The sequence below is a fragment of the Enterococcus faecium genome (assembly GCF_029023785.1).
GTDB lineage: Bacteria > Bacillota > Bacilli > Lactobacillales > Enterococcaceae > Enterococcus_B > Enterococcus_B faecium.
In genome coordinates, this window is record NZ_CP118956.1 from 57672 (window position 1) to 142622 (window position 84951).

Below are 84951 nucleotides of genomic sequence, written 5' to 3' on the forward strand. Positions count from 1 at the left end.
AAGAAAAATAGACAATCCTTCTATTCATGGAAAATGGACGAAACCTATATCAAAATTAAGGGACGTTGGCATTATCTTTATCGTGCAATTGATGCGGATGGCTTAACCTTAGATATCTGGTTACGAAAGAAACGGGATACGCAAGCAGCCTATGCTTTCTTAAAACGACTCCATAAACAGTTTGGTGAGCCGAAAGCAATTGTGACCGATAAAGCACCTTCTCTTGGCTCCGCCTTTAGAAAGTTACAGAGTGTGGGTTTATATCCTAAGACAGAGCACCGAACTGTGAAGTATCTTAACAATTTAATAGAACAAGACCATCGACCTATTAAACGACGGAATAAATTTTATCAAAGTCTCCGTACAGCCTCTTCCACGATTAAGGGCATGGAGACCATTCGAGGAATATATAAAAAGAACCGAAGAAATGGAACGCTCTTCGGCTTTTCGGTGTCTACTGAAATCAAGGTATTAATGGGAATAACAGCCTAAGATATTTGGAGTTCAGAGAGAGCGCGTTTGATTTTCAAACTTCGCAACAGAACAAATAGGGTTAATCTCATCAAGAAAAGGAGTTAGAAACAGTTGCGAAAATATATGATCTACCTCAGCAGTTTATTGGTCACATTTATCCTGAGTTATGCGACGATTACTTGGCTGATTATGCCCGTTCTCACTCGCTATCAAAGCCTGGCTAGGTTGATTAACCACTTTGACTATACCGCATTAACTTTAATACTCTTATTAACGCTGATTATCTGGTTGTTTGGCATCCAGTATCACCTCAAACATTTTTCAGTTATTTATCTCTATCTTGCTTTCAGTGTGTATTTATTACTGTTATTCATGGTGCTTTTTACTAAAACAACGGATTTTCAGGCGATATCACTGAATCCTTTTGACTTTATAAAAGCGGATACCAGAACGATTCAAGAGGCAGTGCTAAATATTATCTACTTCATTCCTTTAGGTGGCCTTTACTGTATCAATACTGATTTCAAACAGTTTGTCATTGTCAGTTTGGTCACACTTTTAGGAATTGAAACCATTCAATTTATCTTTTATTTGGGCACATTTGCCATTAGTGATATTATCTTGAATTTTTTGGGTTGTTTGATTGGGTATTATTGGTGTTAGTATCAAATCTTAGACAGCTTTTCGTAGAGACAAGAATAAATTAAACTTATCTACGAGAGGATGAATTTTTATGACCCGATATGAAGAAAATTTTAAACAAATGATTGTTGAACTGAATCAAACTGGACGTTCTGTTCGAGGGTTAGCGAAAGAATATGGCTTATCTGAAGCAACGATTTACAAATGGAAGAATTTATATTTACCTGATCAGTCCACAGGACTGACTGGAAAAGAAGTAGCTGAACTGAGAAAAGAAAATGCTCGTTTAAATGAGGAACTTGAAATCTTAAAAAAAGCCGCAGCCATATTCTCTCGGAAAACCTAAATTCGCTTGTTCAATTTATTGAAAAATGGTGTAAGGATTACACTGTTTCTTTGTTGTGTCGGTTATTAGAAATCCCTAGAAGTGTCTATTATTTTTATAAGAATAAACCGTTGACAGCTACAGAAATCAGAAATAATAAGTTGAAAAAGAAGATTTCAACAATTTTTTTTACGAATAAACAACGCTATGGTGCCACAAAGATCCATCAAGTTTTATTAAAAGAAGGGATTTCAGTATCTCTTAAACATGTCCAAAAGCTAATGAAACAATTAAATTTAAGGTCGATTGTAGTTAAAAAATATAGACCTCAAAGGTCTAATAAACCGATCATTTCAAAAGAGAATCTCTTAAATCAGGACTTTTCTACTGAAACGATCTGTGAGAAATGGGCAGCTGACATTACGTACATTCCTACTAAGAAAAATGGTTGGTGTTACTTATCTTCAATCATGGATTTACACACGAAAAAAATTATTAGTTATACATTTTCAAAACGAATGACTGTGGATTGTGTCATTCAAACATTGAATAAAGCAAAAATACATTATCACATTCCAGAAGGAATGATTCTACACACTGACTTGGGCAGCCAATACACAGCAAGAGAAGTGGAACAATGGCTTAAAACCAACAAAATAAGGCATTCTTATAGTAGAAAAGGAACACCTTATGATAATGCTGGAATCGAATCTTTCCATGCCTCATTGAAAAAAGAAGAAGTCTACACGACTAGCTACTCAGATTTTGAAGAAGCAAATCGAGCGCTATTTAGCTACATTGAAGGATTTTATAACCGAAATCGAATCCATAGCTCGATTCACTATCTAACCCCACAGGAATTTGAAGAATTAGCAAAAGAAAAAATGGCTTAACCGTCTCTACTAAAATGTGTCCAAGATATTGACTCAAATCCAAAATTGAAGAAATGAAAAAGTTCGGCGCAGAAAAAATTTTCATCGAGAAACAATCTGGAGCAACGATTACTCATCGACCGATTTTCCAGGAAGCTTTAGAGTTTGTCCGAGACCAAGATATTTTTATTGTCGAAGCAATCGACCGACTTGGAAGAAATTACGACGAAATCATTGCTTCAGTCAATTACCTAAAGAAGAAAAACGTGCAGCTGATCATCACCAGTCTACCGATCATGGCTGAAGCAATTGGCAATCCTCTTTTGGATAAATTCATTAAAGATTTAATCATCCAAATTTTGGCCATGATTGCAGAGCAAGAGCGTACCGAATCTAAACGACGCCAGGCGCAAGGCATTAAAATTGCAAAAGCAAATGGCGTCTATAAAGGTCGTCCAAAACTCTATAGTGCAGATACAAAAAATCCTCAACGATGTTTAGTTTATGAAAACATCGTTAAGGATTTAAATGAGGGCATAGCTATTTCAAAAATTGCTAAAAACTACAATATTACTAGACAAACTATTTACAGAATTAAGAATGATATTGAGTATAACAGTAATCAAATGAATTAAAAAAGTTCTTTATACATTAAAATTTCTTCTTTTAACTCATCAATTCTAGGAGATCTAACATCAGAATCAGCAATTGCATTTAATAACTCATCAATATTTTCTTTATTCGCTAGTAAAGGATCATAGTATTTTATATTCTTTTTAATTAATTCCAGAGTTTTTATATTTTGTTCTTTGTAATTAGCTAGAATTTCTTCTACAGTTTCGCCTGAAATCATAGCCATATCTGAACCAGTATTGATTCCTTTGAATGGATAAGGTTCTTTATCATATGCCTTTATCATTTCTACTAAATCATCATATCCTAAGTGTTTTTTAACATACAGCATAAAATTTATTAATGTAAAAAATGGCATTGAAGAATAGTCTGGAAATATAAATTGAAACAGTTTGTTCGCAAAATATTTATCATCATCATTGCTTTCTGGTGACACTGACAGGCTGCTAAGCCACTTTAAATACAATTCAAATATAATTATTTGTTTTTGTGAATTATCTTCATTCTCATCATAAATAAGTTTATCGGGTAAAAGATTATCTAAGTTATCTACTAAAGATAGGCTATTAGCTTTCTTGGCATAAGATATTAATTTTAAAATATTATTATTTAGGAATAATCTATATTCTTCTCCAGATAATTCTTCTAAAAATTGTGATAGGAATTGATTATATCTGTTACTAGAATTCCAATTAAAAATAGAGTTTTTTGTATAGATATCGAAAAAATCATTTACTTTTTTTATATCTATATTCTTTCCTTCAAGATACACACATTTTATTTCGGAATAAATAAATTTGGATAAACGCTCATAAACATCATAATCGATAGTATTGTACGTATTTATTTCATCAAATTTATTCATGTCTATACTAGTGAAAAAGATAGACATAAATTCTAATTTTTTTTCATAGTCTTTATTTTCTTCACATTGATCTATATACATATCCATCAGATCGATTTCTTCTATCTCTCCATGTTGATCCACTGAATTCCATATGAGAGACCATATTTCTTTCTGAACAGCTTCATTCTTGGATAAGTTACTAATATATCTTTTCCTACATTCTGTTCTATATTTAACGGTTTCACTAGAATTGTTTTTTGAATAAGTACGCTTGTTAATAATCCAAAAATAGCACCTAACTAACGATAGAATAGATAAGCTTATGCCGATTACATATAAAAGAAGTACTATACAGTTAAGTTTTCTATAAAACTCATTACTTGCTGAATTTGTTTGATAGAAAAGTAAAGGCAATGTTAACAATATTAGTCCAAAAGACAGTTTTTTTATTTTTATAACTTGATCAAATACTACCATTTTATCCCAATCAACAGCATTCTCATTTTCAAATAAAAATGTAGCAATTGGTATAAATAATGCCAACACTGTACTTGTTATATTCCATAAAAATCCCGAATCCATAATTATTTTCCTCCTATATAAAATTTGTAAAATGTAAATATAATTACTCAATTATCTTTTTAAAAGCTTCCTCCATTAATATAATATTATCATCCAAATCGTCGATGTTGGGAGCGTCAATAATTTTGTGTAAATAACTCGTCCTTCTGCAAAATAATGGGTTACTCAGTAAACATTGAAGCTAATGTATCCGTCACTTGTTGGAAGCCTTTATGGCTTCTATTTAAGAATTTTTGATTGTATGTATCAAAGATGGATACTAGGAAACGCTCTAGTGATTCTTCATTTTGAAACTGATCTTTTCTGCGGCTGTATTTCTTGATTTGTTTATTGAAAGATTCGATTAAATTAGTTGAGTAAATGCTTCGGCGGATACCAGGCGGAAACTCATAAAAAGTCAATAAATCTTGATTTTTTATCAGTGACTGCGTCACTTTAGGATAAGTTTTCTGCCACTTCTCAATCATACTCCCTAAAAAGGTATTTGCCTCTTCCTTTGAGCTAGCTTGATAAACAGCCTTAAAATCATCACAGATTTCTTTTCGATCTTTGACACGTACTTTATGAGCAATATTACGGGAAACGTGAACACAGCAATGTTAGTATTTAGCTTTAGGATAAATCTGGTGAATCGTATCTTTCATGCCTTTTAAGCCATCGGTAATAAACAGTAAGACATCATGAACCCCTCTGGAGTAAATGTCCTGTAACAACTCATTCCAAACGTAGGTCGATTCAGTCGGAGCAATCGCATAACTTAGTACTTCTTTAGTGCCGTCTTCTCGTATACCAATGGCAATATAGATTGCTTCTTTGGAGACGGTTTGCCGTTTTAAAGGAATATAAGTAGCATCCATGAAAATAGCGACATACTTATCATTTAGAGTTCTAACTTTAAATGCATTTACTTCTTCAGTCAGCACTTTAGTCATGTTGGACATGGTTTGGGGCGTGTAGTGATGCCCATACATTTTCTCAATCAAGTCTGCGATTTCCGACATGGTAATACCTTTTCGGAAGAGGTGAATGATGGTCTCCTCTAAGGTATCATTCGTCCGTCTATAAGCAGGAACAGTCTGTTGCTTGAACTCGCCGTTGCGGTCGCGCGGAATCTGGAGATGAAGTTCCCCGTACTCGGTCTTGACCGTACGGTCATAGGAGCCGTTACGAGAATTACCCGTGTTAAAACCAATACGATCGTACTTTTCGTAATCGAGGAAAGCCGTTAACTCCGTTTTGAGAAGCGTATTGACAGCTTTTTCCAAATGGACACGGAATAATTCATTCAAATCGCCTTTGTTCGCTAGAGTCTTTAGAATTTCTGTAGTAAAATCGTTCATATGGAAGTCCTCTTTTCTGTGAATGTGTTGTGGTAACTCTATTCTACAGAAGGGACTTCCTTTTTTCTATTTACACAAAATATTTTACACTCTCTCGATGTTACATCTATAGAATTCTTTTATTACTTTCAAAGTATCTAAAGTTATCACAAATGATAGTTTTTCCAATACATGTATTTGTAACGCTGATTCTATTCCAATATTTGATGCAATATGATTAATAGTGCCAGTTCCATGAACATCCATTGATCCAATTCCATATATAGAAAAATATAGAGATTTGTCGATATTAAGTCTTTTCATCAACTTCAGTATGCTTGTTTTCTTTTCTTGGTCTAAATCGTACCAATGCCTATTGTCCCATCTTTTTGTTCCTTTATACTTAAATAATTTTTTCTGTTCATTCTTGTAATACGTAATTATATCATATGATTTGTCAAATTAAGCTAGAATAAAATGCTTCTTGTACATAGCTCAAAAATATTTCGATTGGTGTTCTGTAATTCAATGATTTTCTTGGAATATGATTACGTTGATTGCTGACACTGGAAATAAATGTCTGATTCACTTCTCTAAAATCCATTGATTTCGGCAGTCCATTACGACGCAGAATCCCGTTAGAATTCTCGTTTAATGGGCGTTGAGAAGGTGTTCCAGGGTCCGCAAAATATATATCAATATCACCCGTGGTGCTAGTTAATTTTAATATCCTAAAGAATATCTCAAAGTTCCTTCAAAACGTCGTTGTGCTCGACTTAATAGAACACTGTAAGCCAGTAATATGCTTTCAAATCTACTCTCTAGCCCTTTAACAGAACGTGAGTTGAAATTTTGACAACCTAATTTTTCTAAGGAAGAAAAAACAGTCTCAACTGTTTTTCTTTGTTTTCCAAGTAAGCTGTGGTCTAGTTTTTCTGATTTATCCATGTTTTTACGTGGCGGAACGGATATAGTAATGCCCTTAAGGGCAAGCTTTTCATGGATTTTATGGCTAATATATCCTTTGTCCCCTAGGATATTGGGAAGATTCGCTTCTTCCGATAAAGTCTCTAACACTTTCACGTCATGGACACCTGGATTCGTGATTGAGTAAGTAATCGGAAAGCCAGTCTTAGTAACGATCATATGAATTTTAAGACCATAAAAATAAGATTTTTTTGTTGAGTTATAGCCAACTTTGGCTATTTGATTCAATAGTTTTGCTTGTCTATTTCTAACTGGTTTACATAATGGACTAGGAAAACTATCTATAATTCCGACTAGTTCACCTTTGGTGAGCTTCTTGATGAAAAAGTATCGAATAATCTTGATAGTGTAAGCTAAGTTTGAACTTAAGCGAGTGAATCGACTCCTACTAGCAAAGTCACCATTAGGAAATAAGACGGAACAAACCGCTCTATACGTGGCTCTTTGGCTAGTATAGCCATTAATTATGCCCCATATAACACAAGCAATAATCACTGTATCGCGTTGCTTCAGTTGATCAGTATTTCTTCGGTTTTTAATCTTATCTGGTACACAATTGTGGTATATGTTAGAAACAGTTCTCATAATTTCCTTGAATGTTATAAAAGTATCTGTATAATGTTCAGTATATTTTGATGAACGCATATGTAGTCCTCATTTCTTGGGAGTTTTGAGACTACTATATGCGTTTTTTTGTTGATTTACCAACATGTTTAGACATTTTCCTCTAGGAAAAAATTAACTAGCACCACGGGTATCAATATCATGTTGGTTACTAATGGCTTTCCAGTTAGAAAATTCTTTTCCACAGTCAAACGTAATAGATTTAAAGAAGTTTTTAGGGAAGCGAGAAAACCATTGATTAAGGGCAGTTTCAATATCTAATGCCTTACGGCCGTTGGGTTTAATCGTGATAATGACTTTAGATAATCTTTCAACTAAAGTAATGACGGCACTTTTATGATGAATGCCAACGATCGTATCACCTTCAAGGTGACCAAACTCAGAATTGAAATCAGGATAATTATCAGGTCGATCATGGATTGAGCGCTGATACTGTTGTTTTCCCCGTTTTTCCTGATGGCCATTGGGTTTTCTTTTACCTTTCATCGGTAGTGTGTCAATATCAAATATTCCTTTAGAAAATAAACGATAAAGTGTTCTCATACCGCATGAAACAGGCCTTTCTTTTCGCCCGATAATGACGTCAGTGGATAGGCTACAATTAACTAGACAGAAAAATTAAGGTGTGTAGACTAGAAGAAAACATACCAGGAGGAATTTTTATGTCTAAGAGAACACGAAGAACTTTTTCACAAGAATTCAAGCAACAAATCGTCAATCTTTACTTAGCTGGAAAGCCACGTGTAGAAATCATTCGAGAATATGAACTAACGGCTTCAGCATTTGACAAATGGGTAAAGCAATCTAAAACGAGTGGTTCATTCAAAGAAAAAGATAATCTTACGCCTGAACAAAAAGAATTGTTAGAACTACGTAAAAGAAACCAGCAATTAGAAATGGAAAATGATATTTTAAAGCAAGCAGCGCTGATATTCGGACGAAGAGACAAGTAATCGATGCGAATAAGCATCTTTACCCTATATCAGCGATGTGCAGAATATTAGGTCTATCACGTCAGTCCTATTATTATCAATCAAAACCAAAGAAAGACGAATCAGAACTTGAAGAAGTAGTCGCTGAAGAATTTATCCGCAGCCGAAAGGCCTACGGCTCAAGAAAAATAAAAAAAGCCTTATCAAAACGAGGCATTCAGATCAGCCGACGAAAAATTAGTAGAATCATGAAAAATAGAGGATTAAAATCGAGCTATACTGTTGCTTATTTTAAAGTACATCATTCTACTTGCAATGAAGCCAAAACGACAAACGTATTGAATCGTAAATTCTTAAGAGACAGCCCATTAGAAGCGATCGTAACAGACTTGACTTATGTACGAGTCGGGAAAAAATGGAATTATGTCTGTTTCATTTTGGATCTGTTCAATCGAGAAATTCTCGGCTATTCTTGTGGAGAACATAAAGATGCCGTTCTAGTAAAAAAAGCATTTAGCCGTATCAAACAACCTCTGACAGAGGTTGAGATTTTTCATACTGATCGTGGAAAAGAGTTTGATAACCAAGCTATTGATGAATTATTAACAACTTTTGACATCAATCGATCATTGAGTCATAAAGGCTGTCCTTTTGATAATGCCGTAGCTGAATCAACTTATAAGTCGTTGAAAGTAGAATTTGTCTATCAATACACATTTGAAACCTTACAACAATTGGATTTGGAGTTATTTGACTATGTCAATTGGTGGAACCACCTTCGGTTGTACGGTACACTTGGCTACGAGACACCGGTTGGTTATCGTAACCAGAGATTGGCGCAGCGAATCCTTGATAATGAGCTCGGATGTGCTAACGCTAGCGAGGCAGTCTAACTTTAACTGTTAGCTCCTGCCGAAGATCGTCACATCCGAGGAGGCTCATTGTCAAGGACAATCGGAATAGCATACGGAAAGAAGTTCTGCACCTTATAAAATTTGTCAAAAAAACTGTTGCCATTCCATCAGGCGTCCAACCAAGAGTGACTTTCTCTTTAATGTAATCTACTTCATGAGCAGGTAATTGAATGACTTTTCTCCCACATTTTTTCTTATTTTCTTTATACTGGTGCCAATAATCAAGAGCAGTCTTGCCTTGCTTGAACTTATTGACTACATTATAAATAGTTTGTATAGCACGTCCCATTCGGTTAGCGATTTCAACCGGCTTATTATGTTGAAGATAATATGATTCTATCATTGTCAGTTCGTCTATGGTAAGATGTTTGTAGGTCATTTATGGTTACACTCCTTTGTTTTCTTTCGTCGGAAATACAATTTGAGTGTACCATAAATGCCTTTTTATTTTTCTAACTTAATTTTACAATTCGCGTATATTTTAATTCCTAATTTTGCTCCACTTTTAGATAATTTTTAGGTCTATTTAACTCATCAGACATTCTATGCTCATTTTCTCCAAATTTGTTTCAACTCTTTCGTACTTAATTTTGCGTATTTGAAAATTCTTCTTTTAGAGTACTTTTATTACGATACTAGTATGATATATATCTATAGCAAACAGTTAAAATCTTCCTAAAATAAGCGAATAGCATTCCTAAAACCTATAAAATTTTTAGATGAAGCGACAAGTGGACAATTAATAAACTACTTGAACATGAAATTATGGATCACCTTTCAAATTTAGAAAATGGAATTCTTATACTTATTGCGCAACATTTATTGATTGCAAAATTATGTGACAAAAAGAACTAGTAGAAGAAGGAATAATGGCTTGATAATAAAGTACTACCTATTAAAGGTAGTACTTTATTTAATTTAGTATAAATTAACATACTACTATATTTTAGGTTTCATATTATATAAATTAATAATATACTACCATTTGTTGGTAGTATAATTTAAAGGTAATAAGTTATTCTTTTATTACTATGTTTGGGTTTTATAGCAAAGAAAGTTTAATAAGAGTTTGGACCTAGCAAACAATATTAATGAGGTCATTAAATCTTATTATCTTTAGTAATATAACGAAATATCTACACAGACAAAATTATGATCTTGCGTAAAGTTATAAAATATTAATAAAAATATTTTATTAATGAAAAGCTTGGTAGCACGGTTATTCATATGCTAATTTATTTCACTTTATAGTAAGGGGAGTTCTTAGTATATTGTTCAAACTTAAATTTCATATAATTTAATTATGTAAATTAGCTATTCTAAGAACTTCTACGGATAACTGCCCGTCTAAAATTTAAATAAGAGCTTAGAATCTTCATATAAGTAAGGTTAATTTTTTTGTACAAAAAAGTCGGAATATTCTGAGTTACTGAAATGATATAAAATCATAAACTAAATCCCTTGATTTTCTTGACTTTGAACAGAGTATGTATATAAGTTTATGATTATGGTAAAATATATATATAATCATGAACTCAGAATATTTTTAAGAAGGGAAACAATAGTGAGCTATAATGTACAACCGTTAAGGACAAATGAAGAGATACAAGATTTTCAGTTTTGGCTAAGAAGAACAAGTAATCCGGAAAGAGATAGTTTTTTATTTTTGTTTGGAATCAATAATGGGTTACGTATGTCAGACATTATAGGATTAAAAGTTGGAGATATACGAGGTAAAAGTAAGCCTATTATTGTTGAACGTAAAACAGGTAAGCGAAAACCGATTTTCATAGATAATTTGAGAGAAGAGATTTTATTATATACTGAAGGCAAAGAAGAAAATGATTGGTTGTTTCCAAGTCGGCAACAAGGTCGACATATAACAAGGGATCGTGTCTATCAGATATATGCGGATATAGCGGAAAAATTAGGAAGAGATGATATAGGAACACATACATTAAGAAAAACTTTTGGGTATCACTACTACAAAAAAACTAGAGACATTGCTACCTTAATGTTTATTTTTAATCATAGTTCTCAATCGATTACTAAAAGATATATTGGAATTACAGAAGATGAAATCGGTGCTTCCTTAAAAGGATTTAAATTAGGTATTTAATCTTTGCATGATTAGAGATAAAAAAAACCAACTACGAAATCTATTTGTAGTTGGACTTTTTTTTATAATGAATTCAATGCATCAATTGTAGCCGCATTGTCTATATGGGTATATAAAGTCGTTGTATTGGTACTTGAATGTCCCAATTGTTGGGCAGTCAATACCAAAGAATTTGTCTGTTGGTAGAGTCTAGTAGCCAATGTATGACGCAGTTTATGCGGACTGACTTGGACTCTGAATCCTTTCGAATATTTTGCTACCATCCGTTCGATTGCAATACCGGATATACGTTTGGCTTCTCCTTGGTAAATTGCTAGAAATAATGCTTTTTCGTTTTCTGTCACTTTATATCTTTCTTTCCGAATAGCTAGATAATTAGCTAAATATTCCATTGCGAACGCTGCTATATTGACCGCATCTCTCTTATTTCCTTTTCTAGTTACTACCACATTATTCTTATCCAAAGATAGATCATCTAAGTTAATATTTACAACCTCGGAGAGTCTCAATCCAGATCCTAAAATCAGTGCATTGATCGCCAGGTCTCTTTCTACATCTCGATGGTAATAGATCAGAGCTCGTTTGCTCAAAGTATTTTTATATTCATTGGCAATATAATCTAGATAATTTTGTGTATCTTCGTCTAGAAATAATTTTTTCTCAATGGCATTTGCACGAGCTGCTAAAGTTGTTTTATCTGTGATAGTTGCTACCTGGTCCATAGGATTATCGTCTAAGTATGGTTTTCCTAGAGGATTATTGGAACTTTTCGAAAGATATTTAAATAGAACTTTCAATGCTGTTATATTTCTATTGATAGTAGAAGTGGATAGGCCTAAGTTATTATTATCTTCGAGCTTAGCTTTTGTTGTATCTTTTTTTACATTTTCTTTTGCGCGACGTTTCAAATGAGATTTGTACAAGTTTAGGTCATAGGCAGTTAAATGTCTTATCGAGGTGATTGAAGTATCAGGAACGATAGACTCACTCAGAAGCCATTCATAAAAGAGCTTATAATTTTTTAGATATTCTAAAGTGGTTCGAGGTGATTGATCTTTATCTTCACGATCTTGAACAAAATCTTTTATATAATCGGGCATATGAAGTATGATTGTATCTATTTTTTGATATATTTCTGTATTTTTCATGTCATTCATCCTTTCAATAAGTAGGAGAGAGGAGTACCCCTACAATTGGACTATACCAATTATAGGGACGTTTGTCAATTGGTATGCTATATTTTTTTTGGAAAACACAAATTATATAAGGTTCTATATAATCATATAAAATAAATGGTATATATAAATAGGCGAGGGGATAGCAGTTTGTATTCTAAAAATTTTTTTGGTTTTTCTTAATTCTATAGAAAGAACAATCTTTCTATAGAGTTAGACATGAGAGGGACTACGATTGATTTAAAATCAATAAGCGTATATACTGTATATACAAACAAAAAAGGGGAGAAGACTATGGCAATCAAAGAAAGAAAATTCAGAGAAGTAGGGAATTCAGTAGTATTAACTATTTCAAAGGAGTTTCTTAAAGAAAATGGGTTAAATCCTGGAGATACGGTTTTTTTAGATGAAGAAAAACTTCGAGCAGCAATTACAAAAAAACAAACCTTATCTGATGAGATCGATGTAGCAATATCTCAAGCATTAACTGAATATGATACTACTTTTAGAGAGCTTGTCGATAAATGAGTGTTCATTACCTAGAAGCCAAAGATGTTATAAAAATGAATGTGATCCAAATAAAAAAATACTCTCCTAATGAACCCATTGGTGTAAAGGACGCGAATGCTTTAGAAATGTGTGTAGGACAACTTCGAGCCTCAGCTTTTGGTGAAGAGGTTTATCCTTCGATTTATGAAAAAGCAGCTATCCTACTTATACAATTGATAAAGAAACATCCTTTTCATAATGCAAATAAACGTACTGCTTTCTTAGCTACTTTTGTCTTTTTGAAAATCAATGGACAGCTTTTAGCTATTGATCAAAAAGATGCTGTAAATTTAGTGGTATATATTGCTACATATGATAAGGATTTTGACCAACTAAAATATGAAGTGATCAACACTATAAAGACACATACGAAACCCATTTAAGGAGTTGCTGTATGTGTCTTTATAGTGTTATTAGCTGCTATAGCGAAATAATTGAAGTAAATTACAAATAGCTATAATTCAAATCCAACTATACAGAAAACGTAAATTTTCTATATACTTGGATATGCTGGAATGTTTAAGAGAATAATTACATTTCTAGAAAATACAATAAAAATTACAGGATAATTAGCCATATCCTACCTCCTCTAGCAGTTGCTCAAAAGTTAGCACTAAGTAACTTCTTTTTTGTTGCTGGTAACAATTTATCAATACTAAAATAGCTTTTAAGTATCTAATAAATACTAATTTTAAAGCTCTTAATTATTATGAGGTAGCGTCAAGAATTATGTGTAAATGGAAAATCCATTCCGTTAATTATAGTTAAATCATTGACTCTAATGTATCCTAAATTTCTTTAAATCCTTTGTGAATCCTACCTAAAAACTTGTGGTTATATTGATTAAATTGCGAAACTAAGAATCTCTCTAGAGATTCTTCATTAGGGAATTGTTCTTTTCTTCGAGTATATCGTTTTAGCTGCTTATTAAAGCCTTCAATCAAGTTCGTCGAATAAATTGTTCGCCTGATGGTGTGAGGGAAATTATAAAAGGTTAATAGGGCAGGATTCAAGAGTAAATTGACGACTCTTGGATACTGCTTTTTCCATTTCCTAGTCATAAAGTCGATGTGATCCAATGCCTCTTCTTTTGAATTCGCTTGGTAAACCAATTTGAAGTCCTCACAAATTTCTTTTCGATCTCGAACACGAACTTTATGAGCGATATTTCTAGATACATGCACACAACATTGTTGGAATTGGGCATTCGGATACACACTATGTATACTTTCTTCAATACCGCTTAATCCGTCTGTCACGACTAATAAAACTTCTTTTAACCCACGGTTTTTAAGATCTTGAAGAACTTCTTTCCAAATATAAGCAGACTCAGTTGGGGCAATAGTAAACCCAAGAACCTCTTTGGTTCCATCTAATCGAATACCAATCGTAATGTACACTGCTTCCTTCGAAACAGTCTGTCGCTTCACTGGGATATGCGTCGCATCCATAAATATAACGGAATAACTTGATTCTAACGTTCTTTCCTTAAACGCTAAAACATCTTCAGACACGAGTTTACTCATGTTGGAGATCGTTTGTGGTGTATAGTGGTGACCATACATTTTTTCAATTAATTCGGAGATTCCAGCCATAGTAATGCCTTTTTGAAATAATTTGATAATGGTCGTTTCTAACGAATCATTGGTTCTCTTATATGCTGGGAGTGTTTGTTGAGAAAATTCGCCATTCCGATCTCTAGGAATGGTTAAATTCAACTCTCCATATTCTGTTTTAAATGTACGTGAATAATTCCCATTACGGGAATTTCCTGAATTGAATCCATTTCGATCATATTTTTCGTAATCTAAAAAAGCAGTTAGCTCTGCTTGTAGTAGTGAATTAATCGCTCGTTCTAAATAATCTCGAAATAGTTCATCTAGATCCCCTTTATTGAGGAGTGTTTGCATAATTTCTATAGTAAAATTAGTCATGAGAAAGTCCTCCTATAAAATTTCTGTGTGGTAACTTTAATTTTACAGAATGGACTTTCTTTTTCTCTACCCTAAATTTCTATTTACACAAAATATTTTACGCTATCCAAAACTCATATTGGAAAAACTAGCTTTCGTAGCAGACCATGTGGACTCTATCGAATTAAAAATGTGGGCACAATACCTAACAAACGTACTAAATATTTACATGGATGATCAACTTAATGAAAAACAGAATCGATTAAATAAATTAAATCAAATCGTAACAAATTGGCACAATTTATTGCCATCCAGTCATTTGGTAGAAGGTCTACACGGCGCTTTCCAACGTTTATCTGACAGAAACGGTGATCGTCCAAACAACATTCATATTCCACCTGTATACATTTTAAAGCCATAGGAAAAAGCCTAGTATCTATTGCTAGGCTCTTTTGTATACCTCTACACATTCATTTCCTTCTTCCAGCATTCATAAGACTCAACAGTTGCACTTTTTTTCATTCTCCTACAAATTCCACTAAACAACGACCACTTATAGTCATCCAAAATAGCAGTACCTACTCCCCCTAATCCTAAGAAAAACAGTAAAAGTAAATACAAAAATAGCATCATATTATATGTACGGAGGCATTTCATTTACACATAATTCTTGACGCAACCGAAATTACTAATAACCATATCTTATATTAGATATAGACATCAATTCTTTTAATTTTTTTGATTGCTTTGCATTTAAAGATACACCGTCTTTTTTTATTGCATTTGATATTTCTAAATTCATACGACTTAAAATTAAAGGTACTGAAGTTCCTTCATTTTTCAGATTTCCAAGGTAGGTGTGCAATATCATTCGAAGGGAATCATTTCCTAAATCTGTCTCTAAATCATCTAATAATTCAGTAATAATTATTTCTGCTCTTTTGCTTCGATCATCTCCGCCAGAAAACCATTTTAAATTACTCATTTATTAATCCTCCTTAATTTTAATTTACTTTTAAATAATTTTATTATAATTTCTCGAAGTCACTTTTTATCTAAATCAATTATCAAATCGCACTTGTTTATTAAGTTAAGGTTATGGGATATCATTATTAATGTCTTATTAGAGTATGTTAATAACTTATCAAAAATTCGCATTTCAGTTTTAGAATCTAGAGCACTCGTAGCTTCATCTAACAATAAAACTTTACTTTCTGATAATAAAACTCTTGCTAGAGCTATTCTTTGCTTTTGACCACCTGATAAATTCGTTCTATTTTCTTCTAGATACGTATCAAGACCCAGAGGAAGCTCATTAATAAAACTCCACAAACAAGTATCTTTCAATACTTTATCAAATTCTGGTGTTAGTATCAAATCTTAGACAGCTTTTCGTAGAGACAAGAATAAATTAAACTTATCTACGAGAGGATGAATTTTTATGACCCGATATGAAGAAAATTTTAAACAAATGATTGTTGAACTGAATCAAACTGGACGTTCTGTTCAAGGGTTAGCGAAAGAATATGGCTTATCTGAAGCAACGATTTACAAATGGAAGAATTTATATTTACCTGATCAGTCCACAGGACTGACTGGAAAAGAAGTAGCTGAACTGAGAAAAGAAAATGCTCGTTTAAATGAGGAACTTGAAATCTTAAAAAAAGCCGCAGCCATATTCTCTCGGAAAACCTAAATTCGCTTGTTCAATTTATTGAAAAATGGTGTAAGGATTACACTGTTTCTTTGTTGTGTCGGTTATTAGAAATCCCTAGAAGTGTCTATTATTTTTATAAGAATAAACCGTTGACAGCTACAGAAATCAGAAATAATAAGTTGAAAAAGAAGATTTCAACAATTTTTTTTACGAATAAACAACGCTATGGTGCCACAAAGATCCATCAAGTTTTATTAAAAGAAGGGATTTCAGTATCTCTTAAACATGTCCAAAAGCTAATGAAACAATTAAATTTAAGGTCGATTGTAGTTAAAAAATATAGACCTCAAAGGTCTAATAAACCGATCATTTCAAAAGAGAATCTCTTAAATCAGGACTTTTCTACTGAAACGATCTGTGAGAAATGGGCAGCTGACATTACGTACATTCCTACTAAGAAAAATGGTTGGTGTTACTTATCTTCAATCATGGATTTACACACGAAAAAAATTATTAGTTATACATTTTCAAAACGAATGACTGTGGATTGTGTCATTCAAACATTGAATAAAGCAAAAATACATTATCACATTCCAGAAGGAATGATTCTACACACTGACTTGGGCAGCCAATACACAGCAAGAGAAGTGGAACAATGGCTTAAAACCAACAAAATAAGGCATTCTTATAGTAGAAAAGGAACACCTTATGATAATGCTGGAATCGAATCTTTCCATGCCTCATTGAAAAAAGAAGAAGTCTACACGACTAGCTACTCAGATTTTGAAGAAGCAAATCGAGCGCTACTTAGCTACATTGAAGGATTTTATAACCGAAATCGAATCCATAGCTCGATTCACTATCTAACCCCACAGGAATTTGAAGAATTAGCAAAAGAAAAAATGGCTTAACCGTCTCTACTAAAATGTGTCCAAGATATTGACTCAAATCCACCTGCAATATCCAACCAATCCGACATATGTGATCCTCTCCTTCTTTTTTCTTACAAATCCAGTATAAAAGCTCACTAAAAAAATTAAGACATGAAATTTACAGCTTCAGCTAAAAAATGTGTACTAATGGAAGAGCAAAAAAATTTTCATCTTTTTGCATAGATTGCTAAAATTCCTGAGCGTTACATAAGCAATGTTTCTCTTTTTGATATATAATTTTTTTATCATTTAAGAAAGGAGAATTCTAATGAAAACTTTAGATGCTATTGCATTAACTTTATTTTAACTTTATTAATAAAAAATACTTATTGAAAGGATGATTAAAAATGGCAAATGTACCTAGCATTCGCGACATGTTCCCTGATTTCAATGACGTGTTTAGTCCAGCATTCAATGATTTTTTAGGTGTTTCAAGTTATCCAAAAGTGGATTTAGTCGAAAATGAAAAAGAATACAAACTAACTGCTGATATGCCTGGCTATGACAAAGAAGACACGACAGTTGAATATTCAGATAATACTTTGACGATCTCCGCCAATCATGAGTCCCATACAGAAGATAAAGAAGATGGCAACTATGTACGGAAAGAAAGACATTCGGTCTCTTACAAACGTTCATTCTATCTTCCTAATGTTGATGAAGAAAAAATCACTGGAACCTTTAAAAACGGTGTGCTGAAATTAGTATTGCCTAAAACAGCTCATCAGCCAAAAGAAACAAAAAAAATTGAGTTAAATTAGAACTTATCGCGGCTCTTTGTCAAATGATGTTGGTAAAGAGAAATCTTAGAATAATTGGAGATCAAGTGGATCAGTTCCTCTTGATCTTTTTTAGTTGAAAATCAATGCGTTGCCATGACGAATCATGATGCGCAATTTGAAATTATAAAAGCTACGAAAGCCATATGCATTTCGTTTTAACACTTTGATATGGTTGTTCAGACATTCAAGTGGGCCATTTGAATAACTTTGTTGTAAAGCATTTTTGATTTGTGACAGAAATTTCTGGAACGTTCTCAAGGTCGTCTGATAGCCTTCGGGAAGCATGATATTATTGGTAAGTAGTTCTTCAAACGATACGTAGTCTCGTTCCTTTACAGCGTAAAGAAAGTCTTGATATAACTGATAGCCTACACGCAAAGCAGGGCTCCCTTTCAGTAAGCGATCCACAATATCGGTCTCTGTTAAATGAGCTTTGAAGCCAGGTCGCCAAAGGCGTCGAGTATAATCAAGCTTGCGTTCATCTTTTTGAAGAAGTTTCCAGTATCTTTTTAATTGCTTACCTAATTGATAGTGTTTTTGTTCTTTGCTTTTTAATAGTTGGTTCGTTTCTTTGATTCGATGATTGCGAAAGGTACGACCAATATGTTGGACGATGTGAAACCGGTCAATAATCAGCTGTGCTTTTGGAAACAGCTTTTTAACGAGCGATACATAGGGAGCGTACATATCAATCACGATCCATTCGACCGCTTCACGAATTTCTCGTGAAAAATGACTAAAATAACGTTTTAAAAAAGGCAGTTGTCGGTTCTCGACAATGTCCAATAAGCGCTGTGTTTGTCCATCCATCATGATGAAACTCATAGCACCTGAAACACCCCGAACTGATTTGAATTCATCAAAACAAAGTACCTTAGGTAACGGTGTCCGAAAAGGATTCAACGGACGATAAAATCGCTTCATAATACGGTAAACAGAAGAGACCGATAGATTTTTCTGAGCGGCGATCTCTGTCATTGAGGTATTTTTTTTCAGACGAGTCACGACAGACCAGCGGACTTTCTCACTGATGAAACAATGTTTTTTCGCAACAGAAGTATCTGCGACAAAGGTCCGCTGACAAGCTTTGCATTTGAAGCGTTGCTTTTTCAATTCGAGGTAGGTACGGTATTCAGAAACATCGTTCATTAACAACCGGACGGTTGTTGTACCCCAACGCACAATATCTGAAGCAATCTGGTGTTTACAGTGGATGCATTCTTGGGCTGTATAAATCAAGTTTCCACGATAAATATGACAGATTTGCCCTTTGTATTTTTCTTTTGTGAGACAATTTTCGTTAAAAGTAACTGATAAGTCTAGAATATCTAATGTTTCTTTGATAAGGTGAGTGTAAGACATCTTGATTCCTCCTTTTGGGTTGGTTCGCCAAATTAATTCTAAAGGATTTCAAGGTGTCTTTTCTATATGTTTTGGAAAATAAAAAAGATGCTGGTGTCATCCACCAACATCAAAAAGTATAGAGCCCTTATCGCCTCTCGATGGATGAGGGGCGATTTTTATATATTTGGATAAGAACGAGTATGTTTAAATTTTCAAAATGAGCAAAAAAATATTTTGTTTTTACGATAAAGATGTTATGATCTCTCTTGGTAAAAAATATGGGAGTTGATCATTTGATTGTCTTAAGTAAACTTTTGTTTTGGATACCATTTATCATAATGACCAGTGCTTTCTTTTACTTATTCAAAAGGCCTAATAAATACTTACTCTTATCTGCTTGTCCGATGATCTATTTTATCCATAAGATTAGAGGATTTTATTATTACGACTCTGGTATCTCATTGTTTTGCTACGAAATCAGCTTATTAGCTTCGGCCATCTTTTTCATATTTGTGTTAGAATATTTCAGAAAAAAATAAACTTCCAGTCCGTTTTGGCTGGAAGTTTTTCATTTGGTGCAGATCTTTTCAGCTGATATTCATACAAGTTGATCCATTTTTCTATTATTAAGTACATACCATTGTTACTCTTTGAATGTGGGGGAGAAAAAAATAAAAGGAGCTGGTATTTTGTTAGTTATGAGTAAAGCTTTGTTTTTACTTCCCTGCACGTTCATGTTTATTGTTTTATGTTATTTCAAAAGAAGAAAAAAATGGTGCTGGATCGATGTTCTACTATTCCTTCCCTTTTTCCCGCTTATTTATTTTCTTGAAGAAATATGGGATGATATGGCATGTGATTCTGCTTTTCTTTTTAGTCATTCATTGGGGTTTATGATCTCTCTTATGATCTTTGCCATTGTGCTATTTTTTTTGAATACGCGAATTGTAAAATTAAATTTGCTCTTTTCACTTTTCGGAATAAATTCACTGTGACTCTTGATACCTTCTTTGGTTCTGTTGCAAAGTTTTCCAAAAAATCTATTTTAGTGTAAAATTGAGAAAAAAGACAGAGAGGACAGAGTAATGAATCATTTTAAAGGCAAACAATTCAAAAAAGACGTCATTATTGTCGCTGTTGGTTACTACCTGCGTTACAATCTAAGCTATCGTGAAGTTCAGGAATTGTTATATGATCGTGGAATAAATGTTTGTCATACTACGATTTATCGTTGGGTACAAGAGTACAGCAAAGTCCTCTATTATCTTTGGAAGAAGAAAAATAGACAATCCTTCTATTCATGGAAAATGGACGAAACGTATATCAAAATTAAGGGACGTTGGCATTATCTTTATCGTGCAATTGATGCGGACGGCTTAACCTTAGATATCTGGTTACGAAAGAAACGGGATACGCAAGCAGCCTATGCTTTCTTAAAACGACTCCATAAACAGTTTGGTGAGCCGAAAGCAATTGTGACCGATAAAGCACCTTCTCTTGGCTCCGCCTTTAGAAAGTTACAGAGTGTGGGTTTATATACTAAGACAGAGCACCGAACTGTGAAGTATCTTAACAATTTAATAGAACAAGACCATCGACCTATTAAACGACGAAATAAATTTTATCAAAGTCTACGTACAGCCTCTTCCACGATTAAGGGCATGGAGACCATTCGAGGAATATATAAAAAGAACCGAAGAAATGGAACGCTCTTCGGCTTTTCGGTGTCTACTGAAATCAAGGTATTAATGGGAATAACAGCCTAAGATATTTGGAGTTCAGAGAGGGCGCGTTTGATTTTCAAACTTCGCAACAGAACCCCTTTAAAAACTAATAATTTTCTCATACTTAATTATCGCCCAATTGCTGTAAAGAACGATAATTTTTATTTAAATACACCCAAATTGAAAACTACCTGATCATCATTATCTAATGTAGTTTCACCTGCGCCTTTTTCACCCATTTTTCCATTGATAGTGAATGTCCAGTATTTATTTTGACTCTCATCTTGCGCATGACCATCAATTGAAGTAATAAAGCCATCCCTTTCTTTTACTTCAAAGTTAGCCTTTAAAATTACCAATAATGATTCTCCTGATTTGTAAGTGACTGTTTTTGAAGTGATCTCTTTATCACTATCAGTCAATTTTATCAGCGCGCTTGATTTAGCAACCTCGCTTGTTGCTTGAGTGGATGCTTTTGAAGAGGCTTGATCATTTTGATTTGATTGGCACCCTGTCATAATGAATAGTCCGATAAAAACGGTTAATAATGTTGCTAATTTTTTCAAGTTTAAAACCCTCTCTTAATGGAATACCTTCCCTGCTCGTTCATAAAATGGCTCTTTGGTAGCATAAACATGATTTACATAACGTGCAAGTACAAAAAATAAATCTGATAAGCGATTCATAATTTTGTATGCATGTAAATTGATAGGTTCATCTGAAACAATCAATCGTGTGATTTCACGTTCTGCCCGACGAATAACTGTTCGTGTAATTTGCATATCGCATGCCACCGGATGTCCTCCAGGTAAGATAAATTTTTCAATGACTGGAACTTTTGCTTGATAAAAATCAATCAGCGTTTCAATCTTAGTTACTTCTTCTTTCCCTACAATCATTTCTTTAATCCCGATGGGTGTAGCCAAGTCTGTTCCAATATCAAAAAGTAAAATTTGTAATACAACTAGTTCTTTTTTCAACAGCTCAAACTTTTTATCATCCAACTCTGAAATAATTTTACCGACCCAAGAATTTACTTCATCAACGCTACCGTAAGCACAAACGCGAGCGTCAGATTTTTTTATTCTTTCTCCACCAATAATACTAGTATTTCCTTTATCGCCGCTTTTAGTATAAATTTTCATCGAATAGCTCCTTTTACAAGCCACATTTTAGTTGTACTTTACAGTTAGTGCAGGTACTGCAACCACCAATTTCTTCAATTCTACCCTCATGGCAAATCGGACATATTTCTTCTGCTTCTGATGATTCTAATGAGTCAAGAGTAATTTGATTATCTGCCACCCCTACTACAGGTTCTTCAAATACATTGTCATCTGCTTCAAGTGTCAACACTTGCGAATCCCTGCTACCATCCACATAGACAGTTCCACCTTTAGCACCGCCTTGATACAGATCTTCATAGATCGCAGCTACTTGTTTCACTTGATAACCCTTAGGTGCATTGACTGTTTTTGAGATAGAGCTATCTACCCAACGTTGGATCGTACATTGAACACTCACGTGATCTTTTGGTGAAAGCTCCATGGCAGTGACAAAGAATGGTGGTAGATTATCCGCAGTTTTCTCTGGATTTTTTTCTAAATATTCACTGACTATTTCAGCGTTAACTTCAATGAATTTTCCTAAGCGACCACTTCTAAAATAAGAAAAAGAGAAATATGGTTCTAGTCCGGTTGAAACACCAGCCATAGTACCCGTTGACCCTGTTGGTGCGACTGTTAGTAAATGAGAATTACGAATACCGTATTTTAGAATCGCTTGTCGGATTGATTCCGGCATCTTCTTCATATAACCCGATTCAATAAAACGTTGACGAAGCGCGGTTGTTTCCTCGACTGTTTTGCCTACTAAAAATGGGAAGCTGCCTTTTTCTTTTGCTAGTTCGACGGACGTTTGATAAGCCGTAACAGCAATTTTTTCAAATACTTGATCTACTAAACGGTTTCCATCTTCAGATCCATAGACTTTTTCACAATAAATCAATAAATCTGCCAATCCCATGACCCCAAGTCCAACGCGTCGTTCACCTTTAGCTTGCTGCTCATTTTTTTTAAAAAAGTAAGGCGTCGCATCAATTACATTGTCCTGAAAACGAACACTAGCTCTTACGACATCAGTTAATTTTTCAAAGTCGACAACTTTCGTTTTTTTATCAACCATATTGGCTAAATTAATTGCTGCTAGATTGCATACCGCATAAGGCGTCAATGGCTGTTCCCCACATGGATTGGTTGCAACTACCTTTTGTCCGTAGGCTTGAGCATTGGTCATCTCATTAGCATTATCGATAAAAAATATTCCCGGTTCTGCTGAATACGTTGCACAATAAGTAATCAAATCCCACAATTCGCGAGCCTTGATCGTTTGATGTATTTTTACTTTACGCCCTGTTTCAGCCCATTCTCTGACATCTCCAATTTCCATCCAATGTTGATCATAATCAGCCATTTCACTAGCGTCATAGTCTTCGATTGCTGGAAAGCGTAACTCATAAGTTTGGTCGGTTTCGACAGCTTCCATAAATTCTTTTGTTAAACAGACGGAGATATTGGCTCCGGTCAAGAAATCAGGGTCTTTCACACTGTACGTACCACCCGCTTTTAATTTCTGTTGAGCCGTTTTTAAAAATTTATCCTCCATATCATTTGTCGGATGATCAACCAAAAATTCTAACCATTCTTTTTCATTTGCTGTCAGTGGTTCAAAAGTCAGTTTTTCACTAGCTAATTGGCGCACTGTCGGACTTTGGCTAGTGTGGATCAAATTTTGTAAAATGGCCGGATTCTGAATCTTAGAGATAATGAATTCAAAAATATCTGGATGCCAATCATTCAACATGATCATTTGTGCTCCCCGACGACTCCCGCCTTGTTCAACTAAATTCGTCAAATTAGCTAAGTCATTGAGCCACGAAACTGAACCTGATGATTTCCCATTCACCCCATGGACGATCGCCGATTTTGGCCGTAGCGTTGAACCGTTCGTTCCTACACCGCCACCGCGACTCATAATCTCCATCACTTCTTGACGATGTTTTGCTAGGCCCCCACGAGAGTCATGGATGAATGGCATAACGTAGCAATTAAAGTATGTTACTTCTGAATTCGTTCCTGCACCATAAAGTACACGACCAGCAGGAATGAGATTTTGCTCTGTCAAATGCTGATAAAACTCGGTAAAAAACTGAGCTTTTTTTTCTCCTTCAATATCAGAGATTCCTCTAGCAACACGAGCTGCAATTTGTTCAAAATAAAGTTCAAGCGGTTTCTCAACCTCATTTATATTTCGAATCACTCGTCCTGAAGCAATTTCTTCTGGATCAGTTAACGAGCTTTGAAATTCTTCCTCAATTCGAATTATCAACTGTTCCTTATTGATTTCTTCAATTTTTCCGATCCCTCTTGCTGGATATTGTGGATCAGCATGGGTTGTTAAAATAACCAAATCCCCGACTGTCAAAGTTTTTCCGCTCATATCTTTAAATGCATAGCGATCAAGCATGATTAATCTTGAAATCCCATCAAATGTTTGAGTCATTTCTGCAGTTATCTTAGCGACTTCTTTATAAGAAGAGATATCTTGATTTAATTTTTCTATATATTTTTTAGGATAATCCATTAAATACTACCACCTTTATCATCAACAAACACAACATATTGTGCCCGCCAATGATTATAGCACTATATAAAGTGTAATTCAATCTTGTAATTAATTTTTATTCTGATACAATGAGAACTATTATCAATTAAAACAAGGGAGTTTTCCTAGTGTTACCAACCTCTAATTCACGCTTTCCAATCAGAAGGATTACCACCCTCGCTTTATTTAGTGCCGCCTGTATTGTTGGTAGAATCCTTTTTAATTGGATACCGAATGTACAACCAATGACAGCCATTCTACTTTTACTCGCTTTTTATGGAAGTTATACAGATGCTTTAATCGTTACTTTAGTAAGCTTATTAGGCACGAACCTTTATTTAGGAATGGGTAGTTGGACAATCAGCCAACTGATCGCCTTCAGTAGTATCGTTACGGTTTTTCATTTTTTATCTAACTGTGCCCTGATTAAGCATCACATCTCTATCCAAGCAATCATTGCATTTTTATGTGGCCTTCTTTACGGATTGATCGTATCGAGAGTTGAAGTCTTTATATATCAACTACCTTCTTTTTGGGCCTATTATTTTCAAGGATTATTTTTTGATATCCTCCATGGAACGAGTAATTTAATCTTTTATCTTGTATTAGTTCCTGTGTTTAAACGAATTTTATTACCTGCTATTAATAGTTCGAAAAATAAATTAAATAGTTAGATGAGTATCTAAATCACAATATCTCTTATTAAATTAAACCTATAATTCAAATAGGAAGCCTTGCGTATTATTTAAGATGGTTCTGTTGCAAAGTTTTAAATAAAGAATAAAATCCCTTACGGTATCTATGATTTAAGCTGGGATTCCCAATAATACCTTGATTTCAGTACAGACCGAAAACCCGAAGAGAGTGCCTTCTTTTCGGGTTTTCTTATATAATCCTCGAATGGCTTCCATGCCTTTAATCGTGGTAGAGGCAGTGCGTAAACTTCGATAGAATTTATTGCGTCTCTTTACTGGACGATGGTCTTGTTCAATCAAATTATTCAGGTATTTAATGGTACGATGTTCTGTCCCTTGATAAAAGCCGCCGTATTCTTTTAGTTTCTTAAAGGCACTTGTAATAGAGGGGGCTTTATCTGTGACTACAACCTTCGGTTCATCAAACTGCTTCACTAACCGCTTAAGAAAAGCATACGCTGCTTGTGTGTCCCGTTTTTTACGTAACCAAATATCCAAGGTTAAACCATCTGCATCGATGGCTCGATACATATAATGCCATTTTCCTTTAATTTTGATGTACGTTTCATCCATTTTCCATGAATAAAAGGATTTTTTATTTTTCTTTTTCCAAATTTGATAGAGTAGTTTGCCATATTCTTGCACCCAACGATAAATCGTTGTATGAGAAATGTTAATGCCACGATCATATAAGATTTCTTGAACTTCACGATAGCTAAGGTTATAACGAAGATAGTAGCCCACGGCTACAATAATCACATCCTGCTGAAATTGCTTTCCTTTAAAATGATTCATCGTCATTCCTCCTGCTATCTTTTTCTATTATTCTACCTTATTTGATAGTAGATTTAAAACTTTGCAACAGAACCCTTTTTTATTAGATTTTTTGTTTGCTTCTTCCACCAACCAATCTAATTTGTCGTTAGTTTTTTTCTTAAACACAATCTTTCTTCGTTTGTGTTTAGTCGGCATGGTGTCCCCTGCTTTCTGGTACGGTGTCCCCTCTATCAATTGTTCTCTGTGTTTGATCACTATTCATTGAAAAAATATCAATCATAGATCTAGAATCATCTATCTTTTCACTCTGCATCTGTGCTATTGTCTCTGTTTGGTCATTTGTATTGGCGAATGTCGTAGTATTAATGCAATCTAATACCACCAATGCCCCTAATCTGATAGCAAGCACAAGTATCAATACTGTATAATTTGCTTTTCTAATTGCTGAAGCTTCTTTCCAATCATCGAAGACAAACACTAGTGAGATCCACAATAGAAAAAAATAGAGGCCTAACGCTATAATCACTTTTGTACTCCCCATATCTTCCACTCCTTAAAAAAAATAGTTGTTATGAAAAAGACAATTAAAAATGCTTCCTTTTCTTTACCCGTGGCAAAACAATTTTCCCACGATTTATCCTTACACCGTCTTTTACATAGCAACGATAACTACCATCAGGGGCTAAACAGACTTTTCCAATAGGTACCTCTGTCTTTTTTTTTGTACTTGGTAACTAAAACAATTTCCTCTAATTGGTAAATTGACTGTTTATCAACTACTTTGTTGTCAAATAATGATAAGACCATATTAGGAGCAACTTTAATCCCTAACATGATATTTGATTTTTCATTATCCCAAATCGGATCAACAGTTTTACCTATGGGAAGTGTGATTGATTTCATTGAAATTTCTTGCTGCATGAAAATACTCCCTTCTTCGTTTTTTTATTAACTAAACGTCTATTGTTTACTAAGTAAAAACGTAGAACGAATAATTCGCAGATTTTTGCAACCGGAGATAATCTAACTCCTATGAAGGCCGGATATTCGCTCAATACCTTGGGTATATCTTTGCAAATCCTTCAATGTTTTCAGGCACACCGATAATTCTATCGGTTACTCCAAGCCCCTTATTAGCCTTGCTGATTAACTTGGAGGGGGTTCTACATCCCAAAAATTCATGTATTTAGTTTTAGCTCCTTTTGTACTCGTTATCAGTACGCCAGGAAAGAATGTGTTAGAAAAAATTGCTAATTTAATTAGCAAACAATAGACGTTTAGACAGTTACAACTTCTCCTAGTTGCCTCTTTTAGAACTTTTACCAGCATAGTAATGATCAAGCATCTTCTTCGCGTGTTCACGATCCTCAATCTTCTCAATAAGTTGGTAAATATATAAAGCTCTATTTGTATTCCCCTTTTTATTTATAGACAACCAATTATTCTCTCTTGTAGTCCTGAGTCTTGCTCCTGCACAGGCTCTTTCTGCTATTACGTTGTTTTTCTTGTCAAAGACAAAACGAATTTTGGGATAAATAGTATTGATCCCCACTCTATCCACTTGGACCGGCACCTTTTCACCTCGCTCAAAAAGATAACAATACTTGACCGCAAATCCTTCTTCTAATACCAAATTTGACTGTTCAATAGTTTTATTTTCGTGCTGACTGTCTCCAAATCTTTCTCTCTGACTTCGATTCCAATAGATCCCATTCAAGCACCTCCAGAAATATTAATATATTTTTAAGTGAATTAGTCTTACCTCAAAACAACAAAAAAAGTGATGTTGAATTAATGTCCAACACGACTTATGCCACTGCTTCGGTCATTACCCTTTCCCCTTTCGAAGTCATTATCGTTCCATTTCAAGATGATCAGGATTCGATTTTTAAAAATTTGACATTTATGACCACGTTAGCCAAAGGGCTGTCAGAAAACTTGATTAACAGCTCGCATAATTATACGTCGAACGCCTTATATTCCGGTGAACAGCGATTATGTACCTATATCCTGCAAGGTTCCTATAAGAATTATTTTTTCGATAATCTGACAGATGTGGCCGCTACGATTGGGATTAGCTATCGGCATTTGCTGCGCTTACTGAATAAGTTATGTGATGATGGTATTTTAAAACGGGAAAAACGGAAATTTCAAATCACTGACATGGAACAACTTAAATACCGATCTTCTGAAGCAGAGTATTTCAAAATAAATCATTGATAAAATACCCATTCGACGCAAGCTGAAAAAGCGTCAGATGGGTATTTACTATTAAAAAGCGCGACTTTCAGTGAGGTGTTGAACAATACTTAAAGAGATACTCAGCGTTTCCAGCCTTAAAAACTTTCATGTAGATATTTAGTCAAATCGTTTACATACGTTTTCTGTTGCTTTTTTAGATAGCTTTTAACAAACGGTCTCAGGTAAATTTTTTTAGCCTGAATCGCTTCAGTAAAATGGATTTTTGTTTTGTGATCGCTTAAGGAGAAAAATTCACCTGTCCATTTTCCTTTCATATTTACATTCTCCATCTCGAATGCGTAAAACTTCATGGGTTCAAACTCTGTGATTGTGAAGGTCGTGGGGAAATCTTGAGTAGTGTACTCAACGAAAACCTTCTGATCTTCGAGGACTTCAACTTTATTCAGATCACTTCGCCACTTTGTGTTTGTCATTGAAGTGACCACCTGCCAAACTTTTTCTATATCAGCATGAAAGATTGCTTCGATTCTTTCAGTAGTCATAATTATCCAACCCCTTTATTATCATTTTACTGTACTGGACATAGTAAAACCTCTCAGTTTTGATACTAATTCTGCGTGTTTTAATAAGGGTGGATTGACCGTTCTTGGAGTTACCAAACTTCATGAATAAATTTATTTCTTCGCTCGGCGTTTCTTTGATAGTTCTCCGGATTTCTTTGGTAGTAATCTTGGTGTTCAGCTTCAGCAGGATAAAAAGTTTTTGCAGCCTCGATGGTTGTTACGATCGGCTGATCAAACCTTCCACTTGCCTGCAAGCTGTCTCGACTTTTCTCAGCAATTCTTTTTTGTTCTTCATTAAAATAAAATATGACCGGACGATAACTGCTGCCACGATCTTCAAACTGACCAAAAGCATCTGTCGGATCTGTTTGCTGCCAATAAATTTCTACTAATTCTTGATATGAAATGAATTCTGGGTCGTAAATAATTTCTACCGCCTCAGTATGGCCTGTATCGCCGCTCTTTACTTCTAAATACGTTGGATTTTCTTTCTCACCGCCAGTATACCCAGAAATCACTGATTCAATTCCCGGCAATGAATCAAAGGGTTTGACCATACACCAAAAACAACCTCCTGCAAAAATTGCTCGCTCCATCTTTCTCACCTATCCTTTACATTTATTCATCCACAGGGACGATGGATCCGCCCCATTTCTTTTCAACCCATTGTTGAACCTTGGCTTCATGCAATGTTTCAACAATTGTTTTAATGTCTTTATTGTCCTTATTCGTCGTTTTCGTCGCGACAATATTCACATATGGCGAATCGTTTTGTTCGATCATCAAGGAATCCTTCACTGGATTCAACCCTTTTTCGTAAGCAAAATTAGAATTAATCGCGACTAAATCCCCTTCATTATTTTCATAGGCTGAAGTCAGTAATGTCGGATCCACACTATGATCAAAGACCAGATTTTTAGGATTTTCAGTAATATCCTCAAAAGTTGCCTGATCAATTTGTATCCCAGGTTTAATTTTGATCAACTTATTTTTTACAAAGATATTTAAGACTCGGCCCCATTCAGAGGGCACATTTGAAACAATCACTTTTGCCCCATCGGGAATAGCAGCAATTTTCTTTATTTTGTGTGAATAAATGCCCATTGGTTCAAGATGGATCGCCCCCACATTTGAAAATTGATACCCATTTTCTTTCTTTTGCAAATTGAAGTATGGAACCGTTGAAAAATAATTCGCATCGATGTCTCCATTTTCCAATGCCTTATTTGGCAAAACATAGTCATCGAACTTGACGATCTCTAATTCGATCCCCTTCTTCTTCAACTCCGGCTTAATATGCTCTAAGATTTCTGCATGGGGCGTCGGTGAAGCACCAATCTTTACCTTATCCGTCTTCTCAGCTGAACCCGAGCCGCAGGCAGCTAATAAAGTCACACAACCTAACACCAATAAAACCAAACCAATTTTTTTCATACAAACACTCTCCCAATTTTTTTGACAAATAAAAAAAATATTCATCCCTTTACCTATCAGCATCCTGATAAATAAAGGGACGAATATTTTCGCGTTACCACCCTTATTCGTATTATTCTCACAAATAATACCTCAACGGTACAAACATACCCGGCGATGTAACGGTCGCTTCCCGTCCAGCTTGCGTGAACAAACTAAAGGCTCAGAGCTCATCTTCATTGATTTTCCACGATCCCTCTTTTCACCTGCCGAGGGTCTCTTTAATCGTCTATTAGTCAATTACTCTTCTCTTCAATGCTTCATTATTGATTTACGTTATTCTAATATAAACAATCTTGCTTTGCAACAAAAAAAAGCGAAAACTCCTCAACTTTTAAATTGAGGAGTTTCACCTCTATCGTGTTACCTGTGGCAACGTCACAAGCTCTGTCAGCTCATTGATAATAATATCCGCTTTACTCTGATCCATAAAGAACCCTTGTTTCAAAGCAACCGTATAAATGCCCGCAGCTTTAGCCGAAGCAATCCCTAATGTTGAATCTTCCACAGCTAGGCAATCATCACAGGCTAAGGCGTCGCGACTGATCAAATAGATTTCCGGATTAGGTTTGCTTTCCTTTAACTCTTCCCCACTAATAGTATATGAAAAATAGCGTTCCAATTTGCAGTCGGATAACATTTGATCAATTTCTTTGCGTGGGGATGACGAGGCCAATCCAATTGCGATATTTTCTACTCTCAATTGTTCTAATACTGATGGCACGCTTTCTCGAATAGCCTTTGAAAAATCAATTCCGTGTCGCTGCTTGTAATGAAGGTACTCTCGATGGAGGCGATCGCGTGTGATCTCATCTTCAGGGATCAGCATTTCCCATGTTTGTTTTTCCGAGTTTCCTACATAATCTTCAAATTTATCAGAGCCTGGTTGTATGCCTTTAAACTTAAAAAAATCCATTCGACGTTTAAAATAGAAGGGTTCACTATCAATTAGCACACCGTCCATATCAAATATTACTGCTTTTCTCATTCTCTCACCTAGTCCTTCACAATATCATTTAGTAAGCGAAGCTCTAACAAAGGAAGCTCAATCGTATATTCCTTCTCAACCTCTTGAAATGCTTGATGGATCAACTCCATATTATGTCCCTCTTTTTGAATATATTCTTTGATATCTGCTTGTTCATCTACACTTTCTTTGCGTAAAATACGTTCGATCATTGAGCAGCAGTGCATGTAAAGCAAGAACAATTGATTGTTTGAAAATTCGATCCCCATTAGTTTTTCGAGTTCTTTGACGGCCTTTTGTACCAATCTCAAAACCTTCATTGCATCAAGGATCGTTAAATTTTCTACGATCTTGTTAATCGAGAAATTAAAAATCAATTGACTCTTGAAGGCTTCACTATCAATGTCGACTTGTTCATGCAATAGCTCCGCAAATTCTGAAACGGCTTCTCCGTTGATTAATTGATCCAAACCAATGTATGGGACTTGATTGATTTTCGGGTTTTCTGTCCCAACGATCATCAAGACATCATACAGCTGAAATGGAGTCTCATACATTTTATTCTCAGCTAATTTTTTATAGTCATAAGGCAGGATGGTCAATTCCTTTGCAGAATCACCCAAGCACTTCTGTAGGATTTCTTGGATTTGAGTGGCGCTTCCTATTCCTGTATAACAGCAGGTAATGATCGCTTTTTTCTTATTTACCTCTGGGATGATCAGTTGCTTTTGTATACGGTTTTCGACAGTGATGGCCTCATAAACTTCGGTGACACTGTTGCCGTTGACAATATGTTCTCCGACTTCCAATACAAGCGGTGTACTGACATTATCAATAATAACCAAAGGACTCTTAATATGATTTGAAAGACGTTCCCCCAATTGCTTGAAGGAACCCATATCTACTAGTAGGATCAATCCTGAATCTGTACTATAATCATTGATATAACGAATAATCTTTGTTTCAACCTTGTCTAAGGTGATATTGATGGGCATATCATAGGCCTGAAACACATTTTTCCCTAGCATCCGATTCACGACATTCGCCAAACTGATGGCTGTTGAATAGCCATGGGCTAGTACGATACATTTTACGTCATTCGGCAGGTCGCTGATCTGTAAACTATAAAAATAAAAAGTCACAAAAACAATATCTTCATCCAATAATCGCTGATCCAACTGCTGGGATAAATAGCTCAATAGCTTTTTAGCATACCAAAATGGCGTTTCTAAAAATGAATCCAAGAATTCCATCAACTCATTTTTTTGTTCCTGCCAGCCATAATCACTATCTAAAATATCTGTATTATCCTTTAGATAAAGATAGCTTGCTAAAGAAACAACCCGATTGCCATCCTGTTCAAATCCATAGTTCTTATACATCATATCCAGTGTTTGTCGAATATGATAAGTCAGCACGGAATATAAAGACTCTTCCTTTTCATACGTTCCTTGAAAAATAAATTCGTCCATCATTTGTGTCACACGACTAACAGTATCCTCAATGAATTCTTGCGGCTGACTCTCTTTTTTCTGGACCTTTTTAAATTCTGATACGACTTCATCAAAAAAATTACGAAGCAGTTGTGTCTCTTTGCTTTCCAAGTGAATTTGCTGAGTCGTGTTGGGTAGGTATGTGCGATCTGACATTTTCTTCTTTGGTTTACTAAACTGTTCTTTGAATTTCAGATTGTACTCTAGTGGCAGATCCTTTAACCGAACAAAGATCGTCTGACTATTCTTCTGATGCACATAGGCATTTCCACAGGCGTATTTGATGATATTCTTGATTTTCCCGACATTTCCTTCTAAATCACTATTTAGCAAGAAATCAATCATTTGATAAGAAACCTGCAGCTCCTTATCCAAAATGCTGCTTTCTGTAATGAAGAAGGGTTCTGTTGCAAAGTTTTAAATAAAGAATAAAATCCCTTACGGTATCTATGATTTAAGCTGGGATTCCCAATAATACCTTGATTTCAGTACAGACCGAAAACCCGAAGAGAGTGCCTTCTTTTCGGGTTTTCTTATATAATCCTCGAATGGCTTCCATGCCTTTAATCGTGGTAGAGGCAGTGCGTAAACTTCGATAGAATTTATTGCGTCTCTTTACTGGACGATAGTCTTGTTCAATCAAATTATTCAGGTATTTAATGGTACGATGTTCTGTCCCTTGATAAAAGCCGTATTCTTTTAGTTTCTTAAAGGCACTTGTAATAGAGGGGGCTTTATCTGTGACTACAACCTTCGGTTCATCAAACTGCTTCACTAACCGCTTAAGAAAAGCATAGGCTGCTTGTGTGTCCCGTTTTTTACGTAACCAAATATCCAAGGTTAAACCATCTGCATCGATGGCTCGATACAAATAATGCCATTTTCCTTTAATTTTGATGTACGTTTCATCCATTTTCCATGAATAAAAGGATTTTTTATTTTTCTTTTTCCAAATTTGATAGAGTAGTTTGCCATATTCTTGCACCCAACGATAAATCGTCGTATGAGAAACGTTAATGCCACGATCATATAAGATTTCTTGAACTTCACGATAGCTAAGGTTATAACGAAGATAGTAGCCCACGGCTACAATAATCACATCCTGCTGAAATTGCTTTCCTTTAAAATGATTCATCGTCATTCCTCCTGCTATCTTTTTCTATTATTCTACCTTATTTGATAGTAGATTTAAAACTTTGCAACAGAACCCTTTACTTTAATTCTAGCACCCCTCATTATTCAAAACAGGAAAATTCCCCCTCAGTACCGGAAAACCACTCTTATTCCCACCTTTTTTGCTCACTCCCACCATCTGTTTAAGCAATCTCCTATCTGTTTAAACACATCAACATCCAGCATAAACACCGCCACATCAACATTCTCCCATAACGAAAAACTTGGCACACCTCTTGCGTATAGTAAAGTGTAAAAACAAATCGAAACCACAGACAAAAGCGAGGTGAAACCCATGCGGAAATATTTGATCGCCACTCACGGCGAATTAGCCAAAGGCTTCCAAAGCTCCTTGAACATTCTGGCGGACAAAGGCAATGACTTCCAAGTCATCAACGCCTACATCATCGACGAAGATTACACCCCCGCCATCGATGAATTCATCGCTTCCGTCCAACCGGAGGAACAAGGCTTTATCTTCACCGATCTCTTCGGCGGCAGCGTCAACCAAAAGGCCTTCACTGAACTAATGAATGCCAAAAAAGACAACATCGTCATCATCACCAATGCCAACCTGGCAGTGATCTTATCCGTCCTATTCTTAGGCGGTGACGAAGCCCTCAGCCTGGAACAGATCCAACAAGCCGTCAGTGAAAGTCAGGTACAAGTGGTACCGACTCAGATCGCCGACGAAGACGATGATTCGATCTTCGATTAAACCAACCCACACCCAAAACTGGAGGAATGAAAAATGATCACCCAAATTCGTGTAGACGACCGCTTGATCCACGGACAAGTAGCCGTAGTATGGACCAAAGAATTGAACGCACCCCTGTTAGTAGTTGCTAATGACGAAGCAGCCAACAACGAAGTCATGCAAATGACCTTGAAGATGGCCGTGCCCAACGGCATGAAATTATTGATCCGAAAAGTCGATGACGCCATCAACGTCTTCAACGATCCTCGGGGCAAAGATAAACGGATGTTCGTGATCGTGAACTCCGTCAGCGATGCCAATAAGATCGCCCAAAACGTGGAAGACCTAGAAACCGTCAATGTTGCCAACGCTGGCCGCTTCGACAAATCCGATCCGAAATCAAAAACGATGATCTTTCCAAGTGTGCAATTAAACCCTGAGGAATTAGCGGCGGCGAAAGAATTAGCCCAACTGACTCGGGTCAACAGCTACAACCAAGTATTGCCATCAAATCCGCAGCTGAGTCTCAAAGACGCAGTAGCGAAAGTCTAGGATAAGGGAGGGAAAAAATTATGTTGATGCACGCAACCATGGCCGCGTTAGCCGTCTTTATCTGTTTCGCAGGTAATTACCTAACAGGCCAAAGTATGATGGAACGCCCGCTAGTCGTCGGTCTAGTGACCGGGATCTTGATGGGCGATATGAAAACCGGGATCCTGATGGGGGCCTCCCTAGAAGCGATCTTCTTAGGAAACGTCAATATCGGCGGTGTTATCGCTGCCGAACCAGTAACTGCTACGACGATGGCAACGACCTTTGCAATTATTTCCAATGTTGAAACCAAAGCTGCCATGACCTTGGCCGTGCCGATCGGTATGTTAGCTGCCGTTGTTGTTATGTTCTTGAAAAACGTCTTTATGAATATCTTCGCACCTTCTTTGGATAAAGCTGCCCGTGAAGGCAATGAAAAAATGGTGGTTGCCCTCCATTATGGGACTTGGGTGATCTATTACGTGATCATCGCTTCCATCTCCTTCATCGGCATCCTGGCCGGTAGTGGCCCAGTCAACACCTTCGTTGAGAATATTCCCCAAAATCTGATGAACGGATTAAGTGCTGCTGGGGGCCTACTACCTGCTGTCGGGTTCGCAATGTTGATGAAGTTACTTTGGGATAACAAACTAGCTGTCTTCTATATCTTAGGTTTTGTTTTGACAGCTTACCTAGGCTTGCCAGCTGTGGCTGTCGCTGTCTTAGGTGTCGTGATCTGTGTCGTAAGTGCCCAACGGGACTTGCAGATCCGGGATATCGAAAGCGGTGCAGTTGCTCATTCCGGCAATAATGGTGCCCCTATGACGAAAGAAGATGAAGAGGAGGATTTCTTCGCATGAGTAAGATGACTAAAGATATGAGCCCTGAAGATAAAAAAATGATGCGGTCCGTCTTCTGGCGGTCTTGGACCATGAATGCCAGCCGGACTGGGGCCACTCAATACCACGCAGTCGGTGTCATGTACACCTTGTTACCAGTGATCAATCGTTTCTACAAAACCAAAGAAGAACGGGCCGATGCCTTGGTCCGCCATACCACTTGGTTCAATGCCACCATGCATATCAACAACTTCATCATGGGGCTGGTAGCCTCCATGGAAAAACAAAACAGTGAAGACCCAACCTTCGATGACAGCTCCATCACCGCCGTTAAGGCTTCCTTGATGGGCCCTATCTCTGGGATCGGTGATTCCTTCTTCTGGGGGATCCTGCGGGTCATCGCAGCTGGGATCGGGATCTCCATCGCTTCCACTGGTTCTCCCTTAGGAGCCATCGTGTTCTTAGCTTTGTATAACATCCCAGCCTTCTTGATCCATTACTATGCTTTGTACAGCGGCTACTCCGTTGGTGCCAGCTTCATCAAAAAAATGTACGAATCTGGCGGAATGAAGATCCTCACCAAAGCTTCCAGTATGTTAGGTTTGATGATGATGGGCTCCATGACGGCTTCCAACGTGAAATTCAAAACGATCCTGGAAGTTTCTGCTAAAGGTGCCGAAGAAGCGATGAAGATCCAAGACTATTTGGACCAACTTTTCATCGGTATCGTGCCACTGTGTGTGACTTTGCTGGCCTTCTACCTGCTACGTAAGAAAGTCAACGTCAACATCGTGATGTTCGCTATCATGTTCCTAGGGATCATCTTAGGTTTACTAGGGATCTGCTAAAGGTTTGTAAGAATGGGAATAGAAAAAGAAGTATCCCTGTCGCTCAAAGGTGGCAGGGATACTTCGTCATTTCTTTCATTTTTTCCAATATTGACCGGAATCACCTTGAAACATGACGAATACCCGCTTTTACGGTATGTTTAGAGTAGGGAGAAAACCATAAGGGAGTGAGCAATATGAAAATAGAAACTCGCCAGCAATTATTAGCTGTTTTATCCAATAACGAAACCGGACTGACCACCGCTGAAGTCGCCCAACAGATCGACTTAAGCCGCTCCGCCACCAGTCTCTACTTAAACGAGCTCTTACAAGAGGGCACTGTCAAACAGACCGGCACGAAGCCCGTCTATTGGTTGCCCGCCAGCGCTGCCTCCGAGACTACTGATGACGTCTTCAAAGCCTTTATCGGCAGTCAAGGCAGCGCCCGGGAAGCCATCAAAAAATGTATCGCCGCTGTGATGTATCCGCCGTTAGGTCTGCCTTTACTGATCCATGGCCCCAGCGGCGTGGGCAAGAGCTTCTTAGCCAAGCTGATCTATGACTACTTGAAACAAAACAACGCCAAAGGAGCAGAGAAATTTTTCGTCTTCAACTGTGCCGATTATGCCAACAACCCGGAGCTGCTGTCGTCGATTCTTTTTGGTCACACCAAAGGGGCCTTTACCGGCGCTGAAGGCGAGCGGAAAGGTCTGCTGGCGCAAGCGGATCAAGGCGTCCTCTTCTTAGATGAAGTCCACCGCCTATCAAAGGAAAACCAAGAAAAACTTTTCCAATTTATGGATAGCGGCAATTTCCGTCCTATCGGTGAAGACGAGAAACTCCAACATTCCCAAGTCCGCCTTTTATTCGCCACCACCGAAACACCGGAGGAAGTTCTGCTGCCCACCTTTTATCGCCGAATCTCTGTGATCATAGATCTGCCTTCTTTCCATGAACGACCGATCTATGAGCGCTTTGAGCTGATCAAGTATCTTTTCCTGCAAGAAGCCAAACGGATCAAGCGGGACTTGGCCATCAGTCAGGAATTATTGGACTACCTTAGCGAGCGGGCCTATCCCGGCAATGTCGGCAGTCTGGCTAACGAGATCCGCATGTATTGTGCCGGCGCTTTACAAAAGAATCCGACAGCGGAGACCATTGCGCTCATTTTAGGCAACGAACGCCCCTCCTTGGAGCTGCATTTCGACCAGATCAACGAGGCCTTTGCTCCTGATGACCTGCAAACCCAACAAGTCCAGCTTCAACAACTGTTAGCTAGCGACCAAACGCTGCTCCAGATTCAAGAGGAGCTGGCGAGCCTTCATCATCACTTACGCCATGAAGCAGGCAGTGTCTGCACCACGGCCTTGGGGGAACGAGTGACCGCTAGCATCCAAGAGCAAAATCGACGCGTACTAGGGGATCTGCCCTTGACGGAGGAAGCCACCGCCACCGTCAGCTGTTTCTTGGACTTTACCAAGAATCAACTGCCGATGACCCTCTGGGAAAACCTTCAGTATCGCTTATTGAAGGAACAGCCCCGAACCTATCACTTGGCTCAATTATTGACCAAAGAACTGCCTTTGGAGCTGATTCCGGCAGCCAAATGCTTGTTGGCGATCCTACTCATAGGTTCTGTCAATGAAGAGATCCGCTATCACGCCCTCTTGGTGGCTCACGGGGAGCGCACCGCCTCCAGTATCCAAGGGGTCGCCAACAAAATGTGCGGCGAGTACCTTTTCGACGCCATCAATATGCCCCTCACCTCCTCGGTCCATGATATCGTGGCTCAGGTGAAGAACTGGCTCTCGGAACGGGAGACCGGTGACGGCGTGATCATGCTGGTGGATATGGGCTCTCTGACCCAGCTTTACAAGAGCTTGAAGCCCCAGATTCTGGGAGAACTTTTGGTAATCAACAACCTCACCACCTCCTTCGCTTTGGAGATCGGCCAACAGCTGTTGAACGGCAGCCGTTTCCACACCATCGCCAAGGCAGCGGAAGAAAACTTCGTCACCAACGTCCAATATTTTGAAGGCTTCTCCGTGGAGAAAAACATCATCATCTCCAGCATTTCCGGCCGGGACGTTTCCAAGAAACTGCGGGGCATCTGCCAACAATACGTGAAGCCGGATATCAAGCTGATCATTCTGAATTACAACGAACTCAGCGCCGCCATCGACCGCGCCGCCGACGAAACGGAATACTTGAAGGAGACTTCCTTGATCCTGACCACTTCCTACTTGGATACCGACGTCGCTGTACCAACATTGAATCTGTTGGACGTGCTGGATGACAATGCTGAACAACAATTGGAGCAGTCCTTCCATCACTTGATCCATCCCAACAACGTCAAACCGATGCTGAATGAATTCATCCACTTCTTCTCCAAAGAAGGCCTTTCGGAGAAACTGGAATTTCTCAACCCTGACGTGATCATTCGTCAGGTGGAAGACACCACCGACAAGTGTGAACGCCGCTTCGGTCTGCAGCTGAATGCCAAGATGAAATTCAACTTGACGATGCACCTGGCCTTGATGGTGGAACGTACTATTCTCGGCGGTGCCGATTACCCGCTACCGGAAGAACTCAGCAGCCTTAAGCTCAACGACAAACCTTTCGAAGCGAATATCAAAACGATTTTGTATAATCTGGAGCAGTTTTACCGGATCACGATTTCTGATTGGGAGCTGTATGTGTTGTATGAGATTTTGGGTGGGTAGTTGACCTAAGCAACTCCTTTTGAACGCTATAAAAGACCGCCACGACTCCTGTCTTCATCGACAGTTGACCGTGGCGGTCTCTTTCTACTAGTTACTTTGTGAGCTTTTTCTTCTCGTCTTCGGATGCAGGTAGTAGAGTACGCCGCAACCCATCACCATGATCCCTAAGATGATACTGGCGATCATGCCTTTGCCACCGGCAGCCGGCAGCGTATACTGGTTAAAGTTCGGTAGATGCAGGGCACTTCTGCTATCTCTGTAAAAGGCCGGTGGGGCGTGGGTGCCATACCCTTGGATAGCGATTTTATCCACCGGCAGTTCCTCTGAATTATTGACAGAAATGATCCAATACCCCGACGGCAGCTGATACCCTGGTAATGCTTTCGTTTCCATCAACAGGTAGTCGCCATCTTCTAATCCTTCAAACGCAATCTCGCCGCCATCTTCATTACTGATATGGTTCTGTTGCAAAGTTTTAAATAAAGAATAAAATTCCTTACGGTATCTATGATTTAAGCTGGGATTCCCAATAATACCTTGATTTCAGTACAGACCGAAAACCCGAAGAGAGTGCCTTCTTTTCGGGTTTTCTTATATAATCCTCGGATGGCTTCCATGCCTTTAATCGTGGTAGAGGCATTGCGTAAACTTCGATAGAATTTATTGCGTCTCTTTACTGGACGATGGTCTTGTTCAATCAAATTATTCAGGTATTTAATGGTACGATGTTCTGTCCCTTGATAAAAGCCGTATTCTTTTAGTTTCTTAAAGGCACTTGTAATAGAGGGGGCTTTATCTGTGACTACAACCTTCGGTTCATCAAACTGCTTCACTAACCGCTTAAGAAAAGCATAGGCTGCTTGTGTGTCCCGTTTTTTACGTAACCAAATATCCAAGGTTAAACCATCTGCATCGATGGCTCGATACAAATAATGCCATTTTCCTTTAATTTTGATGTACGTTTCATCCATTTTCCATGAATAAAAGGATTTTTTATTTTTCTTTTTCCAAATTTGATAGAGTAGTTTGCCATATTCTTGCACCCAACGATAAATCGTCGTATGAGAAACGTTAATGCCACGATCATATAAGATTTCTTGAACTTCACGATAGCTAAGGTTATAACGAAGATAGTAGCCCACGGCTACAATAATCACATCCTGCTGAAATTGCTTTCCTTTAAAATGATTCATCGTCATTCCTCCTGCTATCTTTTTCTATTATTCTACCTTATTTGATAGTAGATTTAAAACTTTGCAACAGAACCATTTAGAGGGACGACTTTTGATGATTGAGCGGTCCTCAGATATCTCATTACGATAAGATATCATCAAAAGACAAATTATTACTTATATAGGTTGAATTAAATACTTTACATCCGCACGCACAGTCGGTCAATCACCTCAAGGGGACGCTCGTTTACATCGGCTAAGAAACCGCGGACCGACTGTTTGATTTTCTGGACGTGGTCAAAAAAAACATTGTTGATGACCGATTCCTTGAGCCACTTCCAAACGCCTTCCATTAGGTTCAACTGAGGGCTGTAGGGAGAGGGAGGAAGATGAGTGCCAGGCGCCTAGCGTTTTCTTCAAAAAATTCTAACATTCCTTCTTTTACTAACAATTCGCGAGTCGAAGCGATCGTACGATGAGTCAAGATATAATGTTTAGATCCTTGTTGTTTCAATTGCGTCAATGTGTCATACACATGATCAAATGTGACAGGTTGGCGTGTATCAAGCGTTTCGTATTGATGGAAATCATCTGAGAATTCTCGAAAGTCCAAATGATATTTTTCAGTCAATGCTTTTGAAGATTTTTCTTTCAATAATCGATAAACAGCTTTTGGATCAGCAACTACTTGCCGATCTTCTAAAGCTTTCATCATGCTGTCAAGCATGATCGGATACGTATCGAACAACGTCCCGTCAAAATCCCATATATATGAATCAAACATTATTTTCTCACTATCTTCCTAATTTTTAAATGAATGGATTGGTGCCGGGATCCGCCCGCCTCGTTGGATAAAGTCCGTCGATTTCGCCGAATTCGTCCGCATGACTGGAGCAGTCCCCAGCAAACCGCCGAATTCGACAGAATCGCCGACTTTTTTATCTTTAGCGGGGATGATCCGCACCGCCGTTGTTTTATGATTGATGACACCGATCGCAGCTTCATCAGCGATCATCGCCGCAATCGTCTCCGCTGGTGTATCTCCTGGGATCGCGATCATGTCCAGACCCACTGAACAAATGGCGGTCATCGCTTCTAATTTCTCCAGATTCAGATAGCCTTCTTCTACGGCTTTGATCATACCTGCATCTTCAGAAACCGGAATGAATGCGCCTGATAAGCCTCCCACATGGTTGCAGGCCATCACGCCGCCTTTTTTCACAGCATCGTTCAATAAAGCCAGTGCGGCAGTTGTACCGTGTGTGCCGACAGATTCCAAGCCCATTTCTTCCAAGATCAACGCGACACTATCACCAACTGCCGGAGTAGGAGCTAATGACAGATCCACAATACCAAAGGGTACGTGCAATCGCTCAGAAGCGATTTGACCGACTAATTGTCCCATCCGCGTGATTTTAAATGCCGTCTTCTTAACTGTTTCAGCAACCACATCGAAAGATTCGCCTTTGACCTTTTCCAGAGCGCGTTTTACTACGCCCGGTCCGCTGACACCGACATTGATCTCGCAATCTGCTTCACCGACCCCGTGGAATGCTCCCGCCATGAAAGGATTGTCTTCCACCGCATTCGCAAAGACTACCAACTTCGCACAGCCCATATCTGAAGCTTCGGCGGTTTGTTTGATGGTTTCACCCATCAATTTGACAGCGTCCATATTGATCCCTGCCCGTGTCGAACCAATATTGACAGAAGAACAGACAAATTCTGTTTCTGCCAAGGCTTCCGGAATCGATTGGATCAAGGACAGGTCCGCTCCTTGATAGCCTTTTTCAACTAATGCGCTATACCCGCCGATAAAATTGATCCCCACCGCTTTTGCGGCTTTGTCCAAAACTCGCGCAAAAGCAACACAGTCTTGCCCGCCGCTTGCGGAAGCAACGATTGCGATCGGCGTTACCGAGATCCGCTTGTTGATGATGGGGATCCCAAATTCACTGGCGATCTCGTCACCGACTTTTACAAGATTTTTCGCTTTGCTGGTGATTTTATTATAGATATTTTGACAAGTCTTTTCTGTGCTGGCATCGATACAGTCCAACAATGAAATACCCATTGTGATCGTCCGGATATCAAGATTTTCTTCTTCTACCATCCGGATCGTTTCAAGAATTTGTTTTGTTTCCATCATTTCCCTCCGAATTATAGTTTATGCATCGCATTGAAGATCTCTTCATTTTGAATGCTGATTTTGACGCCCAACGTGTTTTCAACTTGACTCAATGCTTGCTTGATCGCTTCTAAATCAGCCTCTGGTTGCATTTGCAACATCATCATCATGGTAAAATAATCTTCCATGATCGTTTGAGATACATCTAGAATATTGATATTCAATTCTGCCAACTTCTGGCTGACACCGGCAATGATCCCAACCTTGTCCTTCCCGACCACCGTTAAAATAGCTTTCATTATTCTTATTCCTCCAATTTTTTCAATAGTATACCATAATTTATGATAGTTTTATGAAAAATTCTGAAACAAAGGGCTATTTCCTTCAGCCAATATTCGTCTTTAGAGGATCGATTTATTGACGATCTGCAAGTTCTTATCAAAGCGGTAGTGGATCGGCTGCGCATTGGGAATATCAATGGTATCCATTTGGTCTTCCGGTACATCCTCCAAATATTTCACCAGTGCCCGCAGACTGTTGCCATGTCCGGTAATCAAAACATTCTTACCCGAACCCAACAGCGGCGCGATCTCATCTTGCCATAATGGCGCGACCCGCTGGACCGTCATTTGCAGATTTTCTCCATGAGGAATGTCTTGATCTGCCAATTGTGCGTAACGGCGATCAAAATGGTTTTCTTCTACTAATGGAGGCATTTCATAATAATCTCGACGCCAGCGTTTGACTTGATCTGCCCCGAATTCTCGTGCCATTTCATCCTTATTTTTCCCTACTAAAGCGCCATAATGCCGCTCGTTCAGACGCCAGGTTTTAAATGTCGGTATCCATAACTGATCGCTTTCTTCTAAGATGATCTGGCAAGTCAATGATGCCCGCTTCAATACTGACGTAAATGCAGCGTCAAACTCGATCTGCGCGTTTTTGATTTTTTCCCCTGCCTTACGAGCCTGTTCCTGTCCTTTTTCTGTCAGAGAAACATCCAGCCATCCCGTCCAATAATTTTCAAAATTTGCTTCACTTTCCCCGTGCCGCATCAGTACTACATCCATATGTCTTCTACCTCTCTTCCTTTATTATCCCAGTTTCTTTGAGAAATGTCATTTGCAGTTGACATCTTTTTCATCTTTTTCATAAAATTTTCTTAAAGCTGTACCAATTGATTTTAAAAAATCTAAAGAACTGAGTTTATGCTATCAAGCATCTTTTTTGTAAGCATTAACAAATTGCTCTTTTTTTGCTGTATTTTTTGTATAAATCAGCTATTTGTGGTTCTATTAAACTATGGTAATATGTAATTTGCAAATATTCTGAAAAAAATTGAGGAGTTATCATGAGAGACCTAACTACAGGCACCCCAGCAAAGTTGATTTTTTTATTTACCATTCCATTACTCGTGGGGAATATTTTCCAACAGTTCTATAATATGGTAGATATGATCATTGTTGGGCAAACGATCGGTAAAGAGGCATTGGCAGCAGTCGGCGCGACAGGAAGTATCACATTTTTGATCATTGGTTTTGCTCAAGGTTTGACCGCTGGATTATCTATCATCACGGCGCAACGTTTCGGCGCTCAGGATTTTCGCGGTGTAAAGAAAAGTTTTGCTGTTGCTATTATAATTAGTTTCACAGTAACTGCTATTTTGACTGTTTTGAGTTTAGTATTTTTACGTCCGTTATTATTGCTGATGCAGACACCGCCGGAGATTATCCAACAAGCACAGGAATTTATCTCCGTGATCTTAGGCGGTATGTTTGCCTCAATGGCGTTCAATCTTCTTTCAAATATGATTCGAGCGCTAGGAGATAGCCGAACACCTTTGTTCTTTTTGATTTTCGCTGTGATCATCAATGTGATTTTGGATTTGGTGTTTATTATCAATTTCCACATGGGGATCGCTGGGGCTGGGTATGCGACAGTTATCGCGCAAATTTCCGCAAGTTTGATGTGTGTCATCTATATCAAACGGAAAATCCCGTTGCTGCAAGTCTCTAAAAGTGATTTCAAAATAGATAAAGACACTATTTTCACTCATTTAAATGCGGGCTTGCCTATGGCTTTCCAATCATCCATCATCGCTATTGGAGCGGTGGTATTGCAGTCTGCTCTAAATAGTTTGGGAACAGATGTCGTAGCGGCTCAAGCTGCCGCGGGAAGGATCGACCAATTTGCCACTCAGCCAATGATGTCTTCGGTTGTGCGGTCTTTATATTTACTAAATAGCTTGCCAATATAACCAGACAGTGCATAGCCAACCATATTAAAATGGCCAATAGCAGTTGCATCACTTCCTGTAATCTTACGCATGAAGGGCTGACATAATTGAGGCAATGCTGCGGAGAAGAAGCCAAGTAATAATCCACCAACGATAATTGCGGCTACATCCGAGAAGTTATGCGCTTTCAAAATCAAAGATAACACACACGCAAAGAACAAACTATGACCAGTCGTAAAAAAGATATTTTTGAAAGGAGTAATCCTAGCAATTGCTAAGTTCATGATAAATCCCAAAATCAGCGTACTACTCGTAACAAACACAAATTCTGTCTGCGCTAATGCTGTCGCTGCTTCAGGAAAAGCAACAACTCCCTTGATATGAAATCCGGTTTGGAACAACGTATTGAAGTTCTGCAAAGCCCTGTCATGATCGTGCCACCTGCATTAAAGATCAAAAATCCAATAATTGTCTTAGAGGTTCCAGTCAAGACTTCTGTTCCAGACTTTTTTTGTGCTAATAAGCCTATCATAGCCACAAGCCCTAATAGTACTGCGGGCGTACTTAAGAAGCTAATAATAAAATCCATTTTCAGCCTTCCTTTCTAACTACTGTTTTTCTAACTCAATAAATGCTTCTTCAAGTTTTATCTTAATTTCATTCTTATCCACAATATTCGCAATGCCAACAATCTTCTGTGGTAAATTTTTTTCTATTAATTCATTCGCTACATCAGGCAAAGTAATGATCATATCTCCTTGAAAACCTGGCACACCATCTAAAGATGAATGTTCTACTTCTAACGGAAAGTTATTTTCTTTAACAACTTCATTGACTTTGATCTTTAGCATCAAACTTGATCCTACTCCTGCACGGCAAGCTACTAAAGCTTTATGACTATTCATGTTTATTCTCTCCTTCTGCTTTTTCAATATAGTTTTTAAATTCTTCTCTAGATGAAACGACTTTGATAAATTTTAGAAAATCTGGATTTCCTAATAAATTTGCCAATTCTGATAGCAATTCAATATGCGCTTGGTTATTCTTGGCGCTTAATGGAAAAAGATATTTAACTGGATCATTGGTGCGATGACCTGAAGTAACTGGGGTCTTCAATCGCATAAATCCAATAGCTACATCTTTTGCTCCACTTTCCACCGTTGCATGAGGTAAAGCAATATTTTCAGTAATAACGATATATGGACCGGTCTCTTCGTAAATCTTCAAAATTGTTTCGACATATTTTTCAGTTACTACATCTGCTTCTAAGAAAGGTTGCAAAGCTTTTCTTATTGCTTCTTCAAAGTTATTTGCCTGAACATCTAGTTGAATATATTCATCTTTGATTACTTTACTTAACACTTATTTCGCCTCTATTTCATTTATTACTTGTGCACGTCTATGGTGTTAGTATCAAATCTTAGACAGCTTTTCGTAGAGACAAGAATAAATTAAACTTATCTACGAGAGGATGAATTTTTATGACCCGATATGAAGAAAATTTTAAACAAATGATTGTTGAACTGAATCAAACTGGACGTTCTGTTCGAGGGTTAGCGAAAGAATATGGCTTATCTGAAGCAACGATTTACAAATGGAAGAATTTATATTTACCTGATCAGTCCACAGGACTGACTGGAAAAGAAGTAGCTGAACTGAGAAAAGAAAATGCTCGTTTAAATGAGGAACTTGAAATCTTAAAAAAAGCCGCAGCCATATTCTCTCGGAAAACCTAAATTCGCTTGTTCAATTTATTGAAAAATGGTGTAAGGATTACACTGTTTCTTTGTTGTGTCGGTTATTAGAAATCCCTAGAAGTGTCTATTATTTTTATAAGAATAAACCGTTGACAGCTACAGAAATCAGAAATAATAAGTTGAAAAAGAAGATTTCAACAATTTTTTTTACGAATAAACAACGCTATGGTGCCACAAAGATCCATCAAGTTTTATTAAAAGAAGGGATTTCAGTATCTCTTAAACATGTCCAAAAGCTAATGAAACAATTAAATTTAAGGTCGATTGTAGTTAAAAAATATAGACCTCAAAGATCTAATAAACCGATCATTTCAAAAGAGAATCTCTTAAATCAGGACTTTTCTACTGAAACGATCTGTGAGAAATGGGCAGCTGACATTACGTACATTCCTACTAAGAAAAATGGTTGGTGTTACTTATCTTCAATCATGGATTTACACACGAAAAAAATTATTAGTTATACATTTTCAAAACGAATGACTGTGGATTGTGTCATCCAAACATTGAATAAAGCAAAAATACATTATCACATTCCAGAAGGAATGATTCTACACACTGACTTGGGCAGCCAATACACAGCAAGAGAAGTGGAACAATGGCTTAAAACCAACAAAACAAGGCATTCTTATAGTAGAAAAGGAACACCTTATGATAATGCTGGAATCGAATCTTTCCATGCCTCATTGAAAAAAGAAGAAGTCTACACGACTAGCTACTCAGATTTTGAAGAAGCAAATCGAGCGCTATTTAGCTACATTGAAGGATTTTATAACCGAAATCGAATCCATAGCTCGATTCACTATCTAACCCCACAGGAATTTGAAGAATTAGCAAAAGAAAAAATGGCTTAACCGTCTCTACTAAAATGTGTCCAAGATATTGACTCAAATCCACTATACTATAAGTTCCTCCGCCTTACTTGACAATATAAACTGGGTTCACTTTTTTATAGTGAAAAAACAAAAAGCGTGCTCTAATGGGAATTTATTCTTATTTTCTGTGCCAAGAGCGTTTGACCCATAAAAAAATAGCCTTCTCTCAAAAAAAAACAGTTCGTTTTTTCTTCCCTATAAAAGAAAAAACGAACCAAAATAAGGCTGGGGCAGAAGTGCTTCACTCTGAGAAATAAGCCGAAATTCACGAAAATTATTTTTCAAATTTTTGTGAATTTCGGCTTATTTAAGAAGGAGTTGCTTCTACCCCCGCCGTTTATTCATTTTTAAAGAATGAGACAAAAGTGTTTCTTACTTTTATCCCACGCTCATTTTGATTCTACATAAATTCAAAATAAAAAAACCTTTACCCTATACTTGAAGTTAGGATAAAAGCTTTTTATTTTCGGTCAATCATCACTTCAGAAAACCAATCATCGAAAAATGATCACCCATTCGCAATCAGTTTGATTCACTTAAGGAATCTTTTAAGGAGATTGCTTCTCCGTTACGTTTCCGCGCGCTTAATTCCCCAATCGCTGTGAATAACAGATCACTAGAAGAGTTCAAAGCTGTTTCTACCGAATCTTGGATCACACCGATAATAAATCCTATCCCTACAACTTGCATCGCAATCTCATTCGAAATACCAAACAAGCTGCAAGCCAAAGGAATCAATAGCAACGAACCTCCCGCAACGCCTGAAGCTCCACAAGCAGCAATGGCTGCCAACAGACTAAGGATCAATTTTGAAGCAAAGGACGCTTCGATCCCTAATGTTTGTACCGTCGTCAATGTCATCACGGTAATCGTTACAGCAGCGCCCCCCATATTGATGGTCGCTCCCAACGGAATCGAGATCGCATAGGATTCCTTCGTTAATTTCAATCGTTCGGCTAACATCATATTGATAGGAATGTTGGCTGCTGAACTACGTGTAAAGAAGGCGGGAACCGCACTTTCTTTTAAGCAAAAGAAAATCAATGGATAGGGATTTTCTTTGATAAATAAAAAAGTCAGAAGCGGATAAACAACTAAAGCGACAAATAACATGGTTCCTACTAATACCAGAACTAGTTGAAGATATTCTGCTAAGCCAGACAACCCTGTCGTTGAGATCGATTGATAAACTAATCCTAGGATACCGATCGGTGCAAACGCAATGATCAGCTGCACTACGTGTGACAAGGCTACAGAAACTTGATCCACGACTTCTTTAGTTGTTTCCGTACGACTACGCAAAGCCAGCCCTAACAAGACGGCCCAGAACAAAACGCCTAAATAATTTGATTCAATGATTGCTTGGATCGGGTTTTGTGTCACGTTAGTCAACATCGTAGATAAGACACTGCCGATATTTTGTGGCGCCTTTTCAGAGACCTGTTCTTGCAAAGTGATTGGGATCGTAAAAATCGAACTAACGACTACTGCAACTAACGCAGAGAGGAACGTTCCACCTAAGTATAAAAATAAAATAGGTTTGACATAGGTTTCATTCCCAACTTTATGTTTTGCAATCGAAGCTGCCGTCAGAAAAAATACCAAGAGAGGAGCAATGGCTTTTAAGCAACTGACAAATACAGTCCCCAATATGGTGATAAACGTCCATGAGGGTAAAAAAATACCAACTATAATACCAACTATGATACCGCAACTAATTCGTTGAACTAAAGACATATCCAAAAACTTATCTAACAAATAATCACCCCTATATAGTTTAACCATCATTTTAACATCTCTAAAATAGAAATAAAAGATAAACTTTCTAAAAATTCAAACTATTAAAGAGGATCGGACAGAAGCGTTTAAATCCGAGAAATAAGAAGGAGTTGCTTCTGCTCCCACCGTTTATTCTTTTTTAAAGAATGAGTCAAAAGTGTTTCTTACTTTTGTCCCACGTTCGTGGGGAAAAAATTAACGAAATGATGATTTATTGATTTGAAATAAAGAATAGGTTAGATTCTAGGCGGAATTCATCAGTAGTCTTGTTCTTGTAGACTTTCAATAAATCCATTTTTTTGAATGATTTTTTCTGTTACTGCAACGCTACGGGTACAAAGGGCATTTTTAATTTTGTGTTATTTCATTATTACTCATCTCTCATTACAACAACATTGTACTGTCAAAAAAATCCTCATTTATGATACGGAGCTGGGTATCATGAGTGAATGATATTTATAAATCACTGGATATTGAAGTATATTCTGTTTTCTCAACTTATTTAGTCAGATTTTTTAATGAAGATTTTTTGAGTAAAATTTCTATAATTCCTACTTATTGAAAAGTAGTTTGTAGTGCTGCTTCTACCTCTCTCATCTGTTCTACAAATTCCAAATAACTTGACGCAGCTTGCGGAATGAAAAAATGATATGTGAATATTTCTCCTCCTAGCCCGCTTAATATGCCTATTTTTTTATACCCATGATTTGCAGGAAGGGGATCGGAAGTAGGTTGCAGAAAGCCGCCTTTCATTGTATCTGCTTGGTCTAAATTCATTATATGAATATATGTGACTAACTGATTATAGTCATTTCTAGTATCAAGATGTTTTTTGTATTTTGTATCAATTGGTATATTATTAAATGTAAAATCTGGATATCGTGGGGACCGGTTGGGCTCTTGAAATAAATGCATTGTTGCTAACCCTTTATCTCTGCCATAATGTTTCCAACCAGTGACTTTCCCAATGTATTCTTCCCATAGCCAAGACACATCGATAATGATTCCATGTATTTGATTTTTATCACTTCCAAATCCTGATTTTTCTTCCGATAAAATTTGGATACAGATTTGTTGAAGAGCCGAATACTCCTCGTAATAACTATGTTTGACTGGATGAAGGATATTCTCTTGAAGGATATTAAATTGATTTAATCTAGCATAACCAGGTGTTGTTTGTTTGATTAGAACCACGTTTTCTTTCGTATCCTCATCTCCACTAAGTAAGAAATCGTACTCATTTTGGATTTTTTCAATAGTATGACGAATAAGCTGGGTTAGGTGATTATTATAGCTAAACTCTCGTGTTCGATAAGCAACTTTTCCAACGAAAGGAACATTCGAACGGATGTGTTTTGCAACATCAACAGCTCCCTTGATATTGGCATTATTGTATTCTCGTTTGACATATTCTTTGTATATCCCTTTACGCATTGCTTCATTCAGATAATAAGGAAAGAGAAATACCAACAAATCGTAGTATGTCATCTTTTTAGATGCACTAAAATGATCATTAATCACGTTGTAATTCAAAACACGCTGAAGCATATAACGTAAAAAGAAATCTTCATGCTTCATTTGATTAGCGAATCTAGAATGAATTCTTAATTCATCTGTTGAATCGCTAAGGATACCTACGACATTACAAGTCCAAATTTTTCCATTTCTTGATTGAAATATCAAGTTATCTTCACTTAGATCCTTGGATTGATTTAACTGTTGCGGAAAGATAATAAAATTTTCTTTCTCTAAACTACTTAAGTCACGATTAACTAAGTTCGTAATGATTGGATGTTGCACAACTGAGTCATTGATTTCTTGATTATCGTGTAGAGGTTTCAGCTTCATCTAAATCACCGTCATTAGAGTATACCTTTTCTAGTATTTCTAATTTTTCTTTCGCCTTATGTTCACCACGAAAATAGTCTTTCAATAATGGATATAACTTAGTATCCCATAATTGTTCCATTGTCTCCTCACCATTATCGATACTTAAAAAGTAACTAGCACCAATTTGGTAATCAGTTGACAATCCACCTTTTTCTTTGGCAACGATCGCCTCATTTAAACGCGTCATAAGTTCTTTTGTTTTCTCTTGAGTCAGCATATTTTGTGCTGAATCTTCTGCCTTTATTTCTAAGAAAGTAAATCGCCGGCGCATAGCAAAATCAAAAGTGTCAACAGAACGGTCAATGTCGTTCATCGTCCCAATAATATAAACATTATTAGGAATATAGAATTTTTCTTCTGGATTTTCATGGAGGTTTGCATACTGAGTGTAAACACCTTCTTTATGCCCACGATATCCTGGATCAATTGAGAAAAATAATTCGCCAAAAATTTTGGAAATTTCGCCCCGATTAATTTCATCAATGATAAACACATAGTTTTGGTTATTCGTAGAATCTACCGTTGACGCCGTGTAGTTTTTTAAGCCAAATTCTTCTTTTAAATGTTTTACAATCGCTTTTCGATAAGCATCAAATCCACCTTTTGGCGTACCTGGCAATCCACGATAGACATTATAAATTTGGTCATGGTTTAGATAAGTATTGGTTTTAGCAGGATAAACACCTTGAATTTCATTTCTTTCATAGGCTAGAAGATTGCGTACTGGTTTACCTGTCAATGTTTTAAGTTTATTGTAGCCTTCTCCCTCTATACTAGCTTCCGTTACCGCATCGAAAAATTTAGCCCAAGCTTCTTCAAAATTATCTTGTCCATTTACTTTCTTTGTTTTCTTTGCTTTTTCAACAAAGCTCTTAAAGCTTCCATCTTTCAAGGTGAAACTAACAACGCCATCATCGGATGTAGTTGGACGTAAACCTTCGACAAAATCAGTATAATCATAGCTAGGATGAAACTGGACAAATCCAATTCGGCTCTTTTCATCTTCGCTCAATTCATTGATTTGTGTAGTTCTGCCATTTGAAACGACATCAGCTGCCATTTCATTTGCAAGGAATGTTTTCCCTGTTCCAGGAGCGCCACGTAGAATAAGGTTTTTAGATTTGAGTAAATGTGAAACATATGATTTCAGCAAATGATTGGTCATAGTCTGAGTCTCTCCTACTCGTATTTCCTTTTTCTCTTTCCCTTTATAAACAAGAATAAATTCATCCCCAGATGTTCCAAAACGTTTCAAACATTCTTGTACAAATAATAAAGTTGAAAAAATACTCCAACAATAGATGACTATCTGCTTGTCTTCATTATATTTATAAATCAAAAATTCAATGGACTTCCTTTTTTTTTTGAAACTGTCAACATCTGGAAAAATCCCTCGTATTATCTCATCTCCTGAGTGATATCGACACACAGGAAATGTTGCTCTTTCGCTTTCTGGTAGAGAAACAATCGATTGTTCAAACATTTGAATAGCTAATCGCGGTAATGTTTGATTTGAAATTTTCCGTTCATTTTTACCGTAGTTTCTTCTAGTTATTTCGCCTTCTGCCGTACGGAAGTAAGCATCTTTTGGTTGATAATTATCCCCTAAGCTTAGATTCTTCATAGTAAATGTTGGGTCTGTTGATTTAATCTCATCAGCAGTTATTCTTAGTTCATATGTTTTTTTTGTTTCATTGTTGTTCATATTTTCTTCTACTTTCAAATTTTATTTACCGTATCAATGTAAAAATAAAACCAAATTTTATTTCGAGCATCATTTATTAACATGTTTATCATACAATTTCTTCAATTTTCTCGTTTACCTCAATTCATTCTCAAGTGGAATCAACTCATCATCTAACATTTTACGCCAGGCTCGCTTCATTTCTTGTGGGTATTTAAATGGCTTGGCTTCTGGATGTTTGGCTTTATATCCTTCGTAATCCTTACTGTTGATAATTGCTTTCATATTAGGAATTGGATCTTCACCTGGTAGATATTGCAGATTAGAAGCATGTAATTCTTTCTCAGAGACAAACCACTCATTGGAAAAGGCATGAATCAAATCATCACTTGCTTGTGTAAAATAGCGACGTTTAATGACAAAGATATCTTCATTACTATCTAAAGTCCCCACATCAAATGCATTTAAAATTTGTCGGTAAACTTCTTTGACTCCTTCTGTTTTATTCAATTTAGCCAAAGCTTTTTCAATTTCTTCTCGTGCATCTGAACTATTCGCAGCATAAGTTCCTAGTAATTGATCAATATAAGTAGAATCAATATCATACAACTTAGTGGTATTTTCACTATAAAATTCGATCGTTGAAAAATCTTCTCCCTCTTTTTCTAGTTCTTCCTCTATTAATGAACCCTTTACGGTCTCGTACACGCCAATTTGTTCTTCCAAAAGTTGAATTTGATTGTTCAAAGTTGGAGATTTCACCATGTCATCATTGTAATCGTCATAAGTCACTAACGATTCATACGCACGATTCAATTCTTGAAATGCTTTGACGTACTCGATACGGATTTCAAGTGGCGTATGTTCATCAATGGATTCCATGGATGAAACCTCTTTTAACTTACCATATGCCTGCTTGAATCTTTTTTTGGATTCCTGATAACTTGGATAAATCAAACCCGATTCTTCTTTTGCTTCTGAATACAGTTTTGTCGCATCCTCGACATTCTTCTCCATTGTCGCTGGCTTACGAAACGTCACAATCAATCCTTTTTTCTTTTCAGGATACGTACGGTTCGTACGTGAAAAAGCTTGAATCAATCCTGCATACTCTAGATTACGATCCACAAATAGGGTTTGAATCGTAGGTGCGTCAAAACCTGTCAATAGACGATCCACTACAATCACTAAATCGATTTGTTTCCCAAATTGTTTGAATTCCGCTCTTTTTCGTGCCAAACGATTATTGATGTCTCCGTTATAACGCTCAATGTCTGCTAGTGACCAGGCAGTATCATAATACTGATTGTATTCATCAATAATGTTTTGCATTTCTCCTTGTTGGGCGCTTGAATCTCGGCTATTTTCTTCTAATGAATAGGTAATAGCGATTCGTGGAAAATCAGGATCCTCCATCGTTCGTCCTTCACGAATGGGTTGATCTGAAAACTCTCTTGTTAACCAATCAGGCTCTTTCGTCATCTCTTTGATGGCTCGATAATACTTTTTAGCCATGTCAATGGAACTCGTGGTTAAGATTGCAGATTTCGTTGGACGGCCATTTCGAAAATCAAATTTTGTATAGGCATTATCTGGACGAAACATTTTATGGATGACTTTTTGGATATGTTCATCTGCTTCAAAAACAGCAGGGTCCAAATAACTTTCTTTTTTGATTGACTCCATTTGATCGATCATACGATTGATTTGTTCCGATGAATAATCTGCGTATGTTTCTACTTCTTTTAATTTCCGATAGATTTTATTCTCTAGTGAAGTCGGCTCCACGGTGTTTTCATGCTCTACTTGAAATCCCAAAACAGAGCCATCTTCTAGCGCATTCTTGATGGTATAGGTATGCAAAACCTCTCCATACTGATCATGGGTCGTACGTGCCAATTGCCCTTTGGCTTGTTTCCGATTCTCAGGGAAAATCGGTGTACCTGTAAAGCCAAACCAAGTGGACTTCGGAAACATTTTTTTGATTTCTTCCATATTTTCAGCACTTAACGCTCGATGACACTCATCTACTACAAACACGATATGTTGCCCCATTAATTTTTGGAAGCGATTGGTTCCTTTTTTCTCTTCTTGTTTCTTTGCATATTTCAACGCCGCATCTAGCTTTTGACGGGTTGTAATGATCACAACATTTGCATTGGCATCTGCCAACAGGGTTTCACTTAATTCTTTGGCACTTCCTGTTCCCACGATCAAGCTATTCGCTTTGGCGTTCCCGGAAGAAATCCCAGTATTAAATTCCGAAGCAAATTTCGTAAACTCTGTAGTGGTCTGATTATCTAAATCTTTGCGGTCCACTAACATGATCGTTCGATCGATCCCCGATTTTCGTGCTAAAAGCTTAGTAGATACAAAACTAGTCAACGTCTTTCCTGAACCAGTCGCATGCCACACATACCCTGATTGATGTTTATTTGCGGCAATAAACAAGGCTTGAATCGCATGCACTTGATAAGGATGTAACACCATGAGGGTTTTATTGTCTTGATCTTCACTGACAATCGTATAATCCGCAATCAAGCGATGGGCATCCGGGATATTTAGCACTTGTTTGCAAAACTCATATAAGTTTTCTACCTTTTTATTATCTTTCGTTCGCCAACTAAATAAAAACTTAGGATGCAAATCCTTCGGTAAGGCATTTGCAAAATACCGAGTCGTTTGTTCATTGGAAACCACAAACAACTGTAAGGTCGAAAAGATATTGTTCCGAAATATGCCTTCTTCTGCATATTTTTTGATTTGGTTAAATGCCTGATAAACACCATCTTTTGCAGTTACTTGTTTCAATTCGATTTGGACAATCGGTAAGCCATTGATCAATAAGGTGACGTCAAAACGTCGATCCCGTGCTTCTATGTTACTTCCACGTTTTGCAATTTGATGGACCACTTCATAAGTAGAGATTCCTCCACCAATGTCTTGATTGGAATAAAGGATAAGTGAGACAGAACCCAATTGTGGATCTTCTCGTTCAATTGTGATCCGAGCCATTCCATTTTCACCTTTTAACCATTTCGCAGCATCAAAGGGGGTTTTCGTCCGTAGCAATAATTCGGTTTTGATCGTTTCAAACTCTTTATCGGTCAAAGGAGAATCATTCAGTTCCGCTTGATTGTTTGAGATGATTTTTTGACGTAAATTAACCCAAAGATCTTCTTCTGATTTTAGATCCGGACGATACGTCCACTGATTATGCCCTTCTCCAAGTACACGGATCAACTGTTCTTCGACTTCCGCTTCCTCACGGTGACTAATTTTCATTCTTCTTCCCTCCCTAAACAAACATCTTTTGCAAGAAGCCTTTTTTCGTTTCTTTTAGTACATCTAATTCGCGTTGGTGAAGAGCGATCGTGTCGTCGAGTTGTTTGAAGAATGCGCCGATTTTTTGTTGTTCTTCAATTTTTAAAGGCATAACAATCTCAGTTTCAAAGAAATCCGAGGCTGCAATATTCAGTAGTCCATGGTTTCTTGCTCCTTCAGCAGCATGCTTTGAAACTTCCTTATACCAATAAGTAGTATCATAATATTTTTCTAAAAAATCAGAATCAATTTTCTTAGGCTTAAATACAATGTATAAAGTAGATAAAACACCCATATCATATTGATTTAATCGTTTGACAGCTCCCCATGGATAACCATTTGAGTAGGATTTATTATACGCAAACTCACCTTTTTTTACGAGATAATATCCACTCACATCACGACTAGCAACTGTTTTATTAAAGAATTCATTTTGGTCTATCAATCCTTCTTGAGCTGAAATCGTTAACGGTCGAATTGATTCTAATTTTTTATTTTTACGAGTGACTCTTTCAACTACTTCCCCCAGCTTCCGCTGTTCCCAATCCTCCGTAAAACCAGGGAACCGAATTTCTGGCACTTTTGCTCCGTTTTTAGGGAACATTTTTTGTAAGAATCCTTTTTTCGTTTCCTTTAATAAATCTAGCTTACGTTGTTGAAGTGCGATAGCATTTGATAGAACCTCAAAAAATTGTCCTATTTTTTCTTGTTCTTCACGTGAAGGATAAGGAATTGGCATTTTAACAAATACAGAATCCCTTATAGCAAACCTATCCGCACGAGCACCTGAATCACCATTTAATTTCATAAATTTGTGCCAGTATGAAGTAGAAAAATAGGTTTCTAAATACTGATTGTCTATATTGTTTGTTGAAAAAACATAATAAAGTGGCGACATTACACCAGTTCTACCTAATTTATTTCTTTTAATTGGACCAACAGGAGCAAAATTGGAGATTCGTGGGTTATAAACAAAGTCATTTGGTTTAACCACATAATATCCATCAATATTATTCTTATTTGATATTTCTTTATCAAAAAAATCATTTTGGGATATAATTCCAAATTCTGCCGAGTTGGTTAGGGTTTCTGTAAATTCTCTATCTTTATTTTTGGTTTGTACTTTTGTCGATATATCACTTAACTCTCGCTGTTCCCAATCTTCCGTAAATCCTGGGAAACGAATTTCTGGTTGTGTATCATTGCTCATGTTTGAACACCTCCAGCGCACCTTGTAACCACGCTTCGTTTTCAGGTGTTGTTTGCAGGGAAGAGATAGTTTCCAATAGTTCTTTTTCTAGCACTTGCTGTTCTTGTCGTATCTTCTTGATGTCATTTCCGACATGAACCATATCAATTGGTTCTTCTTCTTCGAAAGTATCTACATAGCGTGGGATATTTAAGTTATAGTCATTTTCTTTGATTTCATCAAAGGTTGCCAAATGAGCGTATTTCTCCACATCTTTTCTTTCAGCGTAGGTTTCGAGGATTTTTTGAATGTTTTCTTCCGATAATTTATTCTGATTTTTTCCTTTAACAAATTCCCGACTGGCATCAATGAATAACACATCTCGAGTTTGACGATTCTTCTTCAATACAATCACCGTCGTTGGAATCGATGTACCAAAGAACAAGTTCGCAGGCATACCAATCACAGCATAAATACTGCCGTCTTCTAATAATTTTTGACGAATGACCCCTTCTGCAGCGCCACGGAATAAAACTCCGTGTGGCAAGACGATAGCCATAGTCCCTGTTTCCTTCAAATGATAGAAACCGTGAAGAAGAAACGCAAAATCTGCTTTGGATTTTGGCGCTAATTTCCCGTAGCGATTAAACCGAGAATCATCTAAGAAGGTCGTATCTGCTGACCAATTAGCCGAATAAGGTGGATTCATCACTACTGCATCAAATGTGTAAGGTTCATCTGTTGGCCAGTCCTTATTCAACGTATCCCCATTGCGGAGATTCATTTCTTCGGCATCTACCCCATGTAAAATCAAGTTCATTTTTGCTAGATTGTATGTCGTTGTATTTAGTTCTTGCCCATGATATTTAACGTTATCTGGATGAGTTAAGTAGTTACGTACATTTAACATCAAGGAACCTGAACCCATGGTTGGGTCAAAGACACTAAAGAAAGGGCGTTCTTTTTGATCTAGTGTCACGATTTGTGCCATCATATCAGAAACCATGTGAGGTGTATAAAATTCTCCGGCTTTCTTCCCTGCTTCTGAAGCAAATCGACTGATCAGAAATTCATACGCATCCCCGATCACATCCCCATCGTGACCTAAAACTTCCACGTCATTCAATTTCTTGATAACTTCGGTAATCGTCACATTTCGTTGTTGCTCATCTGTTCCTAGTTTTTTTGATTGGAGATCCACATCATCAAATAACCCATTAAATTGATTGTAGGTAGATGCCAATTGCACAAAGGCTTTGTTTAGATCGTTCAATTGGAACGTTGCTTGTTTTGCTTGATCCGCTAAGACGTTGAAAAGATACTCTGGTGCAATTGCATATCCCAAAATATCAACGATTGTGGCAATCAGATCTTCTTTTGATTCTTCATCTGAAAGTAATTCACGATACAACATTGTTTGTTTGCTTACTGTGTCATATTCATCTAAGGATTCATCTGCTAAAAGAACCACTTGTTCCAGCAAACGGTCGGATAAATATTTATAGAAAATCAGCCCCAATAAATAATTTTTATATTCTGACGCATCCATTTTGCTACGGAGATTATCTGCCGCACTAAATAACTTCTGATTTAATTCTGCACCCAAAAAGATACACTCCTATCTCTTATTTAAAGTTGCTATATACCCTCTTATTTTAGCATACTCCCTTTTAGAAAAAGCAAAAAAAAAAAGAAAGAATCTTATTCTTGATAACAAGCTACGTGACGTATATGCCTAACAAAAATAGAACTTTTGAATCAATCTTAAATGAAGGTTTAACCACAGAACCGGCATCCATTATTTTTGATGAAGTTATCGATGACGTTGAAGATAGTAAGTATCATAAAAATTTAAAAGAACTTTTTTATTTTGCATTCAACAATGGACCAAGTTTGTTCACTGGTATATCAGTACCTGATAGTGATAATCCATTAATTATGGCAAAAATTTACTTAACAAAATGGTGTAATAAATACATCAGGGATAGGAATAACCCAGCATTAAAAAAACCTCTTAAAACATTTGGCGAAAAAGATGCTGCTTTAACTACTAGAGTAGCAGCAAATGCTAATATTGATGATCAAAAAGTATTGAATGACTACTTGCGTGGACATTTTTTATATATGAGCGCTGAGAACATGAACGGAAGTATTTTAGAGGAATATTTAGCCGAAGTGTTAGAACCTGAAGGTTGGATTTGGTGCGCCGGCTCTGTATATCGAGCTGTTGATTTCTGTTATTTAGGAACCTCACCAATTCTTTTACAAGTGAAAAATAAATACAATACAGAAAGCAGTTCGAGTTCAGCTATAAGAGTAGGAACAACAATTAGAAAATGGAATCGTTTAAATAAGCCGACAAAAATTTCTGGTTTGGATAGCCCTATCCCCAATTGGAAAGCATTAATAGAAATGACTGAAGCTAGTAAGGAACTGGCAGCTAAGTTAACTGAAAATAGTTATTTAGCTTATATTAATGAAAAATCCACACGAGAATTATGGACACTCGATGACTAACAATATCCTTATTAGTATCTATCCACGATACATGGAAAAAATTATAAACAAACAAAAAAACTTTGAATTTAGAAATTTCTATCTTACCTCAGATCCTTATAATATCTTTTGGATTTACGAAACAATCCCCACCAAAGCTTTAAAGTATAAATTGATTGTAAAAAATCCAATTACTAAACTTAAGAAAAATCAACACTACTTTTTAGGAGAAGATAAGTTTGAACAATTAGTTTAAAAGGGAAAATATGCTTACGAAATTATCCACCTAGAAGAAATACTTTTACCAATAAGTCTGTCTAATTTAAAAAATTTAGGAGTTACTGCACCACAAGGATATGCATATATAAAAAAATATCCTAGTCTTGTCGATATTCTCGCCGTTTGTATAATTAAGCGAGACAAATAAAAAAGCCATTTATGTTACACTCAAATTGTAATACCCGCTAAAGCATACAAGGAGAGTGAACATAAATGACTTATACCCATCTTACACCAAACGAGCTTGTAATGATAGAAGCATATTTTCATCAAGAAACTCCGGTTGCTATCGTTGCGAAGCAGCTTAAACGTGGACGCCAAACAATTTACAATGTCTATAACTTTCTCAAATGTGGTGGAACAGCACTTGAATACTTTGAACAATACAAAGAAAATAAGCGACGTTGTGGGAGAACCGAAATCATTTTTCCTGCTGAGGAAAAAGAATACATTGCAAAAAGATCAACTGAAGGTTGGACCCCAGACGTCATTATTGGCCGTGCAGAGCGAACCTTCTCTTGTTCAGTAAGTACCCTCTATCGCCGGTTTAAGACGGGAGAATTCAATGTTTTACATTTACCGATGCAAGGAAAACGAAAACCAAATGGTTATTATTTGTCAAATTAAGCGAGACAAAACTTTCCATTTACGTAACTCAAAAAAACTTCTAATGGTGTTTGGTAATTTAGTGATTTTCTAGGGATATGGTTTCTTTTGGACGCAACGGATGAGATGAATCCTTGATTGACTTGGTTGAAGTCCATTTCTTTTGGTAGTCCATCTTTTCGGAGGAGTCCGTTTGAATGTTCATTTAATCCCCGTTGGGAAGGCGTTCCTGGGTCTGCGAAATAAATATCAATATCATTCGTATTACTAATACTTTTCCAATTAGAGAATTCTTTTCCACAATCAAAGGTAATTGATTTGAAAAGATTTTTGGGTACGGATTGAAGCCATTCATTAATCGAATTTTCAATATCAACTGCCTTACGGCCTTCTGGTTTCAAGGCGATAATGGCTTTTGAAAGTCGCTCAACGAGTGTGATGACGACACTTTTATGGTGGATGCCGACAATCGTATCACCCTCTAAATGTCCAAATTCTTCTTCGAAAACGACATAATCTTTTTTACGTGCTCGATGCTAACTTCATTCAATCCATTGATTGTACTATTTTTTGCAGTAATATTCAGTCTACCAATTTGGGCTAAGCCTAATTCTGGAACTTCAAACTTAATCACTGCTTGAATTGAATTAATTGTATCTATATCAGCATTAATAGTAACCTGTACTTGATTTGTAACATCATTCCCAAAATCATCTATAGCTTTCACTTGAAAAGTATCAATGGCTATGACACTATCCCATGCGGAACCAATATCAATGGTTGCTGTTTCTTTTCCTAGCGTAAGTTTACGTAATCGAGGTACGGTCACTGTAACTGAGATTTGATCTGTTAAATCAGGTGATGCAAATACTACTTCGTAATCGCCAAAGTTAGATGTATCCACTTCGTTTTTTAGAACAACCACTTGATCCGTCAAATCATTTCCTGACTGGTCAATCCAGTGAACGTGACACATCTCTTTAGCAATTTCATCTGACCATTCACTATTTAATCTTAATGTGATATTAGATGCAGTAAGTTTACCCGTTACTTGTCGTACGACATTATTCGTATTTAGTCTTCCCCCTGTAAGACATAAATCAGATAGTTCATAAAATGAATCAACACTATTTAAAATGATTTTTTTTAATTCATCAGTAGATAGATCAGGATCTAGTGACAACGCTAATGCAGCACTACCAGTGACATGAGGTGTTGCCATCGAGGTACCTGACATATACGTGTATTTACTTCCTAGAAATGTACTAAAAACACGAAACCCTCTAGCGAATAAATCAACACCTGTTTTACTATAATTTGAATCAGAACTTCGTTCATAACCACTAGAATTTCCTACAGTAATAATATTAGGTATATCCAAAGAAGCTGGGTAAAAAGGTTTATCAGTCATATCTATCCCATTATTTCCAGCTGCTGCTACGAATAATCCAGGATAGTTTTTAATTGCTTCTTCTGTACTGCTATAAACAACACTACCTATACTAAAATTGATAATTGGAAACCCTTTTTGGGATGCATAATTAATAGCTTCAGTTAAGATTGCCAAACTGGTACCTCCACTACTACCAAATACACGTATAGGTACCATCGTAACACCCCAATTTATTCCAGCAATACCTAATTCGTTGTTTGTTTGAGCACCAATAATCCCGGCAATATGTGTCCATGTCCCATAGTATCCATAGGATCTGTATCATCGTCAAAAAAATCGTATCTCAAACTTTCATCTACATTTCCAGAAAGATCTTCATGTTGATAATCAATTCCTGAATCAATGACCGCTACCTTCACATCCTTAGAACCCTTGGTTTCTTCCCAAGCGGATGGCATGCTAATCTCTCTTAAATTAGCTTGTTTACTCCAATTAGGATCGTTAAGAATAATTGATCGATTTCCTAAAGAATCAGTTGTATTTGGCTCCTCAACATCATTCAACGGCTCTAGTTCAACCACATAGTTTGGCTCTGCATAATTGACCATATCAGAAGCATTAAATGTTCTTACTGCCTCTTCCACACTAATTTCTTCGTTCAATTTCACTAATAATACTTGATCTCGCTTATTATAATCGCTTTCATTTGTCCTAAGAGTCAAATCTTTTTCCACCATAACTTTTACACCCAATAAATTTTGCGGTTTATTTTTCTCTGTTGAAATTCTTTGTGTAGCCTTTAAACTGACAATTAGCTCATTGGGTACATACTCTATTTGAGAGTCATCTAATTGGCTCATAATCCTTTCTTTTTGGTTAGTATCTGCAGTTACTTGTTTAGTATGAGCCATGAACCCAAACATACTCACCCCAACAACCAATCCTAAATATATTTTCTTTTTAAACTTTTTCACCTACATCTCCTCCTAATAGTTTTATTTTAGAGTTAGCTCTATTACTTATTTACTAACTCAACAACAGATTATCATACACTTGTTAATGAAATCACAATATCTCATTAAAACACACCCTAAAATCATAACCGTTCCTATGCTCATTTTTTGGATTTTTTAATCACGTAACCAGAAAAATAAATCCCCTCTATTTCACGCAAATCAAAGAAGAACTAAGTAACTACCGTTTAAAGGTAGTTACTTAGTTCTTCTTTGATTATTATCTAACTTTATTATTCATTCCCCACCCTTTGCGCAGTGAGTCTTCGGTATCTTGTTTTATCTGACTGGTAGTTCTTATTATTTCTCCACGATCATCTAATTCTGGAACAATTGGATATTTTTCTCTGAACAAGTCTAGTTCTTTCACCACGTCATTAAACAAATCTTGCTTATCTTCTTGCGTAAGATTCTGTTTAATATACTCATCTAAAGCTTTTCTAAGCAATTCATCTCTTGTCATATTAGTCTCATACTTTTCTACTAAAACTCTGGAAGTCGCATTTAACAAAGTCGACAGTTTTAAAGGATGCTTGGTGGAATAAACCTTATCAAACTTTCTGATTGGTGCGCCAACTTTTTTTGTTCTTCCTCTACTCTGTCTTTCAACATTGGAGGAAGTTTTTATTTCTTGAACTTGGTGCACTTCTAATTGCTTATTTTCAGATGGTGTAATTGCTTGCTGCTTTTTCTTTGCTTCTGCTTCTTTTTTTATTTTGGCGAGTCCTTTGTTGTTCCCAAAAATATCAAGTCCTTTGATGTCAGCCAATTACTCCACCTCCGCATACCAATTCTCGTGTTCTTCCAATTCTTTCAAAATACTGATAAATAATTCGTGGCTTTTGCGATCCCATTGTTTTAAGAGACCTTTCTTTGTCTTCTCCATCGTAATACCTGATCCGTCGTATCGTTTTAAGCGCGCATTTTTGAGTACAACATTTTTAATCAAATGTTCCCCATAAATCTCTTGAGCTTGTTTATACATTTCCTGATCTACTGCGTCACCGCTTTCCAACATGAAAGGAATAACACCAGCAACATATAAATTTGTATCAAATTCTTTCACAAAAAAGTCCATATACTCAAGATATTGCATCGCATTTCTCATCGATTTTACTTGGGTCTGTAAGACGACGATTGCCCAGTCCGCAATGTACATCGCGGATTTACTATATACAGAAATAGAAGGTGGGACATCTAAATAGATGACGTCAAACTCATCAAATAATGGTTCTAGCTTTTCTTTCATATATTTGAATTGGGATAATGAATCATTATATTGGTCTTTGATCCAATCATCATACATTTCAAAGGACATGTCTGCTGGAAGTATATAGAGGTTATTGATTACTTTATAGACAGCCTCTTTAGGTGGAAGATTGTTTATCAACACGTCAGTCACAGTATTTTCGTAAACAATCGGTTCACCTTCTCCGCCCCCTTCTTCGTTAGTGAAGTTCATATGCGTTAAGTTCATCACATCAGAAGTATTTCCTTGCATATCCAAGTCAATTATCAAGGTTTTTTTTCCTTCATTAACTGCTGATTCAAACCCTAACATTTGCGCGCACGTACTTTTACCTACGCCACCTTTAAAATTACCGATTACATATTTCTTCGCTACCACGTTCCTACCTCTTTTCTTTTAGCAATATTCATTTGATACTATTATAACATATTTATTTTTAGTTACTACCAAAAAAAAGATATATATGTACTACCTTATAATTAATAAGTAAAAGGTAGTACATAAATAAGGAAAAGCTGAAATATATTGATTTATAGCTTTCCTCAAAGTAATGACGTTATTTAATTTATCGAGAAGCAGAGAATACTCGCGACTTTAGTCATGTAGACGAATCAGATTTTCGATAAAAAAGAAGCCGTCCTTCTTAAGAACGACAACAAATCACTAGATTAATTTTTTCAACTGTTCATAAAAGTTTTCATGCGTTCCACATAACAATACTGGAATAACCTTGTTTTCTATAATCTCGTAAGCTACTCTATATGTTGTGCCCGCATATTTGAACCCACTAGACCAAATACCTGATAAATCCCCAGTTTTTTGTTCACCCTTATATGGATCAATCGCAATTTCATCATAAATTAAATTCAAAAATTTTTCTTTCAATGGCTTCTCTTTTAGCTTTTTTAAATACTTAATGACATGTTTTGAAGGAACGATTTCATAAGCCAATTTCTGTTGCCAACTCCTCTTTAGTCATTACTTTAGAATTAGTAAGTGTATCTTCAGCAATATCTCTAAAGGAAGAATGCATTTTGTTTTTTCTATTCTTAAATTCTACAAGAATCTCATCTTTATCGTAGCCTTCTGCAATTATATCAGACAAAATATCTTCGCTAAAATCATAAAATTCTTTTTGTGGTTCAACAAATTCATAAAGAATACCATTCTCTACCAACTTTGCTTCAACTTCGACTCCATTAGGAACATTAAAATCTTTAGGTACTGTCAACATGATTGAATTGCCTTGTTTTCTTGTTTTTGTAATCATTTAAATCCCTCATTTCTAACAGTATGTAATTACTTAGTAAATACATTATACCACGAGATAATGTATTTACAAGTAATTACTGTGACTCGTAATGCGTCCTTGCTGAATAAATTTCAACCACGTGTTCATCTTCATCTACCTTATAAACAACCCGGTTCTGTTGCAAAGTTTTAAATAAAGAATAAAATCCCTTACGGTATCTATGATTTAAGCTGGGATTCCCAATAATACCTTGATTTCAGTACAGACCGAAAACCCGAAGAGAGTGCCTTCTTTTCGGGTTTTCTTATATAATCCTCGAATGGCTTCCATGCCTTTAATCGTGGTAGAGGCAGTGCGTAAACTTCGATAGAATTTATTGCGTTTCTTTACTGGACGATGGTCTTGTTCAATCAAATTATTCAGGTATTTAATGGTACGATGTTCTGTCCCTTGATAAAAGCCGTATTCTTTTAGTTTCTTAAAGGCACTTGTAATAGAGGGGGCTTTATCTGTGACTACAACCTTCGGTTCATCAAACTGCTTCACTAACCGCTTAAGAAAAGCATAGGCTGCTTGTGTGTCCCGTTTTTTACGTAACCAAATATCCAAGGTTAAACCATCTGCACCGATGGCTCGATACAAATAATACCATTTTCCTTTAATTTTGATGTACGTTTCATCCATTTTCCATGAATAAAAGGATTTTTTATTTTTCTTTTTCCAAATTTGATAGAGTAGTTTGCCATATTCTTGCACCCAACGATAAATCGTCGTATGAGAAACGTTAATGCCACGATCATATAAGATTTCTTGAACTTCACGATAGCTAAGGTTATAACGAAGATAGTAGCCCACGGCTACAATAATCACATCCTGCTGAAATTGCTTTCCTTTAAAAAGATTCATCGTCATTCCTCCTGCTATCTTTTTCTATTATTCTACCTTATTTGATAGTAGATTTAAAACTTTGCAACAGAACCGTTTCTTTAATTGCCGAGGATTCCGTACAGGTTTATTATAAATAAAATAAACCTCGCTCTGTTTAGATAGCTGCCTGGATATTTTTTCAATCGTCCCAAGATTTTCATTATCGCCCTTTTGCGGTGGTGTTGGCTTTTTACTTACATAAAAAATGACATGAGCTTTTTCCACTGCTCTATCGATCGATGATTGCACAATTTCCTCTTTACCTTCAATACCTGGTAAGTCAAGAATCACAAATTTCTTATCACCAATTAAAAAATGATAGTCCCCTACCTCTTGGGTAAAGTCGGAACGACCGTCTCCCACAATCGCTCCATCACTTAATTTTTCTAATTCTATAATCAGACCATCTTGTTGATTTTGCATAGAATTAATCTGATTCTCTATCAGCTTTATTTTATGCTCCTTTTGCTGTTTTAAATTAGTGATGTGTTTTAAAAGCTCGGAGTATTGCAAATTGTAATCTTTATTATTACTTTCAATTTTTAAATTGACTTCATTAATTGATTGTTGATAATTGTTAATACTTAACTGAATTCTATCTATTTCTTTTTTTGATTTTTCTATTTTATAACCCAAACTCTCAATTTCTTTTTGTTCATCCAAGCGATGAAACCAACTCTTAACCATACTCCACGTGCTCGTTAACATTTTATCGAGTATTGCTCTATTAAGTATATTTCTTTGAATCGAGAAGGTTACCAATTTTTCAGAAACCTCATCATCTTCAATAATGCACTGCTTGATTAACTCTTCATACTCTGCAACTTGGACGTTAGCTGTGTGTCTTTCTTGTTCAAATTGCTCTTTTATGTGATTAATTCTTACTTGAAATTTTGCTATCGAATTCTCCAATTCATTTTCCAAAGAGCAAATGCTCTCTCTCCATTCATCAACTTTCTGAATTAATCCTTCCAATTCCAATTCCTTATCTCGAAATATTTGATGCTCTTCTAACTTCTTTTTTTCTTTCAATAGGATACGAAGACTTTCAATTAGAGTCGATTTACCAGCATTAGTTTCGCCATAAAAAGCCACAGTAAACGTATCCCATTCAGAATTTTCCTCTAATGATTTTATATTTTCTATAACTTCATTTTTTACTCCATCTAATTTATTAATAGCATCCTGTCTATATTCATCAAATTTGCTATCTTCACCACTATTTGAAAGAGCATGTAACAAACTCTCAATTTCAGCTAATATTTCTCCATAGATAGCTTGAGGAAAATTTTTTTCAACCATACCGTCACTTACCAATCTCTTATAAATTTCAATCAAATCTATTCATATCAAAGTTGAATGCATAAACTCAAAGTATATTATATCACGCCCTTAATCTATTTTTGATATGTAAAAATAAATTAGCTATTCAAAAAGACCACCCATCAACTACGATAGATAGCCTTAATTTATTTATCTAATAATTCTGGATGATTCAATAAGAAGCTAATAATTGGACGACTTATTTTTTCAGCAAGATAAACTGGAACTGCATTGTTGCTCATTAAAAATAGCCACCACTTCGTCATTTTCTAAAACTCGATAAATAAATTTTTTCATTTTACTCCTCCTATTATGCCCAACTTAAATGACCTATTCACCAAGTCAATTATACTGCTAAAATCATATTAGGACAAATAAGTATACGCAAAAAAACAGACTACATTTGTCATGCAGTCTGTTTTCCAACTTTTTCTTTTTTTAGTGTTTTTCCCAGTGTTTTCAGAAAGATTGTTTTTCTATGCATATAAGAGAATCAATAAAACGGTTCATAGTTTCATGATTATTAACGATATAATCTGGGATTATATCACAATCAGTTTTAGTAGAATTTCTACGATTGACCCATACAGCTTTCCAACCAGCTTTTTTGGCACCAATAATGTCATTCACAAAGGAGTCTCCTACATAATAAGTAGTCTCTCTATTTAGCCTCATGGCCTTTTCAGCATATTGAAATATTTTCAAATCCGGTTTTGAAAAGCCGAGCTTTCCAGATACAAAGATGTTTGTGTCTGGTATCCATTTGTTTAGTCCTAACGCTTTTATCTTTTTCATTTGATGATCGGCAGGTCCATTAGTAATAATCCCTAACTGAATACCATTCTTTGAACAACTATTAAGTGCATCTTTCATTTCAGGTAATAATCGAATTCTTTCTTGATTCATTTGATAATCGATTTGAAAATTTCTTCCCTGCTCATCCGTAATCGCTACCCCAAAATGTTTGAAGGCATTGCGAATGCGATAAATTTGCATGTCGCTAAGGGATAGCAAGCCTTTGGTTGTCTTATCAAAAACTTGATCACTGTACCTCCGACTCAAAGAAAAGAGCTCTTCAATTAGAATATTCCTAAACGAAAAATTTTTCTCATACGCTTGTTTAAATGGAACTAACTGATCATACAGTGTGTCATCAACATCAAAAATGACTGTCGCCATTTTAAATTCCTCCTTAACTAAAAAACCGGAAGAAAACACTCATAGATTGTGTTTTCCCGGTTAGTTAACAAATTATAGTGAATTGTAGGTATCAATGATATTCTCAACAGTAAACCCGTAATTGGTTATTACTGTGTCTCCCGGTGCACTCGCACCAAACCGATCAACTGAAATTGATTTCCCATGTAGACCAACATAGCGTTCCCAACCAAAACTCGAACCCATTTCTATTGAAACTCGTTTTGTCAAAGAGCTTGGTAATACTGATTCCCGATACTCTTTAGATTGCTTTTCAAATAAATCAAAACTTGGAAGGGAAACAACTGAAACATCTCTTCCTTGTTTCAGTAATTCTTTTTGAGCTTTAATTGCTAGGCTTACTTCAGATCCTGTAGCAATCAATACACCATCTGGCGCTCCTTTAGAAGCATGCTTGGAAAGAACATAACCGCCTCTGGCTACCCCTTCTTCGGCCATCTTTAATGTTCCTTCAAGAACCGGTAAATTTTGTCTACTTAAAACTAATACCGTTGGTGTTTCCTGTGACCTCATAGCAACTTTCCAAGCAGCTACAGTTTCATTGCCATCAGCTGGTCTAATAACATGAACGTTAGGCATACATCTGAGGCTAGCTAATTGTTCAACAGGTTCATGGGTTGGTCCATCTTCTCCAACTGCTACAGAATCATGGGTTAACACATAGATTACTGGAGCATTTTGCAATGCACTCAGTCTTATCGCTGCTCTCAAATAATCGACAAACACGAAAAATGTACCACCATATACTCTTGTCCCGCCATGTAATTGAATCCCATTCATTGCTGCTGCCATAGCGAATTCCCTCACACCAAACCAAATATTTCTTCCACTAGGATTTTCAGGTGTAAACTCATCAGCACTGGCAATCATAGTATTGTTGGATGCTGATAGATCTGCTGAGCCTCCCCATAAATACGGGATCCCTTTTGCTAATTCCTGAATCGTTTCCTTACTTGTAACCCGACTCGCCGCACTTGTTCCTAACTCATATTTAGGAAGCGTATCATCCCAGCTTTCAGATAATCTACTTTCATGAGCAAACTGATAGTGTTTCGCTAAATCAGGATAACTTTTTCTGTACTCTGAAAAGAGAGCATCCCACTCTTTTTCCGCCTTTTTCCCCCTCGATAAGATATGGTGATCAAATTGTGCTCTCGTTTCTTTTGATACAACAAAACTGTTTCTTTCATCGACGCCATAGAATTTTTTAACATTTTTAGCATCTTCTTCTCCAAGAGGAGATCCATGAACTTTTGATGTCCCTTGCTTCGCTGAACCATATCCGATTATCGTTTTAACTTCAATTAATGTTGGTCACTCTACTTCAGATTTGCCTTTTTCAATGGCATGATAAATCATCTCAAGGTCATTCCCGTCTTCAACCAAAATATGCTGCCAACCATAGGCTTGAAATCTTTTTCCTACATTTTCTGTAAATGAATGATCTGTTGGACCATCTAGTGAGATATCATTTGAATCGTACAATACAATTAATTTCCCTAATTTCATGTGACCAGCCATAGAACATGCTTCTTGTGATACGCCTTCCATCAAATCGCCATCGCCACACAAAGCATACGTATAATGATCGACAATGGGGAAACCTTCTTTATTGTAGGTAGCGGCTAAATGTTTTTCAGCCATTGCCATTCCGACAGCCATCGCAATTCCTTGCCCCAGAGGTCCTGTGGTAGCTTCCACCCCATCTGTATGGTTCACTTCAGGGTGTCCAGGAGTTTTGGAGTCCCACTGACGAAACTGTTTCAAGTCATCCATAGAAACATTGTATCCTGCTAAATGCAATAAGCTATACAGCATTGCTGATCCATGGCCAGCAGAAAGCACGAATCGATCTCGATTTGTCCATTTTTTTGCTGTTGCTGGATTGATTTTCAAAAATCTGCTCCATAAAACATAGGCCATTGGGGCGGCACCCATAGGTAATCCTGGATGTCCTGAATTTGCTGCTTCAATAGCATCAATGCTTAAAGTTCTTATCGTGTTGATTGCTTCTATATCATGATTATTAAACATTTTTCCTCTTCCTTAGACAAGAATAGCTAATCATATGATTAGCCATTCTTGTTCATTCATTATTTTTTAAATGCTTCCCAATCTTTTAAGAAGGTGGCAATGCCTTTATCCGTAAGAGGATGTGACCAAAGACTAAGAAAAAGACTACTCGGGATAGTTGCAATGTGGGATCCTAAATGAGCTACCGATTCCACATGATGCAAATTTCTAATACTGGCCGAAATAATCTCAGTATCGAAGCCATAAAAATCGATTGCTTGTCTTAGCTTTGCAATCAGCTCGTATGCATCTGTGCCAATATCTTCAAGTCTGCCAATAAATGGACTGATGAAGGTTGCACCAGACTTCATCGCTAATAGTCCTTGAGAAAAAGTAAAAATCAGTGTCACATTTGTCTTAATACCTTTTTTTGACAAGACATTGACTGCTTTTAAGCCTTCTTCTGTCATAGGAATCTTCACAACGACATTATCCGCCCACTTTGCAAGTTCTCTTGCTTCAGTGATCATTTCTTCAGCTGTTAAACCGATTACTTCAGCGCTGACAGGACCAGTGACAATCGAACATATCTCTTTAATTACCTCTTCAAAGTCTCGACCTTCTTTAGAAATAATTGTCGGGTTCGTGGTAACACCATCAACTAAACCTAATGAATTAATTTTTTTAATCTCATCTACATTTGCAGTATCTAGAAAAAATTTCATCTTGCTCTCCTAGTTGCCTACCTATTTAGCATTATTTTTGATACGTGTTGTAACACCCTTCAAATTGTAACATTCTGCATAATCCCGAATTGGGCGTTTAATATGATCGACTACATAACGCTGACCATCAATATTGTGCATTTTAAGGTTTGCATACATTTTTTCGATTTCAGCTTTTACTTCGTCATCGTTGAAAGTATAGTGACCAGCAATATCTAAAATTTCTGCTTGGAGTTGTGCATCATTTTGATCCATGATTTGACTAACCGTCAATTCTTTTTGTTCGCCAACCATCCATTTTCTCCAACGCTCACTCTTAATGGCATGTTCAAGCAATACATCACGCGTATTAGAAGCATCTTTAACCAACCCATATTCCACTAACTTTGCTTCGACAGCAGCAAGATTTAAATAAGCACGTGTTTCTTCGGTGCCGTACTGTGGCGCCACATTAGTCGCAGTGATGGATGAAGGAATGTGTTCTAATAAAGTGACATCATCTAAATAATCTCCATTATGTTCTTTCAAACCTACCCCGTATCTTTTAGCCATTTGAGCTAAATCATAAGCATTTTTGAAATTGAAAGTACCTACTTGTTCTGTCTTACGCGTCAATGTTCCCGTTTGTCCAACAATAAAAGTTGGCATTGGTAAGTCCCGTTTTTCTAACTCTTCTTTCAATTTTAAAATAAATGTTTCATAGGTTTCAGTGGATGTTAACCCACCATTTGTTTCCTCTGTCCCTACTTCATAACCAATTTCTGGTAACTTACGGGCTTTACGTTCCTTTTCACAGAAGTCAATCAAATCAACTGTACGTTCGAGTACCGTGTCTAATGGGATTACTTTACCGACTTCAAAGGGATCTTTTGTAGGATCAATCATTAGCAGATCAAAACCAGCTTCTATATCTGCTACATAAGATTTCTTACCTAGTTCCATCGCTTTTTCAGTTGGTAGATGATCATTACGCTCTTTGTCACGTTGCCAAGGTCCGCCATGATCTCGACATAAGTAATAAAGATTGTCATATCCGATGTCTTCGGCTACTTCTTCAACAGCTTTCGCAAAAGTAAATTGATTCCAGCCATTTACATATCCGCCCCCTAGCTCATCAGCATCTACTTGATTACGACTAGCAATAAACATGACAGGATAATCGTCTTCTTTAGATAACTCAAGGGTGGCTTGGACACAATTTTTTGACATTGGTCCAATCCCAAGCAATGTAGCGCTCTCACCAGTTGCTTGCAAATCTAATAACCCTTCTACGACTGTTTTGATCGGTAACTTTTCCATTTCAGTTACATCTCCATTTCTACTGTTAAATTGTTTGTCTACCTTTTACAAGTAAAGTATAGAATCTATTATTCTTTCTGAATATTACATTTTTCTGCAACAAGTGAATGCATGAATCCTCCGACTTGTTGCAGTTTCTCCAAAAGAGGTGTTGTTGAATTCCCAGCACGCATTATTTATGATTATTATGGATACTGAAAGATCTTTAAATTATGAGTGACAAAAAGAACGCTTGAGCATCGAATCTTTAAATAAGGGAACGAAAAATCAGCGGAGAGTTCATTCACACTATATAGTGGCGCTTGTCTGCCTTTGTGAGGTCTTCTGCATTTTTTATGAAAAGGAGCTATTGAGCTGTATTAAAAAGTCAGTGTTTAAATGTTTAGACCCATTTCTCAAAAAAAGAGATGGGGACAGAAGTGTTAACCTTCGAGAAATAAGGAGGAATACAAGGAAATTACTTTTCAAATTTTGAGTATTTCGACTTATTTCTCGGGGTTGCTTTTCCCGCCGTTTAGACGTGTTTAGAGCGTGGGACAAAAGTGTTTTTTGCTTTTGTCCCACGCTCTCGCTAGTTATTTTTATTTTGTTATTTCTATTTTGCTACTTCTACTTGTTCTGTGTTCTCTTCTTTTTTCTTTCTTTTTTCATCAACTAAGCTTGGTTTTGTAAAATGAAGGATACCCGCTGAAATAGCTGCTCCGACAATGATGGAAAGAGCGTACCACAATTTACCATTCACAACCGGTAAGATAATAAATCCTCCGTGAGGCACTAATGCTTCTACTCCTGTTGCCATCCCCATTGCACCACCTACAGCACTTCCGATAATAATTGCTGGCAGAACTCGTTTGATATCTTTTGCCGCAAACGGAATTGCACCTTCTGTAATACCAATTAATGACATAAAGAATGCTGAAATTCCTAAATCTTTATCTTCAGCAGTATATTTTTTCTGGTCAATAAATGTCGAAATTGCCATAGCCAATGGTGGGATTGCACAGGCAATACGGTGGGCACCATTTGGTCCATACACACCTTCAGCCATCAATGCTAATGTAAAGGCAGTCGCTGTCTTGTTAATTGGTCCCCCCATATCAACTGCTGTCATTGCACCTAGAATCAATCCTAAAATAAGAGCACTACCACCCTGCATTTGACCAAGAACTTTAACCAACCAATCCATTGCTAAACCAATTGGTACAGAAATTACATAAATATAGAACATTCCAAGTACAAAAGTCGTAACTACTGGTACGATCAAGATAGGCATGATCGTTTTGATGGTAGACGGAACTTTCCAAGTTTTGCACCAGCGAACAAAATAACCTGCAGCAACACCCATAATCATGGCTCCAAGAAAACCGGTCTTGACTTGACCTTCACCGATTGGATTATTTGCTACAAACCCTAAAATCATTCCCGGAACTAGACCAGGTTTCCCTGCTAATGAATTTGCAATATACCCAGAAAGTAAAGGAATCATCATCGCAAAACCTGCAGCACCTAAATCATTTAAGTTTTGCATAAAAGGATTAGCGATCTCCATTCCGGCATCAGTTGCTTTCCCGGTAGCTAAAGCGACTGCCAGAAAGATCCCCCCGACAACAACTGATGGCAACATAAAAGAAACCCCTGTATTAAAGGCTTTTTGTAAGTCTTTAAAAATTTTATTCTCTTTTTTCATTTTTTTGAGTCTCCTTCTTTATAATTTTTCTGCTTCATCAATATATTTGGCAGGGTATTTGATCATATTACCAGGCTCTACGTTTAAGGTTTTCCCCATCTCTATTTTTTCTTCAAAACGTTCGCTATCCTCTACATCGATAGCAACTGCTAAAATTAAGACGTCTGCTTGATCAATGTCTTCTTGTTCTAGCTGATTTTCAATTCCCATGCTACCTTGAGTTTCGACTTGGACTTCATGTCCGCGTTTTCGGCATTCTTTTTCGATCGCTTCTTGTGCCATATACGTATGAGCGATCCCTGTTGGACATGCTGTAACTGCTACTATTTTCATTCTAAATTCCTCCTTAAATTTCAATTGAACTCAACTGTTCATATATTTTATTTTTATCTGTTTCACTCAATAACTTATCTCTAAAATCATCATCTAGTAATTTCTTGCTTAATTGCGAGATAAATTTTAGATGCATCTTGCCTTCGCTGTTTTGTGGAACACCAATCAAAAAGACGAGGCGAACCATTTCTTCATTTTCTTTTGTCCATTGAAAAGCTTTATTTACTCGTAAAAAGGCGATGAATGGATGCAATACAGCTTCGGTTTTCCCATGGGGAATCGCGATGTCATACCCGATCGCAGTCGGAACTTCAGACTCACGTTTTCTTACTGCTTGATACAGTTCATCTGCATCTTCGACATAGCCAACAAATTCAGCTGCCTCGACGATATGTCGGATCACTTCATCTTGATCAGCTAAATCACTATTTAATAAAATCAAATCCGGAGTAATAACTCCTTTATCACTTTTCTGAACATTTTCCACTTTAATCACTTCCAATTCTTCTATATAACATTTCATTTGTCGTTGAATCCCGCAATTGCTTTAAGTGCTCATTGTTATCAATGATGTTATAGATATCTGACAAAATATTCCGTGTCTGAAAGGTATCCTGTTTCGCAATACAAATTAAAAAAATCAAATCGACATAATATTTATTCCATTTAAATTTCTTTTTGTTTTTGACTACAACAATGATCGTTTTATTGACGTATGTCGAATTCCCGTGAGGGACAGCGGTGCCAGAAGGTAAATCAGTACCGCCCAACTCTTCACGCTCTAGGACTGTTTGTCTAAATGATGGGCTTACGTAATTCCTCTGTATCAGTCTTTCACCGACTTGATCGATCAGCTCTTCTTTAGAAGAAAAGTTGGTATTCACATAAATAAGATCTTTCGTAACAAATTTCATCAGATGATGCGCTCGCACAAATTCTAGAACCTTATTCTCAGACGCTGGAAGCGAGTTTGAATACTTAATTCGTTCTATATCTTCTTTCGTTAAAAATGGTGAAACCAAAATAACTTCCTTTTTAGGAATATCTATCTTAATGGTTGAGATAATCATGTCATAGTCTTCAAGAGTCATCTGTTCCAATTCCGACACAGAGGCTACTTCAAATGAGTCAAATGATGGTAAAACATTTTTGATTCGATTTATCAGCAGTTCCGAAGTTGCAATCCCCATTTGACAAACAATCAAGATTTTTCGATTTAATCGTGCGCGTTCGATTGCAGCTTGGAAATACATTGTCAAAAAGGCAATTTCATCCTCATTAAAACTAAGCCCTAATTCCCGTTCATATTCACTTAGTACCACCCAAATAACATTGAAGGTTAAAGAGAATTCGTTTTTTATTTGTAAGGTAAATGGGTTCTCCGTTTTGTTGTTCGTCCTTAAACGATAAATCATTGGGGGAATATGATTTTTTAACTGTTCCTCCAACTTTTGATCACTGGCAAAGTTGATATTCAGTGCAGCCGAAACTCTCGAAAGTAATAGTTCAACAATCACACTATCTATTTCTTCCTCTGGCAAAGGTTCAAATCGATTAGAGATCAGTTGCAATGATAAGTATTGAACATCTTCGTTCGTATAAGAAAACCCCAAACGTAAAGCTGATTTATGCAACAAACGAACAGCACTTTCCTCAAAGAAAACTGTTGCCACATTGGCCTCAGATTTTTTTATTTCCTCGATGTGATGACCTTTGAAAACCCGAAAAACTAGAATAATAAAAATGTTCAAGATGTTTTGCACATAATAGTCAGAAATAGCGTTTACATTTTCTCGAATATAGGTATACAAAATATTCGAACAAGCACTGATCAAATTTTCGCCATAGTATGGACTTAATAATTTAATTTTTTCGGCAAAATCCTCATCGTATAGTTCTGAATTATTAAGTAAATAGCGATTAAACTGCAGCAATGCTTTTTGAACGTCTTCCTCTGTCCCCAATAATGACGTGCCATGAACATCGCTGCACAGCTTGATACTTGATCCAACATTCAATATTTTCATAATGAATTCAAAATCTTTAATAATTGAAGTTTTACTCACCATAAATCTTTCCGATAAATTGTTGAAGCTAACCACCTTTTCATCGAATAACAAGGTACTCATGATCTCAATTCTTCGGTTGAATGTATTGTAAAGATCACTTTCCTCTTTCTTATTCTCGATTCCCTCAACTTCCTTGAAACGTTTTAGCGCAATACCAACTCCGCGCTTTTTCTCAAGATATTCTCCCGAGCTCTGGAGATATTCTTCAATGATCCCTAATTCGCTGTGCGTCGTTCTTTTTGAAACACCCAATTTGCTTGCAAAATAATCGACTGTTTTAAAGGCACTTTGTCGCACTAATAACTCTAATAATTTTTTTTGTCTTTTTGTAAGCATGATGATAACCACTTCCTAACTATCCAAAATAAAGGCCTTAATCTTTTGATAGCGTTATCAGGATCGTAACCTTATTATAGATGTGCTTTAGAAAAAAGCATATTACAATTCATTGCAACAAGTCGATACAATATCTCACTTACTTGTTGCAGAAAAAGGCACTTAAATAAATGTAAGTATTCCTTTAAATTCTCGAAAATAATATCAATCACATTGGAATGGCAACAGTTTTTTTGACAAATTTTATAAGGTGCAGAACTTCTTTCCGTATGCTATTCCGATTGTCCTTGACAATGAGCCTCCTCGGATGTGACGATCTTCGGCAGGAGCTAACAGTTAAAGTTAGACTGCCTCGCTAGCGTTAGCACATCCGAGCTCATTATCAAGGATTCGCTGCGCCAATCTCTGGTTACGGTAACCAACCGGTGTCTCGTAGCCAAGTGTACCGTGCAACCGAAGGTGGTTCCACCAATTGACATAGTCAAATAACTCCAAATCCAATTGTTGTAAGGTTTCAAATGTGTATTGATAGACAAATTCTACTTTCAACGACTTATAAGTTGATTCAGCTACGGCATTATCAAAAGGACAGCCTTTATGACTCAATGATCGATTGATGTCAAAAGTTGTTAATAATTCATCAATAGCTTGGTTATCAAACTCTTTTCCACGATCAGTATGAAAAATCTCAACCTCTGTCAGAGGTTGTTTGATACGGCTAAATGCTTTTTTACTAGAACGGCATCTTTATGTTCTCCACAAGAATAGCCGAGAATTTCTCGATTGAACAGATCCAAAATGAAACAGACATAATTCCATTTTTTCCCGACTCGTACATAAGTCAAGTCTGTTACGATCGCTTCTAATGGGTTGTCTCTTAAGAATTTACGATTCAATACGTTTGTCGTTTTGGCTTCATTGCAAGTAGAATGATGTACTTTAAAATAAGCAACAGTATAGCTCGATTTTAATCCTCTATTTTTCATGATTCTACTAATTTTTCGTCGGCTGATCTGAATGCCTCGTTTTGATAAGGCTTTTTTTATTTTTCTTAAGCCGTAGGCCTTTCGGCTGCGGATAAATTCTTCAGCGACTACTTCTTCAAGTTCTGATTCGTCTTTCTTTGGTTTTGATTGATAATAATAGGACTGACGTGATAGACCTAATATTCTGCACATCGCTGATATAGGGTAAAGATGCTTATTCGCATCGATTACTTGTCTCTTCGTCCGAATATCAGCGCTGCTTGCTTTAAAATATCATTTTCCATTTCTAATTGCTGGTTTCTTTTACATAGTTCTAACAATTCTTTTTGTTCAGGCGTAAGATTATCTTTTTCTTTGAATGAACCACTCGTTTTAGATTGCTTTACCCATTTGTCAAATGCTGAAGCCGTTAGTTCATATTCTCGAATGATTTCTACACGTGGCTTTCCAGCTAAGTAAAGATTGACGATTTGTTGCTTGAATTCTTGTGAAAAAGTTCTTCGTGTTCTCTTAGACATAAAAATTCCTCCTGGTATGTTTTCTTCTAGTCTACACACCTTAATTTTTCTGTCTAGTTAATTGTAGCCTATCCATGTACCAACATAATATTTAAGAAGTTTCCCATAGATATATTGGACTTCCTCTTTTAAAACACAAAAATAAATACTACCTTATTTAGGTAGTATTTATTAAAAGTTACGTCAATTTTGATTAAAAATATACTACTTGAACCTCTCATGAGTAAAGTCACGAAATTTTTGGGAATAGAGCGTACTTGATATCTTATTTTTTCACTAATAGCAGTGTCTCTTATTCACCAAGCGATCCCCGTAGTTCCTACGGTTCTTAATTTTTCTCTAGACTAATGATTGTATCTTTAGACCTTCGGCCATAACATGGAGCAAAATAAAAAGGTACTAAGTCTTATATATCAATCTTCGAGTAACCGACGGTTAACAACCATATCGAGCGGCATTAATCACCCACCTGTAGAGGATGAGCGACTTTTGCCTAATTATTGTTAAAAGCCTAGTTTCATTTGTTTAGATTGGAAAATACGTCCTACAAGTATCTCTTTTTTTTCATGGTCGATCCGATAAAATAAGGCATAGCTTTTGCCGATCACGATCCGATATGTTGGGATATCCATTCCATAGATTTCGGAAACTTCCTCATGCATAGTTGGAAAATTTTTGGTTAGTTCTAAAGCCTTCTGGATCGCACCTACAAATCTTTTTATGCTGGCTGGAGAAAGAGCAAGCTCATTTTCCCATTCTTCTATTATCGTTTCAAGGCTGGTCTGGAAACTTTTAGAATAAACTAGCGTGTACTCTTTCATCTATTCACTCCAGCCGTATTTTCCGAAAGCTTTTACCATTTCAATTTCTGAAACTGTTAAACCTTTCTCAAAGTCTTGGAAACTTTCTTCAATCAATTTGCGATCGTGTTCTTTTGCTATTTGAGTAGTATCTAATATGAATAAGTTGCCTTCTTGTTTGGCTTGGATAGTGTCTCCGCTTTTTAATCCAAGAGAGCTTGGAAGGATCACTCCCACGCTATTGCCGATCTTTCTAACCTTTAGTTCTTTTCCCATGTTATCACACTCCTTTTAGTTTTTGATGAATAAATTATAACATGTTATAACAACAATTGCCAACGGTGTTTCTTAAGGGATTCCACTCCATATTATTATTGGACAAAATAAGCCACTTAGAACGCTGAAAACATATACAAACGATATCAAAATACGAGTGAACTACTCACCATACACTTCCGTTAACATCCATTTAAGTAGGTATTTTTATTATATATAGATTTAACATATGTCGGTCGGTTGATTGATATAGCTAAAGTTATAACTCAACCGAAGCCGATTCATCTACACGAATAAAGTTGCGAGTGTTCTCGGCTAATTCATAAAAATTGTTATGTGTTCCATATAGCAATACTGGAATAACTTTATTTTCTTGAATCTCATAAGCAACTCTATACACGGTGACCGCATACTTAAATCCATTAGACCAATTACCTGATAAACCTCCAGTTTTTTGCTCTTACTTAAATGGATCAATGGCAATTTCATCACAAACCTATAGAGGATGAGTGACTTCTGCCTAATTACGTTAAAAAATATTGAAAGTAACTCTATGTAGCAAAAAATATCTAGAATTTCATTTCCTCAAAACTGATCGATATTGTATCTAAAAATATATACTACCTAAAATAGGTAGTATATATTAAAATATGTGCTTTTGTTAGAAAAATCAATACATAAATTATCATATCTGTATATGTCATTTAGGTATTTCAGTTATGTTATAATAGTTTTGCTGTCTGCTACCCCGGCCTAATCTGGCAAGGGGAGGAGGAGATATAATGAAATACCTTTTTGATTTTGTTTTTGCAATCAAGCCATTTGCAGAGGTAACTGCACACTACATCTGCAAGTGGCTTGATTGCAAAATTGCCAAAAAAGACAGTAAGCCTACCCGTTAATTCTATAATATAGAAACGTAAAAAAAACCCCATCAGCCTGCACGCTGATGGGGTTTGGTGATATAATGAAATACCTCTTTGTTACTCATAATTATACCATAATTAGTCACGAATGCAACCAATAGAAAAAACTACTTAGAACGGTAGATCATCGCTAATAACAATGCATTGTCCACCAAATGGATTTTGTGAAGCATTAAATACATTGTTATTAATTGTCGCTGCTTTTAACTAGGCCTCTCCCCTTCTATTATAAAAGAAGATATATATCATTTCTTAATTACCTACTACCTTAAACCAAAATTTAAATACTACCTAATTTAAGTAGTACTTAAATAATCTAAAAAATAGTTATCCCAATTGTTATGCTTTTATAATACGATTATTTGTAACAAAATGAATATTATATAATTAAACACTACCATATTTAGGTAGTGTTTAATTATTAGCAAAACAAAAAATATTTATTCTATTCTCTTAACTTCAACTAAGTTATGCTGCACACCTTTATATAAATCATATGCAACTCATTAGCTAGACAAACTACAAGCATGTAGTTTTATCTGTTAATTATGTACTACCTAAATAAAGTAGTTTATAATTAACAAGTATATATATTTAAAAATTTAAGATTAATTTTTTTATGACTTGTACAAATTTATCTGATATTCTCTTATTAAGAACTACCTAATTTGGGTAGTTCTTATTTTTTACATTTTAAGTAGTATTTAATTGCAATTTGGTAGTATTTTTTTATTATCTTATTCCTAGAACGGTAGTACTTAATATAAATATAGGTAGTATCTAATTTAAGTATTAATGGTAGTATCTAATTTAACAGGTAGTATGTAACTACTTTAAAGTAATTTTTTTCAGATTAACACAGTAGTATCTTATTAAATAAGTTAATTTTAATGGTAGTACATAATTATTATATATATCTGACATTGGTAGTACTTATTGTATTTTTTAGTAGTATATAATCTATTGTTTTCTAGCCTAAAGCCTTGTCTTATAAGAATAATATAATATATACTACTGAAATAAGGTAGTATATATTACTAGTAATGGTAGTATGTTTTATATGCATAAGGTAGTTCTTAATTTATTTTTTGTTTTGACACTGGTAGTACTTAATTATCTTTAATTTTAAAACTAAATTTTATTCATACGTTCTTCTGGTAGTATTTAATTATAAATAATATTTATTTAAAGTAGTTCTTAATGACTTTAAAGGTAGTACATAATTCATTTTATTTCTGATTTTAGGTAGTATTTAATTAAAAAACAGTTTTAATGCGTTTGCATTTTTTATTTATCTTTGCTATTTTCGAAAAGAGTAGGTAATTTTACATAAATAAAACAACGTGAAAGTAGAGGATCTACAATGACTGATTTTAATTTTTTTAAGGCGGATAGAGTTTACAACGAATTATTTTATCAATTTCCAAAAGTCTTTATTGTTTCTGACGAATACAAAAAAATGAAAGATTCAACTAAGATTGCCTATATGCTTTTAAAAGCAAGATTAGAGATCGCAATCAGCAAACGGCAAATCGATGAAGAAGGTAATGTTTATTTTACTTATACGACAAATGAACTATGTAGCGTATTAAACTGCCAAAAACAAAAAGCGATAGCAATCAAAAAAGAGTTGGAATCCTTTGGTTTATTATTACAAAAGCAGATGGGATTTAACAAACAGTTAGGGAAAAATAATCCTAATAGACTATATCTAGCAGAATTAAAAGTCTCAGAAAATGATATCTACTTACTCGAAAAATTTGATAGAGAGAATAGGGAAAACGTTGATAAATCAGAGGGTATGAAAATCATACCCACCCTCGACGAAAAATCAGACGCTGAATCCCTTGGGGCTCAAGAGGGTATGAAAATCATACCGTGCCAAAACGTTGATAAATCAGAGGGTATGAAAATCATACCAGAACTTAATAATAATATATTAGACACTAATAGACACAATATAGACACTGAAAAAGACCGCCTACAAGATCAATTGTTGTTAGACAATTTTGAGACAATTATGACAAACGACAGCATTGCTACGTTTGTCCCTGAACGAGTATTAAATTTGATAAAAACATTTTCTTCAAGTTACAGTGAAGCTCAAAAAACCGTCCAGACTATTCATAATGCAAAGAAAAAAGCTGAAATAGAAAGTGGTATTTCGATAGTTTTTGAAGAACTCGATAGTTATTATGTCAATGCAGAACAAGAATTATACACGACACTGTTAAAAGCCTATCAAAAATTAAAAACCGAAAAAGTCGAAAATATCCAGAACCTGATTTTTGTCTATGTAAAAAATTGGTTTATCGAAAAACCAATAGCTGCTAAAGTATCAAGTGAAAAACGTTTGAATTATGAAAGCTCCCCAAGCACTATTACGAAAGACTGGTTAGAGTGAAACTTTACTGACAAAGTGATTGTTGCTTCATGGAGTAACATTAAAATTAAAAATTTTTTATTATTCTAATTATATTACGAATATTACAAAATAATAGCTATTTTAATAGAATTTATAAGTTAAAATATTATGATAAAAATCACAAACGTAGCCTTTTACGTCATAAGTGTTAAAAGAAATAATTAATTTCAAATATAGAAAAGGGAACGTATGTTTGCATACTCCTTTTTTTTGAGTTATAATAATACGCGAAGAGAGATAATTTCATTATTTAAACAAGCTAAAAATCTTGATATTACTTCTTTTCAGGCAATACGAATATTATTCGCTTACATTTTTTGTATAAATTTAATTGTCTGCTATGCTTGTGATGAATTGATTTTCGTTCTGCACTTTTGGATGATAAATTTGGACAATTGAAAATACAAAAAAAAGAAAGGCGGTATGAACTCGGAAGGCTGGTAACCTTCGTCAGCGTTCATACACGGCATTAAGATTTGGCCCTTAATGCGTTAACCTTTCAGTGTTACGGTATTACCCGCAATGGATTTAGTATAACAGATATTCAAAAGTGATACCACTTTTTTTGGCTGTGTTAAGGTTAAAAATACGTGATATTACGATGAATCTATGCCTAAGCATAATGTTATAAAAATGTCCGTGTGGCTCTTTTCCGTATGACGAACGCTGAAATTAGAGGGAACGCATGTTTGGATGCGTTCCCTCTTTTTTGTTTGTCATGAACGAAAATCAATTCTCTATTTTTGAAAAATAACAAGAAAAACTTGTTAAAAATATTTAAAGAAATTGGGTGGTTTATTTT

74 protein-coding genes, 15 pseudogenes and 1 other annotated feature (1 of these 90 cut by a window edge) are annotated in these 84951 nt (G+C 36.3%); of the genes and pseudogenes, 27 read left to right on the forward strand and 62 right to left on the reverse strand.

Features of this window, described 5'->3' with window-relative positions:
* From PYW34_RS12600 to PYW34_RS12615, 4 genes and pseudogenes are all read left to right on the forward strand, one after another.
* Nucleotides 1-492 (forward strand): annotated as a pseudogene (locus PYW34_RS12600) (IS6 family transposase); it begins 189 nt to the left of the window's first position.
* A 93-nt stretch (nucleotides 493-585) separates the two neighbouring features.
* Nucleotides 586-1137 (forward strand): VanZ family protein, encoded by a 552-nt coding sequence (locus PYW34_RS12605; protein WP_002334571.1) that lies wholly within the window; start codon nucleotides 586-588, stop codon nucleotides 1135-1137.
* 70 nt (nucleotides 1138-1207) lie between these two features.
* A protein-coding gene (locus PYW34_RS12610) for an IS3 family transposase (protein ID WP_094850654.1) occupies nucleotides 1208-2334 on the forward strand; the annotation gives its coding sequence in 2 pieces (ribosomal slippage) (nucleotides 1208-1436 and nucleotides 1436-2334; 1128 coding nt in all).
* A 53-nt stretch (nucleotides 2335-2387) separates the two neighbouring features.
* A complete protein-coding gene (locus PYW34_RS12615) occupies nucleotides 2388-2948 on the forward strand; it encodes a recombinase family protein (protein ID WP_002334569.1) in 561 nt (186 codons plus the stop codon).
* On the opposite strand, the gene PYW34_RS12620 is transcribed toward PYW34_RS12615, so the two are convergent.
* The 5 genes and pseudogenes from PYW34_RS12620 to PYW34_RS12640 all read right to left on the reverse strand — a co-directional run.
* Nucleotides 2945-4375, reverse strand: a complete 1431-nt coding sequence (locus PYW34_RS12620) for a hypothetical protein (protein ID WP_002334568.1) — start codon at nucleotides 4373-4375, stop codon at nucleotides 2945-2947. The genes PYW34_RS12615 and PYW34_RS12620 overlap by 4 nt on opposite strands.
* 161 nt (nucleotides 4376-4536) lie before the next feature.
* A pseudogene (locus PYW34_RS12625) lies at nucleotides 4537-5715 on the reverse strand (IS256-like element ISEfm2 family transposase).
* A 436-nt stretch (nucleotides 5716-6151) separates the two neighbouring features.
* Nucleotides 6152-6403 (reverse strand): annotated as a pseudogene (locus PYW34_RS12630) (transposase); the annotation flags it as partial.
* 14 nt (nucleotides 6404-6417) lie between these two features.
* Complete coding sequence (locus tag PYW34_RS12635; RefSeq protein ID WP_002332708.1) at nucleotides 6418-7326, reverse strand: IS982-like element ISEfm1 family transposase; 909 nt, start codon at nucleotides 7324-7326, stop codon at nucleotides 6418-6420.
* Nucleotides 7327-7437: 111 nt separating this feature from the next.
* A pseudogene (locus PYW34_RS12640) lies at nucleotides 7438-7893 on the reverse strand (IS30-like element IS6770 family transposase); the annotation flags it as partial.
* Between the two features lie 74 nt (nucleotides 7894-7967).
* Between PYW34_RS12640 and PYW34_RS12645 the strand changes: the two are divergent.
* Nucleotides 7968-9130 (forward strand): IS3 family transposase gene (locus tag PYW34_RS12645; RefSeq protein ID WP_115354384.1). Its coding sequence is split into 2 segments (ribosomal slippage): nucleotides 7968-8244 and nucleotides 8244-9130, totalling 1164 coding nucleotides; the frame shifts between segments, so codons are not numbered across the junction.
* Between the two features lie 127 nt (nucleotides 9131-9257).
* Here PYW34_RS12645 and PYW34_RS12650 read toward each other — a convergent pair.
* Nucleotides 9258-9530 (reverse strand): annotated as a pseudogene (locus PYW34_RS12650) (IS30 family transposase); the annotation flags it as partial.
* Between the two features lie 1185 nt (nucleotides 9531-10715).
* Between PYW34_RS12650 and PYW34_RS12655 the strand changes: the two are divergent.
* Nucleotides 10716-11270 carry a tyrosine-type recombinase/integrase gene (locus tag PYW34_RS12655; RefSeq protein ID WP_002318477.1) on the forward strand — a complete coding sequence of 185 codons (555 nt, stop codon included), beginning with the start codon at nucleotides 10716-10718 and terminating at the stop codon, nucleotides 11268-11270.
* A 62-nt stretch (nucleotides 11271-11332) separates the two neighbouring features.
* On the opposite strand, the gene xerS is transcribed toward PYW34_RS12655, so the two are convergent.
* The gene (xerS, locus tag PYW34_RS12660) at nucleotides 11333-12418 is read right to left on the reverse strand and encodes a tyrosine recombinase XerS (protein WP_002295762.1); all 1086 of its coding nucleotides are present in this window, start codon (nucleotides 12416-12418) and stop codon (nucleotides 11333-11335) included.
* 321 nt (nucleotides 12419-12739) lie between these two features.
* On the opposite strand from xerS, the gene PYW34_RS12665 reads away from it, so the two are divergent.
* On the forward strand, nucleotides 12740-12973 hold the full coding sequence (locus PYW34_RS12665; protein ID WP_002295764.1) for an addiction module antitoxin: 234 nt from the start codon (nucleotides 12740-12742) through the stop codon (nucleotides 12971-12973).
* Entirely contained in the window at nucleotides 12970-13377 is a 408-nt protein-coding gene (locus PYW34_RS12670) for a type II toxin-antitoxin system death-on-curing family toxin (protein WP_002307501.1), read from the forward strand. The genes PYW34_RS12665 and PYW34_RS12670 overlap by 4 nt, the downstream gene beginning before the upstream one ends.
* 405 nt (nucleotides 13378-13782) lie before the next feature.
* On the opposite strand, the gene PYW34_RS12675 is transcribed toward PYW34_RS12670, so the two are convergent.
* Complete coding sequence (locus PYW34_RS12675; protein ID WP_002334648.1) at nucleotides 13783-14928, reverse strand: IS256 family transposase; 1146 nt, start codon at nucleotides 14926-14928, stop codon at nucleotides 13783-13785.
* A 148-nt stretch (nucleotides 14929-15076) separates the two neighbouring features.
* Here PYW34_RS12675 and PYW34_RS12680 point away from each other — a divergent pair, with 148 nt between their 5' ends.
* Nucleotides 15077-15328 (forward strand): hypothetical protein, encoded by a 252-nt coding sequence (locus PYW34_RS12680; protein ID WP_232842513.1) that lies wholly within the window; start codon nucleotides 15077-15079, stop codon nucleotides 15326-15328.
* Nucleotides 15329-15595: 267 nt separating this feature from the next.
* Here the strand turns inward: PYW34_RS12680 and PYW34_RS12685 are convergent, their stop codons facing one another.
* Nucleotides 15596-15892: a bacteriocin immunity protein gene (locus PYW34_RS12685; protein WP_002293180.1), complete on the reverse strand. Its 297-nt coding sequence runs from the start codon at nucleotides 15890-15892 to the stop codon at nucleotides 15596-15598.
* A gap of 59 nt (nucleotides 15893-15951) precedes the next feature.
* Nucleotides 15952-16284: an ATP-binding cassette domain-containing protein gene (locus tag PYW34_RS12690; protein ID WP_016925872.1), complete on the reverse strand. Its 333-nt coding sequence runs from the start codon at nucleotides 16282-16284 to the stop codon at nucleotides 15952-15954.
* A 64-nt stretch (nucleotides 16285-16348) separates the two neighbouring features.
* On the opposite strand from PYW34_RS12690, the gene PYW34_RS12695 reads away from it, so the two are divergent.
* Nucleotides 16349-17475 (forward strand): IS3 family transposase gene (locus PYW34_RS12695; protein WP_128440552.1). Its coding sequence is split into 2 segments (ribosomal slippage): nucleotides 16349-16577 and nucleotides 16577-17475, totalling 1128 coding nucleotides; the frame shifts between segments, so codons are not numbered across the junction.
* Between the two features lie 368 nt (nucleotides 17476-17843).
* On the forward strand, nucleotides 17844-18257 hold the full coding sequence (locus tag PYW34_RS12700; protein ID WP_002292906.1) for an Hsp20/alpha crystallin family protein: 414 nt from the start codon (nucleotides 17844-17846) through the stop codon (nucleotides 18255-18257).
* Between the two features lie 90 nt (nucleotides 18258-18347).
* On the opposite strand, the gene PYW34_RS12705 is transcribed toward PYW34_RS12700, so the two are convergent.
* Entirely contained in the window at nucleotides 18348-19640 is a 1293-nt protein-coding gene (locus PYW34_RS12705; RefSeq protein ID WP_002334646.1) for an ISL3-like element IS1251 family transposase, read from the reverse strand.
* Between the two features lie 260 nt (nucleotides 19641-19900).
* On the opposite strand from PYW34_RS12705, the gene PYW34_RS13085 reads away from it, so the two are divergent.
* The 3 genes from PYW34_RS13085 (at nucleotide 19901) to PYW34_RS12715 (ending at nucleotide 21388) form a co-directional block, all read left to right on the forward strand.
* Nucleotides 19901-20161 carry a hypothetical protein gene (locus PYW34_RS13085; protein WP_080019597.1) on the forward strand — a complete coding sequence of 87 codons (261 nt, stop codon included), beginning with the start codon at nucleotides 19901-19903 and terminating at the stop codon, nucleotides 20159-20161.
* A gap of 117 nt (nucleotides 20162-20278) precedes the next feature.
* On the forward strand, nucleotides 20279-20617 hold the full coding sequence (locus PYW34_RS12710) for a hypothetical protein (protein ID WP_025478019.1): 339 nt from the start codon (nucleotides 20279-20281) through the stop codon (nucleotides 20615-20617).
* A 90-nt stretch (nucleotides 20618-20707) separates the two neighbouring features.
* Nucleotides 20708-21388 carry an IS6-like element ISS1N family transposase gene (locus tag PYW34_RS12715; RefSeq protein WP_002319817.1) on the forward strand — a complete coding sequence of 227 codons (681 nt, stop codon included), beginning with the start codon at nucleotides 20708-20710 and terminating at the stop codon, nucleotides 21386-21388.
* Between the two features lie 119 nt (nucleotides 21389-21507).
* Here PYW34_RS12715 and PYW34_RS12720 read toward each other — a convergent pair whose 3' ends face one another.
* Genes PYW34_RS12720 through PYW34_RS12730 form a run of 3 tightly spaced genes read right to left on the reverse strand, consistent with a single transcriptional unit; the run spans nucleotide 21508 to nucleotide 24988 of the window.
* On the reverse strand, nucleotides 21508-21912 hold the full coding sequence (locus PYW34_RS12720; RefSeq protein ID WP_002314381.1) for a DUF4430 domain-containing protein: 405 nt from the start codon (nucleotides 21910-21912) through the stop codon (nucleotides 21508-21510).
* A gap of 15 nt (nucleotides 21913-21927) precedes the next feature.
* The gene (locus PYW34_RS12725; RefSeq protein WP_002334645.1) at nucleotides 21928-22491 is read right to left on the reverse strand and encodes a cob(I)yrinic acid a,c-diamide adenosyltransferase; all 564 of its coding nucleotides are present in this window, start codon (nucleotides 22489-22491) and stop codon (nucleotides 21928-21930) included.
* Between the two features lie 13 nt (nucleotides 22492-22504).
* Nucleotides 22505-24988, reverse strand: a complete 2484-nt coding sequence (locus tag PYW34_RS12730; protein ID WP_002314383.1) for a vitamin B12-dependent ribonucleotide reductase — start codon at nucleotides 24986-24988, stop codon at nucleotides 22505-22507.
* Nucleotides 24989-25137: 149 nt separating this feature from the next.
* On the opposite strand from PYW34_RS12730, the gene PYW34_RS12735 reads away from it, so the two are divergent.
* Entirely contained in the window at nucleotides 25138-25683 is a 546-nt protein-coding gene (locus tag PYW34_RS12735; RefSeq protein WP_002334644.1) for a hypothetical protein, read from the forward strand.
* 132 nt (nucleotides 25684-25815) lie between these two features.
* On the opposite strand, the gene PYW34_RS12740 is transcribed toward PYW34_RS12735, so the two are convergent.
* The 4 genes from PYW34_RS12740 to PYW34_RS12755 all read right to left on the reverse strand — a co-directional run bounded on the left by PYW34_RS12740 (nucleotide 25816) and on the right by PYW34_RS12755 (nucleotide 28198).
* The gene (locus PYW34_RS12740) at nucleotides 25816-26499 is read right to left on the reverse strand and encodes an IS6-like element IS1216 family transposase (protein WP_172459283.1); all 684 of its coding nucleotides are present in this window, start codon (nucleotides 26497-26499) and stop codon (nucleotides 25816-25818) included.
* A 166-nt stretch (nucleotides 26500-26665) separates the two neighbouring features.
* Nucleotides 26666-27022 (reverse strand): hypothetical protein, encoded by a 357-nt coding sequence (locus PYW34_RS12745; protein WP_002334643.1) that lies wholly within the window; start codon nucleotides 27020-27022, stop codon nucleotides 26666-26668.
* Nucleotides 27023-27156: 134 nt separating this feature from the next.
* Nucleotides 27157-27402 carry a hypothetical protein gene (locus PYW34_RS12750; protein WP_002334642.1) on the reverse strand — a complete coding sequence of 82 codons (246 nt, stop codon included), beginning with the start codon at nucleotides 27400-27402 and terminating at the stop codon, nucleotides 27157-27159.
* 376 nt (nucleotides 27403-27778) lie between these two features.
* The gene (locus PYW34_RS12755) at nucleotides 27779-28198 is read right to left on the reverse strand and encodes a hypothetical protein (RefSeq protein WP_002334641.1); all 420 of its coding nucleotides are present in this window, start codon (nucleotides 28196-28198) and stop codon (nucleotides 27779-27781) included.
* A gap of 77 nt (nucleotides 28199-28275) precedes the next feature.
* On the opposite strand from PYW34_RS12755, the gene PYW34_RS12760 reads away from it, so the two are divergent.
* A complete protein-coding gene (locus PYW34_RS12760) occupies nucleotides 28276-28701 on the forward strand; it encodes a helix-turn-helix domain-containing protein (protein WP_002334640.1) in 426 nt (141 codons plus the stop codon).
* A 116-nt stretch (nucleotides 28702-28817) separates the two neighbouring features.
* Here the strand turns inward: PYW34_RS12760 and PYW34_RS12765 are convergent, their stop codons facing one another.
* From PYW34_RS12765 to PYW34_RS12790, 6 genes are all read right to left on the reverse strand, one after another.
* A complete protein-coding gene (locus tag PYW34_RS12765; protein ID WP_002334639.1) occupies nucleotides 28818-29225 on the reverse strand; it encodes an SRPBCC family protein in 408 nt (135 codons plus the stop codon).
* Nucleotides 29226-29335: 110 nt separating this feature from the next.
* Nucleotides 29336-29842 (reverse strand): peptide-methionine (S)-S-oxide reductase MsrA, encoded by a 507-nt coding sequence (gene msrA / locus PYW34_RS12770; protein ID WP_002334638.1) that lies wholly within the window; start codon nucleotides 29840-29842, stop codon nucleotides 29336-29338.
* Nucleotides 29843-29864: 22 nt separating this feature from the next.
* Nucleotides 29865-30680 carry a MetQ/NlpA family ABC transporter substrate-binding protein gene (locus tag PYW34_RS12775; protein WP_002334637.1) on the reverse strand — a complete coding sequence of 272 codons (816 nt, stop codon included), beginning with the start codon at nucleotides 30678-30680 and terminating at the stop codon, nucleotides 29865-29867.
* A gap of 72 nt (nucleotides 30681-30752) precedes the next feature.
* Nucleotides 30753-30984 (reverse strand) — a binding site (T-box leader).
* Between the two features lie 90 nt (nucleotides 30985-31074).
* Nucleotides 31075-31707, reverse strand: coding sequence for an HAD family hydrolase (locus PYW34_RS12780; RefSeq protein ID WP_002292426.1), 633 nt, complete (start codon nucleotides 31705-31707; stop codon nucleotides 31075-31077).
* Between the two features lie 8 nt (nucleotides 31708-31715).
* The gene (locus PYW34_RS12785; RefSeq protein WP_016925783.1) at nucleotides 31716-33554 is read right to left on the reverse strand and encodes a PRD domain-containing protein; all 1839 of its coding nucleotides are present in this window, start codon (nucleotides 33552-33554) and stop codon (nucleotides 31716-31718) included.
* Between the two features lie 79 nt (nucleotides 33555-33633).
* A complete protein-coding gene (locus PYW34_RS12790; RefSeq protein ID WP_002328852.1) occupies nucleotides 33634-34314 on the reverse strand; it encodes an IS6-like element IS1216 family transposase in 681 nt (226 codons plus the stop codon).
* Between the two features lie 333 nt (nucleotides 34315-34647).
* Here PYW34_RS12790 and PYW34_RS12795 point away from each other — a divergent pair, with 333 nt between their 5' ends.
* From PYW34_RS12795 to PYW34_RS12815, 5 genes are all read left to right on the forward strand, one after another.
* The gene (locus PYW34_RS12795) at nucleotides 34648-35070 is read left to right on the forward strand and encodes a PTS sugar transporter subunit IIA (protein WP_002329957.1); all 423 of its coding nucleotides are present in this window, start codon (nucleotides 34648-34650) and stop codon (nucleotides 35068-35070) included.
* Between the two features lie 33 nt (nucleotides 35071-35103).
* Nucleotides 35104-35601: a PTS system mannose/fructose/N-acetylgalactosamine-transporter subunit IIB gene (locus PYW34_RS12800; RefSeq protein WP_002329956.1), complete on the forward strand. Its 498-nt coding sequence runs from the start codon at nucleotides 35104-35106 to the stop codon at nucleotides 35599-35601.
* Between the two features lie 20 nt (nucleotides 35602-35621).
* Complete coding sequence (locus PYW34_RS12805; protein WP_002329955.1) at nucleotides 35622-36440, forward strand: PTS mannose/fructose/sorbose/N-acetylgalactosamine transporter subunit IIC; 819 nt, start codon at nucleotides 35622-35624, stop codon at nucleotides 36438-36440.
* Between the two features lie 5 nt (nucleotides 36441-36445).
* Nucleotides 36446-37267 carry a PTS system mannose/fructose/sorbose family transporter subunit IID gene (locus PYW34_RS12810; RefSeq protein WP_197082477.1) on the forward strand — a complete coding sequence of 274 codons (822 nt, stop codon included), beginning with the start codon at nucleotides 36446-36448 and terminating at the stop codon, nucleotides 37265-37267.
* Nucleotides 37268-37443: 176 nt separating this feature from the next.
* On the forward strand, nucleotides 37444-39969 hold the full coding sequence (locus PYW34_RS12815) for a sigma 54-interacting transcriptional regulator (RefSeq protein WP_002329953.1): 2526 nt from the start codon (nucleotides 37444-37446) through the stop codon (nucleotides 39967-39969).
* An 87-nt stretch (nucleotides 39970-40056) separates the two neighbouring features.
* Here the strand turns inward: PYW34_RS12815 and PYW34_RS12820 are convergent, their stop codons facing one another.
* From PYW34_RS12820 to PYW34_RS12845, 6 genes are all read right to left on the reverse strand, one after another.
* Nucleotides 40057-40440 (reverse strand): prealbumin-like fold domain-containing protein, encoded by a 384-nt coding sequence (locus PYW34_RS12820; protein WP_002334635.1) that lies wholly within the window; start codon nucleotides 40438-40440, stop codon nucleotides 40057-40059.
* 41 nt (nucleotides 40441-40481) lie between these two features.
* On the reverse strand, nucleotides 40482-41162 hold the full coding sequence (locus tag PYW34_RS12825; RefSeq protein ID WP_002334634.1) for an IS6-like element IS1216 family transposase: 681 nt from the start codon (nucleotides 41160-41162) through the stop codon (nucleotides 40482-40484).
* A gap of 337 nt (nucleotides 41163-41499) precedes the next feature.
* Complete coding sequence (locus PYW34_RS12830) at nucleotides 41500-41925, reverse strand: HAD hydrolase-like protein (RefSeq protein WP_002334633.1); 426 nt, start codon at nucleotides 41923-41925, stop codon at nucleotides 41500-41502.
* A gap of 18 nt (nucleotides 41926-41943) precedes the next feature.
* Nucleotides 41944-43287, reverse strand: coding sequence for a PFL family protein (locus PYW34_RS12835; RefSeq protein ID WP_002290081.1), 1344 nt, complete (start codon nucleotides 43285-43287; stop codon nucleotides 41944-41946).
* Between the two features lie 14 nt (nucleotides 43288-43301).
* Complete coding sequence (locus PYW34_RS12840; protein ID WP_002290085.1) at nucleotides 43302-43568, reverse strand: ACT domain-containing protein; 267 nt, start codon at nucleotides 43566-43568, stop codon at nucleotides 43302-43304.
* A 102-nt stretch (nucleotides 43569-43670) separates the two neighbouring features.
* Complete coding sequence (locus PYW34_RS12845; protein WP_002334632.1) at nucleotides 43671-44339, reverse strand: 2,3-bisphosphoglycerate-dependent phosphoglycerate mutase; 669 nt, start codon at nucleotides 44337-44339, stop codon at nucleotides 43671-43673.
* A gap of 281 nt (nucleotides 44340-44620) precedes the next feature.
* Between PYW34_RS12845 and PYW34_RS12850 the strand changes: the two are divergent.
* Nucleotides 44621-45481: pseudogene (locus tag PYW34_RS12850) on the forward strand (MATE family efflux transporter); the annotation flags it as partial.
* Here PYW34_RS12850 and PYW34_RS12855 read toward each other — a convergent pair.
* From PYW34_RS12855 to PYW34_RS12865, 3 genes and pseudogenes are all read right to left on the reverse strand, one after another.
* A pseudogene (locus PYW34_RS12855) lies at nucleotides 45475-46094 on the reverse strand (PTS transporter subunit IIC); the annotation flags it as partial. The pseudogenes PYW34_RS12850 and PYW34_RS12855 sit on opposite strands and share 7 nt — an antisense overlap.
* Before the next feature lie 19 nt (nucleotides 46095-46113).
* Entirely contained in the window at nucleotides 46114-46410 is a 297-nt protein-coding gene (locus PYW34_RS12860) for a PTS sugar transporter subunit IIB (RefSeq protein WP_002307675.1), read from the reverse strand.
* Nucleotides 46403-46867 carry a PTS sugar transporter subunit IIA gene (locus PYW34_RS12865; protein WP_002307670.1) on the reverse strand — a complete coding sequence of 155 codons (465 nt, stop codon included), beginning with the start codon at nucleotides 46865-46867 and terminating at the stop codon, nucleotides 46403-46405. Before PYW34_RS12865 ends, PYW34_RS12860 begins: the two co-directional genes overlap by 8 nt.
* 119 nt (nucleotides 46868-46986) lie before the next feature.
* Between PYW34_RS12865 and PYW34_RS12870 the strand changes: the two genes are divergently transcribed.
* Nucleotides 46987-48113, forward strand: a protein-coding gene (locus tag PYW34_RS12870) for an IS3 family transposase (protein WP_115354387.1) whose coding sequence is annotated in 2 segments (ribosomal slippage) — nucleotides 46987-47215 and nucleotides 47215-48113 — 1128 coding nt in all. Because the reading frame shifts where the segments join, the coding sequence is not laid out codon by codon here.
* Nucleotides 48114-48656: 543 nt separating this feature from the next.
* Here PYW34_RS12870 and sstT read toward each other — a convergent pair.
* The 6 genes from sstT to PYW34_RS12900 all read right to left on the reverse strand — a co-directional run bounded on the left by sstT (nucleotide 48657) and on the right by PYW34_RS12900 (nucleotide 59606).
* Entirely contained in the window at nucleotides 48657-49871 is a 1215-nt protein-coding gene (sstT, locus tag PYW34_RS12875; RefSeq protein WP_033624411.1) for a serine/threonine transporter SstT, read from the reverse strand.
* Between the two features lie 597 nt (nucleotides 49872-50468).
* The gene (locus PYW34_RS12880; protein WP_002299142.1) at nucleotides 50469-51761 is read right to left on the reverse strand and encodes a 5-methylcytosine restriction system specificity protein McrC; all 1293 of its coding nucleotides are present in this window, start codon (nucleotides 51759-51761) and stop codon (nucleotides 50469-50471) included.
* Nucleotides 51736-53508, reverse strand: coding sequence for an McrB family protein (locus PYW34_RS12885; protein WP_002334628.1), 1773 nt, complete (start codon nucleotides 53506-53508; stop codon nucleotides 51736-51738). Before PYW34_RS12885 ends, PYW34_RS12880 begins: the two co-directional genes overlap by 26 nt.
* Nucleotides 53509-53622: 114 nt before the next feature.
* Nucleotides 53623-56772 (reverse strand): type I restriction endonuclease subunit R, encoded by a 3150-nt coding sequence (locus PYW34_RS12890; protein ID WP_002334627.1) that lies wholly within the window; start codon nucleotides 56770-56772, stop codon nucleotides 53623-53625.
* A 13-nt stretch (nucleotides 56773-56785) separates the two neighbouring features.
* Nucleotides 56786-58021, reverse strand: coding sequence for a restriction endonuclease subunit S (locus tag PYW34_RS12895; protein ID WP_002334626.1), 1236 nt, complete (start codon nucleotides 58019-58021; stop codon nucleotides 56786-56788).
* Nucleotides 58011-59606, reverse strand: coding sequence for a type I restriction-modification system subunit M (locus PYW34_RS12900; protein ID WP_002334625.1), 1596 nt, complete (start codon nucleotides 59604-59606; stop codon nucleotides 58011-58013). Before PYW34_RS12900 ends, PYW34_RS12895 begins: the two co-directional genes overlap by 11 nt.
* Before the next feature lie 125 nt (nucleotides 59607-59731).
* On the opposite strand from PYW34_RS12900, the gene PYW34_RS12905 reads away from it, so the two are divergent.
* The 3 genes and pseudogenes from PYW34_RS12905 to PYW34_RS12910 form a co-directional block, all read left to right on the forward strand.
* Nucleotides 59732-60517 carry a SinI family restriction endonuclease gene (locus PYW34_RS12905; protein ID WP_002334624.1) on the forward strand — a complete coding sequence of 262 codons (786 nt, stop codon included), beginning with the start codon at nucleotides 59732-59734 and terminating at the stop codon, nucleotides 60515-60517.
* Nucleotides 60510-60752 carry a hypothetical protein gene (locus tag PYW34_RS13095; protein ID WP_002334623.1) on the forward strand — a complete coding sequence of 81 codons (243 nt, stop codon included), beginning with the start codon at nucleotides 60510-60512 and terminating at the stop codon, nucleotides 60750-60752. The genes PYW34_RS12905 and PYW34_RS13095 overlap by 8 nt, the downstream gene beginning before the upstream one ends.
* Before the next feature lie 236 nt (nucleotides 60753-60988).
* A pseudogene (locus PYW34_RS12910) lies at nucleotides 60989-61387 on the forward strand (transposase); the annotation flags it as partial.
* Between the two features lie 11 nt (nucleotides 61388-61398).
* Here PYW34_RS12910 and PYW34_RS12915 read toward each other — a convergent pair.
* The 23 genes and pseudogenes from PYW34_RS12915 to PYW34_RS13025 all read right to left on the reverse strand — a co-directional run.
* Nucleotides 61399-61908: pseudogene (locus tag PYW34_RS12915) on the reverse strand (IS30 family transposase); the annotation flags it as partial.
* Nucleotides 61863-63382 (reverse strand): annotated as a pseudogene (locus PYW34_RS12920) (S8 family serine peptidase). The pseudogenes PYW34_RS12915 and PYW34_RS12920, both read right to left, overlap by 46 nt.
* Nucleotides 63383-63418: 36 nt before the next feature.
* Nucleotides 63419-63697 (reverse strand): annotated as a pseudogene (locus PYW34_RS13130) (thermophilic serine proteinase); the annotation flags it as partial.
* Nucleotides 63698-64007: 310 nt separating this feature from the next.
* Nucleotides 64008-64556: a hypothetical protein gene (locus PYW34_RS12930; protein ID WP_002292681.1), complete on the reverse strand. Its 549-nt coding sequence runs from the start codon at nucleotides 64554-64556 to the stop codon at nucleotides 64008-64010.
* Nucleotides 64557-65414: a ParA family protein gene (locus tag PYW34_RS12935; protein WP_002334620.1), complete on the reverse strand. Its 858-nt coding sequence runs from the start codon at nucleotides 65412-65414 to the stop codon at nucleotides 64557-64559.
* 285 nt (nucleotides 65415-65699) lie between these two features.
* Entirely contained in the window at nucleotides 65700-65987 is a 288-nt protein-coding gene (locus PYW34_RS12940) for a type II toxin-antitoxin system RelE/ParE family toxin (protein ID WP_002300557.1), read from the reverse strand.
* The gene (locus PYW34_RS12945) at nucleotides 65977-66306 is read right to left on the reverse strand and encodes an AbrB/MazE/SpoVT family DNA-binding domain-containing protein (RefSeq protein ID WP_002292678.1); all 330 of its coding nucleotides are present in this window, start codon (nucleotides 66304-66306) and stop codon (nucleotides 65977-65979) included. The genes PYW34_RS12940 and PYW34_RS12945 overlap by 11 nt, the downstream gene beginning before the upstream one ends.
* A 76-nt stretch (nucleotides 66307-66382) precedes the next feature.
* Nucleotides 66383-66469: pseudogene (locus tag PYW34_RS12950) on the reverse strand (Txe/YoeB family addiction module toxin); the annotation flags it as partial.
* Between the two features lie 44 nt (nucleotides 66470-66513).
* Complete coding sequence (locus PYW34_RS12955) at nucleotides 66514-67194, reverse strand: IS6-like element IS1216 family transposase (RefSeq protein ID WP_172459282.1); 681 nt, start codon at nucleotides 67192-67194, stop codon at nucleotides 66514-66516.
* Nucleotides 67195-67221: 27 nt separating this feature from the next.
* Nucleotides 67222-68517: a hypothetical protein gene (locus PYW34_RS12960; protein ID WP_002334618.1), complete on the reverse strand. Its 1296-nt coding sequence runs from the start codon at nucleotides 68515-68517 to the stop codon at nucleotides 67222-67224.
* A 480-nt stretch (nucleotides 68518-68997) separates the two neighbouring features.
* Nucleotides 68998-69717 carry an HAD family hydrolase gene (locus PYW34_RS12965; RefSeq protein WP_002334615.1) on the reverse strand — a complete coding sequence of 240 codons (720 nt, stop codon included), beginning with the start codon at nucleotides 69715-69717 and terminating at the stop codon, nucleotides 68998-69000.
* Between the two features lie 72 nt (nucleotides 69718-69789).
* Nucleotides 69790-71790 (reverse strand): annotated as a pseudogene (tkt, locus tag PYW34_RS12970) (transketolase).
* A 59-nt stretch (nucleotides 71791-71849) separates the two neighbouring features.
* On the reverse strand, nucleotides 71850-72494 hold the full coding sequence (gene fsa / locus PYW34_RS12975; RefSeq protein ID WP_002334612.1) for a fructose-6-phosphate aldolase: 645 nt from the start codon (nucleotides 72492-72494) through the stop codon (nucleotides 71850-71852).
* A gap of 21 nt (nucleotides 72495-72515) precedes the next feature.
* Nucleotides 72516-73793 carry a class II D-tagatose-bisphosphate aldolase non-catalytic subunit gene (locus PYW34_RS12980; RefSeq protein ID WP_002334611.1) on the reverse strand — a complete coding sequence of 426 codons (1278 nt, stop codon included), beginning with the start codon at nucleotides 73791-73793 and terminating at the stop codon, nucleotides 72516-72518.
* Between the two features lie 595 nt (nucleotides 73794-74388).
* Nucleotides 74389-75480, reverse strand: a complete 1092-nt coding sequence (locus PYW34_RS12985) for a PTS fructose transporter subunit IIC (RefSeq protein WP_002334610.1) — start codon at nucleotides 75478-75480, stop codon at nucleotides 74389-74391.
* An 18-nt stretch (nucleotides 75481-75498) separates the two neighbouring features.
* A complete protein-coding gene (locus tag PYW34_RS12990; protein WP_002334609.1) occupies nucleotides 75499-75813 on the reverse strand; it encodes a PTS fructose transporter subunit IIB in 315 nt (104 codons plus the stop codon).
* Between the two features lie 13 nt (nucleotides 75814-75826).
* On the reverse strand, nucleotides 75827-76336 hold the full coding sequence (locus PYW34_RS12995) for a PTS sugar transporter subunit IIA (RefSeq protein ID WP_002334608.1): 510 nt from the start codon (nucleotides 76334-76336) through the stop codon (nucleotides 75827-75829).
* The gene (locus PYW34_RS13000) at nucleotides 76302-78218 is read right to left on the reverse strand and encodes a BglG family transcription antiterminator (RefSeq protein ID WP_016925861.1); all 1917 of its coding nucleotides are present in this window, start codon (nucleotides 78216-78218) and stop codon (nucleotides 76302-76304) included. Before PYW34_RS13000 ends, PYW34_RS12995 begins: the two co-directional genes overlap by 35 nt.
* 342 nt (nucleotides 78219-78560) lie before the next feature.
* Nucleotides 78561-79722, reverse strand: a pseudogene (locus PYW34_RS13005) (IS3 family transposase).
* Nucleotides 79723-80225: 503 nt separating this feature from the next.
* Nucleotides 80226-80543 carry a type II toxin-antitoxin system RelE/ParE family toxin gene (locus PYW34_RS13010; RefSeq protein WP_002290394.1) on the reverse strand — a complete coding sequence of 106 codons (318 nt, stop codon included), beginning with the start codon at nucleotides 80541-80543 and terminating at the stop codon, nucleotides 80226-80228.
* Nucleotides 80544-80798: an AbrB/MazE/SpoVT family DNA-binding domain-containing protein gene (locus tag PYW34_RS13015; protein WP_002290397.1), complete on the reverse strand. Its 255-nt coding sequence runs from the start codon at nucleotides 80796-80798 to the stop codon at nucleotides 80544-80546.
* A gap of 259 nt (nucleotides 80799-81057) precedes the next feature.
* Nucleotides 81058-81198 (reverse strand): hypothetical protein, encoded by a 141-nt coding sequence (locus PYW34_RS13135; protein ID WP_002290398.1) that lies wholly within the window; start codon nucleotides 81196-81198, stop codon nucleotides 81058-81060.
* A 637-nt stretch (nucleotides 81199-81835) separates the two neighbouring features.
* Nucleotides 81836-81922 (reverse strand): annotated as a pseudogene (locus tag PYW34_RS13025) (single-stranded DNA-binding protein); the annotation flags it as partial.
* 1165 nt (nucleotides 81923-83087) lie between these two features.
* On the opposite strand from PYW34_RS13025, the gene PYW34_RS13030 reads away from it, so the two are divergent.
* Nucleotides 83088-84128 (forward strand): replication initiator protein A, encoded by a 1041-nt coding sequence (locus tag PYW34_RS13030; RefSeq protein ID WP_002295675.1) that lies wholly within the window; start codon nucleotides 83088-83090, stop codon nucleotides 84126-84128.
* Nucleotides 84129-84951: the final 823 nt, after the last annotated feature.

Coding starts and splice junctions, on each gene's coding strand:
- PYW34_RS12615 (WP_002334569.1), top strand. CDS start 2,388: ATGAAAAAGTTCGGCGCAGAAAAAATTTTCATCGAGAAACAATCTGGA.
- PYW34_RS12620 (WP_002334568.1), bottom strand. CDS start 4,375: ATGGATTCGGGATTTTTATGGAATATAACAAGTACAGTGTTGGCATTA.
- PYW34_RS12635 (WP_002332708.1), bottom strand. CDS start 7,326: ATGCGTTCATCAAAATATACTGAACATTATACAGATACTTTTATAACA.
- xerS (WP_002295762.1), bottom strand. CDS start 12,418: ATGAAAAATACAGAAATATATCAAAAAATAGATACAATCATACTTCAT.
- PYW34_RS12665 (WP_002295764.1), top strand. CDS start 12,740: ATGGCAATCAAAGAAAGAAAATTCAGAGAAGTAGGGAATTCAGTAGTA.
- PYW34_RS12670 (WP_002307501.1), top strand. CDS start 12,970: ATGAGTGTTCATTACCTAGAAGCCAAAGATGTTATAAAAATGAATGTG.
- PYW34_RS12675 (WP_002334648.1), bottom strand. CDS start 14,928: ATGACTAATTTTACTATAGAAATTATGCAAACACTCCTCAATAAAGGG.
- PYW34_RS12685 (WP_002293180.1), bottom strand. CDS start 15,892: ATGAGTAATTTAAAATGGTTTTCTGGCGGAGATGATCGAAGCAAAAGA.
- PYW34_RS12700 (WP_002292906.1), top strand. CDS start 17,844: ATGGCAAATGTACCTAGCATTCGCGACATGTTCCCTGATTTCAATGAC.
- PYW34_RS12705 (WP_002334646.1), bottom strand. CDS start 19,640: ATGTCTTACACTCACCTTATCAAAGAAACATTAGATATTCTAGACTTA.
- PYW34_RS13085 (WP_080019597.1), top strand. CDS start 19,901: ATGGGAGTTGATCATTTGATTGTCTTAAGTAAACTTTTGTTTTGGATA.
- PYW34_RS12715 (WP_002319817.1), top strand. CDS start 20,708: ATGAATCATTTTAAAGGCAAACAATTCAAAAAAGACGTCATTATTGTC.
- PYW34_RS12725 (WP_002334645.1), bottom strand. CDS start 22,491: ATGAAAATTTATACTAAAAGCGGCGATAAAGGAAATACTAGTATTATT.
- PYW34_RS12730 (WP_002314383.1), bottom strand. CDS start 24,988: ATGGATTATCCTAAAAAATATATAGAAAAATTAAATCAAGATATCTCT.
- PYW34_RS12740 (WP_172459283.1), bottom strand. CDS start 26,499: ATGAATCATTTTAAAGGAAAGCAATTTCAGCAGGATGTGATTATTGTA.
- PYW34_RS12745 (WP_002334643.1), bottom strand. CDS start 27,022: ATGGGGAGTACAAAAGTGATTATAGCGTTAGGCCTCTATTTTTTTCTA.
- PYW34_RS12750 (WP_002334642.1), bottom strand. CDS start 27,402: ATGCAGCAAGAAATTTCAATGAAATCAATCACACTTCCCATAGGTAAA.
- PYW34_RS12760 (WP_002334640.1), top strand. CDS start 28,276: ATGTCCAACACGACTTATGCCACTGCTTCGGTCATTACCCTTTCCCCT.
- PYW34_RS12765 (WP_002334639.1), bottom strand. CDS start 29,225: ATGACTACTGAAAGAATCGAAGCAATCTTTCATGCTGATATAGAAAAA.
- msrA (WP_002334638.1), bottom strand. CDS start 29,842: ATGGAGCGAGCAATTTTTGCAGGAGGTTGTTTTTGGTGTATGGTCAAA.
- PYW34_RS12775 (WP_002334637.1), bottom strand. CDS start 30,680: ATGAAAAAAATTGGTTTGGTTTTATTGGTGTTAGGTTGTGTGACTTTA.
- PYW34_RS12780 (WP_002292426.1), bottom strand. CDS start 31,707: ATGAGAAAAGCAGTAATATTTGATATGGACGGTGTGCTAATTGATAGT.
- PYW34_RS12790 (WP_002328852.1), bottom strand. CDS start 34,314: ATGAATCATTTTAAAGGAAAGCAATTTCAGCAGGATGTGATTATTGTA.
- PYW34_RS12795 (WP_002329957.1), top strand. CDS start 34,648: ATGCGGAAATATTTGATCGCCACTCACGGCGAATTAGCCAAAGGCTTC.
- PYW34_RS12800 (WP_002329956.1), top strand. CDS start 35,104: ATGATCACCCAAATTCGTGTAGACGACCGCTTGATCCACGGACAAGTA.
- PYW34_RS12805 (WP_002329955.1), top strand. CDS start 35,622: ATGTTGATGCACGCAACCATGGCCGCGTTAGCCGTCTTTATCTGTTTC.
- PYW34_RS12810 (WP_197082477.1), top strand. CDS start 36,446: ATGACTAAAGATATGAGCCCTGAAGATAAAAAAATGATGCGGTCCGTC.
- PYW34_RS12815 (WP_002329953.1), top strand. CDS start 37,444: ATGAAAATAGAAACTCGCCAGCAATTATTAGCTGTTTTATCCAATAAC.
- PYW34_RS12825 (WP_002334634.1), bottom strand. CDS start 41,162: ATGAATCATTTTAAAGGAAAGCAATTTCAGCAGGATGTGATTATTGTA.
- PYW34_RS12830 (WP_002334633.1), bottom strand. CDS start 41,925: ATGTTTGATTCATATATATGGGATTTTGACGGGACGTTGTTCGATACG.
- PYW34_RS12835 (WP_002290081.1), bottom strand. CDS start 43,287: ATGGAAACAAAACAAATTCTTGAAACGATCCGGATGGTAGAAGAAGAA.
- PYW34_RS12840 (WP_002290085.1), bottom strand. CDS start 43,568: ATGAAAGCTATTTTAACGGTGGTCGGGAAGGACAAGGTTGGGATCATT.
- PYW34_RS12845 (WP_002334632.1), bottom strand. CDS start 44,339: ATGGATGTAGTACTGATGCGGCACGGGGAAAGTGAAGCAAATTTTGAA.
- PYW34_RS12860 (WP_002307675.1), bottom strand. CDS start 46,410: ATGAATAGTCATAAAGCTTTAGTAGCTTGCCGTGCAGGAGTAGGATCA.
- sstT (WP_033624411.1), bottom strand. CDS start 49,871: ATGTCTTTAGTTCAACGAATTAGTTGCGGTATCATAGTTGGTATTATA.
- PYW34_RS12880 (WP_002299142.1), bottom strand. CDS start 51,761: ATGAAGCTGAAACCTCTACACGATAATCAAGAAATCAATGACTCAGTT.
- PYW34_RS12885 (WP_002334628.1), bottom strand. CDS start 53,508: ATGAACAACAATGAAACAAAAAAAACATATGAACTAAGAATAACTGCT.
- PYW34_RS12890 (WP_002334627.1), bottom strand. CDS start 56,772: ATGAAAATTAGTCACCGTGAGGAAGCGGAAGTCGAAGAACAGTTGATC.
- PYW34_RS12895 (WP_002334626.1), bottom strand. CDS start 58,021: ATGAGCAATGATACACAACCAGAAATTCGTTTCCCAGGATTTACGGAA.
- PYW34_RS12905 (WP_002334624.1), top strand. CDS start 59,732: ATGCCTAACAAAAATAGAACTTTTGAATCAATCTTAAATGAAGGTTTA.
- PYW34_RS13095 (WP_002334623.1), top strand. CDS start 60,510: ATGACTAACAATATCCTTATTAGTATCTATCCACGATACATGGAAAAA.
- PYW34_RS12945 (WP_002292678.1), bottom strand. CDS start 66,306: ATGATTACAAAAACAAGAAAACAAGGCAATTCAATCATGTTGACAGTA.
- PYW34_RS12955 (WP_172459282.1), bottom strand. CDS start 67,194: ATGAATCTTTTTAAAGGAAAGCAATTTCAGCAGGATGTGATTATTGTA.
- PYW34_RS12960 (WP_002334618.1), bottom strand. CDS start 68,517: ATGGTTGAAAAAAATTTTCCTCAAGCTATCTATGGAGAAATATTAGCT.
- PYW34_RS12965 (WP_002334615.1), bottom strand. CDS start 69,717: ATGGCGACAGTCATTTTTGATGTTGATGACACACTGTATGATCAGTTA.
- fsa (WP_002334612.1), bottom strand. CDS start 72,494: ATGAAATTTTTTCTAGATACTGCAAATGTAGATGAGATTAAAAAAATT.
- PYW34_RS12980 (WP_002334611.1), bottom strand. CDS start 73,793: ATGGAAAAGTTACCGATCAAAACAGTCGTAGAAGGGTTATTAGATTTG.
- PYW34_RS12985 (WP_002334610.1), bottom strand. CDS start 75,480: ATGAAAAAAGAGAATAAAATTTTTAAAGACTTACAAAAAGCCTTTAAT.
- PYW34_RS12990 (WP_002334609.1), bottom strand. CDS start 75,813: ATGAAAATAGTAGCAGTTACAGCATGTCCAACAGGGATCGCTCATACG.
- PYW34_RS12995 (WP_002334608.1), bottom strand. CDS start 76,336: ATGAAATGTTATATAGAAGAATTGGAAGTGATTAAAGTGGAAAATGTT.
- PYW34_RS13000 (WP_016925861.1), bottom strand. CDS start 78,218: ATGCTTACAAAAAGACAAAAAAAATTATTAGAGTTATTAGTGCGACAA.
- PYW34_RS13010 (WP_002290394.1), bottom strand. CDS start 80,543: ATGAAAGAGTACACGCTAGTTTATTCTAAAAGTTTCCAGACCAGCCTT.
- PYW34_RS13015 (WP_002290397.1), bottom strand. CDS start 80,798: ATGGGAAAAGAACTAAAGGTTAGAAAGATCGGCAATAGCGTGGGAGTG.
- PYW34_RS13030 (WP_002295675.1), top strand. CDS start 83,088: ATGACTGATTTTAATTTTTTTAAGGCGGATAGAGTTTACAACGAATTA.